We start from the raw sequence: 115,343 nt of genomic DNA on the forward strand, positions 1-115,343 counted from the left end.
CCATTTCTTCATTTCGCGGATCTAAAATAATTTTACGAATCTTTTCAGCGATTTTAACTCCGCCAGGTTCTCTTGTTTTCACGATTTTTCTTGTTGCTTCAAGCTGTAACCGAGGATACAACTCTTCGATCACACTGGTTTTTCCAGCACCATCCGGTCCTTCGATGGTTATAAACAATCCATTCACCCTAATTGCCTCCAATATCTTTATAATTCTCGGCGACCTTCTACTGCTTTTAGCAAGGTCACTTCATCCGCGTATTCAATATCGCTGCCCACAGATAAGCCATGAGCCAAACGCGTGACTTTAATACCAGCAGGCTTGATCAAACGTGACATATACATCGCCGTTGCTTCACCTTCCGTGGTCGCATTGGTCGCAATAATCACTTCTTTGACCTGATCATCATGCAGCCGCTGTATCAGCGATGCAATGTTGATATCTTCTGGACCTGTCCCTTCCATCGGGGATAACACGCCATGCAGCACATGATAAAGTCCATGATACTCCCGGACTTTTTCTAGTGCCATGACATCTTTAGGCTCTTCAACCACTAAAATCGTTTCTTTGTCTCTTGTTGGATCACTACAGATCTCACAAGGATCTTCTTCAGTTATATTTCCGCAAATACTGCAAAAGTGCAAATCTCGTTTGACACTAAGCAACGATTTGGCAAACTCATTGACGACTTCTTCTTTCATATCGATCGTATAAAATGCCAAACGTGTCGCGGTTTTTTGTCCGATTCCCGGCAGTTTCATGTAACTGTCGATCAATCGGGCGATCGGTTCAGGATATTGCACCGTCATTTCTCCTTTTATAGACCCGGAATGTTTCTTGTATATTTGCCCATCGTTTGTTCCGATTCTTTTTCAATTTTCTTCAATCCGTCATTGACAGCTAAAATGATCATATCTTGCAGCATTTCCACATCGTCAGCATCAACGATCGCTTCATTGATAGTAATGTCTTGTAACGTCTTATCGCCAGTAAAGGTCGCTTTGACATAGCCATTTGTCGATTCGCCGATAAATTGTTTGCTGTTCAGCGCTTCTTGTTCTTTCATCATTTCTTTTTGCATTTTTTGCATTTGTTTCATCATGCCTTGCATATTTCCCATGCCTCGCATCATTATCAATCACTCCATTTTCATTAATTTTCTTCAATGCTGGTTAATTCACCAAATAACTCTTGCGCTTTTGTTACTAAGTCGTCATTTTCAGGTTCGACAGGAGCGGCTTCGGTCTCTTCTTGGTCTACTTCAATTTCCGAATCTGCCGTTGCTTGACCGCCGGCCAAAAACTCTTGCCGTAGTGCTGGCCAACTTTCTTTTGTGATAAAGACAGCCTGGGGGGCGTAGTCTTTGATCATGCGAGACAATTGATTATGGATCATCAATTGAAACTCTTGGTCGTTACTTGCTCGCTGGCATAAGATCTCATAGTCAAAAGCGATCACGACGCCCGATTCGCTGGCAGCTTTTGCTTCACTGGAATGCAGCATCGCTCTTTGCGTCACGGAAAGAGACATCAAAAGATCGTCCCAAACATTGCGAACGTTTGCCAAGTCTTTCTTCGTTGCACTTTTCAGTACTTGGAACACGCGTTCCTTTGGTAAACGGAACGTAGTGGTCGCCTTGGCTTTCTTCACTGGCGCAGTGGTTTCCGCAACGGCACCTGCCGGTCGATTCTCCTGCAGTCGTTGCACCTCTGCCTGAAGTTTTTGCAATGCTTGCCGTAACTGCGCCACTTCTTGACTATTATCAGCTGAATTGCTAGCAACAGCAGCACTTTCCGGATCATTGGCTAATTTGACCACAGCCACTTCCAGATAGATCGTAGGATTGTTCGTAAATCGCACTTCATTTTGCGTATCGTTTAAGACCGTGATCCAGTGATAGATTTTTGCTGGCGGGGTATTTTTTGCCAGTGTTTGAAACGCTTCAGTCAATTGCAGAGACTTTTCAGATAGCAGCTGCGGCGCTTGTTGATACATCAGCAAGTCTCGACAATAAACCAACAAGTTTTCCAATAAACGTCGGGCTTCTTTACCAGAGGCTAATAACTCCCGCAAGGTCGCTAACGCATCGGCAACTTCTTTTTCCCCGCAAGCCTGCATCAGACGGTCCATCATTTCATAGGACAAGCTGCCCGTCACTTCAAGAGCATCTTGGGTCGTTACGGTTCCATCACTAAAAGCGATCGCCTGGTCGGTGATACTCAAGGCATCCCGCATACCGCCTTCTGCGGCTCGCGCAATGATCTGTAAAGCTTCTGCTTCGTAATTGATCTCACTAGTAGTAAGGACCGTTTCTAAATGACCCACGATATCTTGCGTATTGATCCGTTTGAAATCAAAACGTTGGGTTCGAGAAATGATCGTTGCTGGAATCTTATGGGGCTCTGTTGTTGCCAAAATAAAGACAACATTTTTCCGTGGTTCTTCCAATGTTTTTAGTAAAGCGTTGAATGCGCCTGTTGACAGCATGTGCACTTCATCAATGATATAAACTTTGTATTCAGCTTGGGTCGGTGCATAGTTCGCACGATCACGAATAAAGCGAATTTCTTCTACACCGTTGTTGCTTGCCGCATCGATTTCGATCACGTCTTCTTGCGTCCCTGCTGTGATTGAGCGACACATATCGCACTCATTGCAAGGCTCACCGTTGACCTGGTTCGGACAATTGATGGCTTTGGCAAAAATTTTCGCTGCACTTGTTTTCCCGGTTCCTCGAGGACCCGTAAATAAATAGGCATGCGAGATCTGGTTTTGATCGATTGCATTTTTTAAGGTTTGGGTAATTGCTTTTTGTCCGACAACATCATCAAAACGCTGAGAACGCCAAACACGATATAATGCTTGATAAGCCATAGTTTTCCACACTCATTTCAAAATTCGCTACCTTCTATTATACGTAATATCAGCCAAAAAAACCACCGTTTGCGTGGGGGAATCTCAAAAGAAATGGAAATTTAATCCGCAATCTCCAATTTGTCTCTTTTATTCAAATCCACCTGCGAACGAACCGTTTATTGATGGATTTTGCGAAAAACTCCTCTCCAACTTTAGACTGATAACGTAAATCTCACCTCCTATGGTATAATGAATCTATGTTCATCTATTGTGATGAAAACAATTTAAAGGAGGACTGAAAATGGGTATTATCAAAGCGGCAACAAGCGCAATTGGCGGCGGATTAGCAGATCAATGGCTAGAGGTGATCGAGCCTGACAATATGAGCGATTCGACAGTAATGACAAAAGGTGTCAAAGTGCGGCGTAATGACAAACGCGGTTCCAACAGAAAAGGCACAGAAGATGTCATCACTGATGGCTCAGTGATCCATGTCTATCCGAATATGATGATGTTATTGGTTGATGGCGGGCGAATCATCGATTATACCGCCGAAGAAGGCTACTATACAGTGAAAAACGAATTAGCGCCTTCAATGTTAAACGGTTCATTGAAAGATGCGATTTCTGAAACGTTTGACCGCTTTAAGTTTGGTGGCGTTACACCGCAAAAACAACAAGTTTTTTATATCAATCTACAAGAAATCAAAGGGATTCGCTTCGGTACTTCCTCGCCTTTGAATTATTTTGACAACTTTTACAACGCAGAACTTTTCTTGCGGGCGCACGGAAACTATTCCTTACGAATTACCGATCCAATTTTGTTCTATACGAATGCGATCCCAAAAAACAAAAGTCAAGTCGATATCAACGACATCAACGAGCAGTACTTAGCTGAATTTTTGACCGCCCTACAAACAGCGATCAACAAAATGTCCGCTGATGGCGAACGAATTTCTTACGTTCCATCTAAGAGCATGGAATTAAGCAAATATATGGGAACAGTTCTTGATGACAGCTGGCGAGAACTCCGAGGAATGGAAATCGTTTCGGTTGCCGTCGCAAGCATCTCTTATACGGATGATTCCGTAAAATTGATCAACATGCGGAACCAAGGGGCAATGTTAGGTGACCCTTCGATTCGTGAAGGCTATGTTCAAGGTTCGGTAGCTCGTGGTATGGAATCTGCCGGTAGCAATGCCGCTGGCGCTACGACTGGGTTTGTTGGCATGGGCATGGGGATGAACGCTGGTGGCGGTTATTTGAACCAAGCGTCACAAAACAACCAACAGCAGATGCAGCAGCAACAAGCACCTGCACAAAGCAACGCAGATCATTGGGACTGCCCACAATGCGGCACATCTAATACTGGTAAATTCTGCAGCAATTGCGGCACGCCTAAACCAACGAGCGATGGACCAAGTCTGAAAATGAAATGCAGCGATTGTGGTGAAGTGATTGATTTAGCCAACGGCATTCCAAAATTCTGTCCGAATTGCGGCAAACCTTTCAAAGGTGTCCCAGTAGACTAATTGAGGAGGATTGCTGATGGATGTTATCACACATAAGTGCCCCAATTGCGGGGGCGCTTTAACCTTTGATCCTGGCGATCAAAAATTTCATTGTCCATTTTGTCTGAGTATTTTTACTGAAGACGAAGTCACTGCCTTTGAAGAAAAGCAAAAAGAAGCGCAAATGGCCGCTGATTCTTCTGTAGATGCCACGGCTACCTCAGTGACGGAGCCGAGCTTTGAAGAAGAAGTGCAGCAACAAGCCAATGCACAAGCGGGACAGATGGACCTTTTCACCTGCCCCAGCTGCGGTGCTGAAATCGTGACGGATGCGACTACAGCTGCAACCTATTGCTACTTTTGCCATAACCCGGTCGTTTTATCTGGACGGCTTTCGGGAGAATTTTTGCCAAACAAAGTCCTTCCCTTTGCGATCGAAAAAGAAGAAGCAACGCAAAAGTTTTTAGAATGGGCGCAAAAGAAAAAATTCGTCCCACGGGATTTCTTCGACCAAGCACAAGTAGAGAAATTGACTGGCGTATACTTCCCTTATTGGGTCGTCGATGCCGAGATGAACGGCTCCCTCTCAGGAATGGGTACCTCCTTGCGTATTTGGCGCGTTGGTGATATTGAATATACCGAGCATAAACAATACGATGTCTTGCGACGAGGAAAAATCAAGGTGAATGAATTGCTCAAGCATGCGCTGTCAAAAAATGTCCAGCAAAAAATGGTAACTGGTGTTCAGCCGTTTCCCCTTGAAAAAGCTGTTAATTTTCGCAGTCAGTATTTAGCCGGCTTCCAAGCAGAAAAAAGAGATATTGAATACATTGATCTTTCCGACGAAGTCAAAAACGAATTATCGGGGTATGCTGAAAATCTGCTAGCAGGTACCGTCAATGGCTATACTAGTTTTAAACGCAACAATCGATCCATCAATCTAACAAAAGAAGAAAACAACTACGTTTTGCTTCCTGTATGGCTAGTGACCTATCGAGCCGATGATGAAAACAAGAGTGCCTTTTATTATGCGATGAATGGGCAAACAGGAAAAGTCAGCGGTGTTTTACCGATCAGTTACAAACGCTTGGGAATCGTCAGTGGCGCAATTTTCGCGGCAACGACCATCCTCGCATTGATTGGAGCGTATTTCTTATGAAAAAACTATCTTATTTGTTGCTTCTGCTGGTTGGCTTTTTCTTTACCACCCTGCCCGCCTTTGCAGCCGAAGAGACAGTCGCAGACCACGCTGGACTTTTTACCGAACAAGAAATCCAGAAGTTGAATGAAGAAGCAGAAGCGCTGAATGCGAAAATCAAAGGCGAAGTGTTTATTCAAACAACGAACAGCAACACGGGAGATATCGAGTTGTATACTGATCGGTATCTTTCGAGACGAATCGGCAACGACAACAACGGATCCGCTTTGGTGATCGATATGTCGCAACGTAAATTTCACGTTTCGACTTCTGGAAATATGATCGATTACCTCACCGATTCACGTCTAGACAATCTTCTTGATGCGGTATTTGACCAGATGGCAGAGGGAAATTATTACCAAGCGGCATTGGTCTATCTGCAAAAAGCAGCTGGTTTTGTGGAAGCAGGTGTTCCTGCCGATCACTATCGTATCGATCGTGATACTGGAAAAATTACTTATTACAAAGTGATGACGCCACTAGAAATTGCTATTTGCTTAGCGATCGCAGCAGTGATCAGTATCGCCTTTTTCATCATTGTTAAATCCCGTTATCAATTAAAAATGGGCGGCTACAAATTTAACTATCTAGAAAAATCAAGTATTGATCTGACCCAAAAAGAAGATCGCTTAGTCAACTCCTTTGTCACAACCAGACGCATCCCCCGTCCTTCGAATAATGGCGGAGGCGGCGGTGGTGGCGGTTTTTCTGGCGGTGGCGGCGGCAGTACGACCCACTCTTCTGGTGGCGGTACTTTCGGCGGCGGCGGACGCAGTTTCTAATCGTTAAATAGTTGTTTTGAATGTAAAAAAGAGTTCCTTCAAACGGGAACTCTTTTTTTTTGCTGCTATTCATACCATGAATCGACAAGATCCTTTAGCTATCGTCACAATGATTTTGACCCTATCGAAGGTAAAGATATAGAGATCCTTTTGATAATTTTAAATGAACCTCATCGATTTTACTTGAGTATGCTTTTTATTCAAATTATTTCCTTAAACACAGAGAAATCAATATTGCCGCCGGAGACCAAAGCCACAGTTTTCTTTCCTCGAAGTAAATGATCGATCTGTCCGCTTAAAATCGCCGCTGTACTTAATGCACCAGCACCTTCTGCAATGACTTTTTCCTTCAAAGCCAAGTAATGGATCGCTTGTTCGATGTCGGATTCTTCAACTAAGACCGTTTCATCGATACGGGTCTTTAAAACATCATAGGTCAGCTCCCCTGCCAAAGCGACGTCACAGCCGTCGGCGATCGTTCTACTGCGGCGATTGGCTACCAGCTTTTGCTGCCAGATCGATGCGATCATACCATAAACGCCATAGGATTGAACGCCGATGATTTTGACTTCTGGACGAAGTTCTTTTAAGGCTAAAGCCATCCCAGCGATCAACCCACCACCGCCGATGGGAATAATGACATTATCAACATCTGCAAGATCCTCTAACAGTTCGATCGCAATCGTTCCTTGCCCCTCCATTACTGCACGATCATCAAAGGGAGAGACAAAAACTTCGCCACTTTCTTTCATGGCGTCTACTGTCAGTTGTTTGGTTTCATCAAACGTCTCTCCTGCTAAAACGACTTGTGCGCCATAGCTTCTTGTCGCCTCTATTTTTGTTTTAGCAGCCGTTAATGGCATAAAGATTCGGACATTGATCCCCAGTAACGATCCTGCGAGAGCAACACCTTGCGCATGATTTCCTGCAGAACATGCGATGACACCGCGAAGTTTTTCTGCATCAGTCAATGAAGCGAGCTTGTTATACGCCCCCCGCGCTTTAAAGGAGCCGGTACGCTGTAGATTTTCTAATTTCAAAAATATCGCGCCCTCTTTTTCTTTGCCTAAAATATTACTTGGTGCAAGTGGTGTATGGATCATGATTGGTTTCAATCGTCGATACGCAGCAGCGATCCCCAGACTGTCCGTCAACACTTCCTCAATCACAAACGTTCCCCCTTTTTTGTTTTTTTATACTCTCATTGAAGCACAGAACTTGTAGAAAAACAAACTGGGGAACTCGTACAAGCAAAGAGCACTTCCCTATCCTTTACACGTCAATGTCACCAACTATTCTTACAGAAGAATTTTCAGAAAATAATGACATTTCTTTTCTGAAGTGCTATACTTAGAAAAATTAAAAAAGGGTGTGAACGAATGACAATCGATTGGTCAAATTTAGGGTTTTCTTATATCAAGACGCCATGGCGTTTTTTGGCAACATGGAAAGACGGTTCTTGGAATGAAGGCGAACTTACCGAGGATAATTATCTGCATATCCACGAGGGATCAACCGCTCTTCATTATGGACAGCAATGTTTTGAAGGACTAAAAGCCTACCGAAGAAAAGATGGCGGCATCAATTTGTTCCGTCCAGACGAAAATAGCAAACGGATGAATCGCAGTGCCTATCGCCTGCGCATGCCAGAGGTTCCTGAGGACTTTTTCTTAGATGCGGTAAAACAAGTAGTAAAAGCAAATCAGGAATATGTTCCACCTTATGGCAGCGGCGCCACCTTGTATATTCGTCCTCTATTGATTGGGGTCGGAGAAAACATCGGTGTCAGTCCAGCACCAGAGTATATTTTTACGGTTTTTTGTATGCCTGTCGGTCCTTACTTTAAGGGCGGATTGACACCGACCAATTTCATTGTTTCTGATTATGATCGCGCGGCACCAAATGGTACTGGCGCAGCCAAAGTTGGTGGAAATTATGCTGCGAGTTTGTTGCCTGGATACGAAGCCCATCAGCGGAAATTTTCCGACTGCATCTATCTGGATCCAGAAACGCATACCAAAATCGAAGAAGTCGGTTCTGCTAACTTTTTCGGAATCACGGCTGACAATGAATTTGTGACACCAAAATCTCCTTCTATTTTGCCAAGTATCACAAAATATTCATTGCTGCATCTAGCGCAACACTCATTAGGATTGACCCCTGTTGAAGGCGATGTTTATCTCAATGAGCTGGATCGGTTTGTCGAAGCGGGTGCCTGCGGAACAGCTGCTGTTATCTCCCCAATCGGCGGGATCCAAAACGGTGAGGATTTTCATGTGTTCTATAGTGAAACGGAAGTTGGTCCACAAACAAAAGCATTGTATGATCAATTGACCGGCATTCAATTTGGGGATATTGCGGCCCCAACAGGGTGGATCTTTGATGTCCCATTGAAATAGCCACACCCATAGACCATTATAAAACGAACGGTCCACTGTGATCGTTCGTTTTATTCTCTTTCCGCCAACCAATTCCTTTCCATCAGGAGAGAATTGATTGCCACAACTCTTTCGACTTGTTACAATCATAGCAAAGGGAGGCGTAATGATGGGTAAACGACTCGGCTATTCTTTGCTTGCAACAGCATTGTATTTGGTGGTTTCCAATATCGGTAATCTCGTTTTTGGTATCAACCGCAGCTTTAGCTGGACCACAACATTGTGGGAAGCATTTTTCTTTTTTATTTTTGTGTTCCTATTCCAACAATTCCGAAAAAAATAAGCAGTGATCCTCGCTAGTAAGAAACGGGGATCGCTGCTTATTCCTTTTGCAGGAATTTCATTTACTAAAAAAAAGCGCCAAACCCCTTCATACGAAAGGATTTGACACTAAGAAAAATTATTTAACTGTTACTGAAGCGCCAACTTCTTCTAAAGCTGCTTTCAATGCTTCAGCTTCGTCTTTAGAGATGCCTTCTTTAACTGCTGAAGGAGCTCCGTCAACGACTGCTTTCGCTTCTTTCAAGCCTAAGCCAGTTGCTTCACGAACTGCTTTGATAACTTTAACTTTTTGATCGCCAGCTGCAGTCAATTCTACAGTGAATTCAGTTTGTTCTTCAGCAGCACCAGCATCGCCAGCTCCACCAGCTACAGCTACAGGAGCTGCAGCAGATACGCCAAATTCTTCTTCGATAGCTTTAATTAAATCGTTTAATTCTAAGATTGTCGCGCCTTTTAGCTCTTCGACAATGTTTTCAATGTTCAATGCCATTTTGTTTTCCTCCATTTAAGTAAGTAGTTTAGTTTTTTAATACTGAAAAATCATGCGGCAATTATGCTGCATCTTCTTCTTTTTCTGCCACTGCTTTGACAGCGTAAGCCACGTTGCGGATAGGTGCTTGTAGCACAGATAGCAACATAGAAAGAAGTCCTTCGCGGTTTGGCAATTTCGCCAATGCAGTAATTTCTTCCAATGAAGAAACTTTGCCTTCGATGATACCGCCTTTGATTTCTAAAGCTTTTGCGTCTTTTGCGAAATCGTTAATGATTTTTGCAGGTGCAACAACGTCTTCGTTACTGAATGCTACGGCAGTAGGACCAGTGAATACTTCACCTAAACCTTCTAGACCAGCTTTTTCAGCAGCACGAGAAAGAATTGAGTTTTTGATAACTTTCATCTCAACGTTTGCATCACGCAATTGTTTACGTAAGCGAGTTACTTCATCAACAGTTAGTCCACGGTAGTCAACAACGACTACAGATGCGGCTGCAGAGAATTTTTCACTCACTTCATCAACGATCGCGGATTTTTTAGCGATAGCTGCTTCACTCATTTATATTTCACCTCCTGATTTTGATGGAAGAGTTTCTTCGAAACGAACGGTTCCTATGTCTTAAAAAAAAACAATAAAAAACTCTATGCCACCGTAGACATAGAGGGACTATTGAAGGTTCTCAATAAACGTCCTCGGTAGGAAATTAAGGCAAATGCCACCTACTGTCTTCGGTACAGTTAAACTTTTAACCTTGACTACCTTACCATAGATAAGGCAGTCAAGTCAATAAAAGTTTTAAATTTTTGTATTAAATTAGAAAGAAGCTTGTTCTACATGGATCCCAGGTCCAAATGTTGTTGTAACTGAGATATTTTTCATGTATTGACCTTTTGCTGCTGAAGGTTTAGCTTTCAACAATGTTTCATGGATTGTTTTGAAGTTTTCGATTAATTTGTCATCTTCAAATGAAACTTTTCCGATTGGTACGTGGATGTTTCCAGCTTTGTCAACACGGTAAGTTACTTTACCAGCTTTAACTTCGTTAACTGCTTTTGTTACGTCCATTGTTACTGTACCAGTTTTAGGGTTAGGCATCAAACCTTTAGGGCCTAACACACGACCTAATTTACCAACAGTAGCCATCATGTCAGGCGTTGCAACAACAACGTCAAAATCGAACCAGCCACCTTGGATTTTTTGAACCATATCGTCGTCACCAACGAAATCAGCACCAGCTGCTTCTGCTTCTTTGGCTTTATCGCCTTTAGCAAAAACTAAAACTGTTTGTGTTTTACCAGTACCGTTTGGTAATACAACCGCGCCACGGATTTGTTGATCCGCTTTTTTAGGGTCTACGTTTAATTTGTAAGCAACTTCAACCGTTGCGTCGAATTTTGCAATATTTGTTTCTTTTGCCAAAGCTACTGCTTCTTCAACTGAATAAGCTTTTGTAGCATCAACTTTTTTCAATGCTTCTTGCATTTTTTTGCTTTTTTTAGCCATTTTGTTTCCTCCTTGATGTGGTTATAACGGTAGAACCTCCCACGTGTCCCATATTTTTCAATATGAAGCCGACTGAGAAGCTACTTCCTTAGGGCTGTAATTATTCTACAGTGATCCCCATGCTTCGTGCAGTTCCTTCAACCATGCGCATTGCTGCTTCAACGTCAGCTGCGTTTAGGTCTTCCATTTTCAATTCAGCGATTTCTTTTACTTGATCGCGTGAAACTTTTGCAACTTTTGTTTTGTTTGGTTCGCCTGAACCTTTTTCAACGTTTGCTGCTTTTTTCAACAATACTGCTGCTGGTGGTGTTTTTGTAACGAAAGTAAATGAGCGGTCTTCGTATACAGAGATCACTACTGGAATGATCAAACCTGCTTGATCAGCTGTACGAGCATTGAATTCTTTAGTGAATCCCATGATGTTGATACCCGCTTGACCTAGCGCAGGACCTACCGGTGGAGCTGGTGTTGCTTTACCTGCAGGAATTTGCAATTTAACGATTTTTTCTACTTTTTTTGCCACGAGACATACCTCCTTGAGTCCGTGATGTGGTTAATTGGAGATCCAAATTTCTCCTCCCACTTTGGTGATTCATGTGCACACACAAAAAACGTGTGACGAAAGCACACTGGAATATTATAGCATCTTTAAGGAATAATTCAAGGTTTTTCAGCTGTTTTTTTTTTGAAAAAATACTCACCAACGCTTTTCATCCTTCCTTTGATAAAAAAATAAATAAAAATCTCTTGCTTTTGGTCTGCTTTTTTCATTCTCTCATTTTTTTATGCTACACTACTACTGGAATTCTTCCCTATTCGTTTACTACTATCGAGGTGAAAAAAATGGAACAATTAAAATACCGCAGTGTATTTGATATAATCGGTCCCATCATGGTGGGTCCCAGCAGTTCTCATACAGCCGGTGCGGCTCGGATCGGAAAAATCGTTCGCAGTATTTTTGGTGAACAGCCAGACAGTGTTGATGTCCTTTTGTATGAATCGTTTGCCAAAACCTATCGCGGTCATGGAACCGATATTGCGTTAGTTGGCGGTCTTTTAGGCATGGAGCCAGATGATGCTCGCCTAGCAGACTCTTTAAAAATCGCTTATGAGAAAGGGATCGAAGTCCTATTCGTTCCTAAAAAAGAAAAAGCGGAACATCCAAATATGGTCAAGATGATTTTGACAAAAGGTAGCCACAAACTTTCTGTCACTGGTATCTCGATCGGTGGTGGTAATATTCAAATCTCAGAGCTTAACGGCTTCAAAATTTCTCTGACGCTGGGTACGCCAACTTATGTGATCGTTCATCAAGATGTTCCAGGAATGATTGCAAAAGTAACCAATTTACTATCAGAGGCTCAAATCAATATCGGTACGATGACCGTAACAAGAGAAGCTGTCGGTGATAAAGCAATCATGATCATCGAAGTCGATCAGCGCAATGATCAGCTGGCGCAACAAATCAAAGTTTTGCCACACGTTTACAGCGCTGCGTATTTTGATTAAAGGAGAAAAGGCACATGTTCTATACAATAGAAGAATTAGTAACAGAGAGTAAAAATTATCCTTCCGTTGCAGAGATGATGATTGCGATCGAAGCTGAAAATACTGGCCGTAGTCGCGAACAGATCCTTGCAATCATGGAAAAGAATTTAGTTGTTATGGAACAATCAGTCGCTGAAGGTGTCGCTGGTGTAAAATCGGTGACGGGATTGACTGGCGGCGATGCGACACGCATGAACGACTACCTTGCTGCCGGTGATTTTTTAAGCGGAGAAACCATTCTACAAGCGGTCCAAAATGCCATTGCAGTCAACGAAGTCAATGCGAAAATGGGCTTGATCTGTGCAACACCGACCGCCGGTAGTGCGGGTGTTGTTTCTGGTGTCTTGATGGCCGTACGTGAACGTTTGGCACTGACTCGAGCGCAACAAGTCGACTTTTTGTTTACAGCCGGAGCCTTTGGTCTAGTGATTGCCAACAATGCCTCGATTTCTGGAGCCGAAGGCGGTTGTCAAGCGGAGATCGGTTCTGCTAGCGCAATGGCAGCGGCAGCTTTGGTTTGTGCAAAAGGTGGCACCCCTCACCAAGCGGCTCAAGCGGTGGCGATCACCCTCAAAAATATGATGGGCTTGATTTGTGACCCTGTCGCGGGGTTAGTCGAAGTCCCATGCGTGAAGCGCAATGCCCTGGGATCTTCCCAAGCCTTTATCTCTGCCGACATGGCACTGGCAGGAATCGAAAGTGTTATCCCACCTGATGAAGTGGTCTTAGCGATGTATCAAGTCGGTCGCCAAATGCCTAGCATTTTCAAGGAAACGGCTGAAGGCGGTCTAGCCATGACACCGACTGCCCAACGCTTGCAGGTAGAAATCTTAGAAGCCAATCGTTGATTTTTTTAGAAACGAACACGAATAAAAACCAACCAAGAACAACCAATCGTTGCTTGTTCTTGGTTGGTTTTCATTTTCCCATGATTTCCAGCGACGAAAAGACAAGTAATCCACACTTGTTAAACAAGTAACAAACGACATTGGCGGTTTTTCTACTCCCACTCGCCTAACCTATAGTGTTTCTTTTGGGCAACGGGTTTTAATACCTTCACAGGCTCGGAAAATTTAGGTTTCCCTTCTGTTTGATCCAACGTGACCAATGGCTGCTCGCTTTCTTGTGCTTTCAAGTCCATTTGTGGTTTTTCTTCCTGGGTAGCTTGTGCCTGATCGGCTGATTTTTGCCAGAGCTGTTTGCTGAGATCCAATAAGGGAATGATCATCATGGCGACGAGCCCGCCAGAAAAACCATTGTTATACAGATTCAAACCTCCATGTAAGAAATCAATATTCAGTACCATTGAGGCGTGGACAAAACCGACCACCAAGCCGCCTTTCCAGCCATAGGCATTTGTTACTGCACAGAGCATCATCGCAAAAATCGCTGACGTGACTGTAACCGTCTCGTTGATGGTGTATACGCTCAATAGATTGGCGATCGTCACCCCTGCCAATAAAGGCAGCGAGTTAAACACATGAGAGCCACAAGCAGAAAAGCCGATGACACAAAAAATCGCACCGATAACTGGTCCATTTAAAACCGCACCAATACTGACAACGTAAGCCACTAACAAGAATGTCATTAACCCCATATTGATCATCGTATTATAAACGCCAGTATCCCTTAAAATATCTCGCTCGATTTTGCCACTATGCGACCAAATCGCTCGCATATTCAATCGTTTTTTCTTGATCGCCATCAACAAGCCATAGCCGACGAATACCCCTCCTAAAACCAGCATCATAAAAATCAATCGAGGTTGTTGCTCTTGAGATACTAATGTTCTTAGCTCGATCGTCAAGCCAAACATTCGGCAGATGGCAGCGACCAGTGTACATAGCATCCCTGAAGTAAATCCCGCACTGTATAGACTGACGCTTTGAAACAGCGCTTGAAAGTATAAGGCCATAGGAACCATCAAAAAACCGGTGAAGAGCCCAATGCCATACCCCATCACTAGACTAAAGTATGGTGGTAAGGAATCATTGAAAGCAAAATAGCTGACGATTGGGGAAACCGATGACCCATAGAGGGCGATCAACAGAAATTTTTTCAATGGTTCGTTCATAAAATACGAATACAGTCGAACGCCTAAAAATATTGGGATAAAATTAAGGAGATTTTTTCCAAAAAAACCATAGCCAGTCACCATGAAGATCGCAGAGACTGCACCGCCCGTGATCGGTACCCGATAGTGATAGCAAATCGAGATCGCTACGAAGGTCATCAGACTGCTATTTAACAAAGCCGTCCCTACCGAGGTCATGGCAATATAATCGGTGACTAAATGACTTTCCGAAAACAAAATCAACTTGAGCTCTTCGATTGCCACCATTGGATCAAAAAACAACATAGCAAAGAAAAATAGCAGCAAATTGAAAAGAAATAACAAGCTATATCCATTATGTACAGAGATCATCCCTTTACCATGGGGATGAAAATCATTGTGAAACTTTACTCTAAAAAAAGTGACTAGTTTTGACATAGGACCCCTTCCTCTTATAAAGCGCTTACTGATTTTGAGAAAAAAAGTGGGCCAACGAATTGGTCCACTTTATTCTCATTACTGTTATTTTACCGTAAAAGAGTCATTCTTGCTAGTGAATCCAGTAGTTAAATCTTATCTACTTGCTCAAAATCAAGTTCTGTACTCGTTTCACGACCGAACATATCGATGTTCACTTTTAGTTTTTGTTTTTCTTCATCGATTTCTGCTACTTGTCCTTCTAGACCAGAAAACGCACCTTCGATGATTTTGACGGTTTCGCCAATTTCTACTTCCAGTTCAACCGTCCGAGTGCTCATACCGATCGAACGTAAAATTGAATTGATTTCTTCTTGTAATAAAGGCGCTGGCTTGCTTCCTGCACCATGGGAACCAACGAAACCTGTTACCCCAGGAGTATTACGTACAACGTACCAAGATTCATCCGTCATGACCATTTCAACTAATACATAGCCAGGAAATGTTTTATGAACGATTTCTTTGGTTTTGCCGTTTTTTTCTTCTGTTTCTACTTCTTCGGGAACGACGACACGGAAAATATAATCACCCATACCCATGCTTTGTGCACGTGACTCTAGGTTCGCTTTTACTTTGTTTTCATAGCCAGAATACGTATGCAGTACATACCAATTTTTTTCAAAAGATTCCATTTTTTTCGGACTCCCCATCTTTTTGTAAAATAAAAAAACCTCAGCTGCACCGAAGTTTTTCCTCAAAGCGATTATAGCATGATTTGCGATAAATGACTAGCGCTATCAGTAAGAAGTCTTACTTTAGGATCCAATTGAAGACTGTTTGAATCAGTGTGTCCATCACAAAGAACATCAATGCAAAAATAATGGTTGTTTGAATCACCACAAAGGTATCTTTACGTAATTGCTTTTTTGATGGCCAAGAAACGTTTTTCATTTCTTCAACAACATTTTTCAAAAATTTCATTTGATTCCCTCCTTACTTCGTTTCACGATGCAACGTATATTGATTACAATACTTGCAAAATTTGTTGATTTCAAGGCGTTCGCCTTTTTTACCTTCACTGACTGATTTTGAATAGTTGCGGGATCCGCAGACAGAACAAGCCAAAGCAGCTTTTTTTGTTGCCATCTTAGTGTCCTCCCCCTTTTTATAAAGTTTTCCAACACTAAAAATACCATTTATTTAAGAATGTGTCAATTTTTGATTTTCTGTCGTAAAAATATAGTTTCTTCTAATTTTGTGGTATGATAATGGTGTTAAATGGGTATTTGGGAGGGAAAATTATGTTATTAAAAACAATGGTTTACAAAAAACGCGATTTAACAACGGTAAAAGAAACAGCTACTTTAGAAGAAGCGCTGGCAATTTTGGAAGAATCTGGTTATCGTTGTGTGCCTATCCTAGATGAATCAGGCAAGATTTTCAGAGGAAATATTTATAAAATGCACATTTATCGCCACAAAGCAAACGGCGGCGACATGACTTTGCCAGTCACTTATCTACTAAAAAATGCGACCAAATTTATTTATGTCAATTCTTCTTTCTTTAACGTTTTCTTCACGATCAAAGAATTGCCTTATATTGCTGTATTAGATGAAAACAATCAATTTTATGGCATCTTGACACACAGTTCTTTGTTGAACATGTTGTCACAGTCATGGAGTGTTGAGCAAGGAAGCTATGTGTTGACGATTGCATCAACTGGTCAACAAGGCGACTTAGCAGTCATCGCAAAAATAATCGCAAAATACAGCAGTATTGCCAGCTGTATCACATTGGATATCGGTAAAGATGAATTTATCCGTCGTACGATGATCACTTTACCAGCGAACACATCAAAAGAATTATGCGACAAGATCGTTTCTCAACTGGAAGCAAAAAATTTCAAAGTTGTGGAGATCGAAGACCTAAAAGCAGAATAAAACAAAAGATCATTCCTAAAAAAGAAAGGAATGATCTTTTTTCTTGTTTTTTGAGAACCATCAAAGCAAAAAACAAGATTTTTTTTAAACGCGCTTATCGAAACGAACGGCACGATTGATGATATACATCACAGGTGCAGTGATCGTCATCACGATAAATTCACTCAATGCCGTTGTTGCAAAGGTTGGCCAGAAAGGTAATGCTAAGGTGATGTTTAGCATAATCGCAATCAGGAACATGCTTAATGAAAAAACAATTGTATTAAATGCGAGTCTTAAGAAAACATTTGGAATCTTCTTATGTACCAAGGCAGTTGCTCCTAAGGCTAAAAAGCTTCCGAAACCGCCGAATACGACATCCAAGATCCCCATTCCAAAGAACAAGTTATACACAACGACCCCACCGACGACACCCCACATCAATTTTCTGTTGAAAACGACTAAGTGATTCAACCCTTCAGATATTCTGAATTGAATCGCTCCTGAGGCGACTGGTGCGACCAGAACCGTTACAGCAACATAAAGTGCCATAATGATCCCATTGGCTACGACGACACGCAAACGTTGATTGGTTAGATTTGTTGATTTTTCCATTTGATCCCTACTTTCTCCGAGTTTTGATTACGCGGGATGGTTGATGAACCGCGGTGCGCTTCGCACAAGTACTTATTATACACATTAATAGCCATATATCAATGTTAAACCAGCCAAATCCTTTTCTAAATCACCTTAAAAGCTTTTTCTAAGTCAAGTTTCTCACCGATTGCCATTCATTCAGTGCTTCTTTATTCTACTTAAACAAGCTAGTCACGGCTCATGGGGTAGCTTTTCTTTTTGGCTTCCAATAAAAGCATACTTTTGGAAAGCAAACTCAATGAGAAATACTCTTGCAAAGCCTACGCTTACTAATAAAAAAGTACCGCTAGTCATGCTGATCTTTCAGATAGCAAAACTAAAAAAAGAAGGGAGAGAAGCACTTGTAATCGATGTCGCAAATCACGTGATGGATAATCATATTTTTTTACTTTAACGAGGCACGCAATAAATATGTTACAATATACTCATATAAACAAAAATAAAAGGAATAAAAGGTCTAATAATGAAAAAATAGCGATAAACTTAATAACTCTCCTTCTGATGGTCATAGCTGTTGGTTGTGGAAATGGTAATGGTAATGAAAATATCACAAAAGAAGACTTACAAAAAAATGACTGGCTTATTGAGATAGATGATGATGATGGTGAGTATGCAGTGATGACAGCCACATTTAGTGAAACGAATCTTACTATTGGTACCGATAATAGCTCGCTACAATCAGAAGAAGATGATGAACTGGAAGAGCTTGGAGTAGCTTTTGATGGGGTAGTCTGGGAAGAATTCGAGTATACCTACAACTATACCCTTGAAGACAATCAGCTAGTGATGCAAGATCCAGAATAGGAAACTGAGATGTCCTACTTCTTCCTTGAAAGAGATGGTAAAAATATTATTTTTACATTTATTGAAGGAATGAACGATGAAGATGGTAGCTTTGTGCTGAAACCTCGCTAAAAAAAGGATCAGCCTATAAAGCGGGCAGCCAGTAAACTTACTTTGTGAATCCTCATATCTAGCAAAAAATACTATGGAATAAAAAACTCCTTTCCCGCTGAGGGGAAGGAATTTTTTAGAGTGATCGAACCAGTTTCAAGTGCCCGATTGTGTACACATTGACTGAGTCCTTCTCTATTTAGCAGGTCGAAAGCCCGCTTTGTAAGCTTCCACCTCTGTCTTGAACATACGAATCGGACTGGTCGTTTTCTTATAGTATTGACTACCCGGTAGGTGATAAATCTTTTGTTTTGACCCTTTGATCAACCCTTTACCCCGTTTATCTACATATTTTTTCAGTCCATCTCGAAAGCCATTATTCGTCGTTCCAGGTGCTTTCCCACCTTTTTTTACCAGCTTGATCTGAATTGCTTCCAATTGAAAGCCAAAGCCAGAAGTTCCTGAGGACTGCCCGTTTTTTGCCCAGCCCATCCAGCCAAATTGTTGTGCATTGACTCGATAATAGACATCATAATACTTAGCGATCTCACCGGTAAGTTTGATTTGGATCGCTTCCAAACGTTGCCCCTTACCGCTTGTACCAGATAGCGCACCATTTTTTCTAAAAGATTTTTCCCATCCTTGTTTCTGAATGGATGTTTTATATTCAATACTTCCTTTATATTTTTCGTTTGTAATTTTTATTTTGATTGCTTCAAGTCGCTTCCCTTTTCCTGTAGTCCCTGACGTCTGAGCGTTTGTTTTCCATGATTGCCACCCTTGAGACTGGACATTCGTTTGATAGCTCACGCTCGGTGAAGAAGCAGCGAAAACTGTCACTGGAAAAACAACAAAACCAAGTAAGAAAACAAGTAATACAGAAACTTTTTTCATTTTATCCCCTCCTTATTTTTGATTATCTCAATATAATATCTAAAAAACAAACTTTTTATAAACAATAAGTAGTTTTTTATCAAAACAACTTATATAAATGATAACAGGACTGAAAAATCAAAAGAAGGATCACTCATGGAAATGGAAAGGAGCTTTAAACGAGGAATGCGAAAATCAATTCATTTTAAGTTAGGTTTACTTATTGTATTCCTTTCAATACTCAAAGTTGAAAAGTGCATAGGATAAAACTAGCTTTTCGACTACTGGTAGAATTTACCTCTCAACGCACGATGAAAGAATCGTTGTTCATTTTTCTGAAAATCTAAAATATGAGTGCTTGCGATATGGTATAATCTATTTCGTTGAAATTGTTTTGAGAGGATGGCATGATTGAAATTATTTGGATTGACCTTTGGCTTAAGAAATGTAAAAACTGGCATTAGTGTATTTCTATGTATTTTGATTAGTTTTCTTTTGAATCGTGAAACGTATGTTGTATCGACGATCACAGCTGTTTTCACATTACGAGAAGACCATGAAAACACTGTCAAATACGGGAAACATCGGATTGCCGGCAACAGCTTTGGCGCAATCGCTTCCGTGTTTTGTATTGCGATATTTAACTTTTTCGGACATTCGTCCGTTATACAAATCATTGCGATCCCTTTAGTGATCATGTTGATGATCGCTTTATTGGTCAAATTTGATTACTCCGAGGGAACAGTTGGCGCTTGTGCCACACTATTGACGATTTTATTTATGATTCCTCAAACTGAATCATACTTGTATGCCTTTAACCGGATTATTGACAGCTTCATAGGCATGACGATCGCCATACTGGTAAATCGCTTTTTTCCATTCCCCAATAAACGCACTACCGGAACAAAGGCAACACCGAGTCAGAGCGATTCGGTTTGAAACAAAGCAGAAAAAGAACCCCATCTCAAAACGGCATTGAGATGGGGTTTTAAAAATGGATCAATTACTGAAAAATACTTGTTGGTCTTCAACTAATGGATAAGCGATCGGTACATTGCCTTCCAAATCTTCTTTATTCATATCGACTGCAACGATCTGACTATTTTCATACGTACGATAGTAATAGATCCCTTTGTCTGTATTGCAGCAAGAAGTATAAATCGTGTATTCATAGTTTTCATTTCCAGTATCACATAGTCCTTTTTGCTGTTCGACCGAACCTAGAATATGGAAAAACTGACTAATGCTTTCAGATTCAGATTCTCCAGAAACGGAATTCAATCGGGTAAATGCCGCTTTGACAAAACGAGACATCGAAGAAAGATCTCCTGGCAGACCTAAGCCCCCCATTCCACGACTGTACTCATCAAAATCCAGCTTGTCAGAAAAATGCGTTTCTGGTGTTTTCGATGATAACACACGGTAGTTATTCAAATTGAATAACTGGTAGTCAAATGGCGGATTATTCGTTAAGACCCCGACCGGATTTTCATGAATATGAAGACCATCACTCATACTCTCAACAACGATGGCGCTCTTTTTATCAGCAATCATCCAATGCAATGGCGATAATGGTAGTTCTTCACTAAAATTGATCTTGACCAGATTAACCTTCGCCAACAGGGCTTTTGCCTCTTCCACGGTAGCGCATTGTCCTAGTAACCATGGGATGAATTCAAAAGGCGTGACGTTTTCTTTCCCCTCTTGAAACTCATTGTATACAGCATTTTCTGGAAAATTCAAACCAGCGATACCTAAGCCTTTTTCGTTGACCGCATCATAATAGAGTGGGTATTCAGCGACTCCAGCAGCAATCCCGATCATCGCATAATGGTGATCTATTTCACTTACTTTGCGAAATTTCAATTGGTAATTTCTCGGAGTAATGGTCACCACTTCTTTATAAGAAACATCGTAATCAAAATTTCTGCCAAAATAATGATCCTTCGTTACATACGTTAGCGCAGTACACATCCTAATTCCTCCTAAAATAAGTTTTTACACCTTTAATTTACTCCTATCGCATTTTTTTAACAAGTAAAACGGAAGAAATATTAATAAAAAAATAGTTAGATATATTATGATTGTTTTAATACTACAAAACAACAAAAATCAGCTACCTTGAAAGTCCTCCCATCGATGAAAGCGCAAATTTATTCAAATTTAACAACATTATCACGTATACATTGTTAAATAATGATTAAAAATCGGAATATTTCTTTATTTAAGAAGTGCTTAAATGTAAAATAGATAGAGTATTAGGAAAGAATGGTAACCGTTCTTTTTTTACAATACAAAAATACTAATTCATCGAAAATTATAAAAAGAAATTATAGTTTTCTTTGAACAAAGGGGATAAACAAATGAAAAAGACTCTATTTGGATTTGTGTTGGTAACGGCCTTATTTATGGCTGGCTGCTCGAGTGAAGACGCGGAAAGTGATACTGTCGAATCCTCACAACAAACAACAGAAACCACGACGGCGCCATCTGAAGATGATGAAGAGATAGATGATTCAGACGAAACTGATGATTCTGATGCCGACATCAGTGAAAGTTCTGAAGAAGAAACTGACAGCGAAGCGAATCAAGTGTCTGCTGACGATTTAGAAGTACAACTTGAAAAATTATCCGATACGTACGCTGAAATGATTGCAGAAGTGGAGGGTTATATTGCGAATCCTGACACGTATGACTTAACAGCCTACACCTCTATCATGCGCAATTATACTGATTTGATGAGAGAATTACAAACGACTACAGAAGCAATTGAAGCTGCTGATTTAGGTGACGGCTGGGCCTATCACGATATCTATATGGATATTTTGGAGGACTCTGTAAAACTAACAGAAGCTTTCGGTAATTTACCAGAAATGCAGCCATAATTAAAGGAGAAATGCGATGAAAAAAGTACTAATCAAACTGGTACGAATCTTAAGCATTATCGCGATTATTTTAAATGTGATAGGCACTTCTGCTCTGTTTTATATTGCTCACACTCATAATTTACTGGGATTTATGATTCAAACTTGGCAAAATAATCCATTAAATTTTAGTAATTCAGATGTGCTGATAATCAATAATGTGATTATATTTTTGGTGATTCCAATTTTACTTTTAACTTTCGTGAAAAATCCCAAAAAATAATCTTTCGTGGCTCCTCGAGCCGTAAACTTTAAAAGCAAAATCGTTTGTCCATCGATTTTGCTTTTTTTCTTTACCTTTCATTTAGAAAGTTTAAAATTCTCTAAAAAGCACAAAACAAACATTGTAAGCGATTGCCAAAATAGGAAAACCTGCTATACTGTAAGTGTAAGGAGCAAGGGTTCCCAGTAAAGCAGACGAAGCAGGTTCTGCAAGAAAAGAATTGTTGTCAACTTAGAATAAAAGACAAAGGATGTGGGAATTTGAGTTACTCCTTACTAATTGAATAGGATTCGGCGATGGGCATCGTTACCTGAGGATCAAAGTGGACATAAGAACCTTTGAGAACCTAGAAAGCACAATCGTCGAATCTATTTTTTTGCTCTTTTTTTCAGGCATCGTCCCCCCTCCTTCTGTCGAAACATGCTATAATTAATCGCATTGAACGAAAAAACGATATGGAGCTATTCATAAAATGAACTATTATTATCACTTCCTCGTGAACCCTGCCTCAGGCAGTGGACGAGGAAAAAAAGCGGTGGAACGTGTGCAAAAAATTGTAAAAAAACATCGTTTCCCCCATCAAGTCTATGTAACAAAGTCTCCAGGTGATGAACGAACGATCACACGAAAACTCTTAAAAGAACGCCTCATTCCTTGGGATGAGGTCTATTTAGAAAACGGCGAGATGCTTTATCCATTATTGGTGGTTATCGGCGGTGATGGAACGTTGCACCAAGTAGTATCAGAGTTACAACTTGAACAACAACAAATCCCCGTTGCCTATATCCCTGCTGGTTCAGGAAATGATTTTGCTCGGAGTATTGAGTTGCCGCGGGAACCAGAAAAAGCATTTTGGAAAATTGCTGGTACTACTAAACCTCAAGAATTGACCATTATCCGTTATGAGGAGCAGATCCAAGAAGAAAATGGCATTGCCCTTAACAATGTCGGAATTGGTCTTGATGCGGCAATCGTCTATACCACCAATCACTCTATGGCAAAAAGCAATCTAAATAAGTTTAATCTTGGCTCCTTTTCCTATATCGCTGCGATTATTCGGGTTTTGTTTCGCCAAAAAGGCTTCCCGATCTTAGTTGAGTGCAATGGGCAGCAGTTCAGTTACAAAAAAGCTTTTTTATGTACCACGACCAATCATCCTTACTTTGGCGGCGGTGTGGCGATTGCCCCAACTGCTTCAGTCAAAGAGAAAAAGTTTGATTTTGTTCTTGTCGAACGTGTGTCGCTTTTTAAGATTTTTTGGCTGATCGGCTTACTGATGCGAAAGAAACACATGAATTCACGTTACTTTCACCATCTTTCCACTTCGAAGCTGAGAATCATCTCCACCGTTCCTCAACATGGACAAGAAGATGGCGAGGAAATGGGGCAACGCCCCTTTGATATTACCTTTACCACGGCTTCACAATTATTCTGGTGCCCATAAAAAAAACGATACAAATCGCTGCTGATTTGTATCGTTTTTCTATACGTTCGATCATTAATTTTTCGCCGAGTGGTATTGCCAACGACGGCTTCCTTCTCTTCCCAAAATAAATTGGAGCATTGAAAATACGGCAGCAAAAGCAACTAGTACGAAGCCATTGAACCAAAAAGATTCTGTGAACGCTTGATTATAAGTGAGGGTTTCACTGATCAATGTATTGTTTTGTACAAACCAATAGGTTGGCGTAAACGCTGCAATTTTATTGACGATATCTGGCAGGAAATTCGCGGATACAAAGACGCCACCGACAAAACAACTTCCTGTTATAAAGATATTGCTGATCCCACCGATTGCTTCTGAGTTTTTCACCAGGGAAGTGACACAAGCTGAAAAGCTGATAACTGGCAATAAAAACAAGAACGTATTCAAAATGTGGTACCAGGCTGCTGTATCCCAAGACGTGCGAATCACTAATAACACCATCAGTAGTAGAAAGCCGAAGGTCAAGAGTAGCGAGTAGCTGATCAAACTTAGAAGGATTTTCCGCTGCAATACACGCTTCGGAAGTGGTGCACTCTGGTTTCGCTTGCTGATTTCTTTGCGATTGAATGCCAAGTTGATCACACCAAACCCGCTAAATACCGAGAGAAAGAGCCCATAAGACAATAAGTTAAAGGTCATGCCAGTCAACAGTTTTTTCATTCGCTGCCCATACTCTGCACTCAGCTTCACATCCCCTGTGACCGCCAATGCAGATTGCGCTTGTTCTATTGCCGCTGCGGCGGTTTTGCCTTCCTCCTGAAACAAAAGGACTGTTTGTAAAAAAGTGTTCACTTGCTGAGTGACGACTGTTTTAGAAAAGGCATCGGGTCGACTTTGAATCTCGATCGTCGGCATCTTGCCTGCCTCAACTTGATGAGTGAAATCTGCTGGCACATGCAAGACGATGTTTACACGATTAAAATAAAGCGCATCATCAATTTCTTTTTGCGAGGTGCCATCCAACGTGACCAAGGTTTGCTTTTCTTTTAAATAGGTTCGGAGACCATCCACGACAGGCGACTCCTCCTCACTGATCAAAGCAATTTTTGCCTCTTGCAAAGAGGTATTTTCGACATCGATGCTTTGTGCATAAAAGAATGTGACAACAACAGTGATCAATACCCCAATCAGTAAGTTCGACTTATTTGCTTTAAGCAAAGTCCAAATCGTTTTATAAAGCGTCATAGCGCACCCCTCTTTCGATCCAAGCATTCCCGATGGCAAATAGGACGATAAAGCCAGTCAGCCATAGAAGATTGCTATAAAAGCTAGTCAAATCTGTATAGTAGTACAATTGATACAGGCTTTCACTGATCAAATTGACGAGATTCACTTGCCCCAACAGTGGCACATGCAGATCAAGCCAATACTTGATTTGTTCCGAGCCCATCATCCCGGCAAAAAAGCTCATTGCCATCGTCACGGAAATCAAAATTCCGTCCTTTTGCACCAAATTCATTTTTGGTGTCAGATTCCCAATCAATGTCCCTAGCAAAATCGCACACAATGATCCTAATGCGGCAACCAGCAGTAACCATTGCCAACGATCGCCAAAGTCTACTTGATAGACAAAACGAAACACCGCTAAAATAATGTAGACTTCTACTAACACAATCGTAAAACTCGCCGCTAAATTCGCACTTGAAACCAATGTCCGTTTTCTTGGTATCAAGGAAAGCCGAATACCATTCGCGGATTGATTGGCTTGCTGATCCTGGACATTGCGGACACCCCACATCGTCCCGTAGAGGATCGCCATCCCGATCAACGTAAAGAAATAGAAACTTTTGAAACTCATGTCACGATCAGCATTCACTTCTTGAAAAGTCGCTTCCTGCTCAAAAGCCGATAGAATTGGTGCCAGATCAAGGCTCTCAAGTTCTGCCGCTTTACTAGCAATGATTGCTGTGCGTTGTAAAAATTGATCCATTACATTTTTCATCAACGACTGGCTCATGCCCGCTTGGCCCACATGCAGAGAAATGGTTTCATCATCAATCAGATAATACCCAGCTAAATCACCGGCAGTCAGCTTCTCAGCTGCCTCTGCCTCTTGTAATTCCTCGAGTTCAAATAATGGTTTTTCATTGATTTTTACTTGTTCAAGGACGGTGGAAAAATTTTCCGAAAGCGCTGTTTGATCTCCAGTCTTTACGATCCCCGTTGTGATCGTTTCTAGATTGCCCGCTTGATCGATCTCCCCGAAGGCAGCCATAAACATTAGACCTAAGAGGATAGGAAACGCCAACGTCCAAAACAGCATGGATTTATTTCGCAGCAATACTTTTGTGCGGTATTTATAAAAATGCCAAAACATTGTGATTCCCTCCTTTAGTCTCTCAATTCCTTGCCCGTGATCTCTAAAAAGACATCATTCAAGGTGGCTTCTTTGGTTGCAATTTTTCCATAAGTGATATGCTCTGCTTGTAAGAGCGTCAGAATCGGTAATAAAACTGTATTCAGCTCCGTCGTTGTTACTTCAAGCTGACCGTTTTTATAGGCGATCCCATCAGAAGCAATGGTTTGCTGAATCGTTGTCAATACAGGCTCAGGCAGTAAGGGGATATCGATGGTCAAACGATCCGCTGTCCGTACCATATCTTTTAGAGATTCCTTGGTTCCTTTAGCAATCACCTGTCCTTGATCCATAATCACGATCTGGTCACAAAGAATCTCCACCTCTTCCATGTAATGGGTCGTATAAACAATCGTCGCTCCTTGACGATTCAGTTCTTTGATACTTTCTAAAATTTTGTTCCGACTTTGAGGATCGACCGCTACCGTGGGTTCATCTAAAAAGATCAAGCGCGGCTTATGAGCGATCCCGCAGGCGATATTCAATCGTCGCTTCAACCCACCGCTGAGCTCGCCTGGGTGAAACGTCACAAAATTTTCCAATCCCACTAATTGAATCACTTCTTCGATCAAGGCTTGGCGTTTCTGTTTGTCAGCAACATATAAACCGCAAAAGTAATCGATATTTTCTTGCACACTAAGTTCTTCAAAGACGGCAACATCTTGAGGAACGACGCCAATCATTGCCTTAACGGCATAATTTTCCGGCGTCATAATTGATCCAAACAGTTTAATGGTGCCTTTGTCATAATTTAACAAAGAGAGCATACAGTTGATGGCGGTGGATTTTCCGCTCCCGTTTGGTCCCAATAATCCTAAAACTTCTCCTTCTTGAACTTGCAGATCAAAATGGTTCAACGCCACAAAATCACCATAGCGTTTTACTAATTTATCAATTTCGATAATCATGATGAAAAACTCCTTCCAAATTTCTTGTTAATCTGACTATAATAAAGTTCAAGGAAAGAAACTAGTGACGATTGGCTAAACCAACCATGACATTTGTCACAATGAAGGAGTCTCCTATGACGAACTATCGACCACTCACCGAAGCGAGCTTTTTCCTCGCTATCTCATTGTTCTTATTGGTAAACCAAGGATTTGTTGCTGTGCAAGTCATCTATCTGCTGATCGCTGTTTTATTTACTGGCGTCAGTTATTTGCTTCCTAAGAAACCAAGCTGGTTTTTTCAAGTTATTCTGTTGCTGCTATGTGCCTTTTGGCCAGCGCTTGCCCTCTTTTTGCCCGCAATGATGCGAGTGATCGCTCCAAAAGAAAGACAAGATGATGGTTTATTCCTATTAGGTTTTTTGTTGATTTCGACGGTGGGCAATCATTCCCCCACTGAGCTCGCCTTTATCATCCTGTTACTGCTTTTCGCTTTTTATTTACGAAAAAAAGAGCAGCGAATGATCGATCTTGAGAAAAAATATATTGCTTCAAAAGATACCCATTGGGAAAAGCAGCAGCAGTTATCGGAACAAAACAAAGCATTAGCCTTGTCACAAGAGACAAAATTAGCCTTACAAATCACGGAAGAACGAAATCGAATCGCGCGAGATATCCATGATAATGTCGGCCATCTACTTTCGAGTGCCATTTTACAAATTGGTGCGCTTGAAATGATCAATCAAGAGCCGAAATTAAATGTGCCGTTAGCAAATTTGAGTGCAACGGTTCACACTGGGATGGATCGCATTCGGCAAAGCGTTCATGATCTCCATGAAACATCGATTTCTTTTCCGCAAGCCATAGAGTTTCTGATTGCTGATTTTCCCTCTTCCGTAACGATTGAAGGAAACTTGTTTGAAGGATTGAGCGAAGCACAGCAAAACTGTTTCTTAATGGTCATCAAAGAAGCCTTGACCAACAGCATCAAACACAGTCATGCCAAAACCGTTGTCGTGCATTTTCGAACGCTGCCCGCCTTTTACCGTTTGCAAATCACCAACGAGGACGTCAATTCACCCCAAACTGCAAACAGCGGAATCGGTCTGAAAACGATGCGGCAACGGGTCCAGGAGCTGCAAGGTCAAGTTCATATATTGCAAGAAAACCAACGCTTTCAGTTGACGATCATTTTACCAAAGGAGGAACACCAATGATTACTGTAGTCATTATTGATGATGACCCGTTTGTGACGACCTCGTTACAAACCATTCTTGAAAGCACAGAAGAGATTCAGGTGTTGGGTATCGGTCATTGTGCCAAAGACGCCATTGCTCTTTACGAAGCCCATCGTCCTGACGTTTTGTTGACCGACATCCGTATGCCGGAACAAACTGGGATCGCTGCTGCCAAAGAAATACTGGCTAAATTTCCCCAAGCGATCCTCTTGCTTTTGACCACCTTCAAAGATCAAGAATACATTCGTGAAGCCTTTTCTATCGGTGTCAAAGGATATTTGATCAAACAGAACCTGCAAGCGATCATCCCTTCTGTCAAAGCCGCTTATAATGGCCAAGTTGTCTTTGGGAATGAGATCGTCGAGACCTTCACGCAAATGATGAAGAACCAACCAGCGATAGATAATCAAGCATCTTTTAGCGAACGTGAACTTGCGATCATCAAAGAAGTAGCAGCGGGTAAAAACAATAAAGAAATCGCTGATGCCTTGTATTTGAGTGATGGAACCATTCGTAATTACATCAGTCAATTACTAGAAAAGCTGGAGTTGCGGGATCGCACGCAATTAGCGATCTATTATTATCAGCATTTAAAGTAAACCTCATCGATTGCAAAAAAGCCTGAAGAATGCGAAGCTGCATTCTTCAGGCTTTTTGTTTTCTATTCGAATATCCGACTGTCGTAGTTTTTTGGTGGACAAGCTATGGATTTCCAGGACTGCCAGGATTCGTTGGATTATTCGGTGTGTTAGGTGGAAAAATCGGTGCCTTATCTAACGTTTTTTCTAAGCCAGATTCTTCCCGATCGCCTCGTTCTGACTCAGGACTTTCATCCAATTTGAATTCTTTTTCCATCTCATCTAACTTTTTAAAGTCGTTGCCAGATTCTTTTGCTAATTTTGCTAACTTATCTTCGGTTTCTTTCGCCATAACGTAACGCCTCCTTTTGATTTTAGCTTAGCATAAGAAGCTAAAAAACCAAAAGAAAGCGCTCACTAACGACCCTTTTTTAGTATTTTCTCATCTTTGAATCATCCATTTTTTGTGGGCATAAAGTCGTATGGAGAACAATCCTTCATGCCAATCATTGGATCCACTAAATGCTTTTTGACCATCGTTAAAGTCAATACACCATCGTTTGGCGTTTCTTCGATGAGTGCTTCTTCCCCCGTGGTCCCTTCACTTAGAACCTTATCCCCTGACAGAGGCTTTGCCGTTTCTGTCTGATTTGATGCTGACGGCTCCGTCTCGGCAAAAGCAAACAAATCAAGCCCACTATCTGAGGTCTTTTCTACCGCTTGCTTGTTAGCAGTAACTTCAGTGCTGGATTGCTCCTTTATCTTCGTCGAAGACGTTTTTACTTTCGTGTCAACAGAGGAATCATCATAAAATGGATCATCCGCTTCTTCAAATTGGGCCAATTTTGCTCGTTGCAACGGCGTCATTTTTTCTGTGCCATTGATGCGTTCTTTCAGCGTCGTTAAACGAGTCGCAGATTCGTGGTTGACACAAGTTTGGTACGCTTGTGGTTCACCAAGTAAAATCAGCATCTCTTTGCTGCGGGTCACAGCAGTATATAGCAAATTGCGCTGCAGCATGCGTTGGTATTGATGAACCATCGGCAAAATGACCATTTGAAATTCACTGCCTTGAGATTTATGGATCGAACAACAGTAGGATAACGTGATCTTGTTCCATTCATTCCGCTTATAGGTTACTTCGTTGGCATCAAATTGAATGACCAGCTCGTCGATCTTGTCTTCCGACTGTTTGGCTAGAGTGATCCCAACGATTTGCCCCATATCGCCATTAAACACGTTATCTTCAGGAGAGTTTACCAACTGCAAGACCTTATCGCCGATACGATACACCGTATCATTGAAGGTCACCTCTTTTTTGGTCCCATCATTGGGGTTAAAAATCTCTTGCATCATTTTATTAAGGGCATCGATACCCGCTGCCCCACGATACATCGGTGCCAACACTTGAATATCTTGCGGCGTGTAGCCTTTGTCTTTTGCCCGTTTCACGATTTGAGCGATCAACGGTTCGATTTTGTAAGCATCACACGCAAAGAAAGAACGATCTTTTTGGTTTTGTGTAAAATCAGCAGGCAGCTGCCCATTTTTTATGGCATGGGCGAGTGGAATAATACTTGACCCATCGCCTTGACGATAGATTTCCGTCAATTCTTGTTTCGGGATCGCATCGATCGCTAGCAAGTCATGAAGGACTTGCCCTGGTCCCACAGAAGGAAGCTGATCTTTATCCCCCACAAAAATCACTTGCATATTCGTAGGAATCGACTTAAAGAGGGTATTCGCCAGCCATGTATCCACCATAGACATCTCATCGACGATCAGTAAGCCGCCTTCTAATTCTTTTGGACTGATCGATGGCGCTTTTTCACGTCCGTTCAAGCCTAACAAACGATGGATCGTACCACTTGGCAAGCCAGTCGTTTCGTTCATTCGTTTGGCGGCTCGACCAGTCGGTGCTGCCAAGAGAATCGGAAAGGTTTCGTCGCTGTATTTTGATGGTTCTAAGTCCAAATCGTTCAATTCAGCAAACAATTGTACGATCCCATTGATCACCGTCGTTTTCCCAGTACCAGGTCCTCCTGTCAAAATAAACAATGGCGAACGAATGGCTTCTTTGATTGCTTCTTCTTGCGAAGACCCATAGGTGATGCCTAAATGCTTCTCAATTTTTCGCAGCGTTTTGCTGATTTTTTTCTCAGGATACACGATCTCTTTTTTGCGGGAAAGCAAGCGTTCGATGGAACTAGCGATTCCCCACTCAGAAAAGTACAAACTGTTTTCATATAAACGAGTTTCTTCTTGCTGGATTTTTCCTTCTTCCACTAATTGAATGATCGTTGATGCCAGGTCGTCTGGCGCGATCTCAATAGGTCGACTCGTCTCTAATAAACGCAGTGTCTGCTTTAACAAGTCCTGGGCGTGGATAAAGGTATTACCCGTCTGCAAGGATTGGGCAAAGATCTGATGCAAGACTGCGGCTCGAAACCGTTGCGGTGACGAAGCTTCGATCCCTAGCTGCTCAGCGATGCCATCTGCGCGTTTAAAGCCAATGCCTTCAATGTCTTCCACCAGCTGGTAAGGATTTTCTTCGATAATTGCTAATGCTTCATTTTTGTAGGCTTGGTAGATTGCAAAAGAAAGCTGACTACCAAAACCATAACGGCTCAAGCCAACGATCACTTGATCCATCCCATGATTTTGCCGAACGGTATCTAAAATCATTTTTTGCTTACTTTCATTCAATCCTGGAATCTGCTCCAACAATGTTGGTTCTTCCAACATCCGATCGATCGCTTCTTCTCCTAAAAGATCAACGATTTTTTCAGCGGTCTTCTTACCGATCCCAGGAAATTTTTCTCCAGAAAGATAGGCGATCAACCCTTGTTCAGAGGTTGGTTGTTCTTGTTGGTAGCTTTCGACCTTCAACTGGACACCATACTTGGGATGATTGACCAGCTCACCAAAAAACCGATACTTTTCCTCTTCTTGGATTTCGCCGAAACTACCAGTAACGACGATCTCCGAGTCTTTGTAGTCGGCATTATTCTCAGTGACTTTAACTAATAGTACTTTATAAAAATTGCTGGGATTCTGGAAAAAGATGGCGGCAACATGGCCGACAAAAAACGTTCTTTCTGGAATCATGGTGCCGCTCCTTTCATGGTTTACAATAAAGCGTCTAATCCTGCCTGATTGCTTAAAAAGCTTGCTTCATTCCAAACTTTTAGTTCAAAAGGCAATACTTTTTGTTCATTCGTCTCTAATAAGCTAACGCTGTTATTGACTAATCCACCTTGCTCTCTTAATTCGGCTAATGGTTTGCCTGCAAGCCACTGTATAGCAGCCGTAAAGGATGCTCCATGACCGACGAACAATAATGGGCCTTCATGCTGCATCACCGCATCCATGACGACGGTCTCGATTCGGCTCAATGTTTCTTGGATCGGCTCACCTTTAAAGGCACTGGGATCGTAACGATCCAGGTGATTACGCAAATCAGTCAGTTGTTGGGGATACTTCTCATGCATTTCATCGATGGACCGACCTTCCAATTCACCGAGTCCGATTTCTCGCAGGTTCTCATTATAAATGATTTCAACAGGGTGTTGGAGTCTTGCTTGGATCTCTTGAGCAGTCACTTTTGCTCGCAAAGATGTACTTGAGTAAATCTTCTCAAAAGGAATAGCTGCCAGATAATCACCGAGTAATTTGATCTCATCATAACTTTCTGGCAATAACGGCGAATCCCCCAGCATTCCTTGAAAGCGGCGTGCTTGGTTCCACTCTGTTTTTCCGTGACGGGTAAAGTATAATTGCATCGAAAAAGCCTCGCTTCTTAGTCTAATTTGTCGTTCTCGTAATGATGCGTCAATTCCAACTGCGGAAATCCTTGCTGCCGCAAAACTTCATAAATGATCAAGGCCGCCGTATTTGATAAATTAAGGGAACGAACGTGCTCATCATTCATAGGGATCCGCAAGCATTTTTCGGCATGCTCACGCATAAAACTTTCTGGAAGCCCCGTCGTTTCTTTCCCAAAAATGAAGAACTGATCGTCATCTGCGGTGTAATCGACATCAGAATACACGCGATTGGCAAATTTCGAGATCAGGTACAACGGACGCGCTCCTAAAAAGTCCATAAAAGCAGCTAAATCTTTATGATAGGTAATATTGACATCGTGCCAATAATCAAGCCCAGCACGCTTCAATTGCTTGTCATCCGTTGAAAAGCCTAAAGGCTCGATTAAGTGTAAGTGAGTATTTGTTGCTGCACACGTCCGTGCAATATTCCCCGTATTGGCTGGGATCTGAGGTTCAAAAAGAACGATGTGATTCATAGATAAAAACTCCTTTCGATCGGTTACTGCCGATCGGTTCTCGCATTGATTTGTGTCGTTAAACGTTACGTTTTCCATTGCATGCTCAGTAACTACTTCAATAACTTCTATAGTACCATATTTTGGCACGCTTGTTTTTCTAGAAACAACATTTTTTGGGCGCTTTTTTGGGCATAAAAAAAACGTACCAACTCGGTGTCGATCACTGCGAGTCGTTACGTTAGTGAAGCTCTTTTCACTAACTTTTATCAGAACAGGAACCTGATAAAAACCAATGAAAAATGACTTGAGAACAATATATCACTCCCATGGCATGATTGCAAGAGTAAATAACAAAAAAGTTCAAAATATTTTCAGGAAATTTTCGCAATCAACACCTCAACATCAACCGTAATCTGTGTCAAAGGGGTTTGTCGCAGCTTTTCTTTGCGTTCCTCCGAAGCCCCCCACTCTAACGGGGACATGGCAAGTAAATCTTGACGATTTTCTTCAGGGATCGCAAAAACATGCGTCACTCTTTGACGGGATGCGTTGGGATAGTGTTCAAAAAATTTGCTAACGACCCGTTCATTCGAATACTGCTGTTTTGTTTCGTTATCAGGATAAAAAGCGGCTCGTAGTTCTTTTAAATAGTCCGCCGCAGGAACCACTTTGATCAGCTGTCCGCCTTTTCTTAGAATGCGGTTAAACTCCCCATAATTTGACGGCGAAAATAGATTGAAAATCGTATCAAAGCTCGCTTCAGCAAACGGCAGGTTGGTCAGATCCGCCACACACCAAAAAGCTGGTACGTTTTGATTGGTTGCTAGATAGACTCCGTCCTTGGCAATATCAAAGCCGACAGCCGCCTGAGTCTTTTCATTGACCAGCTGAGCCAGAAAACTGCCTTCCCCGCAGCCAACATCTAAAAGATGCTTAGCATCTCCCAAAGCTGCTTTGATGGTCTCAAGGACTGGTGCATACATGCCGCTAGCGATCATTCGTTGACGCGGCAAAAACAGTGCTTGATCATAATCTGCTTTGACTTGATGATCCAAAAAGAAAAGTGTGCCTTTCTTTGATAAGTCAAATCGATGACGATTTGGACAAACCAAGCCATTTTCGGTCGGGAAAAATGCTTGGCGGCACAATGGACATTCAAACAAGTGATAATGGGCGTTTAAAAATAGGCGCCCGCGATCGATTTTTTTTAACATTCAACTTCCCTCATCTCTGCTCTACTTTAGCATATTCTTGTGGTAGAATGCTAGTGGATAGAATAACAAATCAATTGAACACCCATCAAATGGAGGTAAATCATGTTAAAAGAATTTTGTGCAGAAAACTATACCAATATTCCCTTAGCAATCGCCCGAGGTGCAAAGCGCATCGAACTCTGTGATAATTTAGCAGTCGGCGGAACAACACCAAGTACCGGCGTGCAAGAAGAAGTTCTGCAATATGCTGGCGAAAAAGGAATACCCGTTATGACGATCATTCGACCTCGGGGCGGTGATTTTGTTTACAATGATACAGAATTGAAAATCATGCATACCGACTTGATCGAAGCAAAAAAATTAGGAACAGACGGCGTTGTTCTAGGTTGCTTAACACCTAGCGGCTGGTTGGACGAAGAAGCATTGGAGCTACTGTTAGAAACCGCAGAAGGCTTGCAGGTTACTTTTCACATGGCGTTCGACGCGATTCCTGCAGCGCGCCAATTCAAGGCGATCGATTGGTTAGCTGAGCATGGGGTACAGCGGATTTTGACCCATGGTGGTGCTGCAGGCACTCCAATCGAAGCAAATTTCGATCGTCTGAAAGAATTGATCGCCTATGCTGGTGAGCGTTTAACGATTTTACCTGGCGGTGGCATTTCCTTTGAAAATGCCCAAGAAGTTGCCGATACACTAGGTGTAAAAGAAGTTCATGGAACCAGAATCGTTGACCTTAACGATTGAGCTTGAAGGACACAAAGAAATCCCCACAAACGATGCGTTTCTATTGTTTGTGGGGATTCTTTTAGATCGCTTGCAATAAGTCGTATTGTGATTGATACAAATGGTGATACAAGCCTTTTTGTGCCATTAGCTGATCATGGTTACCCGATTCAGCGATTGTCCCCCCTGCCACGTAAAAGATTCGATCAGAATTTTTGATCGTGGACAGTCGGTGAGCGATGATAAATGAGGTTCTGCCTTCTAACAGCTTCAACAATCCTTCTTGCAGCAATTCTTCTGTCTTCGTATCGATACTTGAGGTCGCTTCATCTAAGATCAAAATTTTTGGATCAGCCAACAACGCTCGGGCAAAGGAAATCAGTTGCCGTTGCCCTGCAGATAAAGTACTTCCTCGTTCTTCGACGACGGTTTGATAGCCGTCTTTCAACTCCGTGATAAAGTCGTGGGCACGGACGATCTTCGCTGCTTCGATGATCTCTTCTTCTGTCGCATCTAATTTTCCATAGCGAATATTTTCTATGATCGTTCCTGAGAAAATAAAGGTATCTTGCAGCATGACACCCATTTGTGAGCGCAGCGATTCCAGCGTCACGTCACGAACGTCCATCCCATCCACTTTAACACTGCCTTCATTGACATCATAAAAGCGGCTCAGCAAGTTGATGATCGTGGTTTTCCCTGCACCAGTAGGACCAACCAAAGCAATACTTTCCCCAGGTTCAATGTGGAAGTTAACATCAGAAAGAATGTTTTTGCCTTCTTCGTATCGGAAGGTCACGTGTTCAAAATCAACGGTCCCTTTCATCGTCGGCAATACGTTTGCATCAGGTTTGTCTTCGATATCTGGGACTTCATCCATCGTTTCAAAAATCCGTTCAAGATAGGCTGTTGCTGTAATCAAAGAATTATAAAAATTCCCGATATTGATGACTGGATTCCAGAAATTATTGATATAACTGATAAAAGCGATCAGAGTACCTGTGCTGACATCGACACCGATCTGACGAATGCCGACAAAATAAATCAAACAAGTCGTAATGACTGAAATGTTTTGCACCCCTGGCCACATCAGAAACTGAATTTTGACAGCTTTCATCCATGAAGTCCGGTAATCATTGCTGACTTCTTGGAAGATCTCAGCATTTTCTTCTTCTCGCGCAAAGGATTGAGTAATCTTGATACCAGCAATACTTTCATGAATGTAAGCATTTAGATTGGATTGTTTATTACTCAACACCTGATAGGCTTTGCGCTGGTTATTCTTGATCACCATCACCATGATGAACAAAATTGGCAGCAACGCAAGGGAATACAAGGTCAATTTGAAGTCGATCGCAAACATAAAGATCAAGGTGATGATGACGTTGAAAACATCCGAGATCAAATTGATCAGGCCGTTGCTCAATAGGTCACTCAGTGTATTGATATAGTTTACGATGCGAATCAAGATCTTGCCGTGGGGCCTTGTATCAAAATAAGAAAAAGGCAGTCGCTGCAGATGTTCAAAAATATCAAAGCGCATATCCTTCAATACGTCCTGACCAATATTCGTGATATGGTAGATACGGTAACGCATGCAGACGCCGATAACGATCAAGGTCACTAGAAAGGCAGCTCCCAGAAGCAGCAATTGGTTGACATTTTTCTCAGGAATCGATGAATCGATCGCGATCTTTGTGAACACGGGCGCCAGCATTCCTGCTAAGTTTGCCAGAATGATCGTAAATAGTACTTTCGCAATACTTCTTTTATAAGGAACGACATATTGTGACAAGCGTTTGAAATCCTTCCAGCTAAATTCCTGGTCTAATTCCTCATCCACATCAAATTTATTTCTCGCCATCGTCTTCACCTCCTGACAAGCCTAATTGTTTTTGATACACTTCGTAGTATTTGCCCCGCAGACTGACAAGTTCTTCATGGGTCCCTTGTTCAACGACTCGTCCTTTTTCCATCATCAGAATCTGATCGGCTTCTCGAACAGAGGAGATCCGATGCGCAATGATAAACGTCGTTTTCTCTCCTGTTAATTTTGTCAGCTCCTGTTGGATCTTCGATTCTGTCTCCATATCGACGGCAGACGTCGTATCATCCAAAATCAAGATCGATGGATCTTTGGCTAAGGCCCGTGCTAGGGAGATCCGTTGTTTTTGTCCGCCAGAAAGCCCCACACCTCGCTCGCCCACGATCGTTTCATAGCCTTGAGGCATCCGAGAAATAAAGGTATCTGCATCAGCGACTACCGCCATTTGCCGAATAAAGCCTTCATCAGCTAAAGGATTTCCAAAAGCAATGTTGTCGGAGATGGTATTGGAAAACAAGAAGACATCTTGCATCACCATTGAAATGTTTTCCCGCATTTGGCGCACGGGATACTCTTTGGCGTTTTTTCCATCAATCAATACTTCCCCTTCAGTCGGATCATAAAAGCGTCCAACCAAATTCACTAACGTCGTTTTCCCTGAACCGGTTTCCCCTAAGATCCCTAACGTTTGGCCAGGGCCAATTTTGAAGTTGATGTTTTCCAACACATTTTGATTCGGATCATCCGAAAAGTGGAAGGAAACATCTTTAAACTCTACAAATCCTTTGATTGGCTCTAATTTTTCTTGTTGATGAACAGGAATTTTCGATTCTTGCGCCAACATTTGCCGAATTTTGATACAGGCTGCAGAAAATCGCTGAACGTCGTTGATCAACCAACCACTCATACGCATAGGATTATTCAACATCCAAAGATAGCCATTAAACGCGACAAGATCCCCTAATGTCATCTCGCCGTTGATGACGAAGATCCCACCCAAAATCAAGGCAATGACTGACAAACTTCCTGCTAAGCCATCAAGCCATGGCAGATAGGTACGGGATACTTTGGCAGATGCCATATTGCGGGTCTTAAAATCTTCGTTGTAGGAGCGAAATTTTTCAATCTCAAAATTTTCACGAGCAAAAGCTTTCACCACTCGATTGCCGCCGATATTTTCTTCCACCATTGAATTCAAGCGCGAAAAGCTCTCACGAATGTCAAAAAACAACGGGTGTGCTTTCTTAGACATGCGATTGGTCAACAGAAATATGATCGGTGTGACAGCCACCAGCGCCAACATCAATTTCCAATCAATAAAGCTCATAACCACCACCGCTGAAAAGAACCACAAGATACATTCAGCGATATTGTAGGTCACCCAAGAAACAAAGTGGCGAATGGCATCGGTATCACCAGTCATCCGTGCCATAATATCTCCCACACGAGTGTGATTGAAAAAGTCGAAATCCAATTCTTGAAGCTTCTGATACAAATCTTCCCGTAAATCGTATAGCGTATTTTGCCCGACCCGTTCAAATAAAATTTGATAACTGTAGCGGACAATGGTACGAATGACGGTCGTTGCGATCATGATCAACAATAATGGAATCAATAAGTGCGTTTTTTGCTGATTGATGACATCATCGATCACCATTCCTCCCAAGTACGGATTAACAATGATCAGCGCTGCATTGATCACTAAAAACAGGACTGCCAATATGATTTTTCCCCGGTTCTTTTTGGCATAGCGCCAGATCCATTGTGTATTACTCATCTAATTCCCCCTCTCGTTGTTAAGCTTAGCGTTTTGAAAAGCGATTTGAATGGTTTTTCTTACTCATTTTGATGTAAAATATTAGTAAGAAGTACCATTCCCTTTTTTTACAGGAAATAAGCACCCAATTGGAGTGAATCAGCCATGAATTTAGTTAACCCTCGCACGTTTAATCCAGAAATCATCTATCTCTTTGACCCATGGACACAATCAGAAAGTCATGGAGAAATGCACCATCATGACTTTTTAGAAATCAGCGTCTTATTAGAAGGAGAAAGTACCTATTATTTTGAAAAAGAACCAGCGAAAAAAATCCGTGCTGGCAGCGTCATGCTTTTCAATCCTGGCGTCGATCACTGCGAATTGCAGCCTAAGGGCACTCGCTCCCATCAGCTGCATATTGGTTTGAAAAATATTTCTTTGGAAGGGTTTAAACGGAATTTTTTCCCGAACAAACACCCCTTGTTGGAGCTAGGCAAATACCATCATCAAGTTTTGGAAAAAGCCTGGCAGTTGGTGAGAGAAAGCAGTGAAGAGCGGGATGAGTTTCAATTGATGCAAAAGGCTGTTTTGATGGAGATGCTCGTCTACATTTTACGTGGACTAAATGAAGACCATATCAATGTCGTGCCTTACCTTTCCAAAAGCCAACGACGACAACAACAGATCGTCAACTATACGGTCTATTACTTGGAAAATCATTACAAAGAAGAAATCACGTTAGAGAAGCTCGCACAGGATCAATTTCTCAGCCCGACGTACCTTTCAAAGATTTTTAAAGAGGCGACGGGTGTCAGTCCTATCAACTACTTGATTGAGATTCGCTTAAAGCGTGCCAAAGACATGTTAAAAAATGAAAACCTCACGATCAAAGAAGTCGCCTCTGCTGTGGGCTATCAGGATGCTTATCACTTTAGCAAGTCTTTTAAAAAACTTTATGGTGTCTCTCCTTCTGGGGTATTGCCAAAACCAAAAAATTAAAGAGCAAGCCGATGATCTTCCTTTGAATGAAGAATCATCGGCTTGCTCTTTTTTGTTCATTGAATAAAATAGTTCATAAAAAGACTGGCAATGTTGAAGTAGATCAAAACACTGGTCAAATCGCTAAGGGTCGTGATAAACGGACCACTTGCCACTGCTGGATCAAAACCCAGCTTGTCCATCAGCATCGGGATCAAACTTCCCGCTAAGTTGGCTACTGTGATGGCACACATCATCGCCATCCCAATCACAAACCCTAGAATCGGATTTTGTTTCCAGACAGCTACGATAGCAAAAATCGTCAACCCCGTGATGGCACCTGTGAACAGTCCCGTCAGCACTTCACCTACCACCGTCTTCATAAAGCTGTTTTCTTTGTCGTCATTGATCGCCAGACGACGAACGGCTACGGCTAAGGATTGGGTACCAGCATTACCGGCGGTCCCAGTGATCAGTGAGATAAAGACAGCGAGAATACTTGCTTCGCTGACCAACTCTTCATAATGACTGATCAGACTGGCGGTGGCCATTCCGAGAAAGAGTAAGGTGATAAGCCAAGGCAAGCGTCTCGAAGACGCTTTGATCGGGTTCTCACTGACTTCTTCCACATTGACCCCTGCCAAACCAGAGTAGTCACTGGCTGCTTCATCATCGATAACGTCGATGATATCATCGACGGTCACGATCCCTAATAGGTGATCGTCATAATCGGTGACTGGCAATGCGAGAAAGTCATAATCTCGGAAGGTCTGAGCGACATCCTCTTGGTCATCTCCAACATGGACCGACATCACCCGCTCGTTCAAAATATCAGCGATCATGGTATCTTCATCATTGATGATCAAGTCTCTTAAAGAAATAACGCCCACAAGCTTATTATCAGTATCCACGACGTAAATATAGTAAATCGTCTCGGCAACATCTGCGGCATTTTTTAAGACATACATCGCTGAACGAACCGTTTGGTTGGCAACAATGGAAACAAACTCGGTAGTCATCAGCGATCCAGCAGTTTCATCTTCATAATGCAGCAGCTCTTTGATTTCGCTAGCAGCTTCAGCGGTCATCAAACTCAAATATTTTGCTGTTTGTTTTTTATCCAGAGTATTCAGCAGGTCAACCGCATTATCGGTATACATTTGCGCCAACATATCAGCCGCATAGGCAGGGCGCATCTCTGAAAGATAGTCCACCATGTGTTCATCATCTTCTTCAATGACGTCAAACATGTCTGCCAATTCTTTCGGGGAAAGATACGTATAGACGATTTGTCGATCGGCTGCTTCTAGAGATTGGTAGAACTGACCCTGCTCGTAGATATGCAGATCCAAGAACGCCTCACGAAATCCCTGGATATCATTGTCTTTTAATGCTTGATTCAGTTGATCAAACCGTTCAGTTAATTCTTGATTTTCATCCAATCTCTTCACCTCATTTGTTATTGCCTATCCATGGCTGAGCAAACAGCGGCCATGTCTGCTGGTAAGGGCAGCTTAAAAGCCAACGGTTCGTTCGTAAAGGGATGCTGAAATTGCAGCTGACAGCAGTGTAATGCTTGTCGTTTGATCCCAAGAGCCATTGTACCGCCATACATCTCGTCTCCTAATAAAGGACAACCGATTGCAGAAAAATGGACCCTTATTTGATGCGTCCTGCCTGTGTGTAACTGAATATCAACTAAAGCGCAATCTGAATTGCGTTGTTTTAGCCAATACTCCGTCCGTGCTTCTTTTCCTTCGTCACTGACCTTGCGTTTCAATAGTGACGTCAGGTCTCTAGCAATCGGCAGCTCAATCTCACCATGGGCAGAAAGTGCGGGCAGTTCACCAGCAACGAGGGCTTGATATTTTTTTACGACCTGCTTCTTTCGCAACTGGCTATCCAGCTTCGCATGGGCAAACCCATGTTTTGCAAAAAGCATCAGTCCTGATGTGTCACGGTCTAACCGCGTGACTACATGAATCACTTGATCTTCATAGTGCTGCGCTTGATAGTAGGCCTTAACGCGATTGGCCATCGTGCCAGTCGGATGATATTGCGCAGGGATCGATGAGATGCCTGCTGGCTTATTCACGACTAACAGATGGGCATCTTCATACACGATCTCAATCGGTGTCGGGTCAGCCAGCATCGTCTCATGTTCCCCTTCGGGAGGAATTACAATAGTTACCCTATCATTTTGCGCCAAAGAAAACAAGACGTTTTGCTCGTGATCGTTGACAAATATCTTTCCGCCTTGAAACTTGATTTTTGCTAACAGTCCTTTGGACACCCCCTGTTCCTTCAAAAAGTATTTGACTTGCTGTCCTTGTCCAGTATAGTGATACGTAAATTCCATGGGTTTATTCTTCTCCAATAAAGGAATCTTTGACCCGATTCCAAAAATGCATATGCCGATAAGACGCAAAATGAATCCGTTCATCGGCAATACGGTAATAGATAGCATCGATTTCTTCTTGTTCGATGGTAAACTGATCGATCGTCACTAAATAGTCGGTGCTTTGCTGCAGTTGTACTTTGACCCATTCATGGTGACCCACGACGATCGGCGAACCAAGGGTCCGAAAGACACGATTGTTCAACGAAGCAATCTCTGCCAATTGAAAGGCATTGATACTTGGGTGCAAGACTGCCCCACCAACACTCTTGTTATAAGCAGTGGAGCCAGTGGGCGTTGAGATCGATAAGCCATCGCCGCGAAACTTTTCAAAGAGGTCTTCTTTAATAGAAATATCGGCAACCATCGTTCGATTGCCGCGCTTGATCGTTGATTCATTCAATGCTAGGAAATGCTTGTCTGATTTTCCATTCGCATACGTGATACGGACATCTAATAACGGATAGCTGACGCTTTTTTGATGGTCATTGCATAATGACTCGACTAGTTCTTCCAATTCATAATCTCGCCAGTCCGTGTAAAAGCCGAGATGACCCGTATGGACGCCTAAAAACTGTACTTGATCCAACTTATGATTGTACAAGTGAAAAGCAGAAAGGAGCGTGCCATCTCCCCCAACAGAAATCACTAATTCAGGATTGTCTTGATCGATCTTATTTTCTGACTGTTCTAAAAGCGTAGTTAAACGCTTTGTCACTTCTACCGACTTGCTTTCTTGATTATGGACGATTGCCACGCGGATACCTTTCATTCCGTTTCCCCCTTTGGCAACGGGTTCTGATCATGTCCGCCTCGCTTGCCTTTCCCATGTGAAAATAACCGTTGTGCCTCTTGGATCTCTTCACGGATATTGGACATTTCTTCATCTAGCTGATAGGCGGCTTCTGCCGACCGACGCAGCCGTTCACTGATTTCAGCGGGAAATTCCCCTTGGTATTTGTAGTTTAGTGAATGTTCGATCGTTGCCCAAAAATTCATCGCTAGTGTCCGGATTTGAATCTCAGCTAAAATAATTTTTTCCCCGTCGATCAGTTGAACGGGATATTCGATCACTAGATGATACGAACGGTAGCCACTGGCTTTTTTATTGGTGATATAGTCCCGTTCAATGATCACTTTCATGTCTTTGCGTGTTCGTAAGAGTTCAACGACTTGGTGAATGTCTTCCACAAATTGACACATGATTCGCAAGCCAGCGATATCAGACATCTCTTCTTCAAGCCAATCCAAAGCAATCCCACGTAATTTACTTTTCGTTAAAATGCTATCCACTGGCTTGACCCGCCCAGTGACAAATTCAATGGGAACATGCTTGTTTTGTTCCCGATATTGTTTTCGTATGCCTCTTAATTTTACTTTTAATTCTGAAACCGCCTGTTCATAAGGCGCTAAGAATTCTTCCCAATCTCGAATCATTCTTCTCCCTCGATTCTGTTCATAACATACCTCTTATTCTACCATACTCTTGGAATAAAACTGAATGAACAGAAGAGCAGAAACAAAAGATTTTTTGTCTCTCCCCCAACATCTCTGCTTTTCTTTGTTTGGTTTCTTTGACGGAATAGCTGAAACAGCGTACACTATGGTTGCAATAGAAAGAGAGTGAGAAACGATGGGCGAACAAGTAGAGATCGAATACAAGACGATGTTGACGGAAAAAGAATACCACCAGCTGCTTGCTTATTACAATTTGTCAGAAGAAGCATTTAAGATACAAACCAATTACTATTTTGATACGGTAGATCATAAGCTGCGGGAAAAGCACTTTGGCTTGCGTATTCGCACGACTGCTACCAATGCGGAATTAACGCTAAAAACCCCCATTGAGCACGGGTTATTAGAGACGACTGATCCTTTAACGAAAACGTCGGCAGCTGCATTGATTGCTTCAGAAAAAATTCTACCTACGGGTATCGTTGCTCAGCGCCTAAGAGCGGCAGGTATCGAGCCTGACACGTTACGTATGATCGCAGCATTAAAAACGAAACGGGCGGAATTTCCGATTGAAGAAGGATTGCTCGCGTTAGATGAAAGCTGGTATGGTCAACAGCATGATTATGAGTTGGAGTTAGAAGTCAACGAACCGATTAAAGGGAAAGATGCCTTTCACTCCTTGTTACGTCTCTTTGGCGTTCCTTACCGACCAGCGAAAAACAAGATCATCCGAGCCGTTGAAGAAAAATCATAGTAAGCTGTCCTTTTGCTTACTTTTTTCGCGTTTTTTTGCTATATTTAATAAAACATACTTATTTTGTTTTTCAAGGTACAAAAGAATCTTAATTGGGGAGAGATTCAAATGATCGAACTGTTTTTATTTATTAATCCGATTGGGCCTATTTGTTATGATATCGAAAAAGAGATTCTCAATAAATTAAACACCAGCCGCAAAAAAATCCATTTGCAGATCCTACCTTTCGTTAACTTGTTTTCCGTAGGTGTCTCAATGGACTATTTGTCCATGAATAAGGCGGATTTGGTCTTGCGAAATGAACAGACCAACCAAATCTATGCTGCATCACTGGACTATAAGGCAGCTCAGTTGCAAGGGAAAAAAATTGCGCGGGATTTCTTGTTGAAACTGCAACAACGGATAGGGATCGAAAGACAAGAATATAACGATGCCTTAGTGAAAGAATTATTTTCTGAAACGAATGGTGATTTAGAGATGTTCCTAGAAGATCGATCCTCTGAGCTAGTGAAAAAGAACTTTGCCACCGATCAGCGTGTAGCCAAAGATATGGGCATCACGATCACACCCTCTGCTGTGGTGTATGATTTTTCAAGTGAAGAAGAATATGGGGTCCTTTTAGAAGGATCAGAGGAACTGAGAAGTCTTCCGCTCGTCTGTGGTACAGCAACAGAACTCGATACATTTTTGCAAAAAGCTCAGTCTTTGAAAGCACCAAAACTTTCCACTATTCATGAAATTGATCGTGGGTTGATTCTTTTATGAAACCCTATTCAATAGCGACGCTGCGCAGCGAGCCAAACGATGATCTTGTGTTTGGCTCGCTGCGCAGCGTTTTTTATTGTGGACAAACAAAAAACAAACCAATCCTTTACGGATTGGTTCGCTTTTCAATTATGCTTCAATTTCTTTGACGAGTTCTTCCAATTCATTCAAGCGTTGCTCAAATACTTTCATCGCGTCTTCAATATAATCTGCTTTTGTCATATCGACGCCCGCTTTTTTCATGACTTCGATTGGATAATCACTGCGTCCAGCTTTCAAATAGTTCAAATAGTTGGTTAAGGCATCTGGTTCACCTGCTAAGATTTTCTTCGCTAAAGCAGAAGCTGCCGAAAATCCGGTTGAATACTGGTAAACATAGTAATTGTAATAGAAATGCGGAATGCGTGACCACTCAAGACGAATCTCAGGATCTTTTTCAACAGAAGGTCCGTAGTATTTTGCATTTAACTCGGCATAGTTCTCGCTTAAGAACTCACTGGTCAATGGCGTTCCTTTCGCATCTTCCACGTGCATGAAGTGTTCAAACTCGGCAAATTGTGTTTGACGGAAAATCGTTCCTTTGAAGCCATCGAGAAAATGATTCAAGACATAAGCTTTGACCCGTGGATCTGTTTCAGTCTGCAGCATATACTCTGTCAAAATATTTTCATTGGTGGTTGAAGCGATTTCCGCTAAAAAGATCGAATAATCCCCATAGGCATAAGGCTGGTTGTTACGTGTAAAGTAACTATGCACACTGTGTCCCATTTCATGAACAAGAGTAAAGAGTTGATCCAATCGATCATTCCAGTTCATCAGGATATATGGCAGCGTATCATAGGCACCAGAAGAATACGCGCCACTGCGTTTGCCTTTGTTTTCAACGACATCGATCCACCGATTGCTGAAGGCTTCTTCAACCACCGCAAGGTATTCTTCACCTAATGGTTTTAACGCTTCTTTCGCTTTTCCGACCGCTTCTTCATAGGTATATCGAATGGGTGCTTCCCCTAAAATCGGCGTATAAACATCATACATATGCAACGTATCGACAGCCAACAGGCGTTTTCTTAATGCCATGTAACGATGCAACAATGGCAGGTGCTGATTGACGACATCCACTAATGTATCGTAGACACTTTCAGGAATGTGGTTAGCACTCAAAGCGGCTTGCCGTGCCGAATCAAATTTGCGGGCTTTTGCTTTAAAGTTATGGGCTTTGATATTGGTGCTTAATGTTTGGGCAAAGGTATTGCGGAATTGCTCATAGACACCATAAAGACCTTTAAAGGCTGCTTCACGGACAGACCGATCCGTGCTTTCCATCAACTCACCGTATACACCATGAGATAACTGCACTTTTTCCCCGTTTTCATCTTCAACTACTGGAAAATCCAAATCAGCATTGTTTAAAACAGAAAAAATGTTGCCAGGTGCCCCAAAAATTTCGCCAGCACCAGCTAATAACGCTTCTTGCTCCGCTGGCAAGACATGTGGACGTTCGTTGATGGTTTTTTCGATCATATGACGATAAACAGCTAGTTTCGGCTCTTGATCGAAATAGCCCCAAATCGTTTCATCAGACATTGTCAATAGCTCAGGATCAAACCAAGCAACGGCTTCACTTACTTGCGCAACTAAGTTACTTGCTTTTGCATACAAGCCTTGATACGTCGTATTGGCAGTATCTTGATCGTTTTTCAAATGACTGTATACATAGAGTTTCTCTAAACGACGAGAAAGCGCTAAAACAAATTCTAATGCGGATAAGAAGGCTTGCGGCCCATCGGCTAAAGTACCTTGGTAACGACTTGCTTCTTTGACTTGTGCTTGGATCTCTTGAAATTCTATGTCAAAAGCCGCATCATCGGCATAGATTTTCGTTAAGTCCCACGTTTTTTCGACTGGAATCGATTCACGTGCTGGTAATTGTTTTGTTTCTGACATTCCCTTCACTCCTTGTTCATTGGTTAAAAATATCTTATCATACTTTTCAGTGAAACCAAATCATTGGCTTAAAAAGAAACCGAATTTTCTAAATATTGGCATTCTTGAAAGAGCCCGCGCAAAATTTCCCGTTGATCCAGTAACGGGAACTGCCATTGCCAATCCAGCTGCCGCAGCCGTGCCACCCATTGATCAAAACGAAGTGGACAGTCACTTAAATAAAGAAAGCGAAAAACCAATATTCGATGCTCAAATAAAATGCCAAAGCTGCTTTTACAATAGCACCACATAGGCAGCTGGGAGACATTGCCTTTTAACGGATACAATATTTCTTGGATCACACGGATTTTTGGCAGGTTCTTTCGCAGTTTTTGTATCAACCAGACCTGATAGTCTGCAGCAAGCCATTCAGGAGGACGGTGATGGTTTGATCTTTGTCCTTTGCACAAAGGGCGAAGAGTTTCTTTATTGAAAGGCGCCCCTTTTCGAGCATCGCTTTGTTGACTGCTGACTCCTTCTTGATAGTGCCAGTTGATTTGATCTAACTTCATTAAGGATTGATTTTGCGTATCAATCAGCCACAAACAAAAACCAGTTGCCTGATAACTACAGCAGGCTTTTGCCAAAAGTGACCATTGGCGTTTCGGATGCAATTTCTCCCCTAAGATCCACCATGGTCGATAGCCGTTTGCTAAATACGTGCTGGTTCTTTCAAGAAATCGTGAAAACTTGAGGGAAGAACACTGTACTTCAATGGCGATATTTTTATAACAAAGGTCAGGACGCTGTTGGAGTTTAGGCAAAAAGGCTTCGATCTCAATCCCTGTATCTTGAAACCATTCAAACAATAGTTGTTTGGCTTCCAAGTGTTCCTTCGTCTCCCCTTCGCTGTAAGTCTGACAATCAGCAGTTGCTTGATGGGCAAAGTGGGGCTGTCGTTTGGTTCCTTGCCGCAAAGTCACTTCTTGGTGACACCCTGGGCAATAAAAAGGACCTGATGCTTTCTTTCTCCCTTTCGCTGCAATGACTTCTTTTCTTTGGTTCAATGCTTTCAGCATCTAATTCACCTCAATAAAAGATACGCCATTTTCATCAAACACAATTGAAAAAGCCAAGAACATTAGCAACATGTTCTTGGCTGGAAATGAATTTCATTCATTAATCATTCTTGAAGTAGAAACGAGTCAATTCAAGTGCATCGTTTTCCATGATCAACTGACCATATTCAGATAATACCTCTGGCGTCACTGATGTCCGTTGGGCAAATTCCATCAAATAAGAAAGTGCATTTTCTACTTCAATATCAGTAACCTCTGCATCCATGAATCGAATTTCAATATAATAATGGTTACCCATTTGGTAAAGATTGGTTGCAACGGAATCCAAATATACTTCGGATGCCAATTGAATCATATCTTCGAATCGCAACAACTCGAATACAAAACGATTGCCGATGTCTTCTGCTTGCTCCGACTCTTGTAATTGAGCCGCCACATGCTTTTTCAACATGTCGGTAATGTCTTCATTCGCTTCATAGTTCATCTCATCAAAATTTTCCATTCCTTCTGGTGGAAGATTTTTGCTAATAAACAATTCTAACCCATCGCCTTTAGGCAAGACTTGGAAAGTTACAGCTTCACTGCCCTTAAATTCTTCGTCAATATCAACTTCTTCAAGAATACTGTAAAAGAAGTTTTCAATTTCATTGTGATTTCCTAGAAGGTCAAGAAAAGTGATGCCTCTCGCAGCTAAGTCTTCACTTTTGATCAATACACGAATGGTGTTCTCATTGATATGTTCCATTTCCATATTAGCTACACCTCACTTTTGCTACTCACTATAGGTTCATTGTATCGAAACCTGATAAAAAGTAAAGAGAAAACGAATATCCTCTTAAGAAAAACATAAAAACTCAAAAAAAGACTCACTTTCAAAGAGAAAGCGAGTCGATGAAGTCAAATTTATAATCCTGCCATTAATTGCGCTTGTCTTAGTTCCAGTTGGCGAACATCCCTAGGTAAGAACCGACGAATTTCATCTTCGTTGAACCCAACTTGCAATCGTTTTTCATCAATCATGATCGGACGACGCAATAATCCTGGGTTTTCTTGAACAAGTGTCAATAAATCTTTTAGGGGCAGGTCATCTAGATCCATATTCAACTTTTGGAATACTTTGGATCTGGTGGAAATAATTTCTTCTGTGCCATCTTCTGTCATTTGTAGAATTGCCTTAAGCTCAGAAATATTTAACGGTTCTGAAAAAATATTTCTTTCAACAAAAGGGATTTCGTGCTCTTGTAACCACGCACGAGCTTTGCGACAAGATGTGCAACTTGGGGAAGTGTATAGTGTCAACAACGTGCATCTCTCCTTTTTAATTTTCAATCAAGCAAGTCCTGTTCCCTCGCTTGATTTCAATTATACAGGTTTAACTAAAAAAAATCTAGTCTAAATCTCATATTTTTTAATAAAACTCGAAAGTTATATTAAAAGCGAAACCTTTAAGGCAAAAGGTTTCCTTCAAAAAGTTTATTTTTAAATGAGAAAACTCAAATTTTTTTTTAATATTACTCCTTTTATACAACAGTGTGTCAAAGGTGTATCAAAAAGATGTCAGAATATTAAAATATCCTTTTAACAGAAGGCAACGTTTTTTAATTTTACTACGACAATTACAGATGTAATCAAAAACTGAGAGAAAAACCAAGGCCATCGCTCAATCGTTTTCAAAAGAACTTTTTCACGATCCTTCCTTTGCCGAGAAACGATCGCGCTACAATGAAAATGGATGTTATTTTTTTGTACGAGTAATCACAACCACTCTCTTTCTTCTTGGTTTTATTGTATCACATTCCTTTTTAATCAGAAAACCATAGAAGCATTTCTGTCATAATCTGCTATAAAACAGCAGCAGAAATGAACATCTGCTTATAAATGAAAAGGGTTTCTCACAAAAAACTCAGTAAAAAACGATCAATCCAAGAAGCCAGCCACTATGTTGCTTGGTCACTGACAAAGCATAATAGACTGTACTATTCTTGAACTGATCGTTTACCATGTCTTTCTTCTAAGCGAGTGTTGGTTCTCGGTCGCGAGCAAATTGAGCATCATGCAATGCACGATAATGCCCTTTTCTCGCCATCAACTCTTCATGGGTTCCTTCTTCTAAGATCCCCTTCTCACTAACGACAATGATTCGTGTCGCATGTTTGATCGTTGCGAGGCGATGGGCAATGATCAAGGTTGTACGCCCATCTGCCAAAGAATTCAATGATTCTTGGATCACTTGTTCCGTTTCGGTATCTAACGCTGAAGTTGCTTCATCTAAAATCAGAATCGGCGGATTTTTCAAGAACATCCGAGCAATCGCTACTCGCTGCTTTTGGCCACCGGATAATTTGACGCCTCGTTCACCGATGACCGTATCCAAGCCATCCGTCATTTGATCAATGACTTTTTCTAAGTGTGCCAATTTGACTGCCTTTAAAATCTCCTCTTCTGTTGCATCAAGTTTGCCATAAGCAATATTTTCTCGAATCGTTCCTGGGAAAAGAAAAACATCTTGCTGCACCGTACCAATCTGCTGACGTAAAGATGCCAAGGTCATCTCCTGAATATTGATGCCATCGATCGTAATGGCGCCTTCCGTGACTTCATAAAACCGCGGCAACAAGTTGCATAACGTTGTTTTCCCCGAACCACTTTGTCCAACGAAGGCGATCGTCTCACCCGCTTTGATCGACAAGTCGATGTGATTCAAGACTTTCGTCGCATCCGCATAGGAAAAAGAAACATCATGGTAGACGATGTCTCCCTTTAAGGAAGTTACTGCCCGTGCGCCTGGCTTGTCTTTGATCGTCGGTTCTTTATCCAACTCTTCGGTCAAGCGTTTGAAGCCAGCGATTCCTTTCGGATAGCTTTCGATCATCGTATTAACCTTCTCAATTGGTCTAACAAAGACATTTGACAATAAAATAAACCCTACGAACTGACCGTTCGTCAGTTCACCACGAATCACGTAGTAGGCACCAAACATCAGAGCAAACAAGTTGATCAACCGAATCAAGAAATAATTGTACGCTGAACTGATTGCCATTACCTTATAAAAAAGGATCTTAGACTGCCGATAAATCTCACTTAACCCGTCAAAGCGTTTATGTTCAAACGTTTCATTGGCAAATGATTGTGTCACTCGAATGCCACTGACAGATGCTTCCACTCCGGCGTTGAACTCACCGAGATTATCATAGATCTGTGTGTTGACTTTGGTCATTTTCTTATTGAAAAAAACCAAGGCGATCGTGATCAAGGGAATCAACGCAAATGTTGCCACAGCTAATTGAACATGCATATTTAACATCAATAGGAATGAACCGACCAAAGTCATGATGGTAATAAAAACATCTTCTGGCCCATGGTGAGCGACTTCAGAAATCTCAAAGAGATCCGTAGTCAAACGACTGATCAGCTTGCCAGTCTTTTGATTATCATAATATTCAAAAGATTGCGTTTGCAGATGTCGAAATAACTCTTGACGCATATCAGTTTCAATATTGACCCCAAGTTTATGACCATAAAAAACCACGATATATTGCAACACAGTATTGATCACATAAAACAAGAACAAGCCTAAGCAAGCCAACAGTATTAGGCGAAAGTTGTTCTGGGGCATGATCTTATCGATTACTTGGTTGACGGCAACTGGAAAGGCTAGTTCCAATAAACCAGCAAATACCGCACAAGTAAAGTCGAGTATAAATAGTGACCGATACGGTCGATAATAACGAAAAAACCTTTTTAACACATTTCCCCCTCCTCAATAGCTATCATTATAAGCAACTCTCAATAGAAATGCAAAATGAGAAACATGTGAAAATGGGTAAAATTCACTATAATTTTGAAAACCTATAAAGACGCGGATTTCTAAAAACAGTAAATAAAACCTTTATTTTACAGGGATTTCCCTCTTTTTTTTACAGGAATAATGGCTTATGATTGATTCGAAAACAAACTGAAAATTTTCACTAACTCTGAAAGGCGTGTCTTTTTTGATCACTAGTATTCTTTTTGATGTCGATGATACCTTATATGACCAGCAACAACCATTTCGCAATGCCGTAACCTCATGTTTCCCACAAATAGCCCACAAAGATTTAACTGCTCTTTACTTACGGTTTCGGGTGCACAGTGATGAGCAGTTTGGACGGGTATTGGCAAATGAATGGACGCTAGATCATTTTCGTTATTTTCGACTGACCCATTCATTAACGGATTTAGGGTACTTACCTATTACAATAGAAGAAAGCTGTAAGTTTCAGCTGTGTTATGAACAAGAACTAGATGCCATCACACTGCATCCTGAAGTTGAGTCAACTTTGAACTATTTGTCCACATTGCCAGTCAAACTAGGAATTATTACCAATGGTCCCACTGACCACCAGCAAAAAAAATTGGATCAGTTGCAACTGACTCGATGGATCAAACCAGAGCATATGATCATTTCCCAAGCAACTGGTTATCAAAAGCCGCAACTTGAAATCTTTCAATTGGCAGAAACCGCCTTTGCTCTTGATCCGGAAACCACACTGTACGTTGGTGATAATTTTGATAATGACGTGGTTGGCTGTAAGAAAGCCGGTTGGCAAGCTTTGTGGTTCAATCATCGTCTCCGTCAAGCGCCTAGTGGATTGGAAGACTTACCAGATGCATCGATCACTGCTTTTTCACAGCTGCAAGACAGTATTGACAGACTGATGCAAGTGCCTGCATACATGTATAACTAAAAAGATGGACCTTCGCTCCTGCGGCAGGTCCATCTTTTTGATTGGCTAACTTTCTTCGCCGATACTCAATATCAAGCGAATATCTTCTTCTGTCATTTGTTGAAGCTGTGTTTCATTGCCTTGGATCACTTTTTGGAAAAGCTCACGTTTTTCTTGTTGCAACGCATCCATTCGTTCTTCAATGGTTCCTTCAGCAATCATTCGCCAGACTTCGACAACATTTTTTTGACCGATCCGATGGGCTCGTCCAGCGGCTTGTTCTTCCACCGCCGGGTTCCACCACAAATCGTATAAAATCACGGTGTCTGCGCCGGTCAGATTCAGTCCTGTTCCTCCTGCTTTTAACGAGATCAAGAAGACGTCCTTTTCTCCACTATTGAAGGCATCGACCATCGTCAAACGATCTTGCGGCGGTGTGCTTCCTCGCAAGTAAAAGGACTCAAACCCTTCTTGTGCTAGCTCTTCTTCAATGATCGAAAGCATGCTAGTAAACTGAGAAAATAACAGCACACGACGCCCATTTTCTTTGGCTGCTAAGAGTAAATCTTTGACCTGTTCAAGTTTCCCAGAAGACCCTTCATAATCCTCCACGAATAATCGTGGGTCACAACAGATTTGCCGCAGTCGAGTCAAACCAGCTAAGATACTAATTCGATTTTTACGAAAAGACGTAGAATCCATTTGCGCGATTTCTTCCCGCATTTGCCGCAAGTACGCCAAATAGATTTTCTTTTGTTCTTCTGTTAAAACACTGTAATAATTTGTTTCCAATTTTTGCGGCAAATCATGCAGCACGGATTTTTTGTCTCTTCGCAAAATAAAGGGTTTGATCATTTTCGCAATTTCTTGCGTAGACAGCTCTTTAAATTTCTGCTTGTTCGGGAAAAAGCCTGGCATGATCATTTGGAACAAGGACCACAATTCTTCTAAATTATTCTCGATCGGTGTGCCGCTGAGGGCGAACCGCTGTGGAACTTCCAAGGAGCGCAAGGCCTGTGCCGTTTTGGTCGCACTGTTTTTGACCATTTGCGCTTCATCTAAAATCAAACAAGTCAGATCTAGTGCTTGATAAGCATCAATGTCTTGCCGCAAGCTTGCATAAGAAGTGATGCGGACGTCCGCTGGCTGCGCCATCTGCCCTTCGCGCTCTTCTTTCGTTCCGCTGATGACAGACGCGGAAATCGTCGGCGCAAACCGTTTGATTTCTTGTTGCCAATTGAATGTTAGACTCGCCGGTGCCACGATCAATGCATTCAATTTTTGTTTCTCTTGTTTTTCTGAAAGTAAGTAGCTGATCGTCTGAACGGTCTTCCCTAACCCCATTTCATCGGCAAGGATACCGCCAAATTGATAGTGGCTCAACATTTTTAGCCAACGGAACCCAACTTCTTGGTATTGCCGCAACTCAGCATGCAAGTTTTCTGGCAGCTGCGCCACAAAGTTTTCTGGATGGATCAAGTCTTCCGTCATTTGCTGAAAACCGGCACTAAAGCTGGCTTGATCAGCAAACTGCTCTTGCAGGAGCAGCCCTTGATTCAAAGGAACTTGGATCGCCCCATCCTTCGCTTCTAGTGAAAGACGCAATTTTTTCAGGGCAGCACTTGCTTCTTGAAACTCTTCCGATTCCAATGAAAGGACTTGCCCATTTTCAGTGGTATAAAATTGTGCAGACTGTAACAGGCTGCGTAAGACCTCATTGATCTCTGACTCTTGAATGCCGCTGACATCAAACTTGATATCCAACCAAGAACCATTTTCTTCGATAACGATTTCTGGTCGATGGTGTTGGGCGTCAAGGTAAAGTTCCCGCAGCTTCTTGCCGATACGGACTTCACCTAATTGCCTTAAAACAGGGATCTCCCTTGTAAAAAAGGTATAAAGTTGTTCCCCTGCAGGTAAGCTTTTTTGCCAATTTTTAGTGCTCGCTTGATAGCCAAAGGTTTCAATAATCGCTTCAATTCGTGCTTCTTGTTGAAAATCACGTAAAATCTCGGGATGATTTTCTGGCATATAGTGATGTTTTTCATCACTTGAAAAAACGACTTCTCCATAAGTGAAGTCTACTTGTAAATCGACTTGTCCTTTGATTTTCCGTAACGAAAAGACAGCTTTCAATTCAGACTCTTCGATTTCATTTTGAACTTCAGGTGCTACTTGGACACGCCCGATTTTTCGCAAATAAGGCAATACTTTCATAAAAAGATTCGCTAGTTCTTCTTTCGGATAGTCGATGACTGGCTGTTCAAATCGTTTAAACAACTGTTGCATCGTGACATAGATTTCCTTTTGTTCGACAGTCAGTTCATAAAAGGTTCCATCCAGCAGACCCCAATTATAATAGCTAAGTAAATGGTCAAAATCTTTCACGAATTCCAGCGGAAAATGATCCTCCTGTTTTGTGACTGAAAACGACAAAGGTTCACCGATTTGAAAATCGGCTTCATTGACTTTTGTTTCACCAATGGTTATTTGCGTATAGACTTCGTTTAACTGTAACAACAATTCTTTGCCGAACTCAACTGGTAGCAGTAAATACTTTTTGTCAAGTTTACCACTGATCTGAATGCCTGCTTGCCCAATTAACTGTTGCGTTTGCGCGATTCCTGCCAATCGATTCAACAAGGCTCGATTTTTCTCATCAAAGGCATCCGCAGATAGAAAGAAGGTCTGCTGCTTATTCGCTGCGTACTGCTTGTTTTCTTGGTACATCTGCAAAAATTTATAAATGTTTTTAACGACATAGGTCCGTGCGGTGCCACGATGGCCGACTTTGAGGGAAATCCCTAAGATATCCATTTCTTGATGGTAAGGATTGGTGGCGATGGTATCTATACGAAATTCAACCTGTAAGGGTTGGCTCGTTTCTTTTTCGCTCCCTAAGCGGGCAAAGCCGTTGGAAAACATCTCTGAAGCAGAAAAGGCTTTTTTGATGGGGGTTTGCTCATTGATTTTTCGTGTTTTCCCTTGTTTGCGTAGATAAAGTTCGACTGCCACCGTGTGTTTGCAATAATGATGCTCTTCCCAGTACGGACATTGGCAATAATCTACCTCTTTGGCTGTAGCATCTAAGGTCACTAAATACAATTCTGTCCCCAATACTTCTGCGTGCCACACATTTTTTTCTTTGTCTGGTGTGACAGATAAGACGCGATCTTCGTTGACATACGTTCTGCCACGCTCAATTACTTTTTCTGGAATACTCCACTTCATAAGAGCCCTCCTCTCCTTATTCTTTTATTCGGATCCGGCTTTGCCCGCTGCCGTTAGTTTCTACGAAAACTTGCTGCAGGATTCTTGCCCGCAGTTCTCGAACATGACTGATGATCCCAATCATGCGCCCTTCATTTTCGATCATTTCTAATGCTTCCATCGCCATTTCCAATGATTCTTCATCAAGCGATCCAAAGCCCTCATCAATAAAGAGGGCTTCGATCTCGATCCCACCAGCTCGTTGCTGGATCACATCCGCCAAAGAGATCGCCAACGCTAAGGCAGCAATAAAGCTTTCGCCGCCTGAAAGTGTATGAGCTCTTCTGACTTGTCCCGCATTATCGTCATATATGTCAATTTCTAAGCCTGTTGAGCTTCGATAGCTCCCGACTTTATCCGCTAATTCAAATTGATAGCGGCCACGAGTCAACCGAGCCAAGCGTTCATTGGCGACTTCTAAGATCTCTGTCAGAAATTGCTGCAGTACATACCGTTCCAAGCTGGTTTTTTTGACGTTTTCGCCGTTGATGGTTTCTGCCAACTGCTGAAGTTGGCCTAATTGGGCCAGTTCTTCGACATTTTGCTGATAAATGACCTGCAGCTCGTCAAACAACCGTTGATTGCCGTTGACTTTCTCCTGTTTGCGAATTGTTTCTTGCTGTAGTTCCTCCATCACGGTCTGCAACTGAAGGTAGTCAGCTTCCAATTGGTTTAAATCTATCGCAGCTTGCTCTTTTAACTGTGCATCTAACAATGCTAGCCGTTGCTGAACAAACACCGTTTCTTGCTCATAGGTTTTGATTTCTTCTGAGAGAACGGTTGTTTGAGCGGCTTGGGCAATCAATTCCCGCATCGTTTCTTCAGTCATACCAGCTTCTTGAAGTCGCTGCGTCAGTCGTTGTTCTGCTTTTGTCTTAGCCACTTGCTTTTCTTCAAAAAATTGCTGCAGATTTTTCAGCTTCTCTGAAAGAATCGCTTGCTGTTCGTTTAGCTGCGCTTCTTGTCGGGCATCAGCCTCAATTTGTTGCGTATATTCCCTCAGTAAACCATTGGTTTTTGCTAAATCGGCTTGTAATTGTTCATACGTTGCGCCTGCAAGTTGTTCCTGTAAAGAAGCCAATTTCCCCTCCGCAAGCTGGCGTGCTTCTTGGGCTTTTTTCGCTTGCTCACTGACTTGCTGATAGGACTCATTTAACGTTGCTAATTTCTCATTTACTGCCTGATGTTTCTTCTGCGCGTCTTCATAAGAAGCGGCTTTTTGTTGATTGAAAGATTGCCGTTTCTTTAGTTCCGCTACCGTCGTTTCCTCGGTAATCGTCTCTTGGTTTTCTATCGGCTGCAAGGCAGCAAATGCCTGTTGAACTGTAGTCCAAGCGAATGCCGCTTGCTTCTGCGCAGCAGCACTGGTGGCTTGCCATTCGCTGATTCGCAATGTGGCTTGCTCCTGCAGCGTTTGATTTGCCGATACTTGCTGCTGGATCTTCGTCAATTTTTCTTGTGTTTGCTCAAGTCTTTGTTCACTGGCAATGATGTCTTCGATGCGATAGGTCGTGTGCTCCTGTGTATTCGGATGATCCAAGGATCCGCAAACCGGACAGGGTTCATTTTCTTCCAGCAAAAGACGAAGCCGAGCAATTTGCATTCGAGCATTTTGACTGGTTTCTTGTTTTAACGTTTTTTGCAGCTCCAGCAAGGATGCTGCTAATTGCTGTTGTTCAAGAACCAACTCCGAATGAATTTGTTGCTGTTCCCCTGCTTTTTGCTCGGCTTCACGAAACTGCGCTTTTGCTTGCTGCCATTTTTCTACCAGAGCCTGCGTTTCTACTAATTTCACCGCTTCTGCTTGAAACCCTCGCAATGCTTCGATTTCTTCTGCCAGATGCTGCGCTTGCGCTTTGGCACTTGCTTGCGCTTGGTTTATCTTCGTTAATTCGGTGGTCTGTTGTTGTGCGGCTTTTTCAAGTTGCACCACTTCTTCTTGCTGCGCTTGTGTGCGCTGTGCTAGCGGGATCTGCTGCTGGATTCGTTGAACTTTTTGACTAGCAGCTTCCTGTTTTTTCTTGATGCCGTCAATCAACGCTCGTTGGTCTTGCCAGCTTACTTGTTGCTGCTGAATTTCTTGCAGCTGCTGCTTTGTTTCGTTGATTTGCTGAGTAGCTTGCTGTGCTTCTTTCACTCGTTCTTCTTTTTGCTGCATGATTTCTTGATGTTCAAGCGCCCACACCAACTGGTTCAACTGTGCTTTTTTCTGAGCGATCTCGGTTTTTTTAGCATGCAGCTCTCGGGCTTTTTCTTGTAGACCTTGCCATTCGATCCGTGCATTTTCAATTTCTTTTGCACGGTAAAAAGCGTCTTGCGCAGCTTTCATTTCTTGGATCGCTTGGTCTTTTTTGTGCAATAACTGCTGAAGCTGCGCCTGTTGTTTTTCTAAATCCTGCGCCCACAAAGTCAGACCTTCCGCAACCGTTAAAACCTCCTGCGCTTCTTCCCATTCAAAGCGCTCCATGATTTGCGAGGCGAGTAGCTGCTGATGCTCAAGCTTTTTACTTTGTGCTTTGACTTGCTCTTTCAACCATTCATTAAATTGTTGATACATTTCCGTGCCAAATAAATTCCGTAAAACGCGTTCTTTCTCATTGCTGCTGGCAATCAAAAAATTACGAAATTCTCCTTGCGGCAACATCATGATTTGAAAAAACTGTTTGGCATCCAGCTGCAGCAGATCCTTGATAAATGCATCAACTTCTGTGCGTTTACTGATCTGCTTTTTCTCTTTGCCATCGGCGTCAAAAATCGTCAGCTGGACTTTTGCCGTTTGGTTGGTGACCCCGTCACCACGTTTTTTTGCTAAGGTCTGTTCCGGTTTCCGTTGGATCTGGTAGGTAAAACGCTGATGTTCAAAAGTAAAGGTGACGCTGGTCTCTTCGGTTGGTGAAGCAAACATCGAGCGCATTTCTTTGCCTGAGCGCAGATTCCCCGATGTTTCACCGAACAAGGCAAACGTCATGCCATCGAAAATCGTCGTTTTTCCTGCACCCGTTTTGCCGCTGATCAAAAACAAACCGCCAGCTTGCAGCTGACTAAAATCCAATTTTTCATCAATGAATGGACCAAAATTTTTCATTTGTAAAGACTTCGGTTGCATGACTATTCCCTCTTTTCCACGACAAATGCTTCATTTAATCCTTGTTCGATCCACTTGGTTTGTGCATCGAGCAATGAATCTCCCGTCATCTCTTGAAAAAAATGACTGATCAAGGCCTGCGGGTCGGTTTCTCGTGTCGTTAGCTGTCTTTTTTTCGTCTGTTCTCGACCATTCAACCGTTCGACAGACAAAATAAATGGATAGATCTTTCGCAACTGATTCATCATATTTGGAATCACAGCACGATCCGTCAGCAGAAAATGCCAAAACGCCTCACGATCCAGCTCACGGTAAAAAACCGGATCGATCAACTCCTCAAAGGAGGCTGTCAGTTGCTGGATATCCCTTTTTGGTGTCAGGGGAATAAATTCATTTGTGTCTTTTACAGTATCAACAAGATAGACCCCTTTTTGGTTCGTCCGTTCAGAAAGGGAAAATTTCAGCGGAGAGCCACTGTACCCGATTTTCGGATGTTTCAGGGCGGTATTGGCATGTAAATGCCCCAAAACGACTCGATCAAAAGGCGCAAAAGCTGTGGTCGGCACGCTGTCCAATCCGCCAACTTGAATTTTCGTTTCAGAATCCGTTTGGCTAGCGCCCGCCACAAAAAAATGGGTCACTAACACTTGTTTTTTTGACGAATCAAAGTGCTTGGTCATCTCCTCGATCACTCTTTGGACACTATCTGAAATTTTCGTTAACGGTTCGTCAAAAAATAAGCGCGCCTCGATTGGTTCAAAATAAGGCAGCAAAAAGAATTGTGTATCGTCAAACTCGACCGGTTGTAAACTTTGTTCGATGCTGGTGGACAGATAAAAACGTGTTTGCTGAAACCACTGACTACCAGTTTCTAGCCGCGTTGGGCTATCATGGTTTCCTGAGATAGCCAATAAAGGCAGTTCATTCGTTAGATTGATTTCTGCGATTTTTTCATTCAATAATTTGACCGCATCGACAGCGGGAACGGAACGATCATACAGATCACCTGCAATGACGATGGCAGCGGCTTTTTCTTCTAAAGCGATCGCAATGATTTGATCGATAATTGCTCGCTGGTCCTCCAGCAGATCATAGCCATGTAGTTTTTTTCCGATGTGCCAATCAGCTGTATGTATAAAGCGCATTTCTTCACCTTCTTAAAAAATATCCTTCCAACCATTATACCACTTTCCCTGATCGTTAGACATCTCTCTGCCAGCGAAATTTCACTTACCACCCATTTTTGATAAAAAGAGCGAACACCTGACATCATTATGTTGAAATGTTTTTTCAATTATAAATTTATATCTTGAAATATAATTACACTTCATTTACAATGAGTGTGAAATCGAATTCAACAATCGCTTTCATCACTATTCTAAAAGAAAGGAGAAACGCTATGCTTGCAATAGGACTAATGTCAGGAACCAGTTTGGATGGGATCGACGCTGCTTTAGTAAAAATCAATGGCTGCGGCACCGAAACAGACGTACAGCTGATGGAAATGGTCACACTACCCATTGGTGAAGAATTGAAGGAACGAATAAAAACTGCTTGTGATCCGGTGGAATCAAATGTTCCCCTCATCTGCCAATTAAATACTGAATTAGGATATCAATTTTTGAAAGCGTGTCAAATCCTCTGCCAAAAAGCTAGTATTGAAGAAAAAAGCATTGATTTTGTTGCCAGCCACGGACAAACGATCTGGCACTCCCCCGATTCTGATCCAGCGAAAAACAGCACCTTGCAAATTGGCGAACCTTCGATTATCGCTTATGGCTTACAAACGAAAGTCGTCGCCGATTTTCGAGTGATGGATATGGCTGCTGGCGGTCAAGGCGCCCCTCTTGTTCCTTATACAGATTATCTGCTCTATCAATCAGACAGCAAAAATCGTTTGCTGCAAAACATTGGCGGCATCGGCAATGTTACTGTACTACCAAAAAGTGGCAGCTTAAACGAGCTGTATGCCTTTGATACAGGTCCAGGAAACATGGTCATCGATGAATTAATGGTTCAGTTATTCGGCCAGCCTTATGATGCGTTTGGTGAAACAGCCCGTGCGGGAGCAATTATACCCACCTTGCAAAAGGAATTAAGAACTCATTTTTATTTGTCCCAGCAACCGCCGAAAAGCACCGGGCGTGAGCTTTTTGGAAAACATTTTGTGCAGCAGTTATTGACCAAGTATCCCGAAGCAGCCCCTGAAGACTTGGTGAGGACTTTAACCGATTTCACCGCTTTTTCCATCGCTGACAGTTACCAACGGTTCATTTTTCCTCAGTTGGGAACAAACGATCTGGAAGTGATTCTCTCGGGCGGTGGTGCCCACAATCATCTGCTGATTGAACTGATCCAAGGCTATTTACCAGAATCAGTAGCCGTTGGAACACAAGATGACATTGGCGGTTCCAACGATGCCAAAGAAGCGGTGGCTTTTGCCATCTTAGGAAATGAAACCCTTCACAGCCGTGTCAATAATGCCCCTGCAGCAACCGGGGCAGCCCAAGGCGTGATTTTAGGGAAAATCATTCCGAATCCATGGGAAGCAAAAATGTAAAACACCTTAGGAGGATAAACCATGTTAGATAAATTCACTCAATTCATCGAGCGCCATTTGGCAGGACCGATGGAAAAACTTGGCAGCCAGCGTCACTTGCGGGCGGTTCGTGACGGGATCGTCTCAACCTTGCCATTGATCATCGTCAGTTCGTTCTTTATGATTTTAGCCTTTCCACCGCTGCCTCAAAGTTGGGGCATCTATCAATTCTTGTCTAGCAATGCCACAACGATCTTATTGCCTTATCGAATGACGATGTACATTATGAGCTTGTATGCGGCATTCGGGATCGGATACAGTCTTTCTCGCTCTTATAAGCTTGATGGTCTTTCTGGCGGGATCCTAGCTACAACCGCCTTCTTACTGACCTTCACCCCTGTCAATATCCCAGCAGAAGCCTTGGATGCTGCTGGAACGGTCGGCTTTGTCTTGCCAATGGCCAATTTAGGGAGTGCTGGTATGTTCGTGGCGATCATCACCTCGATTCTTGCCGTTGAAATCTATCGGTTAACGGACAAATCGAAATTTAAAATCACGATGCCAGAACAAGTCCCACCTGCAGTCGCTCGTTCTTTCGAAGCCTTGACCCCTACCTTAGTCATTATTTTAGGAATGGGTGCGATCACTTACTATATCGGCTTTGACTGGCACACGATCGTGGCAAAAGTCGTTGATCCTTTAGTCAGTGCCGCAGACACCTTGCCAAGTGTGCTTTTGATCACCTTCTTGACGACCTTCTTCTGGTCATTCGGGATCCATGGTGCTTCTATCGTTGGTTCACTGGCTCGTCCATTATGGTTGCAGTTATTGGAAGGAAATACGACTGCGCTTGCTTCAGGAGATATGATTCCCAATATCGCAGCCGAACCATTTTATCAATGGTTCATCTGGATCGGTGGGGCTGGTTCAACGATTGGTTTGGCTATCTTGTTAGCGTTTCGCACCAAATCGGAATTCGGTTCAAAACTAGGAAAAACAGCCTTGATTCCAGCTATTTTCAACATCAACGAACCACTGATTTTCGGTACACCGATCGTTTTGAACCCAATCTTGATCCCACCTTTCATCATTGCACCACTGATCAATGGCGTCATTGCGTGGGTCGCTACCTCAGCTGGTTTAGTCAATGCAGTTACGGTCAATGCCCCTTGGACATTGCCTGGACCAATTGGCGCTTTCTTAGCGACTGGCGGCGATTGGCGTGCGATCGTGCTGAATGTTCTTTTGATTCTTTTATCGATCCTGATCTATTACCCATTCGTAAAAATCTATGACAAAAACGAATTGGAAAAAGAAAATCAACCAGTCGTACAATAATGTGTAAATAACGGTCGTACGAAGCACCCACCAAGACAAACAGAAGAAGCCTTCCTCACCAGCTTTTTCCAATGCCAAGAGGTGCTTCGTGCGGTTTTTTAGAAAGAAGGAAAACCATTGAAACGAGAAATTGGCCTTTCGATTTACCCCGACCATAGCGATCCTTTACTGGATCAAGACTATTTAAAAAAAGCTGCTGCCCTTGGTTACTCTCGCTTATTTATGAGTATGCTGGAAGTCAGTGAAGGCAAAGAGACCGTCAGAAAAAAATTCTCTTCGATTATCGGCTTTGCCAAGAACCTTGGCTTTGAAACGATATTAGATATTTCGCCTGCTGTTTTTAGTGATCTGGCGATCTCTTATGACGATCTTAGCTTCTTTGCAGAATTAGGTGCGGACGGTATCCGCTTGGATCAAGGATTTGATGGCAATAAAGAAGCCCAGCTGACCTTTAATCCATTTGGCTTGGCGATTGAATTGAATATGAGTAATGATGTGAACTATTTAGAAAATATCCTTTCTTATCAAGCCAATGAACCTTTTTTATATGGCTGCCACAATTTTTATCCCCAACGAGGCACAGGCTTAACGGATGCTTTTTTCCGCAGCTGCAGCCAACGTTTTAAAAAATACGGGTTGAAAACAGCCGCCTTCATCACTAGTCAATCAGCCAAAATCGGCCCTTGGGAAGTCAATGATGGCTTACCGACCTTAGAATCTTGTCGAGATTTACCATTGGCGCTGCAAGGGAAACTGCTTTTTGCTTCTGGGTTGATCGATACCGTGATTATCGGCAATGCTTATGCGTCGGATGCAGAGCTGAAAGCTCTGGCGGCGATCGATCGTTACAAGCTGACCTTTGGCGTTCTCGTAGACGCAGACGCCAGCGAAATCGAACGAAGAATATTAGCCGAAACCAATCATTTTCGTCGTGGTGACAGTAATGCGTTAGTCGCTCGTTCCACACAGTCACGGGTGAAGTACCGTCCCATCGAAAACCTCCCTCATACAAACCAAGAACCTTTTGCCTATGGGGACATCGTTATCGGCAATGATACCTTTGGCCAATACAAAAACGAATTGCAGATCGTTTTGACCCCTCACCAAGACACGCGAAAAAACAAAGTCGGCGCCATTTCAAATGACGAGCTGCCTTTGTTGGAATATTTAAAACCGTGGACCAAATTTGCTTTCGAATTATTGGATTAACTCTTTAGAAAAAAGCCGCTGATCACAAAAGGATCAGCGGCTTTTCTTAGGTATTAATCTTCTCTTTTGGACTCATCGATTTGATAAACAAATGACGGATCAATCGCTTGATCCAGTGTGTCAAATGCACCCTGGATGCGCCGTTCGACTTCCGCCAAGCCCTCTTTGTCCATCTTTTTGATGTCACTGATATCAATGGGCTCCCCAAAGCGGACGGTTACTCGCTTGCGTTTAAAAAGATCTTTTAACGTCAGCGGTCCTTGATAAACAGAGGGAACGATCTTGACCTTAGCCATTTTTGCGATCAACGCCATGCCGCCTTTTAAAGCCGTTGCGTGTCTCGTACCACTTGGAAACATGATCAAGCTAAGATCCGTTTCCTTCAAAATTTTGACTGGCGTCTTTACCGCGCTCGGTCCCGGTTTGTCTCGTTTGACTGGAAAAGCATTGGCATGGATCAATATGAACCGTAAAATCGGGTTTTTGAACAGCTCTTCTTTCGCCATAAAACTAAATTTCTTTGGTCGAGCAGCCACTGCTAGGTACAATGGATCCCACCAGGTTCGGTGAGGAGCCACTAAAATGTAGTTTTCATTTTTAGGTAAAACCTCTTTGTTTTGATAACGAGCATTGCCGTTGATCAAAAATAATACTACGCGAACCACACCGCGCATAAAGCGAAAAAACATACTCATTTTCCTTTCTATTTCTCTCCTATTCAAGTATGCAAAAAAACGGTTTAAATGACAAGCATTTTTTAGCGTTTCCCATTATTCTTAATCGTAGTATAATACATTGAAATGAATTTAGAACAGGAGTATGCTTCATGTTGCAACCGAACGAACGCATCGACCAATTGTATGCCGATGACATCAAGATCATTCAAAGTTCCGAAGTTTTTTCTTTTTCATTAGATGCTGTGTTATTAGCAAATTACGCTAGAGTGCCAAAAAGAGGCGTAATCGTTGACCTTTGTGCAGGGAATGGCGCAGTCGGTTTATTTATCAGCAAAAAAACGACCGCTCATATTTATCAAATCGAATTGCAAGAACGCTTAGCGGATATGGCGCAGCGCAGTATCGAATTAAACGACTTGCAAGACCAGCTGACGGTCTATCCTTTGGACTTGAAGAACCTCTTTCAAAAAATCAAGCCTGATTCCGTCGATCTATTGGTCTGCAATCCCCCTTATTTTAAAAATGTACCGACGGCGATCAAAAACCCGAATCCCTATTTAGCGATCGCTCGGCACGAGATCACCACAACTTTAGATGAAGTGATCCAAACCGCTAGCAAAGCGTTAAAAATGAACGGACGGTTTGCGATGGTTCATCGCCCGGATCGCTTTCTCGATATTTTGGACCATATGCGCGCCCATCGAATCGCACCAAAGTGCGTCCGCTTCGTCTATCCGAAAGTAGGCAAAGAGGCCAATATTTTATTGATTGAAGGAATCAAGGATGGCAAGGCGGATGGCTTTAAAATTGATTCCCCTCTCATTACCTATGATGAAACGGGTGCCTATAGTCCCGAAGTGAAGGCGATGCTCTATGGCTGCTGAGAATCATTATTTTTATGTCTTGCGTTGCAACGATCAATCCTTCTACGGTGGTTATACCACTGATTTGAGCCGCCGCTTATTAGAGCACAACAAAGGGATCGGAGCAAAATATACCCGTCCTGCTAGTCGCAGACCATTACAAATGATCCATGCGGAAAGCTTTTCCACTCGCAGTGAAGCCACTCAAGCAGAAGCCGCCTTCAAAAAATTGTCTCGCAAAAAGAAAGAGGACTACCTGAGCAGCCATAGCGAGAGTAATGTTATCTGACCAAGCATACAAAAAACTACCTGCGCACGGAAGATTCCTGCTTGAAGGAGCTTTCTTTCGTGACTTAGGTAGTTTTCTTTTATGGTTATTCATTCCTATTTGGTAACGCCCATTGGGTTTGACTTTTCCCAAATTCTTTCGGGATCACAGAATCGACGGATTGATATTCGAGGGTTTCTTGAGACTTTGGAATCGTAATTGCCGTCAAATAGTTGTTGGTTTCGGAATAGAAGCCGATCGTTTCAAAGGAAGGATCAGTCAAATGGTATTGAACCCCCTGCAGCTTAGCCGTTGTTTCCTCTTCCACAAATGTCGGTTGATAGCGAGCATAGTAAACCTGGGCGCCCATTTTAAAATATACGGAGTTATGAGCAGATCCAAGAAATTCAATCGCCCGTTCCACTGGTACTGCTTGATAGATCCCTAAAGTTTCAATCGCTTCATTGCTTTGGATGCGCTGATAAACTGCTGTAGTATCAGATTCGTAATATTTATAGCCTAAAAACATTTTTTCGCGGTCTCGGATATTCGGTGTGATCAGCGCATTATACGTTTTGAATTCACCATACACTTGATCTCCAATAAAAAAGCCTAGCGGACACGCAACGACTATGCCGCCAAGCAATAGCGTCACTTTTGGGTTACGGTTTTCTCGATAAAGCAGAACCATCAGGAACCCTAATAATGCGATCAGACCAACCACCATGAGAATTGGTAGGATCACATAGTAAAAACGCTCACTTTGCAGCCATTTTTCGATCGTCATAAATGCAATCATTCTTTCTTCCCCTTCGATTCCTCACTACCTACTGTTTTTCCCTTGGTCAACCAGTAGAAGGATCGTCCTTTCATCCCTTTTCTTGCCATTGACTCTTCCGACGCTCAATTCACATGTAAATTCTTATGAAATTAATTTTACCATAAGTATGTATAAAAGATAAGTATTCGTTGGATTGCTTTTCACGACCAGCATCCATTGACAAAACGAGGGTTTTATCAGATAATATTGATGCTAATAGGGAATGAATGTCTCCCTCAGTTCTTACTGAAACCGCAAGTTTGCTAATGACTTCTACCACTTTTTTTTAGTGTGTAGTAGTCATTTTTTATTTTCACTCGTTCGTCATAGTTGCAAGAGCATTATTCCTATCTTTTTTAAAGGATCGTGATAGAAATGAAGAAACAAGAAACAACGTATTTTGAACTGACTGCATTAGGTTTGCTCAGTCTGGTGATTGGGGTGCTTGCTGGAGCTGTTGACACTTTCTTTGGCAAAATTTTGCTGTTCTTAAGTGCCTTCCGTGAAAGTCATTTTTTGCCATTGATTCTCTTCTTACCAATTATCGGTATTTGCTTTACTTACCTTTTCCAAAAGTATGGCGATCGGAGTCCTCAAGGAATGAACTTAGTGTTTTTAGTCGGGCAGGAAGAAGAAAAAGATATTCCGCTGCGTTTGATTCCTTTTGTAATGGTGGGAACCTGGCTGACGCATTTATTTGGAGGAAGTGCAGGCAGAGAAGGAGTTGCGGTTCAGTTAGGTGCCACCATCGCCAATCGTTTAGGAAATTGGGTGCGACTAGAAAAGTACGCCAGCACCCTGATCATGATTGGGATGGCTGCGGGATTTGCTGGTTTATTTGAAACCCCCATCGCTGCGACGTTCTTTGCATTGGAAGTGCTTGTCATCGGTAAATTCAGTCATCATGCCCTCTTACCTGCTTTGCTGGCTGCTTTCACTGCTAGTACGACTTCTCAATGGTTAGGCTTAGAAAAATTTAGTCTTATGTTGCCTCAATCCGTCGATCTGACGATACCTGTTTTTCTGAAATTACTTGTGATTGGGTTGATTTTTGGTATGGTTGGCGGCAGCTTTGCGGGCTGTTTAGAAACGATGAAACGCATCATGAAGCGGCGCTTCCCGAATCCACTGTGGCGTATTGGGATTGGCGCATTGGCGTTAGTCTTGCTTTTTGTTTTGTTGTATCAAGGGCGTTATTCAGGCTTAGGAACAAATTTGATCAGCGCGAGTTTCACGAAGCAACCGATCTATTCTTATGATTGGCTGCTTAAGTTGGTGTTGACCGTATTAACCATCAGCATTGGTTTTTTGGGTGGAGAAGTCACCCCTTTGTTTGCGATTGGCTCTTCTTTGGGGGTCGTGTTGGCGCCACTGTTCGGACTGCCTATCGAACTGGTAGCAGCACTAGGCTATGCCAGTGTTTTTGGCAGCGCCACTAGCACCTTATTTGCACCGATCTTTATTGGTGGAGAAGTCTTTGGCTTTCAAAATCTACCCTTCTTTGTGATCGTCTGCTCCGTCGCCTACTTTATCAGTAAACCTTATAGTATCTATCCGTTACAAAAAAGATCGGCAAAAGGACAATGAGCCACTTCTGAACACGACAAGAGCAAAGAAAAAACCGCGAACAAGTCGCGGTTTTTTTGCTATTTTGCACGTTTTAAATAAGTACCTTCAGCTGTATTGATTTCTAGCATTTCGCCTTCTTCAACAAAGTCAGGCACATTGACAACTAAGCCCGTTTCCATCGTTGCTGGCTTTCCTGAACCAGTCACAGTTGCCCCTTTGATCGATGGCTGTGTTTCAACAACTTTCAAGATTACACTTGAAGGTAATTGCACGCCGATTACTTCGCTGCCGAAGAATTGAATTTTTACTTCCATGTTTTCTAGAATGAACTTCATTTCTTCTTCAACCACTTCAACTGGAATTTCATATTGTTCATAGGTTTCCAGATCCATAAAGAATGCGGTATCGTCCATTGTATATAGGTATTGTACAGCTTTCGTATCGATATGCGCTTTTTCAAATTTTTCTTCTGGACGGAAGGTTGTATCGTAAGTAGAACCAGTCCGAACGTCACGTAATTTCATACGCATAACCGTATTTCCTTTACCTGGTTTGTGGTGGCTGGCATCTAATACTTTGATAAGTTTGCCGTCTTGAACAAACGTCATTCCAGCTCTTAAGTCACTTGCATTGATCATAATTTTGAAATCTCCTTCACTATGTGATAATCCTTGTCTATTGTATCAAAAAAAACAGCTTTATTCTAGCTAAATCAGTGGGAAGGTCGCACAAGTTTGCGCCGCTTCTCCATGTAGTGAGGATCGTACTCATCCGTTTCAATATAAATATAGACTTTTTTATCTGCCATTTGATGTCGAATCTCGGCTTCGATCTCATTAATGATCTCATAGCCGACCTCTTCTTGTTTTGCGGCAATATCGACTTTCGCTGCAATCAAAATTTCTGCTGGCCCTAAATGGACTGTTTTCACATCGATCAAGCGATCAACATCGGGACGTTCAAACGCTTGTTTGATCACCGCTAAATCACGTTTAGTAACACTTTCCCCAATCAGTAGACTGTAAAATTCGCGGGCTAAGAAGATCGCTGCTACCATCAATAAAAGACCAATCAATAAGCCGCTGAAGGCATCAAAAAATGCGTTCCCGGTAATCATTGTTAAAACCGTTCCGATCAGTGCGATCATCAGACCGATCACCGCACAAAAGTCTTCTGTGAAAATGATCAAAATCTCACTATGCCGACTTTCTTTCAAAAAACGATAGATTGGTTGACGTTCGACGTTTAGCTCGCGGATCTCCTTGATTGCGATCCACAACGAACTTCCTTCAACGATCATCCCGAAGATCAAGATAGCGATCACTAACCAAGTATTGCCGACTTCATGGGCGGGATGCAGCAGCTTTTCCACTGCTTCCATCACGCCTAGTGCGCCCCCACCAAAGAAGAGCATCATCGCAACGATCGTGCTGAAAAAATATTTCGCCCGACCTTCACCAAACTGATGCAGTTCACTTTGTCCCTTTGTTGCCCGTTTATCACCGATCAATAAAAAGATCTGATTGCTGCAATCTACGACACTATGAATGCTTTCATTCAGCATGGCCGCGCTACCGCTCAAGGCATAACCGACAAACTTACTGATCGCCACCAAAATGTTTGAGATCAGTGCAGCGATGACCGCCATCATGCCATTTGCTTTCTTTTCCACACCTAACGCTTCCTCTCATCAATAAACTCCCTGCTTATTATGCAACTATTCTTCACGAATGGATCAAGCTGCCTCTAGTTCCTCAATCAACAGGTGCTTGCTTTTTCAACTTCGCCTCTCTACGGCTGATTTTTTTGGTCCAAAAACCGCCCGAGATATACTTGGGTTCATAGCTGATGATAAACGCTCGCTCTTCCACCGCTTTGATCGTTTGATAGAGCTTTTTCTCACTTTTTCTTTGGGAAAGAATCTCTAAAATCAGTCGCGGGCCTTCCAATCCTTCACCAAAGCTTTGTGTCACACCATACCCCTCTTGTCGCAAAATCTTCGGCAAACTCTTTTCTTCATCCGTATTACTAGGTAGGATCACTGTGACCATTGTATAGCCCAGAGCCAGCTTATCTTCGATTTTAATCCCGATACTGACTCCTGCAGCATAGCCTAGTGCATAGAACAAGAGATTCAGCGGGTTATCCAAACGATCCAATACCATAGATAAGCCTAAAATATAGATCGTGATTTCGATCATACTCACTAATGGGGCAATCACGCGATACCCTTTCATTGTCAATAAAAATCGCAGTGTGTTCAATGTGACATAGGCGAGATTGATAAAGAAAATCATCGCCAGCATTTGTAGATCAACTTCCATCTTTGATTCCCCCTTGTTCTTAGCATATCAAAAGGCAAGCGAAAATTAAAATATTTGAGCAGGATTTAATTACTAAAATAGCTAAATAAAATTTATTCTGGAGAAGACACAGTGCTTAGGTGATTTTGTTGAGGACTACCATGTTATGATTTTGCTCATCGATACACTACCTGTGGTTTCACTCACTTCTATTGATTGAAAAGCGTATCTACCAAAGTGGGAAAAGTAGTGTAAACCACTACTCGTTTGTTTCAGACAAAAAAGAAGTCCAATGGCAAATGGACTTCTTTTTGTCTGATCAACTTTTACAGTGTTCGATCATATTCACGATTGCAGAACATACTTACTTGTTTTCCAAGGGGTTATTCGTCAGCACCAGGTACGAAACTCAGCTCCCAAAGGATGGTTCCTTGATAACTTGTTGCTTGCGGCCTCGCGCCAATAGGGATTTCCAGCTCGACACTTTTTTGCATGGTATCCTCGTTTCCATAGCGTTGAATCCAAGTTCCCGCCCCTTGCTTTTCATTGGCACGTGCAATCACTTGGTTCTGCGGTCCCAGCTCGATTGCATCAAAGTAGTCTGGTGCTTCAGAGGGATTTTCTCTAGAGGTAACCATTTCAATATTCGTCAAATGCACACTCGCTCCTTTTAAGTGGTGCTTAAACGCATCCGTGCTAACGAACCCTTCCTCTGATAATCGGGCACTCAAGGTCCAGCCCTTTTGAAGAAATCGACGATCGGAAACCTGAATGTAGTTTGGTCGTTCGGTTGATTCATGATCATCCACTAAAGAAATTCGTTGCGGACGCGCCGGATAACGGCTTGTCGACGAGCGAATCGGTACTGTACCAAAATCGAATTGTGAAACAAAGTCTATACTGATAAACCCGCGATTTTCTGGTATCAAGGGTGGATTTTCAGGTAGAATCGGTTGATCAGGATCAAGGGGATCTTTTGGGTCTACGTCACCAATGGGTTCCACAGTGGTTGATGCTTCTGCCCATTTGCCATCAAGAAATGCCTGAGCGGTGACCACCTCGCCTTGAGTAAAATACTGGAAAGGTTCTAAATCAGATAGATCAAGTAAATAATGCCCGTTTTCATCCGCTTGGGTGTGAAAATATGTGCTATTGCCAACACTATCGACTGTCGTTTCAAGCGTCGGTTCTGGCATCAGTCCCTCTCTTTGGAATCGAAGGTAGCTACCAGGATTGGCGGTTCCCGAAATCGTATAGGCATTAGGTAAGGTTCTATCTTCTGTCAAAGGATCGATGGTCACCGTGACGTCTGGTATGTTCTCAAACAATAGCCGTTGCGAACGAGAAGTAAACTGCGCGGCAAACCCTCGACTTGTTTCCTCATTCAGCGAAGATACATTGGTCACATTTGTATTGGTTCCTGAAATCGCCGCAGTCATGGACAGAATCGGTTGCCACTGAAAATCAACTGTCTCTCCTGTATTTCCATGCCGCCACTGGCGAATCGCCTGATTCTTTGCAGTGATTCCTCCCCCTTCAATTAGACCATTTGTGGTGGTCGTTATGGGGCGGGTTCTTTGCAAATTGACACGCTTGGCATCGTCGATCGTCAATCTTGCGGGATTGTTGGCGCCGGTAAAGAAAAGTAGCCGTTGGACAGCTTGTGGGCTGTCCGAACGAATATCTAAGGTAGCATCTTTGCCTACGTTGAGATTGCCAGTCGTGCCAGAGAAGTGGAAGATATTTGCGGTTGTATTTTGATTTGTTGCTTCAACCTCTAAGGTGCTGCTGTCTTCTAAGGTGACATGCGTATTGGCACTTAACCAGAAAATATGACTGTACAACGTTCGGTTTGCAGCAGCAACCGACAAGCGACTTTTTTCCATTAAGCGAATATCATGGGGCGTGCCTGATGTGATGACTGCTGGGCTGTTGTTTTGTGTATTTAGTGCCAATTCCGCGCCTTTTCCTAACTCAATGCGTCCATTGCCAGCGACAAAGCGAATATTAGCACCGCCTGCTTCACCAGCTGAACCGTTGGCATTTAATGATAGTCGGGCATTATCCCCTAATACGAGACGCGCATTTGTATTATAAAAATCAAGATTTCCTGAGCTGATCGTCGACATTTCGACGTTTGCTCCCTCACGAAGCTCTATTTGGTTGATTTCAAAATTCGCCTGAGTATTTGTGTGAATCGTCCAAGAAGCATTGAAGTCTGATGTATATCTAGGCGTTTGGTGTGAAACCGAATGTCCAGAAAAGCTGGCTCGAGAGTGCAACCCGTAAAACAACTGATTGCCCGTATGGTTGAGATTGTGGTATCGAATGATTGAACGCTGCTGATTTGTCATGTTCAAATCATGGTATTCAATTGCCCCCCAAAAGTTTCCATGATAGAGTTCCAAATTTTGCAAGGTAATGTCCCATGGAGAATCAGGATTGACACTCGAATCGCGGAAACAGATCGCTACGGCTCTAAGATCCATCTGATATTTGTCGAGGCCATCGATGATTAACGTTCTTGAAACTCTCGAGGCATTGATATAAACATAGGCTAATCCGCCGTTAGGATTGACGCTGCTGCTCCAGCCGTCAATTCCCGTAATGCCTAAACGAGGATTATCGTTCGTTTGAAAACTGGCTGTCAAATAAATATAGTTGACCGTCGGATCGACCATTGCAGCCATAAATTCGACCCAGTTAGCAACTCCTCTTTTTTTTACGTCGTCGCCTAAAAGATAAAGATTGCCAGGATCAGATGTTGATGCCTCAGGAAGCTGGCTTTCTATTTCCTTCTCTTCTTCTAGTTGATCTTCTTGATCCTCTTGATCCAAATGATCCAATTGATCAGTGGAGTCACCCGAATCAGTTCGCTCATCCTCTTGTGTGTCCGTAGGGTTTGTCTCCCGTGCTTCTTTTATTTCAAGCATTATCATTGAATCTGCTGCTTCAAATGGAAACGATCCTGCTGTATCAACTATCAATGGAACCAAAAAATCACTTCTAGGGGTATCGGTCGTTAGTTTCCAACCGTTCTCTTCAGTGAGTGGCGTCATCTTGACTCCCTTTGGCAACTCCTCTTCAGCAATAACCGCAGCTTTCGGCAATCGGATCGCTATTTCACTAATGGGACGGTCCGTATGAAACGCAACCAGTAACAGGTCTCCTACAGTCCCGACTTTCGTTGATTCATCAAAATAAATGGCAACTCTTTCCTCAGCCTCTTGCTCTCGTATCGGATCGAATGATTCACTCGTAACCGTTTCTTCCTCCAGCTGCGCAGCAAAGAAAACGTTTGAAGAAACCACTCTCATGGTTGAGAAAAAGTAGAGTCCTCCAAGTAAGCCAATAATGATGGTGAAATATACCTTTCTCTTTTTCTTGTTCATTTGTTGATGCCCCACCTTTCAGTGTATCTTTCCCTTGAAATCGATCATGGATCAGTCCTTCCCAAAGAGCAGCTTTAGCCATCAGGACGCTTGCTTCCCTTTTTCAATTGCAGCTGATCAGAAAACCACTGTCCTGCCACCGTTTGACTTGCCATCGATTTTAAATGACAAAAAAAATCGCCAATTAAAATAACAAACATTATAAATAACGATGGTTTTGATCGTTTCACTTTATTCTATAGCCCACACTATTGCTTAGTAAAATCAGAATATTCCTCAGCCGGTGAAAAATGTATTTCAACTAATCACTTTGTGAAATCGATAGTTTCGGCACACAAAAAAAACAGCTAGATGTTAGCCATCTAGCTGAAATTATTCATCGTTATGCTCAAAGGACCACTTCTATTAAGAGTAACTGTCACTGCTATTTAGAACGAAAATAGCCATTTGAAGATTCTTCTTGTTGATCGTCTTCAATCATTCCTTTTAATGATCGATCTAAAACGGAACGTTTTTTTTCACCATTTTTTTTATTGCTGGCTCGAAACTCACTGCGTGTCATCCCAACAGAGGGGTGGCGATTGAATTTTTTGACGGTCGGATCATTTTCTTCTTTGACTTGATAAGCTGCTGGTTCAGTATCAAACAACAAATAACTTTCTTGTTTTTTTGCCATTGCATCCATCAAATCGTTCGGTGTAATTTCAGGTTTTTGCTCATCTGGAATAATCGATGCAGGAATATATTTAGGCACGAAATAAGAGCGCCCCGAATATTCTTTTTTCGAAGAAACAGGAACCTCAGCTTTTTCCTTCTTACTAGTCACTTGATAAGAAGAATGGTTCGCCTCTTTGCCAAAAAAGTTGGTTTTTCCTGTTGGCATTTGCTCTTTCACTGGACGTTTTCCGTACTGAGGCAAGTTGGCACGGTGATTGGCAAGCTCTTCTTTTTGACGAATATTGTGCCCCCGATCCCGTTGGCTGGACTGCACTTTGCGCTGTAAAGATTGATTTTCATCCTTGTGAGAATGACTCACGGGATCTTTGATTTCGGTTAAAATCCAATCATCTGCTTTACTGAATGCGGGGCGATGCTCGGATTGTAGCTTCACACCATCTGTATCATCATAAGCAGGAAAACGGAAGTGTTTTCGTTTCACATCTAAATAATTTGCCACTGTACTCATCCTCTTACATGCATTTTTTTCATCATACCATAAATTAAGGAGAATTTCACGAAAGACTACACCATTTCAGATGAGGACACTTCAGCTAAATTCGGCTGGAGGCACCGTCTCAGTCAAGCTTGCTGCATTCGGTTCTTTGACATGGGCAAATAATGGATCGATCTGCCAAATATCTGCAGCATAATTTCGCACCGTTTCATCTGCCGAAAATTTGCCTGCATTGGCAATATTCATTAGGCTGACTTTACGCCAACGCTGCGTATCCTGATAGGCACTATCTACCCGATGCTGCGCGTCACAATAGGCATGAAAATCCTTTAATAAAAAGTATTCATCATTGTATTTCAAAAGGGAATCAAAGATTTCCCGACCTTCAACTTGAATATTCGGGATCGTCCCATCAATAAAGGCATTGACCACCCGTTGCAAGACTGGATCTGACTCATAGTAGGTGTAAGCAGAATAATTATGCTGGGCGTAATACTGATACACTTCTTCTTCCGTCAACCCAAAGATCGCAATGTTTTCATCACCGATCGCATCTCGAATCTCAATATTGGCACCATCTAAAGTCGCGATCGTTACTGCCCCATTTAGCATCAACTTCATATTGCTTGTCCCTGACGCTTCTTTAGAGGCCAATGAGATTTGTTCACTGACATCCGCTGCTGGAATGATTTTTTCTGCTAATGAAACGTTGTAATTTTCTAAAAATACAACCTTGATTTTATCATTGATGGTTTCATCATGATTGATCAGATTCGCCACTTCATTGATGACTTTAATGATCGATTTTGCGTAGTGATAGCTTGGTGCTGCTTTGGCACCAAAAATAAAGACTCTTGGATGAAACGCTGCAGTCGGATCGTCTTTGACCTCAAAGTAGAGCTTCAAAATATGCATTAGATTCAGCAGTTGTCGTTTGTACGCATGCAGGCGTTTGATCTGCACATCAAAAATTGCCGTTGGATCTACTGTAATGCCCGTTGCTTTTTGAATGTACTGTGCCAGTGCACGCTTGTTACTCATTTTTGCGTCGGCAATTTGTTGCAGAACGGTTTCGTCATCATAATAATTTTTGAGCAGCTGCAGATCCAAGGGGTCATTGCGCCAACTCGTGCCGATCGACTGATCCAGCACTTTGGCTAATGGTTGATTGGCTAGCTGAAGCCAACGCCGTTGTGCGATGCCGTTAGTTTTATTGTTGAAACGGGCAGGATAAATGAGATAGAAGTCATGGAGTACCACTGATTTTAGTAAATCAGAATGGAGCTTGGCTACCCCATTGACACTATGGCTGCCGATGATGGCTAGATGTGCCATATGGACTTGATCATCAATAATGATTCGCGTCCGATCCAGTAAGGCTTGCGGATGGACCCCTTGCATTCCTTCGACAAAGCGCCGATCAATTTCTTTGATGATCTGATCCATTCTCGGCAACACTTCTTCAATCATGCGAACTGGCCATTTTTCTAAGGCTTCTGCCATGATCGTATGGTTCGTATAACTCATGACTTTCACGGTGATCGCCCACGCTTGTTCCCAAGCAAGGCCTTCTTCATCAACTAAAATACGCATCAGTTCTGGGACACAAAGCGCTGGGTGCGTGTCGTTGATATGGATTGCTACTCGTTCACTGAGCATCGCTAAAGGCAGATTTGATTTTTTATAATAGCGAATGATACTTTGAATGCCTGCAGAAACAAAAAAGTATTCTTGCATCAATCGTGTGCGTTTGCCGATCTCGTTTGAGTCATCTGGATATAAAACAGCAGTCAAATTTTCTAAGGCTTGCCGTGATTCCAATGTCGCATAATGCGCCTCATCTTCAGCAGGCACTTCGACACTCCACAAGCGCAGTGTGTTGATGTGTTGATTCTGATAGCCAACCATCGCGGTGTCATACGGAACTGCCCGCCAGGTAAAGCCGCCTTCATAGACTGGCGCTAGTTTTCCGTCCTCTCCCGTAACGAGATAGACCTGCCCACCAAATCGAATAGGCACCGCTTTGCTTTCTTTGCGGACTTCCCAGACATTCCCAGAACGTAACCAATCATCTGGTAATTCTACTTGATGGCCGTCAATAAATTTTTGTTTAAATAATCCATAGCGATAGCGAATCCCGTTCCCATTTCCCGGCAAGCTTAATGAAGCCAGCGAGTCCATAAAACAAGAGGCCAAACGACCGAGGCCCCCGTTTCCTAAAGCCATGTCTTTTTCTGTATCCGCAACGTCATCAAGGGAAACGCCTAACTCTTCAAAAACGGCTTCCGCTTGCTCCAACAGCTGCATATTCAACAAATTGCTTTTTAGCATTTTGCCAGGCAAAAATTCGATTGAAAAATAGTACGCTTGTTTTTGATCCTCCAGCAAGAGATTTTTTCTGGTTTGACGCCAGTCTTCTGAATACATTTGCTTCACCACATTGGCTAGTGCTTGAAACAATTCCTGCGGTGAAGCTTCATCCACTTCAATCGCAAAGAGTTCATGAACACTGATTTCTAGCAGTTCACGCAATCGTTCTTTTGTCATAGGGTTACACTCCTTTTTGCATTCAATTTATAAAAAAGAAGAATCCTTGCCGCCAAAATTGCTAGTCATACAACTAGCAGTTCTGTTGCAGACAAGGATTCTTCTGTCTTAAAACAATCAAACTTTGATAGTATTATACAACTGGATATAAAGATCGGAACTTTGATTCCAGCTGAAATCTTTTGCCATTGCTTGCTTGACCAATACGTTCCACGTTGCCTGATCAGATTGATACAATTCGACCCCTTGCTTCAAGGCATTCATCAAGTAAAATGGTGAAAACTCTTGAAAGCCAAAGCCGGTACCTTGTTTCGTGATCGGATTATAGGAATCTACCGTATCTTTCAAGCCACCGATTTCGTGAACGACCGGTAATGTACCATAACGCATCGCGATCATCTGTGACAGTCCGCATGGTTCGAAGGCGGAAGGCATCAAGAAAAGATCCGCTGCTGCGTATAACTTTTGCGCCAATGCAATATCAAAAGAAATCGCGGCAGCACATTTGTCAGGATATCTCTGAGCAAAATAGCGAAAGCCTTCTTCAAAATCATGTTCGCCAGTCCCTAGTAAGATGAACTGAACATCAAATTGCAAGAGATTTTCCATTTCTTCAAGGACCAAATGGAACCCTTTTTGAGTGGTCAAACGGCTAACAACAGAAATCAATGGGACATCTTTACGGGTAGGCAAACCAAATTGTTCTTGTAGCGCTCGCTTGTTTTTAGCTTTTCCTGATAAATCTTCGACACTGAAAGGATAGTCCAAATGAGGATCGGTTTCTGGATCGTTCATTTCGTAATCAATTCCGTTTAAAATGCCGCTGAGTTTGCCGCTTTCCATACGTAAAATCACTTCAAGCCCACAGCCGAACTCAGAGGTTTTGATTTCTTCACTATAGGAAGGACTGACCGTCGTGATGCGGTCCGCATACAAGATTCCTGCTTTCATAAAGTTCAAGCAATCGTTTAAACGTAGTGTGCCATCATCATATCTCTCAGTCCCCATACCAAAAAGATCTGGTAAAATATCGCGACTATACCACCCTTGAAACCCAATGTTATGGATCGTCAAAACGGTGCGTATGTTTTGATACGCTTGAATCCAATGATATTTTTCTTTGATCAAGAAGGGAATCATCGCCGTATGGTAATCATTGACATGCACGATGTCTGGAATAAATTCAATGCGTTCCATCATTTCGATCACGGCTAATTGGAAGAAAGCAAAGCGTTCCCCATCATCATAAAAATCATAGAGCCGTTCGCGGCCAAAATAGTAGAGATTGTCTATGAAATAATAGGTCACAGAGCCTAGAACTAATTTTTTGATCCCACAATATTGCTTGCGCCAACCGACCACCACTTCAAAAGAAAAACAATCTTCCATTTGCTCCTGGTATTCAGCAGGCATTTTCGTGAAATAGGGTAAGACCACAATCGTCTCGACGCCTTTTTTGACCAATTCTTTTGGTAATGCCCCTGCAACATCCCCTAATCCGCCTGTTTTAAAAAATGGGGCGCATTCCGCTGCTGTAAACAGAACCTTCATGCGCTTGCCCCTCCAATAACGTCTTGGGTCACATGAGAATTTTTCTTAATGACGATTGGCGTTTCTTTGGTTCCTTGCACTTTGACACCTTCTGCGATGGTCACATTTTTATCTAGGATCGCATAAGAGACTTCGGCACCTGCTTTGATCTCATTATTTCCGAAGATGATCGCTCCTTTGACTTTTGCTTCAGGATGGATCTTCGTGCGGCGGGCAACGAGTGACTGTTCGACCGTTCCTTCCACGATGCAGCCAGAAGCAAAGTGGCTATTTTTCACGTCAGATGTTTCTGAATAATACGTTGGCACTTCGTTTTTCAGTTTGGTATAGATCTTTTGATTCGAATAAAGCAACGACGTAAATTTATGCACATCGAGCATATCCATATTTGTTTGATAGTAAGAAGAGATGTCATAAATGTTACTTAAGTAACCAGTGTACTCATATAGACCTGTATTTTCAACAGCGATCATTTCTCGTAAAAATTGACCGAGGTCTGCCGTTGCGCCAACTTTTTGCCCCTCTTTTAGCGCAGCGATCAGACGATCTGTTTGAATGATAAAAATATCCGTACATAAGTTGACAAGGTCACTGACCTCACCTTTTTTCGCTTGGATCGCTTCTTCTAAGTGACCTTCACTGTCTACATTGAACAACAGATCACTTTCGCAAACATTGTCACTGCTGATGCGTTTGTATACGACGGTCATTTCATTGCCTTGTAGCTGATGGATTTTCAGCAAGGCACGCAAATCAATGTTGCATAAGACTTTGCTGCCCATAAATACGGTATGATCCGATTTGGATTTTTCCAAATAGTCGATGACATTATAATAATACTCTTGTCCTTCTGCTTGCTTTTTCAATGAGTCTTGGAACAGGTGAATAAAGAAACGGTTTTGTACGCCGTCCAAGTTCCACTCTTTTCCGCCACCGATATGATCGAAGACCGACTGCGTTTCTCCTTCATTGAAAATCATATAGACTTGTTTGATATTGGCATTTTCGATACTTGAAAGATTAAAATCTAACAAGCGATATTTGCAGTCAAACAATAAAGTCGACAGCGGACGGTTTTCTGTTAATGGCATCAAGTCTTGGTATCGTTGCAGATTCCCTAAAATCGCACACATTTTATTAGTTCTCATCAATCGTCACCCCTAAAATTTCAGAATAGCCGACTACGGCAATTTCGTCTGTTCCATCGATCTCTGCATCGTCACCAATCACTGCATTTTCCCCAACGATCACTCGGTTTAATTTAACATTTCTACCGATCACCGCTCCAGGCATGATCACGCTGTCCTTGATCGTCGATCCTTCTTTCACCTGCACATTTTCTGATAAAATACTGTGCTCGATTTCCCCTGCAACATAACAGCCATCCATCACGAGAGAGTTTCTCGCAGCCCCGGTCTCAGTCACAAAATGTGGTGGTGCGATTGGGTTTTTAGAAAATACTTGCCAACTTTTATCCCGAATATTCAACTCCATTGCTGGATCAATAAATTCCATATTGGCTTCCCACAATGAATCGATCGTTCCTACGTCTTTCCAATAGCCAGAGAAGCGATAGGCAAAAACGTTGTCGCCGCTTTCGAGATAAGAAGGAATGACATGTTTCCCAAAATCGACCATTTCGCCGTCTTTTGTATAGTTACTCAACAGCATACTGCGCAGACGACTCCAATCGAAAATATAGATCCCCATTGAAGCGAGATTGCTTTTTGGTTCGGCTGGTTTTTCATCAAATTCGATGATACGGTCATTTTTATCGGTGTTCATGATTCCGAAACGCGAGGCATCTTTCATCGGTACTTCGAGAACTGCAACCGTCAATGAAGCATCATTTTCTTTGTGTTTTTCCAGCATTTCTTCATAATCCATTTTGTAGATATGGTCCCCTGATAAAATCAAGACATATTGCGGGTCCATCTCATCGATATAAGCGATGTTTTGATAGATCGCATGGGCGGTTCCTTCAAACCATTTTTCGCCTTCTGAATTTGAATATGGCTGTAAGATCGTCACACCGGTACTAATTCCATCCAATCCCCAGCTTGCACCATTTCCGATATGGTTGTTTAGTGCTAATGGCTGGTACTGAGTGACAACACCCACATTTTTGATTCCTGAATTGACACAATTACTCAACGTGAAATCGATGATCCGATATCTGCCACCAAATGGAACCGCTGGTTTAGCAATATTCTTTGTTAATTTCCCTAATCGAGTCCCTTGTCCCCCTGCGAGGATCATTGCTAACATCTCTGTTTTCATTTTGTTTGGTGATCTACTCACCGTTCCCCCTCTACTCTTTTTTTTGTGCTTTCTTTACTGCTTTTTTTCGAGTCATTTTGATTTTTTCTGGTTTGATGATTAAAGCCCCAAGTGCAGGCAAAATTGTTTTGATTTGATAGTCGTATTGCTTAAAAGGGGTATTACTGGTCTGGCAGTCTGGGTTATTCGCCACCCAAGTTCCACCAAATACATCCCGTTCCGTGTTTAAAATCTCGCGATACGTTCCTTCGTATGGCACGCCGATCGCAAAATCGTGACGCTCCACTGGTGTCAGATTGACAACCACGATCAAGAAATCTTTTTTCGTTTTTCCTTGTCGTAAGAAAGTCAATGTCGTTTCATCTAAGTTGTCTGCATCGATCACCATCAATGAATCTTCTTGATCATCCAATTCCCAAAGGGCTCGTTCTTCTTTGTATAATTCATTCAAGGTCCGGGTGAAGAACTGCATTTTTGCATTGAATGCGTCGTTTAAATCGACCCATTCAAGACCATGATCATATTTCCATTCTAAAAACTGTCCCCATTCACTACCCATGAATAACAGTTTTTTCCCTGGATGCATCATCATGTACGTATAGAGATTTCGTAGTTGTGAAAACTGTTTGTAGCGGTCTCCCCACATTTTGTGCATCAAACTTTTTTTGCCATGAACCACTTCGTCATGGGAGAGTGGCAAGATATAATTTTCTTGCATCCGATACATGAAAGAAAAAGATAAAAGGCTTAGATGATCTTTACGGAAAATCGGGTCCATTTCGTAAAAACGCAGGACATCATTCATCCAGCCCATATTCCATTTGTAGTCAAACCCGAGAGCGCCTCCTTCGACCATTCCTGTTATTTTGGTCTCGGAAGTACTTTCCTCTGCAATCATGACAACTGCAGGATGGGCTAACTTGATGACTGAATTGAGCTTTTGTAAGAAATAGTACCCTTCAAAATTCCGATTGCCCCCTTCGTGATTCGGTTCCCATGGGCCTTCATCATAATCGCGATAGATCATGTTGGAAACGGCATCTACCCGAATACCATCAATGTGGTAAAATTCGATCCAGAACAATGCACTTGAGATCAGAAAGCTTTGGACTTGCGGTTTGCCTAGATCAAAGTTGATCGCACCCCAGCGAACATTTTTCGCACGGTTTTCATCCATGTATTCAAAGGTCGGCGTGCCATCATAATAGGCAAGACTGTCATCATTGACACAAAAATGTCCTGGCACCCAATCAACGAAGACACCTATATTTTCCAAATGACAAGCCTCTACAAAGTCTTGAAATTCTTCTGGTGTCCCATAATAGGAGCTAAGTGCAAAGTAACCAGTCAATTGATAGCCCCAGGAGGTTCCTAAGGGATGTTCCATCAAAGGCATAAATTCGATATGGGTGTAGCCCATTTTTTTCACGTAAGGAATAAGTTCATCTTTTAATTCGGAGAAGCGATAAGGGGTGCCATCTTCGTGGTGCTTCCAGGAGCTGGCATGAACTTCATAAATATTAAGAGGTCGATTAAATGTTTTTTGTCTTTTTTTCCGTCCTTGCCATAACCCATCCCGCCATTTTTTTTGTGGGATCGAATGCAACACGGCAGCAGTTCCTGGTCGAGCTTCAAAATGGACAGCAAAAGGATCGATCTTCAATACTTCTCGTCCATTTGATTGTTTTACTTTGTATTTGTAAAGCTGTCCTTCTTTTACTTGGTTGGTCTCAATTTCCCAAACACCGGATTCCGTCCTTTTGTTCATCGGCAAGGTATCCGTCCATTGGTTGAAGTCGCCAACAAGCCAAACTTGCTGAGCATTTGGTGCCCAAACGCGAAACACGTAGCCATCATCTACTTGATGGGCGCCTAAGAAATGCTGTACATAAAAATTTTCACCACTCAGAAAGTCTTTTTCCGCAGTCAGTACCTGTTGTTTGGTAACCACTCTCTCATCAGTCCTCCTCAAATTCATTTTGATCGTTGACTGAAATGCCAACGAACTTGTTACGCTCTTTCATCTTTTAGAAATCGTTTCAAAATCAACTACATCTCTCTATCTAGCATAGCATAAAACACTGCGCTAGTAACGCAATAACCTTAGTTGCCAGCAAATAATCTTTGACAGAAAAAAACAGCTTGAACGTATCTGTTCAACCTGTTTCAGCTCTACTTTTTAGCTTTTGGAAAATGAAGTATGTGACTACCCATAACTGAAACAAACTTGCTAAAACAAGAATGAAAACTACCATCACTGGAAGTGTTTCAGTTAATTCAAAATATGCCAACAGTGTCCCAAATGCAGAAGAGGCGGAGCAAAAACACCAAAATCGAAACCCATAAAAACTGGTCACCACGGTATAAAGACTGATGATCCCCAACAAGAAGAGCTGAGTAAATCGGTCAAATACCGTATCGGTATAATAAATTTCACCTAACAAGGCTTGGATCGCACCAAAACTTGTCGGTACTTTATAAAGCGTCAGCAGAGCGCCGAGCAAGCTGAATGCACCAATCAGAAGATGACTGCCAGCTAAGCCGATTCGAATGTTTAGTTTCACGCGTCTTTCACAACCTTCAATCTAAAAAAATCCTTTTTCCGCTAACTACTGCTTACACAGCCGTTTTCCTTATTCACTAGAGTCGAAATCATCTGTACTTATTTTGCCTGCCAAAGCTCTTTTACTTGTCCATCCGTGTAAACTTTATAGACTTTATTTGCCGATGAGGAGGTGTTTGTTCGAGCAATCAAGTAATAGTTCCCGTCACAATCAAACTCACCCTCACTTAATAATTTGTAACTCGTCACTGGCCCATTTGCCATTTTCTTTGCTAAGTAACGCATGGCATGAGCTGGATTCACCAGATAGTTTTGATTGATGAGCCAATCAATGATCACGGAAACGATCGTATTTGCCCCAAACCGTTCCTGTTGTTTTAACGCAAGAATGAGATCGCCATCAGAAAAACGCGTTTCATCGATCCCCGCTTTTGTAATTGCTTGCCGAGCAGCTTCTATTTCTGACATTGATACGAACGTGATCATTTCTGCTTTCGTTTTGTTTTGTTCCAACTGTTCAAAATCAACCGTTTTATATCCTTCCATTTTTATATCCCCTTTCAAAGTTCTAGAATCATCGTATCATCAAGAAATCAAAACTCCAAACAAAACGATTGTTGTTTTTTAATTTTTATTCATCAAATTATCATTTGAAGAAATAAGAAAAAAAGCTGCTAGAATCGAATCTAGCAACTTTTTAATAGTCAGAAGATTTAAAACAAATAACATAATTATTAGAAATTTTAATTATTATTGAAATAAAGTGTATTGTATGAACCTGATTTGTTTGCCAAGTGAGCGATCACAAGGCGTTGGACGAACAGATCCTTTTCAGAAGACGGATAACGCTCGTTTTTTAGATTATCACAATTTATTTCTTCCAGCAACAAATGTAGCTCAGGGCTTATGATCTCGATCCGTTGAAGTGATTCCAGAAAAATACTCGGACGGACTTTTTTATTTTTACGAATGCGTTCAAGGATCACACTCACTTGGTCTAAGTAATAGACTGGATCGACATCACCGATCAAATCCATTAATTCATCATAGATCGCAAGGGTGCGCAACTGTTCATTCGCTTCAAAAAAAGCAGGCAGTGTTGGTGGCCACTGTGTTTCTGAGTAAGAGATCAACTGAAATTGTTCATGACTCAATGCATAGACCGCTCCTTGTTCAACTCCTTGCTGACAACCGTAAAAGTATTTATTTTCAACACTTGACGCAGCAAAACTTTTGATAAAACCAGCGATTTCTTGTGTTGACCAATTGCGCGCTGCTTGATAGAAATCATCACTTACTTGTATCTGCTGTTGATCATGTTCAGTATAGATGGGGAAGCCTAAATAATAGCGTCGTTCTTGGCGGATGATCAACTTTTCTGCGATCAAGCGGTCAAGAATTTTATCAAAAGAACCATCTGTAAACTTCGATTTTAATGCTCGTAGTGTCGGCGGCTCTTGGCTATTTAATAGCTCCTCTACCAATTCATGGAATTTCGAAGATTCCAGTATCGGTTGCAATGAGCGAAAGTGGGGACTATAAAAAAATTTCACTGCGTGTACTCCTTATCCAAACAATCATGAAAAATGCTGGCTTGATCTACCAAAACAGATCTCACCAGCATTCAGACAGTTAGCTTAATTATCCTTCAAAAACCTCTGTTAATTGAGGTACGATTTGTTTTTTACGAGAAACGACACCAGGTAAAAACGCACGATTGTTGGTTAATGTCGTTTTAAAGGCTGCTTCTACTGGGGCAGTTGGTTCACCAACGACTAGCAGCTCAGAATTACTATCTAAGATATCAGTGGCAACCAGCAAGAACAGATCATAGCCATTTGCTGCCATTGAATCCTTCATAGCCGCTTCCAACTCTGCTTGACGGTCAAAGACTTCTTTTAGATCAACCGTGTTGACTTGTCCGATACGGATGTTTTTAGCACCCATTGGGAAGCTTTTGGCATCTAGGTCCAGCAATTCTGCTGCTGATTTCGTTCCAAGATTCGTACCAGCTTTTAACATATCTAATCCATAGACTTCCAGTTCTACATCTGCTATAACGGCTAGTTCTTTGGCTGCTGTTACGTCTTCGTCGGTACATGTTGGTGATTTAAACAACAATGTATCAGAGATGATCGCTGAGAGCATGATTCCTGCGATCGCTTTTGGAATTTCCACTTGATTTTCTTTGTATAATTTCAACACGATCGTACTTGTACAACCGACCGGCTCTGCACGATAATACAGTGGATTTGCCGTTTCAAAGTTAGCGATACGATGATGATCAACAACTGCCAACACAGTGATATCCGCAATATCCGCTGCACTTTGTTGAAATTCATTATGATCCACTAACATTACTTCTTGGGTTTCCTTTGCCACTGAATCGATCACCCGAGGGGCAGTTAGGCCAAAGGTATCTAACGCAAATTGTGTCTCTTCATTCGGTGTACCAAGCGCTACTGCTTCAGAATCTTTTCCAAGTTGATTTTGTAAATTCGCAAAGGCAATTGCTGCACCAATGGCGTCGGTATCAGGATTTTGATGACCGAATACTAATATTTTCGACATTTCTTCATCGCTCCTATTTCAATTGATATTCACTTTCTAATCATAGTAAAAAAACAGGAAAGAAGCAATAGCAATCTCTTCTTTCCTGTTTTGATCAACGGGTTAAGTAACCTTTATAGTCGTCTACATGAAGCAAACGCTTGGCATTTTTCACCCGATCTTCTGTTGGTGGTTCGATCCCTTCAAGGGGATATTTCAAACCAAGCTCATCCCACTTGTATTTCCCCATCGTGTGATAAGGCAAGATCTCTACTTTATCGACATTCTTCAGTGTTTTGATAAACTCATCCAAACGGATCAAAAATTCATCATAGTCGCTTCTAAAAGGAACCAGCACGTGACGAATCCAGACAGGCTGATTGATCTCTGAAAGATAATTCGCCATATCCAAAATATTATCGTTCGATTGGGTAGTCAACTCTTTATGGGCTTTGTTATCAATGTGCTTGATATCAAACAATAACAAGTCAGTAACGGTCATCAGCTCTTGAAACTTGCTAAAAAATGGTTCTTCCCGTGTAAATGGTTTTCCACAAGTATCTAATGTCGTGCTGACACCTTCTGCTTTGGCTTTACGAAACAGATCGATCAGAAAGTCCATCTGAAGCAATGGTTCCCCACCACTGACGGTGATCCCACCTTTTTGTCCCCAGAATTCGCGATATTTCAATGCCTCTTCTAAGACATCATCAGTCGTTCGTTCGACACCGGTGCCAATCTTCCATGTATCTGGATTATGACAAAACTGGCAACGCATGCGGCATCCTTGCATGAATACAATAAAACGGATACCTGGTCCATCTACTGATCCAAAACTTTCTGTTGAATGTACTTGTCCTGTTACTGCCATAATGCTCTTCCTTTCTTCGAAACGACGGATGACCACGCTCCGTCTGATACTTTCAAAACAAGAGGCGGCGGATTTTCCCGTCCGCCGCCTGAAGTTGTTGCTTATTACATTGCTTCGTGCATTGTACGAGCAATCACGTCATCTTGTTGTTCTTTTGTTAATTTAATGAAGTTTACTGCATAGCCAGATACCCGAATCGTTAATTGTGGGTATTTTTCTGGGTGAGCTTGCGCATCAAGCAATGTGTCACGGTTAAATACGTTGATATTTAAGTGGTGACCACCTTTTGCTGCATAGCCATCTAGCATTGTTGCTAGGTTTTCTTGTTGTGTTTCGTCGTCACGTCCTAATGCTTTAGGTACGATCGAGAAGGTGTTTGAAATACCATCTAATGAGTAATCATATGGTAATTTCGCAACTGATGAAAGACTTGCCAAAGCACCATGCGTATCGCGACCATGCATTGGGTTTGCACCTGGAGCAAATGGTGCGCCTGCACGACGTCCATCAGGAGTGTTCCCTGTTTTCTTACCATAAACCACGTTAGAAGTGATAGTAAGGATCGACGTTGTGTGTTTTGAATCACGGTATGTTTTCGTGCGTTTTACTTTTTTCATGAAGACTTTCAACAAGTTGACTGCGATATCATCTACGCGGTCATCATTGTTTCCGTATTTCGGATAATCGCCTTCGATTTCGTAATCTTCAACAATGCCGTTTTCATCACGGATCGTACGAACTTTGGCATATTTGATCGCTGATAATGAGTCAACTGCAACAGAGAAACCAGCGATACCAGTAGCCATCGTACGTAGAATGTCTGTATCTTGTAGCGCCATTTCAATGCGTTCATAAGAATATTTGTCGTGCATGTAATGAATGATGTTCAATGTGTTCACATACAGATCACAAATCCAGTCCATCATTGTGTCATATTTTTCCATTACTTCGTTATAATCCAAGTATTCAGAAGTAATTGGTTGGAATTTTGGTCCAACTTGTGCTTTTGATTTTTCATCGACCCCACCGTTGATTGCATACAACAATGTTTTCGCTAAGTTGGCACGAGCACCAAAGAATTGCATTTGTTTTCCGATGCGCATTGCGGATACACAACAAGCGATTCCGTAGTCGTCGCCCCAATGTCCACGCATCACATCATCGTTTTCATATTGAATCGCTGATGTTTGGATAGACATTTTCGCACAAAATGTTTTGAAATTATGAGGCAAACGTGTTGACCATAAAACAGTCAAGTTTGGTTCTGGTGCTGGGCCTAAGTTTGCTAAAGTGTGTAAGAAACGGAAGCTGTTTTTCGTTACCATATGACGTCCGTCTTCACCCATACCAGCGATTGATTCAGTTACCCAAGTTGGGTCACCAGAGAACAATGCGTTGTAATCAGGCGTCCGAGCAAATTTCACAAGACGTAGTTTCATGACGAAATGGTCAACGATTTCTTGTGCTTCTTCTTCAGTGATCACGCCATTTTTCAAATCGCGTTCAACATAAATATCAAGGAAAGTTGACGTACGTCCCAATGACATTGCTGCACCATTTTGCTCTTTGATGGCTGCTAAGTAACCAAGATATAACCATTGGAATGCTTCTTTCGCCGTTTGAGCTGGTTTAGAAATATCAAATCCGTAAATGTTTCCTAATTCTTTCAATTCGCTTAACGCACGAATTTGTTCACTCAATTCTTCACGTTGGCGGATAATGTCTTCAGACATCGTTCCGTTTCCGCAATACAATAGGTCTTGTTGTTTTTCTTTGATCAAGAAGTCCACACCGTATAATGCCACACGTCGGTAGTCACCAATGATTCGGCCACGGCCGTAAGCATCAGGAAGACCTGTGATTACACCAGAACGGCGCGCTGCTCTGATTTCAGGTGTATAAGCATCAAAAACTCCTTGGTTATGTGTTTTACGGTAGTCACGGAAAATGTGAGAGACTTCCGCATCAATTTCATAGCCATAAGATTCTGCTGCTTGTTCTGACATGCGGATGCCACCAAATGGTTGCAAGCTGCGTTTAAATGGTTTTTCCGTTTGGAAACCAACAACTGTTTCTAAGTCTTTGTCTAAGTAGCCAGGTCCATGAGAAGTGATCGTTGAAACGACTTTTGTATCCATATCCAATACGCCGCCAGCTTCACGCTCTTGCTTGTTCAGTTCCATGACTTGATCCCATAGCTTCGTCGTTGCTTCAGTAGCATCTGCTAGGAATTCATCTGTTCCGTCATAAGGTGTGTAGTTTTCTTGGATGAAGTCGCGTACGTTTACTTCTTCTTTCCAAGTTTTTCCTTTAAATCCATTCCATTGTTCCATTTGATGGACCTCCTTAAATTTTCTGTTCACTAATGTAACAGCTTTACGTGAACAGTATAACACACACCTTAATGATTGCAAGCATTTTCAAGAATTATTTTTAACAATTTATTTTTTTTTAAGATATTAATTACTAAAAACGTTGATTTATAGGCATTTAATAAATGTGAAACTTTTATTAAAGTACCTTTTTCGTTAATGTGAAAGATTAATTATGAGACAAAAAGCAACCCTTCTGTACTGGTACAGAAGGGTTGCTTTGTTATAATTTATAGTACAGAATCCTCTGCGATTGCAGGACTGATTTGGGTTTTCACTTCGTAGATTTGTCCTCCTGTTTTCTCATCCATGATAAATGAGCCGTTGGAGGTCCGATCATTGATCGGGATTTGGTTGGTGATCACTTCAAAGGATTGTCCTTTTTGATTCGTCACTAGCAGTTGCTGATTTTCCCCACTGCCCATATAGACGACGCGATGAGGATTTTTCTTCAATTCCCGCAAGACCATCAATCCGCGCTTCGCCCGACCTAATTGGTTGATTTCTTGAGCCAACATTCGTTTTGCTGCGCCACGTTGGGTGATCAAAACGATCGGTGTATCCCCTTCTGAATAAACGAGCAACCCATTGATAAGATAATCATCCGCTTTAAGGTTCATCGCTTTGACCCCAGCTGCTTTTGGTCCCACAACAGGCACTTCATTAAGCGGGTAGCGTAAGCCAAAGGCAAGATGACTGACTAAGAATACATCCATTTCTTCCGTTTGATCCGTCAAAAAGACGTTGACCAATTCATCTGATTCATCTTTCAGCTTCATGATCGTCATCGGCCGTGTTTTATAGGTGCGCCAAGGTTCAAATTCCGTCATTCGTGTCTGTTTGATCATACCGTTTTTACTAATCAGCACGAAATTTTTCAATGGATCGATCTCTTTGTAGGCAAAGACCCCAATGATCATTTCATCTTGCGCCAGTGTCATGACTGTTTGCGAAATATGTTCTCCTAAATCTTTCCATTTTAAATCAGGTAATTCATGGACCGGTCGATAGATCGTGTTCCCTTTATTAGTAACCAACAACAGGTGATCCAACGTGTTCATTTGATTACTGTAAAGTAAAGAGTCGCCTTCTTTCATGCCGATCTCTTCTGGTTTTGAAGCACCGTAAGAACGCAAGCTGCTGCGTTTGACATAGCCGTCTCTTGTGACCGTCACGACTACTTCTTCTTGGGCGACCAAGACTTGTGTTTCGATCTTGATTTCTTGAATTTCTGCTTCGATCTCAGTCAACCGCGGCGTCGTATATTTTTTCTTGATCTCTCGCAGTTCTTTCTTGATCACTTTCAGCAATTCATTTTCTTCATTCAAAATCGTTGTCAATTCAGCGATCGTTTCTGCAAGTTCTTTTGCTTCTGCTTGCAATTGTGTAATGTCCGTATTGGTCAAGCGATACAACTGTAAGTTCACAATGGCTTCTGCTTGTTCTTCGGTAAAACCATGTTGAACCACCAGATTATTTTTGGCATCTTTTTTGTCTTTACTACCGCGAATGGTAGCGATCACCTCATCAAGGATCGACAAAGCTTTGATCAGCCCATCAACGATATGCTGTCTTTTTTGCGCTTTTTGCAGCTCAAAACGACTGCGTTTTTCGATCACTTCACGGCGATGTTTGATGTAGCTTTCTAAAATCCGCTTTAATCCGACTTGCTGAGGACGCATATTGTCGATTGCCACCATGTTGAAGTTGTAGTTGATCTGCAATTCGGTATTCTTAAATAAATAATTTAAAATCCCTTGCGCATTTGCCTCTTTTTTCAGCTCGACAACAATCTGTAGTCCAGTACGATCTGTTTCATCTCGTACTTCAGCAATCCCATCAATGCGTTTATTCAAACGGATCTCATCCATTTTTTTGACTAAGTTGGCTTTATTGACCTCATACGGGATCTCATTGATGACGATTTGCTGTTTGCCGCCTTTGATGTCTTCGATCTTGGTTTTCGAACGCAGGATCACTTTGCCTTTGCCTGTTTCATACGCTTTTTTGATTTCTTCTTTCCCTTGTAAAATACCCCCTGTTGGAAAATCAGGGCCAGGAATGTACTTCATCAGCTGATCCAAAGAAGCTTGCGGATGGTCGATCAAATAGATCGTTCCATCGATGATTTCCCCTAAATTGTGGGTAGGGATCTCTGTTGCATAACCAGCTGAGATCCCAGTTGAGCCATTGACTAACAGATTCGGGTATTTTGCTGGTAGAACAGTTGGTTCTTTTTCAGTATCATCAAAGTTCCAAACTAATTCCACGGTGTTTTTTTCAATATCTTTTAATAGCTCACCACTTAATTCCGAAAGCCGTGCTTCCGTATAACGCATGGCAGCTGGCGGATCACCATCCATACTCCCGTTGTTCCCGTGCATTTCAATCAAAATCTGACGTAGCTTCCAGTCTTGACTCATGCGGACCATTGCTTCATAGATACTCGAGTCCCCATGGGGGTGAAAATTCCCCATGATATTTCCGACAGATTTTGCTGATTTGCGGAAGCCTTTGTCATAGGTATTGCCGTCTTGGTTCATGGCAAATAAAATCCGTCGCTGAACCGGTTTTAACCCATCACGAATATCTGGCAATGCCCGTTCTTGAATAATGTATTTGGAATATCGACCGAAGCGATCTCCCATCACTTCTTCCAATGTCAATTCTTGTATATTGCTTTTGTGTTCCAAGAGACCACCTCCTATTCCTTAACTAACTGTTTGCTGTCTGCTTGTTCGGTATCCATTAATTTTTCATCAACTAATTCAGGTACCGTATCTTCTTTTTTATCCAAAATACTGCCATCTTCTTCTAAACTAAATTGAACATGACTTTCGATCCACTTCCGACGAGGTTCTACCTTGTCCCCCATCAAAGTGGTGACGCGACGTTCTGCTTGGGCAGCATCATCGATCCGTACCCGAATCAGTGTCCGCGTTTCTGGGTCCATGGTCGTTTCCCACAATTGGTCGGCATTCATTTCTCCTAACCCTTTGTAGCGCTGTAGGAGATAGCCTTTGCCGATTTTTTGGGTCAGTTTGCTTAGTTCATCATCGGTCCAAGCGTATTCGACTACTGCTTTTTTCCCTAACCCTTTTGACACTTTGTACAGAGGCGGCAAAGCAATGTATACTTTCCCCGCTTCGATCAAAGGTTTCATATACCGGTAGAAAAAGGTTAAAAGCAGCACTTGGATGTGCGCCCCATCGGTATCCGCATCGGTCATGATGATCACTTTATCATAGTTGCAGTCTTCAATTGAAAACTCTGGGCCAACACCGGCACCGATAGTATAGATCATCGTATTGATTTCTTCATTTTTCAAAATATCCTGCATCTTGGCTTTTTCAGTATTGATGACTTTGCCTCGCAATGGCAAGATGGCTTGGAACTTGCGGTCTCGTCCTTGCTTTGCTGAACCACCCGCAGAATCCCCCTCCACCAAATACAATTCATTTTTCTTAGGATTACGAGATTGCGCAGGTGTTAATTTACCAGAAAGCAGTGACTCGCCTTTTTTGCGTTTCTTTCCAGTACGGCTTTCTTCTCTCGCCTTTCTGGCAGCTTCACGGGCCTCTCTTGCCTTGATCGCTTTACGAACCAGCATTTGACTCATTTCACTGTTTTCTTGTAGATAATAGCCTAGCTGCTCACCAATCACATTGTCTACCGCATTTCTTGCTAAGGGTGTCCCTAATTTCCCTTTGGTCTGTCCTTCAAATTGCAAAAGATTTTCTGGCACGCGGATCGACAGAACTGCCGCTAACCCTTCACGGAAATCACTGCCTTCAAGGTTCTTATCTTTTTCCTTCAACAAATTGACCTTGCGGGCATACTCATTGAAGGCTTTGGTCATTGACGTCTTCATCCCAACTTCATGGGTACCGCCATCTTTGGTACGTACATTGTTGACAAAGGACAAGACGTTTTCTGAATACCCATCATTGTATTGGAAGGCAAGCTCTACTTCGATGGCTTCTTTCGTGCCAGAAAAATAAACCACTTGGGTCAAGGTATCTTTTTCTTCATTTAAATAATCAACAAACTCTTTGATGCCTTCCTCATATAAAAAGACTTCATGAATCGGTTCTTCCCCACGTTCGTCCGTCAGGGAGATTTTGACCCCTTTCAACAAGAACGCTGATTCTCTCAAACGTTCAGCGAGAATCTCATAGGAGAATTTGGTTGCAGAAAAGATTGTATCGTCTGGTTTGAACGTAACGGTTGTTCCCGTTGGTTTACGGGTTTTGCCGATTTTTTTCAAAGTACCTGCTGGTTTCCCGCCGTCTTTGAAGCTCTGTTTGTATTCGATACCGTCTCGAACGATGACCACTTCTAGCCAGCTGGATAAGGCATTTACAACACTGGCACCAACCCCATGAAGGCCGCCAGAAGTTTTGTAGCCGCCTTGGCCAAACTTTCCGCCAGCATGTAACACGGTGAAGATCACTTCAACAGTTGGGATTCCAGATGCATGTGTCCCGACCGGCATTCCCCGACCATTGTCTCGAACACTGATACTATTGTCTTTATGGATTGTAACATCGATTTCATTGCCGTATCCTGAGAGTGCCTCATCAACCGCATTATCGACGATTTCATACACTAAGTGGTGCAAGCCGCGGCTATCGGTCGAGCCGATATACATTCCTGGCCGTTTTCTTACTGCTTCCAGACCCTCTAAGACCTGAATGGAAGCATCATTATATTCTGTGGTTTTCTTTGCCAAACCCACCGCTCCTTTAATCTTGATCAGTCCTTTTCTAATGATGAAAGGACTGCAAAAAAAATCTTAACACAAAATACGCTTTTTTCAAGCGAACATTTTTCTAAACTATCTTATCCTTTTTCCTTTGTTTGCACAAGCTAGAGTCGCAAAATGGCTTGTTTGTGTTTCACAGCTCTGAGAAAAGCTGTTTTTCTTCTTTGTCTGACCAGCGAAAGATTTTCTTATTGTTGGAAAGGCGTTTTCATGCTAAAATTGCCCTAGCCTTGCAAAGAAAGTTGGTTATTATGAATACGATTCTTTTATTTATTGTTGCTTACCTTTTAGGTTCGATCCCCTCTGGTGTTTGGATTGGCCAACTGTTTTTCAAAAAAGATATTCGCCAATTCGGCAGCGGCAATACGGGAACGACCAATACATTTCGCGTCTTAGGAAAAAAAGCCGGCATCGTTGTTTTATTGATGGATATCTTAAAAGGAACTTTGGCGACCAGCTTGCCAGTCATCTTTGGTCTCCATACTGTCAATCCGCTCTGGTTTGGGGTCTGTGCGATCTTAGGTCATACCTTCCCGATCTTTGCCAAATTTAAAGGCGGCAAAGCAGTGGCGACAAGTGCTGGGATGCTCTTAGGATACAATCCGCTCTTTTTCATTTATTCTTCATTGATTTTCGTTATCTGTCTTTATGTGACAAGTATGGTGAGCCTGACCAGTATGATCGCGGCGTGTTTGATCACCTTATCGACGATCGTCTTGCCTTTTATCGCACCTGCGATCTTGCCTGAGCAAAATTGGCTGCTGACCTTCATAGCGATTGGCGTAACGATTTTTATCTTTATTCGCCATCGTGAAAACATTACCCGCATCAAAGATGGGACCGAAAGTCGGGTACCCTTTGGACTGAATAAGGGTCAAACGAACAAATAAGCAGAAGCTGAGAAAAGTCATTGCGCTTTTCCCAGCTTCTTTTTTCATACGTTTATTTAACTGTGATGGAGTACTTTGTTTCAAATAATTCTTCAGGTGGAAGTGCTTGAATCCCCAGCTTTTCTGACAGCTCACCGGAGGCTTCTAGCGTATCTGCGATGCCGCACCATGGTTCAATACATAGAAATGGCGATTTCACTGGATATGTGGACCAAAAACCGACATACGGCATATTATTGTAGCTTAACGTGACACTATGAGGCGATTTTTCACTGCGAATCGAGTAGGAATGTAATCCTTTCGTTTCATAAACTAGCGCATCATTTGCAAACATGTCATGGGTCAAGCGTAGATCCGTATTCGTTTGACCGAGTGTGCGTTGCTCATAATCAATATAGTTGCCTTTTAACGGCAATTTCACCCGTGATTTCTTTGGAGAAAAAGAAAGATAATAGTCTTCAAAAGTCAGCCCTTTTTCAAGTGGGACGTTGAATGCAGGGTGTCCACCAATGGAGAAGAATAGTTCTTTTTGACCGCTATTCTTCACTTGGTATTTGACGACTAAGCCATCACCGCCTAATTCATAACTGACATACAGCTGAAAATCAAACGGATACTTTGCTTTGGTTTCAGTCGAACTTTCTAGTAAAAACAAAGCGTAATCTGTGCGTTGTTCTACGACAGTAAATAACATGTCTCTGGCAAATCCATGACGAGGCAAATGATAACTCTTGCCCTCATGTTGATAGGTGTCCTCTTTTAACGCACCCACGATCGGAAATAAGATCGGTGCATGCTTTCCCCAGTGGTTTGGATCAGCTTGCCAAATATATTCAAGGTCATTGCTCGTATCGACTAAGCTTTGCAGCTCAGCCCCTTTTTCTGCAATTTTTGCTTGCAGATGACCGGCCGTGATGGTAACTGTCATGGTCTCATCTCCTAATATTGATGTTTCGTCAATTCCTCTTTAAAGCGGCTGTTAAGCACTTTTAAATAGGTGCCTTTCATCCCCAAAGAGCGGGATTCAATAATACCGGCAGACTCTAATTTACGCAAAGCGTTCACGATCACCGAACGGGTGATGCCGATACGGTCAGCGATACTTGATGCGGTCAAACGACCTTCGTCTCCTTCTAATGCCTCAAAAATTGCTTGAACAGCTTTTAGCTCACTATAAGAAAGCGTGTTGATCGCCATTTGAACAGCTGTGGTACTGCGAACATCTTCTTCGATACTACGGGATTTTTGGTACAAGAATTGCATACCAACAACCGTCGCACTATATTCCGCTAATACCAAATCATCATCATCAAAGGATGTATCGATTCTGGAAAGAATGATCGTCCCTAAGCGTTCTCCTGCACCGTAGATTGGTACGATGGTTGTTAGTCCGTTGGGATACAGCTCTCGGCCTTCCACAGGAAAAGCCGTCATATCGTCACTGATCGGCACATTGGCTTCTGTGGAAGTCAGGTGATCGACTAAATCTGTATAATTTTTAGGAAACTGTTTTTCGACAAACATTTTTTTGATGCGCTCATTATTGACATCATGGTTCTCAACAAAACCTAACACGCTGCCGTCGACGCTAATAATATACGCATTGCTGTCTAGGATGTTTCCTAAAATGACAGCCATTTTGTCGTAAGGCAAATCAGAAGCTAAATTAAAGGTGTTTTTTTGCTGCAATAATTCGTTGATTTGTCTTGTCTTTTCTAATAATGTTTTCATTGGTCCGCTCCCTTTATAAAATATACCGGCTTAAGTCTTCATCTTTTGCGATTGACGCAAGTTTTTCTTCCACATACGCTTCTGTGATCGTGATTTCACCCATTTGCATCTCAGATGCTTCAAACAATAGATCTTCAAGTAGTTTCTCTAGGATCGTATGCAAACGACGGGCTCCGATATTGTCGGTATCGCGATTCACTTGATACGCGATTTCGGCAATTTTTTCGATGGCTTCCATCGTAAAGACCACTTTGACATTCTCGGTTCCTAACAAGGCAACGTATTGTTTGACTAAGGCATTGTTTGGTTCCGTTAAAATTTTAACAAAGTCTTCCTTCGTCAAGTCATCCAGCTCCACGCGGATCGGGAAACGCCCTTGCAACTCAGGGATCAAATCGCTTGGTTTCGATAGATGGAATGCGCCTGAAGCGATAAAGAGAATATGGTCGGTTTGCAACGTTCCATATTTCGTATTGACTTGTGAGCCTTCAACGATCGGCAAGATATCTCTTTGCACCCCTTCACGAGAAACTTCTCCTGATTGCTGCGATTTCGAAGATACTTTGTCGATTTCATCAAGAAAAATGATGCCGCTAGATTCCGCCAAACGTAATGCTTCGCTATGAATATCCGCGTCGTTGACCAGTTTGGAGGATTCTTCTTGAATTAACAATTCCCGCGCTTCTTTCACGGTTACTGTGCGTTCAATTTTCTTTTGCGGTTTCAATGCACCTAATGTTTCATTCAAATCAATGCCCATTTGTTCTAAGCCATTGTTCATCATTGGCGCTTGATTTTTCGGTTCATCGACTTGGATCGTCACTTCTCGGTTATCCAAAAGGCCTTTTTCTAATTGTTCGAAAATCGCTTGGCGATTGCTGCGAATCTCATCTGTCAATTCTTCTTTTGGTTCTTCTGGTTGTTGTGCGGCGTTGAACATATTCATCATTTGTTCATAAGGATTGGTGTTCTTTTTCTGTTCCTTTTTAATACCAGGAACTAAGACTTTTACTAAACGACGATTGGCTTTTTTCTCCGCTTGGATGCGTACGTTTTTATATTGTTCTTTTTTCACGATTTGGATCGCGTTTTCTACAAGGTCACGAACCATCGATTCTACGTCTCGACCGACATAACCGACTTCTGTGAATTTCGTTGCTTCTAGCTTAACAAAAGGCGCATCAACGATTTTCGCTAACCGTCGCGCAATTTCCGTTTTCCCAACACCCGTTGGTCCAATCATCAAAATATTTTTTGGTGTGACATCTTGCTGCATTTTTTCATCTAATTGCAGTCGGCGGTAACGATTTCTTAATGCGACCGCCACTGATTTTTTGGCATTGGTTTGTCCAACGATGTATTCATCTAATTCTTTCACGATCTCTCGTGGTGATTTGTTTTGGTTTGTCATATCGTCATCCCTCTTTAAAACTCTTCTACAATGATATTGTGATTCGTAAAGACACAAATGTCTGCTGCGATATTCAAGGCACCTTCAGCGATTTCTTTGGCAGATAGTTCACCGCCATAACGTTTCATCGCACGGGCTGCCGCCAAGGCATAGTTTCCACCTGAACCGATAGCTAAAATCCCTTCATCTGGCGAAATGACCTCACCTGTCCCTGAGACTAAGAGCATCTCCTTGTCATTCATGACGATCAGCATCGCCTCTAATTTTTGCATCGATTGCTGCGTCCGCCATTCTTGTGCCAATTCTACTGCAGCTCGTTGCAAGTTTCCGTTGTATTCATTGAGTTTTCCTTCAAATTTTTCTTCCAAGGTAAAGGCATCTGCCACACTACCGGCAAAGCCAACGATCACTTCACCGTTGTAAATTCGACGGACTTTCCGAGCGGTTCCTTTCATAACGACCTGTTCTCCCATCGTTACTTGACCGTCACCAGCCATGGCAAACTTGCCATCTTTTTCAACCGCACAGATGGTGGTTGAATGAAATTCTGACTTCATTTACGTTCCTCCTGTACCAATTTTACGCACGTGGATGAAATTGGCGATAATTTTTTTGTAAACTGTCTTTGGTGACATGCGCATAGATCTGTGTCGTAGATAGATTGGCATGCCCCAACAATTCTTGAACGGTCCGCATATCGGCGCCGTTGTTTAATAGATGGGTCGCAAACGTATGCCGCAGCATATGAGGATGGATTTTACTATCTAAACTGCTTTTTCGGATGATTTGATTCAACACATACTCGATCCCTGTTGCAGTGATCCCATCACCTAGATGATTCACGAAGAGAACCTCGTGTTCCTTGTTCTGCTTTTCCATCAGTTGCTTGCGTCCTGAGGAAAGATAGCGCTTGACTGCCGCTTGTGCGTAACTGCCGAAAGGAACATAGCGATCTTTGTTGCCTTTTCCGTGGATCAGCAAAACGCCGCTTTCCCAATCGATCGCGCCCAGCGTCAGACTGCTACACTCGCTGACCCGCAGACCTGAACCATAAAGGACTTCTAACAATGCTTGATTGCGCTGTTGTAATGGCTCATCACCAGCGACACTTCGAAAAAGAGCATCCATTTCCTTTTCATAAAAAAAACGCGGCAATTTAGCGTTTTTCTTTTTTAAATGAATGTAGGCGAAGGGATTCTCTTTGACGATCTCATGCTTGGTTAGAAATTGGTAGAATGAACGCAAGCTAGCCATTTTCCGACTGATGGAATTACGGCTATACCCTCGTTCCGTCAAGTAGCTCAAATAGACACGAACATCACGATACTCCACCGCTAACGGGTCTTCATTGCCAGACTCTTTCAAGAAGTGAAAAAAATCGTTCATATCTTCTTGATACGCTTTTTTTGTCTTTTCCGAATACCCTCTTTCAACAATAAGATAACGAAAAAACTCTTCTTGTAATTGATCCGTTTGCAAAGTAACCCCCCTTTTCATGATTCGAAATAACTTTAGCATAGACCACAAAAAAAAACAAATGAATTGTCAGAATTTAATCAATATTTCAAAGTTTAGACATAATTGTGAAAACTTTCTAAGAATCTTCGTAAGATTCTTATCATTCTTCAGAAAGATCACTCAAAAGAGCCATAAAAACGTACCCGTCCCTTTCTCAAAATAGAGAGGGACTGGTACGTTTCCATTTATTTCCTTTTATTCGATCCGCTCCGTTGTTGGCTGAGGAGAACCATTGCTTTGTGAAACAGCCTGAACTAGCTCTTTGTTTCCTTGTTTTGTGGACATGGTATCATTGATCAACGCCACTAAGTCTAATCCGGTGGTTTCTTTGATCGTATCAAAGGTTCGAGCTAAGCCAACTTCTCCCATTGATTGAAGCCCATCGTTGCCGCCAAAGCTGACCACTTTATCGATATTGCTAAGGGGTGCATTGACTTCTTTCGCAATTTCAGGTAGCACTTTGATAAATTCCATCAAAATACCAGCTTCGTTCAGCTTGGTCAAAGCGATCGCCATTTTTTCTCGGCTTTCCGCTTCGGCTTGACCGACTTTTGCGATTCGTTCCGCATCGGCACTACCTAATTTTTCAATTCGTTCCGCTTCCGCTTGTGCAGCCAATTTGACTTTTTCCGCTTCGGCTTGTGCTCGGGCGATTTCACGTGCTTTGTCTGCTAATGCGTTTTGTTCAACGACATATTTATCTGCTTCGGCTTTTTTACGGACAGTTGCATTCAATTCTTTTTCTGTCAATTCCGCTTGTTTCTCTTGAATCTCAATATTTTTTTCTTGCTCGATCAATTGTACTTTCATTTGCTCACCGACCGCGATTTGCTCTGCTTTCGCATCCGCAACTTCACGTTCTTGTTTGTACTGCGCTTGTTTCAATGCCATATCTTTTGTCGCTTCTGCGATTTCTGTTTGGCGACGGATCTCTTCATGCTGTGCCAACTGTTCATTCTCGGCTTGCTTGATCCGCGTTTCTCTTAAGGCATTGGATTCTGCTACTTCAGCATTCTTCTTCACTTCAGCAATCTGGGGACGCCCTAAAGCATCGAGGTACCCATTGCTGTCGCTAACGTCTTTGATCGTAAATGAAACGATCTCCAGCCCCATTTTTTTCAAATCCGTAGAGGCAACTTCTTGTACTTGTTCCGCAAAATCATCGCGGTTTTTGTAGATGGCTTCCACCGTCATCGTTCCTAGAATTGCCCGTAAGTGACCTTCTAAGACTTCTTGCGCTTCATCTTCCAGTTCACCAGTGGATTTGCCTAAGTATTGTTCAGCGGCTGTCTTGATCGACTCGGTACTGTTGCCGACTTTCACTAATACCGTGGCACTGGCTTTGATCGGTACGCCTTGTTCTGTATAAACTTCTGGTGTCCCAATCTCTAACTTGTGGGTCAGTAAACTTAATTTATGTGCCTTTTGAACAATAGGAATCACAAACGTCCCACTGTTTTTTAAAATCTTGATGCCTTCTTTTCCTAAAAACGACCCCGTGACGATCAACGCTTCATCGGGTTTTCCGATTCGGTAGCGTATCATCAAAAATGCGATCAATAAAACTACGAGGACAACGCCCCATAAAATCGGATTACTTAAAAAATCAACTGCTGATCCTGTACCCACCATAACCTAACACTTCCTATTCTATAAAATTTTTACTTTCAACCACCAACGCGATCCCTTTTTTATCAAAATCGACAATGATGACTTTGGTGCCGACTGGCAATCGAACATTGTTTTCACGATCTTCTTCTCGAAAAAAACGAGCAGGATAAACAGAACGTGCACCTTGACTCCCTATTTCCATGACTTCGCCGATTGTATCTCCGACAATCTTTTCCGTCAGTTCGCCGATCACAAACTCATTGCGGCTAATGACATTGCTGCGGTTTTTGTCTGTGATGCGATTGTAGAGCCACATAAAGGGCCCCAACAGCAAACTAAATGCAACAAAAACAACGAAAATGACCCCGACCAAGAGGATCAGCCAACCTAAAAATTGGATCACTGTAGGAAAACGCTGTAAATAGTTTTGAATCAAATGAATCCATTCTCCGATCACCATCTTCACCACCTTCTGTCATTGTTACTGTCTATCATAAGTCACCTTGATTAAAGTTTCAAGACAAATTAAAAAAAAACTTTCTCACCAATTATCAGTAAGAAAGTTTTCAATCATCGTGCTTATAATTGTTCCTTGGCTTTTTCTAAAGCAGCTAACGCTCGATTTGCCAATGCTTCATAACGGGATTTCTTGTCTCTGATTCGCTCTGGAAGTTCTGGCAACAACCCAAAGTTTGCATTCATTGGTTGGAAGTGTTTGCCTTCAGCATGGGTGATATAATACGCCATACTACCAATCGTCGTTTCTTGTGGCATAATGATCGGTGCTTCGCCTTTTGCAAGTTTGGCAGCGTTGATGCCAGCCATCAACCCGCTGGCTGCACTTTCCACATATCCTTCGACCCCTGTCATTTGTCCAGCAAAAAAGAGGTCCTCACGTTTTTTCGATTGATAAGTTTGTTGCAAAAGCTCAGGTGAATTCATAAAACTATTCCGATGCATCACGCCATAGCGCACAAATTCAGCCTCTTCCAAGCCAGGGATCATCCGGAATACCCGTTTTTGTTCGCCCCATTTCAAATGTGTTTGAAAGCCAACGATGTTGTAAAGAGAAGCCGCCGCATTGTCTTGACGCAGCTGAATCACTGCGTAAGGACGCTTGCCAGTTTTCGGATCTTCTAACCCAACTGGTTTCATCGGACCAAACAACATGGTTTTCGGACCACGACCAGCCATGACTTCGATCGGCATACACCCTTCAAAGAATTTTTCTTTTTCGAATTCTTTCAAAGGAGCCACCTCTGCATTGACCAAGGCCTCACGAAACGCATAAAACTCCTCTTCATTCATCGGACAGTTCAGATAGGCTGCTTCACCTTTATCGTAACGAGATTTCAAATAAACTTTATCCATATTGATGGTTGATTTGTCAACGATTGGTGCTGCGGCATCATAGAAATAAAATCCTTCAGATCCGTTAAAGGCTTGGATCGCTTTTGAGAGCGGTTCAGAAGTCAATGGACCTGTTGCGATCACAGTGATGCCTTCTGGAATTTCAGTGATCTCCTCTTCGATGACTGTAACTAAAGGATGCTCCTTGACACGTTTGGTGACCAACTCTGAAAAATCATCGCGATCCACAGCTAAGGCACCACCTGCTGGAACCGCTGTTTTGTCTGCAGAAGTGATAATCACTGAATCCAAGCGACGCATTTCTTCTTTCAAGACACCGACCGCATTCGTTAAATTGTTGCCTCGTAGTGAATTGGTACAAACAAGCTCGGCAAAATTATTTGTGTGATGAGCTTCTGTCGACTTCTTAGGACGCATTTCATAAAGATTTACTGCGACACCTGCTTGCGCTGCTTGCCACGCAGCCTCGCTTCCGGCTAAACCGGCACCAATAACATTGATTTCTTTCATAGTGCTCTCCTTTTATTTCAAAAGCTCGTCTCTTTTCATAAGAAACAGCTTGTATTAATCAAAAGGACCGGCGCTTTCTTTTGTCAGCCAACGATGAGGCTGACCGTTCAAGAGAATACGCCGATTCTTTTTTAACAGGATATCCTGCTAGTTATTTTTGCACATTTTCTTCATAGTCGCCTTTGATACAAACGACTTGTTTCCCGCCTTTGACTTTCTTTTCGACTAAATAATTATCACACTTCGGACAATTACGACCCACTGGTTTGTCCCAAGAAGTAAAGTCACATTCAGGGTAGCGGGTACAACCATAAAACAACCGGTTTTTCTTCGATTTGCGTTCAACGACTTGCCCTTGATGACAGACAGGGCACTCAACGCCGATTTCTTTCACGATTGGTTTTGTGTTGCGGCAATCTGGGAAATTACTGCAAGCATAAAACTTTCCGTAGCGGCCTAATTTGATCACCATCGGATGACCACAAAGATCGCAATCAAAGCCTGCAGGTTCATCTTTGATTTGAATTTTTTCGATACTTTCTTCTGCAGTCGTCAATTCTTTTTCAAATGGGCGATAAAACTGATCGACAACTTTGACCCATTCTTCTTTCCCAGCTTCAATGCTATCCAAGCTATTTTCCATTTCAGCAGTAAAATGCATATCAACAATTTGCGGGAAGAATTCCTCGATCAACGAATTGACGATCTCACCAAGTTCAGTTGGCTCAAAACGTTTTTGCGTCAATTTCACATAATAACGCCGCTGAATGGTTTCTAACGTCGGTGCATAGGTTGAAGGACGACCCACACCGTTTTCCTCAAGGGTTTTGATCAACGTTGCTTCGCTGTAACGAGCAGGTGGTTGGGTGAAATGCTGTTTCGGTTCGATCGATACGGATTGAACGACATCTCCTTCGACTAACTCTGGCAAGATGTTCTCTTTGTCTTCTTTGCCATCATCGCGTCCTTCCACATAGACCTGCATAAATCCTTTGAATTTGATCTTTGAACCATTGGCAATAAAGATGACACCATTTTGATCCAAAGTAACTTTCATCGTATCCAAAATGGCAGGCGTCATTTGACTAGCCACAAAGCGAGACCAGATCAAGCGATACAATTTTAATTGGTCTTTGTCTAAGAATTTCTCTATGGCTTCTGGCGTACGCAAAACACTGGTCGGTCTTACTGCTTCATGGGCATCCTGCGCCCCTTGTGCATTGGCGCGTTTTTTGCCACCGTGAGCGGAGAACTCTGAACCATAGGTGTTTTCGATAAATTCGGCTGCTTCCCCTTTGGCTGTGTCAGCGATTCGCGTCGAGTCGGTACGCATATAGGTAATCAAACCGACAGTCCCTTGTTTGCCAAGGGCGATCCCTTCATAGAGCTGCTGTGCGACCATCATGGTTTTCCGTGTTCGAAAATTCAGTTTGCGGGCTGCTTCTTGTTGCAAACTACTGGTGGTAAATGGTGCAGATGGATTCCGTTTGCGTTCTTTCTTTTCAACCTTTGTCACTTGAAAGTCTTTACCAGAAAGGCGATCGGTGACTTCTTTAATACTTTCAGCATTCGGTAATTTTTTCTTTTTGCCATCTAAGCCCCAAAAATTGGCTTTGAATTTCTTCGTGGCTTTTTTAAAGTTTCCATCAATGCTCCAATATTCTTCAGGAACAAAATCACGGATCTCTTTTTCACGATCAATAATGATCTTAAGCGCCACCGATTGAACACGTCCAGCACTTAACCCTTTTTTGACTTTGCGCCAAAGGATCGGACTCAATGAATACCCGACTAATCGGTCTAAGATCCGCCGTGCTTGTTGAGCATCAACGAGATCCACATCGATCGTTCTTGGCTCTTTGAAGGCTGCTTTGACCGCATCTTTAGTGATTTCATTAAAGACGACACGATTTTTATCTTTTAAATCTAGTCCAAGTAGAAAAGCTAAATGCCAAGCAATGGCTTCTCCTTCTCTATCCGGGTCACTTGCGAGGTAGACTTTTTCAGCTTTTTTCGCAGCAGAACGGAGACTTTTGATCACGTCACCTTTTCCACGGATCGAAATGTAATGAGGCTCATAATCATTTTCGACATCGATCCCCATCTTACTTTTAGGGAGATCACGAATATGACCGACACTTGCGACGACTTTGTAATTTCGTCCAAGGTATTTTTCAATGGTTTTCGCCTTTGCTGGCGATTCCACGATTACTAAATATTTATATGCCATATAAAGAATGGCTCCTTCCTGAATTTTTCCTACTATTATATTCTATCAATCAGTGAACCTATCGTATGCAGATGAAACATACAAATCGTAGCTTATCATAGCTTTCAAGAAAAGGTTTGTCAAGGAAGGTTGATTGGAAAAATCAAAAAAAGGCTAACTCTTGTAAAATATCCGACACGCTAATCGTACATTTTGCACCATCTTGAATCAAGCGGTGACAACCTTTTGACTGATCCGAAATCATTTCACCAGGCACTGCAAAAACTTCTCGTCCGTTTTCCATCGCTAACTGTGCCGTAATCAAAGAACCGCTTCTTTCCTTGGCTTCAATTACGCAGACCCCTTTTGAGATCCCAGCAATAATGCGATTGCGCAGAGGAAAGTGGTATCTTTGCGGTTTGGTATCGTGGGGATATTCGCTTAGCACCAGATGTTCTTGACGGATCTGCTGGAACAAACGGTAGGAAGATGACGGATAACAATGGTCCATCCCAGAAGCAATCACAGCAATGGTTTGTCCACGATTTCTGATGGCTGATTCATGGGCAAAGCTGTCGACACCATTGGCCAATCCGCTAACGATGGTATAATTTTCCGTCACTAGAGGTGGAATCAGCTTTTCGCAAACTTTTCGTGCGTATAAGGACGCCGTTCTTGCACCAACAAAGCCAATCATGGTCGTTTGTAGCAATTGCAGATTCCCTTCATAAAAAAGCATCAATGGCGGGTCCGCAATTTGTCGTAAAAGCATCGGATACTCCGCCGAGAAGAAAGTGAGGTAGTTTTGTGCGCCCATCTTTTGTGCGATGTGTTCGTCCGTCAATCGCTCCCATGATCGCCGAAAAACCGCACGGTGCTGTGGAAGGACCCCGATGGCAATCATCTCTTCCAGCGAACAATTCATCTCTTTTGTTTCCAACCAATGCCAAATGATCTTCCAACAACCTTGCAGACCAATTCCCTGACAGTAGTACAGTTTTATCAACTGTTTTTCAAAATCTGTTGCTTGTTGATACTTCATAAACAAAGCCCTCTTTTCTTAGTAATCTTACTTATAAGATTCGCTAAAAAAAGAGGGATGGATGAAATTTATAGATATTGTTTTACTGGCGCAAATGTTTTTCGATGAATAGGACAGATTCCGTGGGCAGCTAGCCCTTCTAAATGGACTTTGGTTCCATACCCAGCATTTTGATCAAACCCATAAAAAGGATAGACTTCATGAAAATCTTTCATTAAGTTGTCTCGATATACCTTGGCGATGATACTTGCTGCGGCAATGGAAATGGAACGGGCATCTCCTTTGATCAAGCTTTGTTGATGGATTTCCGTATCGATCGTCATCGCATCGATCAGTAAATACTCGGGCTTGACTGCTAAGTCGATCAAGGCTTCTTTCATTGCTAGACGACTGGCTTGATAGATATTGATCCGATCGATCTCTTCTGGACTGACCACACCGATACCGACAGCAACGGCTTTGTTTTGAATTTCGATAAACAGCTCTTCTCTTTTCTTGGCAGAAAGCTGTTTGGAATCATTTAGACCTAAGATCTGACATTCCTTAGGCAAGATGACCGCAGCTGACACAACGGGTCCTGCTAATGGTCCGCGCCCCACTTCATCTAAACCAGCAATAAAACGGGCGCCTTGCTGAAATGCTTCGTTTTCAAAACGCATCATTTCTTCGTATTTTTCCTGCAATAGCTGGTGTTTCACTCGCTGTTTCTCGTATTGTTGCAGCAGCTTTTGGACCCCCGCTCGTTCATCTGCTTGCAGCGCCTGCAAATACGCTTGGTCATTGAAAGCTGGATCAAATAATCGCTCTTTGATTGTCTTAATCGGTTGTTTCATCTTGGCTTTCCATTTCCTCCACTCGATCTAGTGTATATCGGCCCAATTTCCCTTGCCGAATGTCGAAGACAACGAGTTCGCTTCCTCGATCGTAATTGTCTTTATAGCCACGTTTTTCCGTGATTTTCATCAACAGATCGGGCGCTAACAACGCCTCTTCTTCCGCTTTTAGTTGGTAACGATTCGCGATTCTTTCAGGATAATAGCGGGCAAAAAAATCAAGACCATACAATGCAATATCATCCAAATGGATCAGCTGGTCTTTGATCGCTCCGGTCAATGCCAACTTCTTGCCGATCTCAGGATCTTCAAATTTTGGCCATAAGATCCCAGGCGTATCTAGAAGCTCTAGATCAGTCCCAAAACGCAGCCATTGCTGCCCTTTCGTCACGCCGGGTTTATTGCCCGTCTGAGCGATTTTCTTCCCTACTAAGCGGTTCATCAAGGTCGATTTTCCGACATTCGGGATGCCGATCACCATTGCTCGAATCGCACGAGGCTTCAAGCCTCTCGCTTTGTCGCGAGCAATTTTTTCCTTCAAGACTTGTTTTGCTGTAGGAACAATGGCTTTAACCCCTTGATTGTCTTGGGCGTTGATTGCCAGTGCTAGATAGCCTTGTGCTTGGAAATAATGCTCCCATTTTTTGGTTTGAACGGGATCTGCGAGATCCGCTTTATTGATCAAGATCAATCGTGGTTTTTGTTGTAATAATTGATCTAACATGGGATTGCGGGATGAAATCGGCAAGCGTGCGTCCACGAGTTCAAAAACGATATCCACGAACTTTAATTTTTCACTTACTTCACGTCTGGCTTTCGCCATATGGCCTGGAAACCATTGAATGGTCATTTGAACGTTTTCCTCCTTGGTACTTCTTCGAATTGATAAAAAAGACAGTCGTTTTTATATTCGTGTAGTCTATAGGTGACAAGAACGAAGGCTACTTGCTTTTTTTGAGTCAGAGAATCCCATCAGTGCAGCAAACTAGCTGAACTGTTTGCGGATCAAAGTTCTTTTTCCAACCTGATGCATAGGAAAAGCTTCGAGCGCGTTTGTTTCAACGCTCCTTGACTTTTAATTTTGGGGAAGTGGTTGAATGAAGCATCCTTACCGCTTTATTTTGGTTTTTCCTAACACACTCACAATAGTCTGACTGCTTTTTTGCTATCTTTTATCTTAGTTATTGTACCATATTTCACACGACATGTTTCATTCTGACTAAGGTTAAAAAGTCATTTTCTTCTACTTAGTGAGAAAAACAAACGATCCTTACTTTTCATCAATGGAAGTATTCGAATGAAGACGTTTTTTCCGCTGAATCCTATTACTAATCAACAAGAGGAGGATAAGAACAGTGATCACGCCTAGCATCAATCCTACTTTTTGTTGCTGTGCTTTTTTGGCGGCGGCTGTTTCTTTTTCTTCAACATAAGGAATTCTTTTGCCCCGTACCAATAAACGATGGCTATTGACCATATAGGGGGTACAGGTCAACAGCGTGACGTAATCGCTGCCTCTCACAATTTTTAATGCCTGAGTATCATCAGGGTCGACCGTTTTTATCTGATCTACTTGATACGCCAATGTATCATCAAACGTTTCGATATAAAACTCATCACCGATCTGCAACTTAGGCAGATCAGTAAAGAGCGTTGCACTCGTTAACCCACGGTGCCCACAAAGAACCGCATGGGTATCTTCACCACCTATTGGATACGAAGCGCCCTCCAATAATGTTGCGCCTCTTTTTAACAACGTATCGGTGGTTTGATCAAAAATCGGGAGAGCGACACCAATCACGGGGATCTTTAAGACGCCGATCGTATGTCGTTCATAGTAATCAGGTGTATCAACTGATTCTGAGTCCCTTGTTTCTGATAAATCTTGCGTTTCTTTGATTCCAGGATTGCTGGGCTGCTGTGCTAGCTCTTGATTTGCTCGTTCCAACTGGTTCCTTTTTTGTTGTTTTTCTATTTCACTCATTTTTTTGGCTTGGCTTTGGTAGTAACTGATCAACTGTTGATCCAAAAACGTGTTGAGCTGATTACTTACAAAAGGATAACTGATGATCAAAACCCCTAGCAGCAGCAGAACACCCATCAGAAAATCCAACAAAGTTACTTTTCTAGTTGGTGCTTTTACGCTATTTCTTCGTCTGATACTCATCGTGCTTTTTCATCTCATTTACTTATCCTTTTCGTTTTACAAAATAACCCCCTGCTAAACCAACGATCACCAGTCCGATTACGCCCATTAAATACGTGCCGACACCACCAGTTGCTGGTAAGGTTCCTTTGCGGCGGTTAGGAACTTTTTCGGGCTCTCCCAATTGCTCTTTCGTTCCATAAGACGTTTCATGGACTTCAAAAGCGATGCGATTTGTTAGCAGCACGTAATTTTTCGGTGCTTTTACTTCTTCCAAATAGTACGTGCCAAATTTCAACCCGATGATATCAACCAATCCATCTGTACCTGTGGTAAATTTCGTCGCTTCATCCGCTGTTTGCACCCAAGATACCCGTTTGGTTCCCTCTTCGATTTTCAAGTAGTTGGCATCATCACGGTCTTGATCTCGTACAACAAAAACTGCATCTGCCAGCGCTTCGGTAGCGGTCACAGCCCCATCGACTTTTAAGAAGCGTTTGCCCCCTGTCAAAACTTCCACGCTTGGCGGCGTTTGATCCGTCATGAAATCTGTTTCTACATTTGCTTCATTCTTAAAGCCATTGATAGGCATAGCCTGTTCATTTAAATACATATAATACACAAAGCGCAATTGATTTCCTGGCGTTAATTGCGGCACAAATTCTGGATTGATGGTTACCGTAAAGCCATGCTCTTTTTCCGCTACTTGATAGTTCGTTGAATCGATTTTCTTTTCTCCATCATACAACGCATAGCCAGTTTCTCCCTCTGCTGTGTTTTCAAAAGTCAACGCTGGATCGTGCGCATCGATCAATTGGAAATGTTTGTATTTGTTTTCTGCTCCTACTTTGTCTTGGATACCTAATGGGATATTGACCGTTAGGTGATATTGAATTCTTTCGCCGATTCCCACGTCTTTGCCGTCTAATTGTGGTGTTGTTTTGGTAACATTTGTCGTGTCATTCTTGACTGTTAACTCAACCGTGACGTCATTGCCTGCTGCGATCGAAAAATCCTTGATGGTTTCTTGCTCGATCAAGGCGGCTTGACTTGGGGCTTTCGTTTCCTCTAATTGATAGGTGCCTGCTTCTAACTGCTCAACTTTTAACTGTCCTTTTTGGTTTTCTTCAACATCGATGGTCGTTTCTCCAGCAGCATATTGTTTACCTGTTAAAAAGCGGTACGCTGCTTGTTTGTCAGTCGTCCACGTATAAAGTCCATCGGCTGCACTTAAAATATATTTCTTGGTCTGTTGGTTTCCTTCTTGCTTTGAGATGACAAATTCCGCATCATTCAGTGGTTCGTTTTCCCCCGTTCCTCGTTTATTCACAAGGAGCGTTCCTTCATTTGTGACAGTATTTTTGGGATAAAGATGAATCGTGTCTAATTCTTCTTCCCCGTAAGCATACGACCCGTCTGCTTGTTGGATCATTTCGTAAACAGGAAAGGCGATCACCATGTTCTCAGCAGTGGTAACACCGTCTTTAGGGTCTTCTACAATGGTGTAAACTGCATCCCGATCGGCTTGTTTTTTCGGCAATTCAAAAACCAAATCACCGGCTGCATCTGTTTTCCCGCTAGCTACAGGGGAACCAGGCGTCAAGGTTTGGACTTGACGCTTCGCTTCTTCAACGGATGCCCCTGCAGATCGTTTTTCATAAAATGCTGTGGTCACATCATAGACAGAAAAAGTGACATCGGCTAAGCCTTGGTATTGATCAAACTCTGCCATCTCAGTCCCACTATTTTGAATCAATGAACCTGGCAGAATGACCATTTTCTTTTTATGCAGATGGACCTGTGCCAAATTGCTCTCTGCGGATACTTGCTGATTTTTCGTTCCAAAAAAGACAAATGGCAGAAGTAAAAATAGGAGACAAACCATTTTCGTATGATTAAAAATCTTTTTCATTGTTCTTTCCTCTCTTCTATGTTTGATATGTTTGATATTTTCGTTTATTTCACGAATGGTCAAATTACTTTGATGAAGGCTTATCTTTGCGCGTAACGTACAGATAGCTACCTGTTAAAAGGACTAGTAGACCTGCTGAAAGAATCGCCAGCCACCCATGCCAATTCCCTCCTGTTTCAGGAAGAGACACTTTTACTTGATTGGTGACGATCAATTCTATTTGATTGTTCTTTTCTCCAGAAACAAGAAGATTCGGCTGCAATTTTTCGTCAATCAAGACACTGCCATCCTCTTCGATCCTGATTTTCACAGGTGCTGTTAAACCAGCATAGCCTGTAGGCGTAACAATTTCTTCTAAGGTATAGCTGCCTGGTGTTAGATCATGGAAATGAAATACCGCTAGCGATTCTTGGAATTCTGGTAATTCTATCGTCTGACCGTTTCCGCTTAAGCGGAATTTGGCTCCCTCAAGCGCTTGTCCCAGTTCATCCTGTTTATTGACAACCAAATCAAAAGGTTTTAACCGATTGCCATGGGTAAGAGTCCAACAGTCGGCATCTGCAGCGACGTTTTCCCCTTGATACTGGATCTTTCCGTCTGAACCAACGACAAACTCATAATCACCAGCAATCGTATCGTATCCAAGCGGACCGGCTGTTTCTGAGATGCGATAAGCGCCCGGCTCAAGGATCGTAAATTCAGCCATCCCCACATCATTCGATGTTTCTGAGGCAATTTCTTGATAATCCCCCGCTGCTGTTTTTTGTTGCAGAGAAAAGACAGCCCCAGCTAGCAGTACTTGCTGCTCTTTTTGTACCGTATATTTTCGAATAGCAACTGGAATTTCTGTAAACGGATTGGTGATCTCCAGCGTAATCGTATGATCGTCCACTGTGACGGGTTGCCCATCGATCGTCGTATTCCCTTGCGCATCGATATGGATTAGCCACTCTGTCTGCTTAGACAAATGATGTCCCGCCGGTGCAGTGACTTCCTCCAAACGATAGGTCTGATCTTTTTGCAACACAGTATCTGCTGGCAGCTCATACGTTCCATCCCCTTGGTCCACAAGGATCACTGTCTCTCCTGCCCCCGTTAATTCAAAAACGGCACCTGTCAGCTTCACCTCTCCTACAGCGGATTTTTTGATCAGGTTTAATGCCAAGGGCACAAACGCCTTTGTGTTTTTCCATGTATAAGCGTCCACTTTTGTCGCTTCATAACCTGCCACTGCTCGCTCATTTGTGACTTGATAATCAAAAGTTTCTCCTTGATTGTTATACAGCGGCAGTAAACGGGTTTCTTCGTACTCCGGCCCATCCTTTTCAGAAAGCGCGTAAACCTTGCTTCGTTCCCAAGTTGTCTGGTCTTGGGCATCGGTCTCAGTAAGTTTGAGATACCCTGTTTGCCAGCTTTTCTCATTGCTGACAGGACTCCTGCTTATTTCAAAATAGATCGTTTCAGGACGACTGGAGGTATCGCCATCGTATTCTTCCCAGTGCTTTTTGATCGTCACCTCCTTCCCAGGTGCTTTGGCGGATGGCACACCAAACAATGCCTTTTGATCGGACTGATGATTCGGATAAAATACCGTTTCGCCATTCATTTGATACCAAGTATCTGGTTTAAAATCCGCTGCTTCTGTTTGAATCCGCACTTGATAATGAATTTGCAGTTCTTGTCCTTCGCCTAAATAAAGACCAGAAGCATGGATTGTATTGTCAGACATCGAAATGTCAGGCTGCACCGTTAGAGCAGTCGACCCGACACTCTTGGCAGACAAGCTATTTTCTTCGTAGACAAATGGCTGCGAAATGGGGTCAGTAATCTCGCCATCGGTGACTGTTGCCGAAATGTGAAGGGCTTTTTTCTCGAGATAGTCGGCAATATCCGCTGCTTCATTGGCTGACTCATAATAAAGATGGCCATCTTCATCAGCAGAAACCATCTGTCTCATTTTTTTCTCGACATCAGCCTTTGTATACCCAGCGGTTTGATCTCCTTGCAGTTGAATCCCCAACCCATGAATCTCGATGCCGCGTTCTTTTAACGCCATCGCTTCACCAATCGTGGCGATAAAGGTATTGTTGATCCATTTATAATTGTTCTGTTGATCAAACGCAAAATAGCCATTGTAGAGAAACGATGTATTCATCGGCTGGTCTTGAGTAAGAGAAAAGGCGGTTCCATAATAACTGCCGTCTGCCTGGGTATGCACTTTAGACACATGATAACTGTAAGTAGGAACGCCATCCGTTAGCAAAACGATGACTTTCTTATGTCCATTTTGCGTCGATAGCATATCCCCTGCTTGACGTAGCCCCCTTTGTGTAAAGGTTCCCCCAGCTGCTGTTTCTGGCGTCATCGATCGGATCGTCTCTTTGACTTCAGAAAATTTTCCTAATTGGCAGGTTTTGTTTTGGTAATTGCTGCCATCACTGGAATAACCGACATAGCCCATGTAGACACTATCCTGAATGCCGCTTCCTTCAATTTGATTCAAAAAGCGATCCACGCCTTTTTTCACTTCTGCGATCCGTCCCATCTCATTCATACTGCCTGACCAATCCACTACCAACACGACATCGATGGGATCAATTTGACGTTGAACATTCCCTCGTACATTTAGGTAGACATCAAATAGTCCCGGGGTATTCGTCTCTTTGGCAAATTTTCGTAGCGCGAAATCTGCTTCGTCTCCTACACCACCATATTCAATATATGAATGGGTCAAATTTGCTGGATCGCCATTCCATGTAGTTATGCCGTCCCACGTTTCGCCTGCATCCTTGTTCCCCTGATGATTTAAGACGTTACTGTTTTCATCAGTTTTCCAGTTCGCCGCAGGATACGTCCCGCTTTGGTCTGTCGTATAATCTGGTTCAATCGAAGCAAAAGTTTGCGAAACGGTCGTTTTTTGATAAAGACGTTCTTGTTTAAATGGTTCAATGAGCGTTTCCTCTTCAGAAGCACTTGTCGCCGTTCCTGTCTCGTTTGTCTCTTCCTTCGTTTCTTCGTTCGAAACTTCTTTTGAACTTTCAGTCGACGCTTGCTCCGAGGTCGACTCACTCACGGCTTCTGAAGAGGATCCAGTGCCAGAATTGACTTCTGACGTTTCTGAAGAAGCAGAATTTGTGGCAAGTGGGATTTCAAAAACTGATTCATTCGA

Annotated in this window: 100 protein-coding genes, 1 riboswitch and 1 other annotated feature (2 of these 102 only partly in view); of the genes, 27 read left to right on the forward strand and 73 right to left on the reverse strand. The window is 42.4% G+C overall.

Annotated features, from left to right (window positions below; translation table 11 throughout):
* The 4 genes in view from tmk to dnaX are tightly spaced (at most 20 nt apart) and all read right to left on the reverse strand, a layout consistent with a single transcriptional unit that may run on beyond the window.
* Positions 1-187 carry the beginning of a dTMP kinase gene (gene tmk / locus IGI73_RS09445; protein WP_005229815.1) on the reverse strand. Its footprint begins 461 nt before the window's first position, so 187 of the gene's 648 nt are visible here — the first part of the coding sequence; its start codon is at positions 185-187; the stop codon falls past the left edge of the window.
* A gap of 20 nt (positions 188-207) precedes the next feature.
* Positions 208-804 carry a recombination mediator RecR gene (gene recR, locus IGI73_RS09450; RefSeq protein ID WP_005229813.1) on the reverse strand — a complete coding sequence of 199 codons (597 nt, stop codon included), beginning with the start codon at positions 802-804 and terminating at the stop codon, positions 208-210.
* Positions 805-818: 14 nt separating this feature from the next.
* Complete coding sequence (locus tag IGI73_RS09455) at positions 819-1,133, reverse strand: YbaB/EbfC family nucleoid-associated protein (protein WP_005229811.1); 315 nt, start codon at positions 1,131-1,133, stop codon at positions 819-821.
* Between the two features lie 20 nt (positions 1,134-1,153).
* Complete coding sequence (dnaX, locus tag IGI73_RS09460; RefSeq protein WP_015509951.1) at positions 1,154-2,875, reverse strand: DNA polymerase III subunit gamma/tau; 1,722 nt, start codon at positions 2,873-2,875, stop codon at positions 1,154-1,156.
* A gap of 283 nt (positions 2,876-3,158) precedes the next feature.
* Between dnaX and IGI73_RS09465 the strand changes: the two genes are divergently transcribed.
* The 3 genes from IGI73_RS09465 to IGI73_RS09475 are packed head-to-tail and all read left to right on the forward strand — an operon-like array spanning position 3,159 to position 6,347.
* On the forward strand, positions 3,159-4,388 hold the full coding sequence (locus IGI73_RS09465) for an SPFH domain-containing protein (protein ID WP_010749514.1): 1,230 nt from the start codon (positions 3,159-3,161) through the stop codon (positions 4,386-4,388).
* Positions 4,389-4,404: 16 nt separating this feature from the next.
* Positions 4,405-5,526, forward strand: coding sequence for a TFIIB-type zinc ribbon-containing protein (locus IGI73_RS09470; RefSeq protein ID WP_428207182.1), 1,122 nt, complete (start codon positions 4,405-4,407; stop codon positions 5,524-5,526).
* Positions 5,523-6,347: a TPM domain-containing protein gene (locus IGI73_RS09475; protein WP_428207181.1), complete on the forward strand. Its 825-nt coding sequence runs from the start codon at positions 5,523-5,525 to the stop codon at positions 6,345-6,347. The genes IGI73_RS09470 and IGI73_RS09475 overlap by 4 nt, the downstream gene beginning before the upstream one ends.
* 200 nt (positions 6,348-6,547) lie before the next feature.
* On the opposite strand, the gene IGI73_RS09480 is transcribed toward IGI73_RS09475, so the two are convergent.
* Positions 6,548-7,516 carry a pyridoxal-phosphate dependent enzyme gene (locus tag IGI73_RS09480; RefSeq protein WP_428207180.1) on the reverse strand — a complete coding sequence of 323 codons (969 nt, stop codon included), beginning with the start codon at positions 7,514-7,516 and terminating at the stop codon, positions 6,548-6,550.
* A gap of 210 nt (positions 7,517-7,726) precedes the next feature.
* On the opposite strand from IGI73_RS09480, the gene IGI73_RS09485 reads away from it, so the two are divergent.
* Positions 7,727-8,746 (forward strand): branched-chain amino acid aminotransferase, encoded by a 1,020-nt coding sequence (locus tag IGI73_RS09485; RefSeq protein WP_005229799.1) that lies wholly within the window; start codon positions 7,727-7,729, stop codon positions 8,744-8,746.
* Between the two features lie 148 nt (positions 8,747-8,894).
* Entirely contained in the window at positions 8,895-9,068 is a 174-nt protein-coding gene (locus IGI73_RS09490; RefSeq protein WP_005231922.1) for a hypothetical protein, read from the forward strand.
* A gap of 117 nt (positions 9,069-9,185) precedes the next feature.
* Here IGI73_RS09490 and rplL read toward each other — a convergent pair whose 3' ends face one another.
* From rplL to rplK, 4 genes are all read right to left on the reverse strand, one after another.
* Positions 9,186-9,557: a 50S ribosomal protein L7/L12 gene (rplL, locus tag IGI73_RS09495; protein WP_003127081.1), complete on the reverse strand. Its 372-nt coding sequence runs from the start codon at positions 9,555-9,557 to the stop codon at positions 9,186-9,188.
* A 61-nt stretch (positions 9,558-9,618) separates the two neighbouring features.
* Complete coding sequence (gene rplJ, locus IGI73_RS09500; RefSeq protein WP_016610861.1) at positions 9,619-10,119, reverse strand: 50S ribosomal protein L10; 501 nt, start codon at positions 10,117-10,119, stop codon at positions 9,619-9,621.
* A gap of 65 nt (positions 10,120-10,184) precedes the next feature.
* Positions 10,185-10,311: a sequence feature (ribosomal protein L10 leader region), on the reverse strand.
* A 63-nt stretch (positions 10,312-10,374) separates the two neighbouring features.
* On the reverse strand, positions 10,375-11,064 hold the full coding sequence (gene rplA / locus IGI73_RS09505; protein WP_005229790.1) for a 50S ribosomal protein L1: 690 nt from the start codon (positions 11,062-11,064) through the stop codon (positions 10,375-10,377).
* Positions 11,065-11,164: 100 nt separating this feature from the next.
* Positions 11,165-11,587, reverse strand: a complete 423-nt coding sequence (rplK, locus tag IGI73_RS09510) for a 50S ribosomal protein L11 (protein ID WP_005229787.1) — start codon at positions 11,585-11,587, stop codon at positions 11,165-11,167.
* 320 nt (positions 11,588-11,907) lie between these two features.
* Here rplK and sdaAB point away from each other — a divergent pair, with 320 nt between their 5' ends.
* Together sdaAB and sdaAA are read left to right on the forward strand one after the other, a co-directional pair.
* Complete coding sequence (gene sdaAB / locus IGI73_RS09515) at positions 11,908-12,573, forward strand: L-serine ammonia-lyase, iron-sulfur-dependent subunit beta (RefSeq protein ID WP_428207140.1); 666 nt, start codon at positions 11,908-11,910, stop codon at positions 12,571-12,573.
* A 14-nt stretch (positions 12,574-12,587) separates the two neighbouring features.
* On the forward strand, positions 12,588-13,460 hold the full coding sequence (gene sdaAA, locus IGI73_RS09520) for an L-serine ammonia-lyase, iron-sulfur-dependent, subunit alpha (RefSeq protein WP_428207139.1): 873 nt from the start codon (positions 12,588-12,590) through the stop codon (positions 13,458-13,460).
* 152 nt (positions 13,461-13,612) lie between these two features.
* Here sdaAA and IGI73_RS09525 read toward each other — a convergent pair whose 3' ends face one another.
* From IGI73_RS09525 to rpmG, 4 genes are all read right to left on the reverse strand, one after another.
* Positions 13,613-15,103, reverse strand: a complete 1,491-nt coding sequence (locus IGI73_RS09525) for a DUF1576 domain-containing protein (protein WP_074932910.1) — start codon at positions 15,101-15,103, stop codon at positions 13,613-13,615.
* Positions 15,104-15,231: 128 nt separating this feature from the next.
* The gene (nusG, locus tag IGI73_RS09530; RefSeq protein ID WP_005229769.1) at positions 15,232-15,774 is read right to left on the reverse strand and encodes a transcription termination/antitermination protein NusG; all 543 of its coding nucleotides are present in this window, start codon (positions 15,772-15,774) and stop codon (positions 15,232-15,234) included.
* A 118-nt stretch (positions 15,775-15,892) separates the two neighbouring features.
* Entirely contained in the window at positions 15,893-16,063 is a 171-nt protein-coding gene (secE, locus tag IGI73_RS09535; RefSeq protein ID WP_005229766.1) for a preprotein translocase subunit SecE, read from the reverse strand.
* A 12-nt stretch (positions 16,064-16,075) separates the two neighbouring features.
* A complete protein-coding gene (gene rpmG, locus IGI73_RS09540) occupies positions 16,076-16,228 on the reverse strand; it encodes a 50S ribosomal protein L33 (RefSeq protein ID WP_005229764.1) in 153 nt (50 codons plus the stop codon).
* A gap of 155 nt (positions 16,229-16,383) precedes the next feature.
* On the opposite strand from rpmG, the gene cbpA reads away from it, so the two are divergent.
* On the forward strand, positions 16,384-17,022 hold the full coding sequence (gene cbpA / locus IGI73_RS09545) for a cyclic di-AMP binding protein CbpA (protein WP_005229762.1): 639 nt from the start codon (positions 16,384-16,386) through the stop codon (positions 17,020-17,022).
* Between the two features lie 84 nt (positions 17,023-17,106).
* On the opposite strand, the gene IGI73_RS09550 is transcribed toward cbpA, so the two are convergent.
* The gene (locus IGI73_RS09550; protein ID WP_428207138.1) at positions 17,107-17,616 is read right to left on the reverse strand and encodes a QueT transporter family protein; all 510 of its coding nucleotides are present in this window, start codon (positions 17,614-17,616) and stop codon (positions 17,107-17,109) included.
* Between the two features lie 453 nt (positions 17,617-18,069).
* On the opposite strand from IGI73_RS09550, the gene IGI73_RS09555 reads away from it, so the two are divergent.
* On the forward strand, positions 18,070-18,462 hold the full coding sequence (locus tag IGI73_RS09555) for a hypothetical protein (RefSeq protein WP_428207137.1): 393 nt from the start codon (positions 18,070-18,072) through the stop codon (positions 18,460-18,462).
* A gap of 285 nt (positions 18,463-18,747) precedes the next feature.
* On the opposite strand, the gene IGI73_RS09560 is transcribed toward IGI73_RS09555, so the two are convergent.
* Positions 18,748-19,446 (reverse strand): sunset domain-containing protein, encoded by a 699-nt coding sequence (locus tag IGI73_RS09560; protein ID WP_118215482.1) that lies wholly within the window; start codon positions 19,444-19,446, stop codon positions 18,748-18,750.
* Positions 19,447-19,836: 390 nt separating this feature from the next.
* Here IGI73_RS09560 and IGI73_RS09565 point away from each other — a divergent pair, with 390 nt between their 5' ends.
* Complete coding sequence (locus IGI73_RS09565; RefSeq protein WP_015509959.1) at positions 19,837-20,364, forward strand: FUSC family protein; 528 nt, start codon at positions 19,837-19,839, stop codon at positions 20,362-20,364.
* A gap of 60 nt (positions 20,365-20,424) precedes the next feature.
* Here IGI73_RS09565 and bsh read toward each other — a convergent pair whose 3' ends face one another.
* Positions 20,425-21,399, reverse strand: coding sequence for a choloylglycine hydrolase (gene bsh, locus IGI73_RS09570; protein WP_213356625.1), 975 nt, complete (start codon positions 21,397-21,399; stop codon positions 20,425-20,427).
* Positions 21,400-21,788: 389 nt separating this feature from the next.
* On the opposite strand from bsh, the gene IGI73_RS09575 reads away from it, so the two are divergent.
* The 3 genes from IGI73_RS09575 to IGI73_RS09585 all read left to right on the forward strand — a co-directional run bounded on the left by IGI73_RS09575 (position 21,789) and on the right by IGI73_RS09585 (position 24,016).
* Positions 21,789-22,310: a hypothetical protein gene (locus IGI73_RS09575; RefSeq protein ID WP_087627673.1), complete on the forward strand. Its 522-nt coding sequence runs from the start codon at positions 21,789-21,791 to the stop codon at positions 22,308-22,310.
* A 16-nt stretch (positions 22,311-22,326) separates the two neighbouring features.
* Complete coding sequence (locus tag IGI73_RS09580) at positions 22,327-22,572, forward strand: spermidine/putrescine ABC transporter permease (protein WP_428207136.1); 246 nt, start codon at positions 22,327-22,329, stop codon at positions 22,570-22,572.
* A 472-nt stretch (positions 22,573-23,044) separates the two neighbouring features.
* A complete protein-coding gene (locus tag IGI73_RS09585; protein ID WP_284591604.1) occupies positions 23,045-24,016 on the forward strand; it encodes a diacylglycerol/lipid kinase family protein in 972 nt (323 codons plus the stop codon).
* Positions 24,017-24,070: 54 nt separating this feature from the next.
* Here IGI73_RS09585 and IGI73_RS09590 read toward each other — a convergent pair whose 3' ends face one another.
* The 3 genes from IGI73_RS09590 to IGI73_RS09600 are packed head-to-tail and all read right to left on the reverse strand — an operon-like array spanning position 24,071 to position 27,322.
* On the reverse strand, positions 24,071-25,243 hold the full coding sequence (locus IGI73_RS09590) for an ABC transporter permease (protein ID WP_332283573.1): 1,173 nt from the start codon (positions 25,241-25,243) through the stop codon (positions 24,071-24,073).
* Positions 25,230-26,375, reverse strand: coding sequence for an ABC transporter permease (locus IGI73_RS09595; RefSeq protein WP_375814144.1), 1,146 nt, complete (start codon positions 26,373-26,375; stop codon positions 25,230-25,232). The genes IGI73_RS09590 and IGI73_RS09595 overlap by 14 nt, the downstream gene beginning before the upstream one ends.
* A 14-nt stretch (positions 26,376-26,389) precedes the next feature.
* A complete protein-coding gene (locus IGI73_RS09600) occupies positions 26,390-27,322 on the reverse strand; it encodes an ABC transporter ATP-binding protein (protein WP_015509966.1) in 933 nt (310 codons plus the stop codon).
* Positions 27,323-27,408: 86 nt separating this feature from the next.
* On the opposite strand from IGI73_RS09600, the gene IGI73_RS09605 reads away from it, so the two are divergent.
* Together IGI73_RS09605 and IGI73_RS09610 are read left to right on the forward strand one after the other, a co-directional pair.
* Complete coding sequence (locus IGI73_RS09605; protein WP_438759195.1) at positions 27,409-28,518, forward strand: sensor histidine kinase; 1,110 nt, start codon at positions 27,409-27,411, stop codon at positions 28,516-28,518.
* Complete coding sequence (locus IGI73_RS09610; protein WP_010749438.1) at positions 28,515-29,138, forward strand: response regulator transcription factor; 624 nt, start codon at positions 28,515-28,517, stop codon at positions 29,136-29,138. The genes IGI73_RS09605 and IGI73_RS09610 overlap by 4 nt, the downstream gene beginning before the upstream one ends.
* A 103-nt stretch (positions 29,139-29,241) precedes the next feature.
* Here the strand turns inward: IGI73_RS09610 and IGI73_RS09615 are convergent, their stop codons facing one another.
* From IGI73_RS09615 to IGI73_RS09635, 5 genes are all read right to left on the reverse strand, one after another.
* Positions 29,242-29,469, reverse strand: coding sequence for a hypothetical protein (locus IGI73_RS09615; RefSeq protein WP_005229738.1), 228 nt, complete (start codon positions 29,467-29,469; stop codon positions 29,242-29,244).
* 101 nt (positions 29,470-29,570) lie between these two features.
* Positions 29,571-32,225, reverse strand: coding sequence for an SF1B family DNA helicase RecD2 (recD2, locus tag IGI73_RS09620; protein ID WP_428207135.1), 2,655 nt, complete (start codon positions 32,223-32,225; stop codon positions 29,571-29,573).
* Positions 32,226-32,245: 20 nt separating this feature from the next.
* Entirely contained in the window at positions 32,246-32,899 is a 654-nt protein-coding gene (locus tag IGI73_RS09625) for a histidine phosphatase family protein (protein ID WP_015509969.1), read from the reverse strand.
* Between the two features lie 17 nt (positions 32,900-32,916).
* On the reverse strand, positions 32,917-33,420 hold the full coding sequence (gene trmL, locus IGI73_RS09630; protein ID WP_015509970.1) for a tRNA (uridine(34)/cytosine(34)/5-carboxymethylaminomethyluridine(34)-2'-O)-methyltransferase TrmL: 504 nt from the start codon (positions 33,418-33,420) through the stop codon (positions 32,917-32,919).
* A 353-nt stretch (positions 33,421-33,773) separates the two neighbouring features.
* Positions 33,774-34,616: a methyltransferase domain-containing protein gene (locus tag IGI73_RS09635; RefSeq protein WP_005229724.1), complete on the reverse strand. Its 843-nt coding sequence runs from the start codon at positions 34,614-34,616 to the stop codon at positions 33,774-33,776.
* Positions 34,617-34,718: 102 nt separating this feature from the next.
* On the opposite strand from IGI73_RS09635, the gene IGI73_RS09640 reads away from it, so the two are divergent.
* Positions 34,719-35,360 carry a copper homeostasis protein CutC gene (locus IGI73_RS09640; protein ID WP_015509972.1) on the forward strand — a complete coding sequence of 214 codons (642 nt, stop codon included), beginning with the start codon at positions 34,719-34,721 and terminating at the stop codon, positions 35,358-35,360.
* A 61-nt stretch (positions 35,361-35,421) separates the two neighbouring features.
* Here IGI73_RS09640 and IGI73_RS09645 read toward each other — a convergent pair whose 3' ends face one another.
* Positions 35,422-37,203 (reverse strand): ABC transporter ATP-binding protein, encoded by a 1,782-nt coding sequence (locus tag IGI73_RS09645; protein WP_060792246.1) that lies wholly within the window; start codon positions 37,201-37,203, stop codon positions 35,422-35,424.
* Positions 37,190-38,941: an ABC transporter ATP-binding protein gene (locus tag IGI73_RS09650; protein ID WP_010749432.1), complete on the reverse strand. Its 1,752-nt coding sequence runs from the start codon at positions 38,939-38,941 to the stop codon at positions 37,190-37,192. Before IGI73_RS09650 ends, IGI73_RS09645 begins: the two co-directional genes overlap by 14 nt.
* 144 nt (positions 38,942-39,085) lie before the next feature.
* Between IGI73_RS09650 and IGI73_RS09655 the strand changes: the two genes are divergently transcribed.
* Positions 39,086-39,922 (forward strand): AraC family transcriptional regulator, encoded by an 837-nt coding sequence (locus IGI73_RS09655; protein ID WP_010749431.1) that lies wholly within the window; start codon positions 39,086-39,088, stop codon positions 39,920-39,922.
* 56 nt (positions 39,923-39,978) lie between these two features.
* Here IGI73_RS09655 and mgtE read toward each other — a convergent pair whose 3' ends face one another.
* The 4 genes from mgtE to IGI73_RS09675 are packed head-to-tail and all read right to left on the reverse strand — an operon-like array spanning position 39,979 to position 43,736.
* Complete coding sequence (gene mgtE, locus IGI73_RS09660; protein WP_010749430.1) at positions 39,979-41,343, reverse strand: magnesium transporter; 1,365 nt, start codon at positions 41,341-41,343, stop codon at positions 39,979-39,981.
* 17 nt (positions 41,344-41,360) lie between these two features.
* Positions 41,361-42,260: an RluA family pseudouridine synthase gene (locus tag IGI73_RS09665; RefSeq protein WP_074932946.1), complete on the reverse strand. Its 900-nt coding sequence runs from the start codon at positions 42,258-42,260 to the stop codon at positions 41,361-41,363.
* A 4-nt stretch (positions 42,261-42,264) separates the two neighbouring features.
* Positions 42,265-43,062 carry an NAD kinase gene (locus IGI73_RS09670; RefSeq protein ID WP_026008090.1) on the reverse strand — a complete coding sequence of 266 codons (798 nt, stop codon included), beginning with the start codon at positions 43,060-43,062 and terminating at the stop codon, positions 42,265-42,267.
* Positions 43,063-43,067: 5 nt separating this feature from the next.
* Positions 43,068-43,736, reverse strand: a complete 669-nt coding sequence (locus IGI73_RS09675; RefSeq protein ID WP_428207134.1) for a GTP pyrophosphokinase — start codon at positions 43,734-43,736, stop codon at positions 43,068-43,070.
* Positions 43,737-43,932: 196 nt separating this feature from the next.
* Between IGI73_RS09675 and IGI73_RS09680 the strand changes: the two genes are divergently transcribed.
* Together IGI73_RS09680 and IGI73_RS09685 are read left to right on the forward strand one after the other, a co-directional pair.
* On the forward strand, positions 43,933-44,508 hold the full coding sequence (locus IGI73_RS09680; protein ID WP_015509976.1) for a CYTH domain-containing protein: 576 nt from the start codon (positions 43,933-43,935) through the stop codon (positions 44,506-44,508).
* A 108-nt stretch (positions 44,509-44,616) separates the two neighbouring features.
* The gene (locus tag IGI73_RS09685; RefSeq protein WP_368742098.1) at positions 44,617-45,273 is read left to right on the forward strand and encodes a DsbA family protein; all 657 of its coding nucleotides are present in this window, start codon (positions 44,617-44,619) and stop codon (positions 45,271-45,273) included.
* Positions 45,274-45,402: 129 nt separating this feature from the next.
* Here IGI73_RS09685 and pepF read toward each other — a convergent pair whose 3' ends face one another.
* The 5 genes from pepF to IGI73_RS09710 form a co-directional block, all read right to left on the reverse strand.
* Positions 45,403-47,220, reverse strand: coding sequence for an oligoendopeptidase F (pepF, locus tag IGI73_RS09690; RefSeq protein WP_005229703.1), 1,818 nt, complete (start codon positions 47,218-47,220; stop codon positions 45,403-45,405).
* A 68-nt stretch (positions 47,221-47,288) separates the two neighbouring features.
* Positions 47,289-48,278, reverse strand: a complete 990-nt coding sequence (locus IGI73_RS09695) for a competence protein CoiA (RefSeq protein ID WP_428207133.1) — start codon at positions 48,276-48,278, stop codon at positions 47,289-47,291.
* Between the two features lie 100 nt (positions 48,279-48,378).
* Positions 48,379-49,029 carry an adaptor protein MecA gene (locus tag IGI73_RS09700; RefSeq protein WP_428207132.1) on the reverse strand — a complete coding sequence of 217 codons (651 nt, stop codon included), beginning with the start codon at positions 49,027-49,029 and terminating at the stop codon, positions 48,379-48,381.
* Positions 49,030-49,181: 152 nt separating this feature from the next.
* The gene (spxA, locus tag IGI73_RS09705) at positions 49,182-49,580 is read right to left on the reverse strand and encodes a transcriptional regulator SpxA (protein WP_003127030.1); all 399 of its coding nucleotides are present in this window, start codon (positions 49,578-49,580) and stop codon (positions 49,182-49,184) included.
* A gap of 709 nt (positions 49,581-50,289) precedes the next feature.
* Positions 50,290-52,026: an ABC transporter ATP-binding protein gene (locus IGI73_RS09710; RefSeq protein WP_428207131.1), complete on the reverse strand. Its 1,737-nt coding sequence runs from the start codon at positions 52,024-52,026 to the stop codon at positions 50,290-50,292.
* A gap of 244 nt (positions 52,027-52,270) precedes the next feature.
* Between IGI73_RS09710 and IGI73_RS09715 the strand changes: the two genes are divergently transcribed.
* Positions 52,271-53,005 carry an HAD family hydrolase gene (locus IGI73_RS09715; RefSeq protein ID WP_213356651.1) on the forward strand — a complete coding sequence of 245 codons (735 nt, stop codon included), beginning with the start codon at positions 52,271-52,273 and terminating at the stop codon, positions 53,003-53,005.
* 45 nt (positions 53,006-53,050) lie between these two features.
* Here IGI73_RS09715 and IGI73_RS09720 read toward each other — a convergent pair whose 3' ends face one another.
* From IGI73_RS09720 to IGI73_RS09730, 3 genes are read right to left on the reverse strand one after another with little or no spacing between them, the layout of a single operon-like run.
* Positions 53,051-56,215, reverse strand: a complete 3,165-nt coding sequence (locus IGI73_RS09720) for an SNF2 helicase associated domain-containing protein (RefSeq protein WP_428207130.1) — start codon at positions 56,213-56,215, stop codon at positions 53,051-53,053.
* Positions 56,216-56,231: 16 nt separating this feature from the next.
* Positions 56,232-59,360, reverse strand: coding sequence for an AAA family ATPase (locus IGI73_RS09725; protein ID WP_428207129.1), 3,129 nt, complete (start codon positions 59,358-59,360; stop codon positions 56,232-56,234).
* Positions 59,361-59,362: 2 nt separating this feature from the next.
* Positions 59,363-60,484: an exonuclease SbcCD subunit D gene (locus IGI73_RS09730; protein WP_005229687.1), complete on the reverse strand. Its 1,122-nt coding sequence runs from the start codon at positions 60,482-60,484 to the stop codon at positions 59,363-59,365.
* A gap of 254 nt (positions 60,485-60,738) precedes the next feature.
* Here IGI73_RS09730 and anmK point away from each other — a divergent pair, with 254 nt between their 5' ends.
* From anmK to IGI73_RS09745, 3 genes are all read left to right on the forward strand, one after another.
* A complete protein-coding gene (gene anmK / locus IGI73_RS09735; protein WP_428207128.1) occupies positions 60,739-61,899 on the forward strand; it encodes an anhydro-N-acetylmuramic acid kinase AnmK in 1,161 nt (386 codons plus the stop codon).
* A 21-nt stretch (positions 61,900-61,920) separates the two neighbouring features.
* The gene (locus IGI73_RS09740) at positions 61,921-63,216 is read left to right on the forward strand and encodes a PTS sugar transporter subunit IIC (RefSeq protein ID WP_016610823.1); all 1,296 of its coding nucleotides are present in this window, start codon (positions 61,921-61,923) and stop codon (positions 63,214-63,216) included.
* 117 nt (positions 63,217-63,333) lie between these two features.
* On the forward strand, positions 63,334-64,425 hold the full coding sequence (locus tag IGI73_RS09745) for a DUF871 domain-containing protein (RefSeq protein WP_428207127.1): 1,092 nt from the start codon (positions 63,334-63,336) through the stop codon (positions 64,423-64,425).
* Between the two features lie 53 nt (positions 64,426-64,478).
* Here IGI73_RS09745 and IGI73_RS09750 read toward each other — a convergent pair whose 3' ends face one another.
* Complete coding sequence (locus IGI73_RS09750) at positions 64,479-65,114, reverse strand: lysophospholipid acyltransferase family protein (protein ID WP_005229679.1); 636 nt, start codon at positions 65,112-65,114, stop codon at positions 64,479-64,481.
* Positions 65,115-65,251: 137 nt separating this feature from the next.
* Here IGI73_RS09750 and IGI73_RS09755 point away from each other — a divergent pair, with 137 nt between their 5' ends.
* Positions 65,252-65,986 carry a tRNA1(Val) (adenine(37)-N6)-methyltransferase gene (locus IGI73_RS09755; RefSeq protein WP_438759196.1) on the forward strand — a complete coding sequence of 245 codons (735 nt, stop codon included), beginning with the start codon at positions 65,252-65,254 and terminating at the stop codon, positions 65,984-65,986.
* The gene (locus IGI73_RS09760; protein ID WP_005229675.1) at positions 65,976-66,254 is read left to right on the forward strand and encodes a GIY-YIG nuclease family protein; all 279 of its coding nucleotides are present in this window, start codon (positions 65,976-65,978) and stop codon (positions 66,252-66,254) included. Before IGI73_RS09755 ends, IGI73_RS09760 begins: the two co-directional genes overlap by 11 nt.
* Before the next feature lie 85 nt (positions 66,255-66,339).
* On the opposite strand, the gene IGI73_RS09765 is transcribed toward IGI73_RS09760, so the two are convergent.
* On the reverse strand, positions 66,340-67,032 hold the full coding sequence (locus IGI73_RS09765) for a hypothetical protein (RefSeq protein WP_428207125.1): 693 nt from the start codon (positions 67,030-67,032) through the stop codon (positions 66,340-66,342).
* Between the two features lie 231 nt (positions 67,033-67,263).
* A riboswitch (Fluoride riboswitch) is annotated at positions 67,264-67,336 on the forward strand.
* Positions 67,337-67,428: 92 nt separating this feature from the next.
* Between IGI73_RS09765 and IGI73_RS09770 the strand changes: the two genes are divergently transcribed.
* On the forward strand, positions 67,429-68,640 hold the full coding sequence (locus tag IGI73_RS09770; RefSeq protein ID WP_121260985.1) for a chloride channel protein: 1,212 nt from the start codon (positions 67,429-67,431) through the stop codon (positions 68,638-68,640).
* A 59-nt stretch (positions 68,641-68,699) separates the two neighbouring features.
* On the opposite strand, the gene efp is transcribed toward IGI73_RS09770, so the two are convergent.
* The 18 genes from efp to parE all read right to left on the reverse strand — a co-directional run bounded on the left by efp (position 68,700) and on the right by parE (position 94,957).
* The gene (gene efp, locus IGI73_RS09775; protein ID WP_005229668.1) at positions 68,700-69,260 is read right to left on the reverse strand and encodes an elongation factor P; all 561 of its coding nucleotides are present in this window, start codon (positions 69,258-69,260) and stop codon (positions 68,700-68,702) included.
* 74 nt (positions 69,261-69,334) lie between these two features.
* Positions 69,335-70,273: a cation diffusion facilitator family transporter gene (locus IGI73_RS09780; protein ID WP_005229666.1), complete on the reverse strand. Its 939-nt coding sequence runs from the start codon at positions 70,271-70,273 to the stop codon at positions 69,335-69,337.
* Between the two features lie 103 nt (positions 70,274-70,376).
* Positions 70,377-70,946, reverse strand: a complete 570-nt coding sequence (locus tag IGI73_RS09785) for a DUF2179 domain-containing protein (RefSeq protein WP_005229664.1) — start codon at positions 70,944-70,946, stop codon at positions 70,377-70,379.
* Positions 70,947-71,308: 362 nt separating this feature from the next.
* Entirely contained in the window at positions 71,309-74,317 is a 3,009-nt protein-coding gene (locus IGI73_RS09790) for a WxL domain-containing protein (protein WP_438759197.1), read from the reverse strand.
* Between the two features lie 424 nt (positions 74,318-74,741).
* The gene (locus IGI73_RS09795) at positions 74,742-75,503 is read right to left on the reverse strand and encodes a hypothetical protein (RefSeq protein ID WP_428207123.1); all 762 of its coding nucleotides are present in this window, start codon (positions 75,501-75,503) and stop codon (positions 74,742-74,744) included.
* 81 nt (positions 75,504-75,584) lie between these two features.
* Positions 75,585-78,038 (reverse strand): glycogen/starch/alpha-glucan phosphorylase, encoded by a 2,454-nt coding sequence (locus IGI73_RS09800; protein ID WP_428207122.1) that lies wholly within the window; start codon positions 78,036-78,038, stop codon positions 75,585-75,587.
* Between the two features lie 117 nt (positions 78,039-78,155).
* Positions 78,156-79,589: a glycogen synthase GlgA gene (gene glgA, locus IGI73_RS09805; RefSeq protein WP_428207121.1), complete on the reverse strand. Its 1,434-nt coding sequence runs from the start codon at positions 79,587-79,589 to the stop codon at positions 78,156-78,158.
* Positions 79,586-80,737 (reverse strand): glucose-1-phosphate adenylyltransferase subunit GlgD, encoded by a 1,152-nt coding sequence (gene glgD, locus IGI73_RS09810; protein ID WP_016610808.1) that lies wholly within the window; start codon positions 80,735-80,737, stop codon positions 79,586-79,588. Before glgD ends, glgA begins: the two co-directional genes overlap by 4 nt.
* Entirely contained in the window at positions 80,727-81,869 is a 1,143-nt protein-coding gene (locus IGI73_RS09815) for a glucose-1-phosphate adenylyltransferase (protein WP_016610807.1), read from the reverse strand. The genes glgD and IGI73_RS09815 overlap by 11 nt, the downstream gene beginning before the upstream one ends.
* Positions 81,870-81,900: 31 nt before the next feature.
* Complete coding sequence (gene glgB / locus IGI73_RS09820; protein WP_428207253.1) at positions 81,901-83,847, reverse strand: 1,4-alpha-glucan branching protein GlgB; 1,947 nt, start codon at positions 83,845-83,847, stop codon at positions 81,901-81,903.
* Positions 83,848-84,025: 178 nt separating this feature from the next.
* A complete protein-coding gene (locus tag IGI73_RS09825) occupies positions 84,026-84,433 on the reverse strand; it encodes a hypothetical protein (protein ID WP_005229650.1) in 408 nt (135 codons plus the stop codon).
* A gap of 98 nt (positions 84,434-84,531) precedes the next feature.
* On the reverse strand, positions 84,532-84,978 hold the full coding sequence (locus tag IGI73_RS09830) for a hypothetical protein (protein ID WP_005229648.1): 447 nt from the start codon (positions 84,976-84,978) through the stop codon (positions 84,532-84,534).
* Between the two features lie 197 nt (positions 84,979-85,175).
* Complete coding sequence (locus tag IGI73_RS09835) at positions 85,176-85,985, reverse strand: DUF1803 domain-containing protein (protein WP_438759198.1); 810 nt, start codon at positions 85,983-85,985, stop codon at positions 85,176-85,178.
* Positions 85,986-86,073: 88 nt separating this feature from the next.
* Positions 86,074-87,003: a manganese-dependent inorganic pyrophosphatase gene (locus IGI73_RS09840; protein ID WP_438759199.1), complete on the reverse strand. Its 930-nt coding sequence runs from the start codon at positions 87,001-87,003 to the stop codon at positions 86,074-86,076.
* A gap of 94 nt (positions 87,004-87,097) precedes the next feature.
* Positions 87,098-87,853: a pyruvate formate-lyase-activating protein gene (gene pflA, locus IGI73_RS09845; RefSeq protein ID WP_010749400.1), complete on the reverse strand. Its 756-nt coding sequence runs from the start codon at positions 87,851-87,853 to the stop codon at positions 87,098-87,100.
* Positions 87,854-87,957: 104 nt separating this feature from the next.
* Positions 87,958-90,186 carry a formate C-acetyltransferase gene (pflB, locus tag IGI73_RS09850; RefSeq protein WP_438759200.1) on the reverse strand — a complete coding sequence of 743 codons (2,229 nt, stop codon included), beginning with the start codon at positions 90,184-90,186 and terminating at the stop codon, positions 87,958-87,960.
* Positions 90,187-90,455: 269 nt separating this feature from the next.
* A complete protein-coding gene (gene parC / locus IGI73_RS09855; RefSeq protein ID WP_016610800.1) occupies positions 90,456-92,918 on the reverse strand; it encodes a DNA topoisomerase IV subunit A in 2,463 nt (820 codons plus the stop codon).
* A gap of 11 nt (positions 92,919-92,929) precedes the next feature.
* Entirely contained in the window at positions 92,930-94,957 is a 2,028-nt protein-coding gene (gene parE / locus IGI73_RS09860; protein WP_074535153.1) for a DNA topoisomerase IV subunit B, read from the reverse strand.
* Between the two features lie 284 nt (positions 94,958-95,241).
* On the opposite strand from parE, the gene plsY reads away from it, so the two are divergent.
* Positions 95,242-95,880, forward strand: a complete 639-nt coding sequence (gene plsY, locus IGI73_RS09865; protein WP_015510003.1) for a glycerol-3-phosphate 1-O-acyltransferase PlsY — start codon at positions 95,242-95,244, stop codon at positions 95,878-95,880.
* A gap of 52 nt (positions 95,881-95,932) precedes the next feature.
* On the opposite strand, the gene IGI73_RS09870 is transcribed toward plsY, so the two are convergent.
* From IGI73_RS09870 to IGI73_RS09940, 15 genes are all read right to left on the reverse strand, one after another.
* Positions 95,933-96,808: an aldose 1-epimerase family protein gene (locus tag IGI73_RS09870; RefSeq protein ID WP_010749395.1), complete on the reverse strand. Its 876-nt coding sequence runs from the start codon at positions 96,806-96,808 to the stop codon at positions 95,933-95,935.
* Between the two features lie 11 nt (positions 96,809-96,819).
* Positions 96,820-97,611 (reverse strand): GTP-sensing pleiotropic transcriptional regulator CodY, encoded by a 792-nt coding sequence (gene codY, locus IGI73_RS09875; protein ID WP_005229632.1) that lies wholly within the window; start codon positions 97,609-97,611, stop codon positions 96,820-96,822.
* 13 nt (positions 97,612-97,624) lie between these two features.
* A complete protein-coding gene (hslU, locus tag IGI73_RS09880; RefSeq protein WP_010749393.1) occupies positions 97,625-99,022 on the reverse strand; it encodes an ATP-dependent protease ATPase subunit HslU in 1,398 nt (465 codons plus the stop codon).
* Between the two features lie 14 nt (positions 99,023-99,036).
* Positions 99,037-99,579 carry an ATP-dependent protease subunit HslV gene (hslV, locus tag IGI73_RS09885; protein WP_005229630.1) on the reverse strand — a complete coding sequence of 181 codons (543 nt, stop codon included), beginning with the start codon at positions 99,577-99,579 and terminating at the stop codon, positions 99,037-99,039.
* 22 nt (positions 99,580-99,601) lie between these two features.
* Positions 99,602-100,540, reverse strand: a complete 939-nt coding sequence (xerC, locus tag IGI73_RS09890) for a tyrosine recombinase XerC (RefSeq protein WP_325844946.1) — start codon at positions 100,538-100,540, stop codon at positions 99,602-99,604.
* Positions 100,541-100,735: 195 nt separating this feature from the next.
* On the reverse strand, positions 100,736-102,172 hold the full coding sequence (locus IGI73_RS09895) for a flotillin family protein (RefSeq protein WP_428207118.1): 1,437 nt from the start codon (positions 102,170-102,172) through the stop codon (positions 100,736-100,738).
* A gap of 13 nt (positions 102,173-102,185) precedes the next feature.
* Positions 102,186-102,611, reverse strand: coding sequence for a hypothetical protein (locus IGI73_RS09900; RefSeq protein WP_010749390.1), 426 nt, complete (start codon positions 102,609-102,611; stop codon positions 102,186-102,188).
* A gap of 119 nt (positions 102,612-102,730) precedes the next feature.
* Positions 102,731-104,032 (reverse strand): FADH(2)-oxidizing methylenetetrahydrofolate--tRNA-(uracil(54)-C(5))-methyltransferase TrmFO, encoded by a 1,302-nt coding sequence (gene trmFO, locus IGI73_RS09905; RefSeq protein WP_005229622.1) that lies wholly within the window; start codon positions 104,030-104,032, stop codon positions 102,731-102,733.
* A gap of 151 nt (positions 104,033-104,183) precedes the next feature.
* Entirely contained in the window at positions 104,184-106,262 is a 2,079-nt protein-coding gene (gene topA / locus IGI73_RS09910; protein ID WP_325844941.1) for a type I DNA topoisomerase, read from the reverse strand.
* Positions 106,263-106,404: 142 nt separating this feature from the next.
* Positions 106,405-107,283 carry a DNA-processing protein DprA gene (dprA, locus tag IGI73_RS09915; RefSeq protein ID WP_005229619.1) on the reverse strand — a complete coding sequence of 293 codons (879 nt, stop codon included), beginning with the start codon at positions 107,281-107,283 and terminating at the stop codon, positions 106,405-106,407.
* 68 nt (positions 107,284-107,351) lie between these two features.
* Complete coding sequence (locus IGI73_RS09920) at positions 107,352-108,116, reverse strand: ribonuclease HII (protein WP_438759201.1); 765 nt, start codon at positions 108,114-108,116, stop codon at positions 107,352-107,354.
* A complete protein-coding gene (gene ylqF, locus IGI73_RS09925; protein WP_005229614.1) occupies positions 108,100-108,966 on the reverse strand; it encodes a ribosome biogenesis GTPase YlqF in 867 nt (288 codons plus the stop codon). The genes IGI73_RS09920 and ylqF overlap by 17 nt, the downstream gene beginning before the upstream one ends.
* Before the next feature lie 420 nt (positions 108,967-109,386).
* Positions 109,387-110,283: a class C sortase gene (locus IGI73_RS09930; RefSeq protein ID WP_413157461.1), complete on the reverse strand. Its 897-nt coding sequence runs from the start codon at positions 110,281-110,283 to the stop codon at positions 109,387-109,389.
* A 22-nt stretch (positions 110,284-110,305) separates the two neighbouring features.
* The gene (locus IGI73_RS09935; RefSeq protein ID WP_428207117.1) at positions 110,306-112,174 is read right to left on the reverse strand and encodes a SpaH/EbpB family LPXTG-anchored major pilin; all 1,869 of its coding nucleotides are present in this window, start codon (positions 112,172-112,174) and stop codon (positions 110,306-110,308) included.
* Between the two features lie 64 nt (positions 112,175-112,238).
* Positions 112,239-115,343: the 3' portion of a SpaA isopeptide-forming pilin-related protein gene (locus IGI73_RS09940; protein ID WP_428207116.1), read on the reverse strand. 471 nt of this gene lie beyond the right edge of the window; the window shows 3,105 of its 3,576 coding nt (coding positions 472-3,576); its start codon lies beyond the right edge, outside the window; it ends in the stop codon at positions 112,239-112,241.

The organism is Enterococcus sp. DIV0755f, from assembly GCF_051713725.1.
Lineage (GTDB): Bacteria > Bacillota > Bacilli > Lactobacillales > Enterococcaceae > Enterococcus_D > Enterococcus_D casseliflavus.

Excerpts from the sequence above, each read along its gene's own strand:
- IGI73_RS09455 (WP_005229811.1), bottom strand. The coding sequence starts at position 1,133 with ATGATGCGAGGCATGGGAAATATGCAAGGCATGATGAAACAAATGCAA.
- dnaX (WP_015509951.1), bottom strand. The coding sequence starts at position 2,875 with ATGGCTTATCAAGCATTATATCGTGTTTGGCGTTCTCAGCGTTTTGAT.
- IGI73_RS09465 (WP_010749514.1), top strand. The coding sequence starts at position 3,159 with ATGGGTATTATCAAAGCGGCAACAAGCGCAATTGGCGGCGGATTAGCA.
- IGI73_RS09470 (WP_428207182.1), top strand. The coding sequence starts at position 4,405 with ATGGATGTTATCACACATAAGTGCCCCAATTGCGGGGGCGCTTTAACC.
- IGI73_RS09475 (WP_428207181.1), top strand. The coding sequence starts at position 5,523 with ATGAAAAAACTATCTTATTTGTTGCTTCTGCTGGTTGGCTTTTTCTTT.
- IGI73_RS09485 (WP_005229799.1), top strand. The coding sequence starts at position 7,727 with ATGACAATCGATTGGTCAAATTTAGGGTTTTCTTATATCAAGACGCCA.
- IGI73_RS09490 (WP_005231922.1), top strand. The coding sequence starts at position 8,895 with ATGGGTAAACGACTCGGCTATTCTTTGCTTGCAACAGCATTGTATTTG.
- rplL (WP_003127081.1), bottom strand. The coding sequence starts at position 9,557 with ATGGCATTGAACATTGAAAACATTGTCGAAGAGCTAAAAGGCGCGACA.
- rplJ (WP_016610861.1), bottom strand. The coding sequence starts at position 10,119 with ATGAGTGAAGCAGCTATCGCTAAAAAATCCGCGATCGTTGATGAAGTG.
- rplA (WP_005229790.1), bottom strand. The coding sequence starts at position 11,064 with ATGGCTAAAAAAAGCAAAAAAATGCAAGAAGCATTGAAAAAAGTTGAT.
- sdaAB (WP_428207140.1), top strand. The coding sequence starts at position 11,908 with ATGGAACAATTAAAATACCGCAGTGTATTTGATATAATCGGTCCCATC.
- sdaAA (WP_428207139.1), top strand. The coding sequence starts at position 12,588 with ATGTTCTATACAATAGAAGAATTAGTAACAGAGAGTAAAAATTATCCT.
- IGI73_RS09525 (WP_074932910.1), bottom strand. The coding sequence starts at position 15,103 with ATGTCAAAACTAGTCACTTTTTTTAGAGTAAAGTTTCACAATGATTTT.
- nusG (WP_005229769.1), bottom strand. The coding sequence starts at position 15,774 with ATGGAATCTTTTGAAAAAAATTGGTATGTACTGCATACGTATTCTGGC.
- secE (WP_005229766.1), bottom strand. The coding sequence starts at position 16,063 with ATGAAATTTTTGAAAAATGTTGTTGAAGAAATGAAAAACGTTTCTTGG.
- rpmG (WP_005229764.1), bottom strand. The coding sequence starts at position 16,228 with ATGGCAACAAAAAAAGCTGCTTTGGCTTGTTCTGTCTGCGGATCCCGC.
- cbpA (WP_005229762.1), top strand. The coding sequence starts at position 16,384 with ATGTTATTAAAAACAATGGTTTACAAAAAACGCGATTTAACAACGGTA.
- IGI73_RS09550 (WP_428207138.1), bottom strand. The coding sequence starts at position 17,616 with ATGGAAAAATCAACAAATCTAACCAATCAACGTTTGCGTGTCGTCGTA.
- IGI73_RS09555 (WP_428207137.1), top strand. The coding sequence starts at position 18,070 with ATGTTACAATATACTCATATAAACAAAAATAAAAGGAATAAAAGGTCT.
- IGI73_RS09560 (WP_118215482.1), bottom strand. The coding sequence starts at position 19,446 with ATGAAAAAAGTTTCTGTATTACTTGTTTTCTTACTTGGTTTTGTTGTT.
- bsh (WP_213356625.1), bottom strand. The coding sequence starts at position 21,399 with ATGTGTACTGCGCTAACGTATGTAACGAAGGATCATTATTTTGGCAGA.
- IGI73_RS09575 (WP_087627673.1), top strand. The coding sequence starts at position 21,789 with ATGAAAAAGACTCTATTTGGATTTGTGTTGGTAACGGCCTTATTTATG.
- IGI73_RS09580 (WP_428207136.1), top strand. The coding sequence starts at position 22,327 with ATGAAAAAAGTACTAATCAAACTGGTACGAATCTTAAGCATTATCGCG.
- IGI73_RS09585 (WP_284591604.1), top strand. The coding sequence starts at position 23,045 with ATGAACTATTATTATCACTTCCTCGTGAACCCTGCCTCAGGCAGTGGA.
- IGI73_RS09590 (WP_332283573.1), bottom strand. The coding sequence starts at position 25,243 with ATGACGCTTTATAAAACGATTTGGACTTTGCTTAAAGCAAATAAGTCG.
- IGI73_RS09595 (WP_375814144.1), bottom strand. The coding sequence starts at position 26,375 with ATGTTTTGGCATTTTTATAAATACCGCACAAAAGTATTGCTGCGAAAT.
- IGI73_RS09600 (WP_015509966.1), bottom strand. The coding sequence starts at position 27,322 with ATGATTATCGAAATTGATAAATTAGTAAAACGCTATGGTGATTTTGTG.
- IGI73_RS09605 (WP_438759195.1), top strand. The coding sequence starts at position 27,409 with ATGACATTTGTCACAATGAAGGAGTCTCCTATGACGAACTATCGACCA.
- IGI73_RS09610 (WP_010749438.1), top strand. The coding sequence starts at position 28,515 with ATGATTACTGTAGTCATTATTGATGATGACCCGTTTGTGACGACCTCG.
- IGI73_RS09615 (WP_005229738.1), bottom strand. The coding sequence starts at position 29,469 with ATGGCGAAAGAAACCGAAGATAAGTTAGCAAAATTAGCAAAAGAATCT.
- recD2 (WP_428207135.1), bottom strand. The coding sequence starts at position 32,225 with ATGATTCCAGAAAGAACGTTTTTTGTCGGCCATGTTGCCGCCATCTTT.
- IGI73_RS09625 (WP_015509969.1), bottom strand. The coding sequence starts at position 32,899 with ATGCAATTATACTTTACCCGTCACGGAAAAACAGAGTGGAACCAAGCA.
- trmL (WP_015509970.1), bottom strand. The coding sequence starts at position 33,420 with ATGAATCACATCGTTCTTTTTGAACCTCAGATCCCAGCCAATACGGGG.
- IGI73_RS09635 (WP_005229724.1), bottom strand. The coding sequence starts at position 34,616 with ATGTTAAAAAAAATCGATCGCGGGCGCCTATTTTTAAACGCCCATTAT.
- IGI73_RS09640 (WP_015509972.1), top strand. The coding sequence starts at position 34,719 with ATGTTAAAAGAATTTTGTGCAGAAAACTATACCAATATTCCCTTAGCA.
- IGI73_RS09645 (WP_060792246.1), bottom strand. The coding sequence starts at position 37,203 with ATGGCGAGAAATAAATTTGATGTGGATGAGGAATTAGACCAGGAATTT.
- IGI73_RS09650 (WP_010749432.1), bottom strand. The coding sequence starts at position 38,941 with ATGAGTAATACACAATGGATCTGGCGCTATGCCAAAAAGAACCGGGGA.
- IGI73_RS09655 (WP_010749431.1), top strand. The coding sequence starts at position 39,086 with ATGAATTTAGTTAACCCTCGCACGTTTAATCCAGAAATCATCTATCTC.
- IGI73_RS09665 (WP_074932946.1), bottom strand. The coding sequence starts at position 42,260 with ATGGAATTTACGTATCACTATACTGGACAAGGACAGCAAGTCAAATAC.
- IGI73_RS09675 (WP_428207134.1), bottom strand. The coding sequence starts at position 43,736 with ATGATTCGAGATTGGGAAGAATTCTTAGCGCCTTATGAACAGGCGGTT.
- IGI73_RS09680 (WP_015509976.1), top strand. The coding sequence starts at position 43,933 with ATGGGCGAACAAGTAGAGATCGAATACAAGACGATGTTGACGGAAAAA.
- IGI73_RS09685 (WP_368742098.1), top strand. The coding sequence starts at position 44,617 with ATGATCGAACTGTTTTTATTTATTAATCCGATTGGGCCTATTTGTTAT.
- pepF (WP_005229703.1), bottom strand. The coding sequence starts at position 47,220 with ATGTCAGAAACAAAACAATTACCAGCACGTGAATCGATTCCAGTCGAA.
- IGI73_RS09695 (WP_428207133.1), bottom strand. The coding sequence starts at position 48,278 with ATGCTGAAAGCATTGAACCAAAGAAAAGAAGTCATTGCAGCGAAAGGG.
- IGI73_RS09700 (WP_428207132.1), bottom strand. The coding sequence starts at position 49,029 with ATGGAAATGGAACATATCAATGAGAACACCATTCGTGTATTGATCAAA.
- IGI73_RS09720 (WP_428207130.1), bottom strand. The coding sequence starts at position 56,215 with ATGAAGTGGAGTATTCCAGAAAAAGTAATTGAGCGTGGCAGAACGTAT.
- IGI73_RS09725 (WP_428207129.1), bottom strand. The coding sequence starts at position 59,360 with ATGCAACCGAAGTCTTTACAAATGAAAAATTTTGGTCCATTCATTGAT.
- IGI73_RS09730 (WP_005229687.1), bottom strand. The coding sequence starts at position 60,484 with ATGCGCTTTATACATACAGCTGATTGGCACATCGGAAAAAAACTACAT.
- anmK (WP_428207128.1), top strand. The coding sequence starts at position 60,739 with ATGCTTGCAATAGGACTAATGTCAGGAACCAGTTTGGATGGGATCGAC.
- IGI73_RS09740 (WP_016610823.1), top strand. The coding sequence starts at position 61,921 with ATGTTAGATAAATTCACTCAATTCATCGAGCGCCATTTGGCAGGACCG.
- IGI73_RS09750 (WP_005229679.1), bottom strand. The coding sequence starts at position 65,114 with ATGTTTTTTCGCTTTATGCGCGGTGTGGTTCGCGTAGTATTATTTTTG.
- IGI73_RS09755 (WP_438759196.1), top strand. The coding sequence starts at position 65,252 with ATGTTGCAACCGAACGAACGCATCGACCAATTGTATGCCGATGACATC.
- IGI73_RS09760 (WP_005229675.1), top strand. The coding sequence starts at position 65,976 with ATGGCTGCTGAGAATCATTATTTTTATGTCTTGCGTTGCAACGATCAA.
- IGI73_RS09765 (WP_428207125.1), bottom strand. The coding sequence starts at position 67,032 with ATGATTGCATTTATGACGATCGAAAAATGGCTGCAAAGTGAGCGTTTT.
- IGI73_RS09770 (WP_121260985.1), top strand. The coding sequence starts at position 67,429 with ATGAAGAAACAAGAAACAACGTATTTTGAACTGACTGCATTAGGTTTG.
- efp (WP_005229668.1), bottom strand. The coding sequence starts at position 69,260 with ATGATCAATGCAAGTGACTTAAGAGCTGGAATGACGTTTGTTCAAGAC.
- IGI73_RS09780 (WP_005229666.1), bottom strand. The coding sequence starts at position 70,273 with ATGATGGCGGTCATCGCTGCACTGATCTCAAACATTTTGGTGGCGATC.
- IGI73_RS09785 (WP_005229664.1), bottom strand. The coding sequence starts at position 70,946 with ATGGAAGTTGATCTACAAATGCTGGCGATGATTTTCTTTATCAATCTC.
- IGI73_RS09790 (WP_438759197.1), bottom strand. The coding sequence starts at position 74,317 with ATGAACAAGAAAAAGAGAAAGGTATATTTCACCATCATTATTGGCTTA.
- IGI73_RS09795 (WP_428207123.1), bottom strand. The coding sequence starts at position 75,503 with ATGAGTACAGTGGCAAATTATTTAGATGTGAAACGAAAACACTTCCGT.
- IGI73_RS09800 (WP_428207122.1), bottom strand. The coding sequence starts at position 78,038 with ATGACAAAAGAACGATTGCGTGAACTGCTAGAAATCAGTGTTCATGAA.
- glgA (WP_428207121.1), bottom strand. The coding sequence starts at position 79,589 with ATGAAGGTTCTGTTTACAGCAGCGGAATGCGCCCCATTTTTTAAAACA.
- glgD (WP_016610808.1), bottom strand. The coding sequence starts at position 80,737 with ATGAGAACTAATAAAATGTGTGCGATTTTAGGGAATCTGCAACGATAC.
- IGI73_RS09815 (WP_016610807.1), bottom strand. The coding sequence starts at position 81,869 with ATGAAAACAGAGATGTTAGCAATGATCCTCGCAGGGGGACAAGGGACT.
- glgB (WP_428207253.1), bottom strand. The coding sequence starts at position 83,847 with ATGAATTTGAGGAGGACTGATGAGAGAGTGGTTACCAAACAACAGGTA.
- IGI73_RS09830 (WP_005229648.1), bottom strand. The coding sequence starts at position 84,978 with ATGGAAGGATATAAAACGGTTGATTTTGAACAGTTGGAACAAAACAAA.
- IGI73_RS09840 (WP_438759199.1), bottom strand. The coding sequence starts at position 87,003 with ATGTCGAAAATATTAGTATTCGGTCATCAAAATCCTGATACCGACGCC.
- pflA (WP_010749400.1), bottom strand. The coding sequence starts at position 87,853 with ATGGCAGTAACAGGACAAGTACATTCAACAGAAAGTTTTGGATCAGTA.
- pflB (WP_438759200.1), bottom strand. The coding sequence starts at position 90,186 with ATGGAACAATGGAATGGATTTAAAGGAAAAACTTGGAAAGAAGAAGTA.
- plsY (WP_015510003.1), top strand. The coding sequence starts at position 95,242 with ATGAATACGATTCTTTTATTTATTGTTGCTTACCTTTTAGGTTCGATC.
- IGI73_RS09870 (WP_010749395.1), bottom strand. The coding sequence starts at position 96,808 with ATGACAGTTACCATCACGGCCGGTCATCTGCAAGCAAAAATTGCAGAA.
- codY (WP_005229632.1), bottom strand. The coding sequence starts at position 97,611 with ATGAAAACATTATTAGAAAAGACAAGACAAATCAACGAATTATTGCAG.
- hslU (WP_010749393.1), bottom strand. The coding sequence starts at position 99,022 with ATGACAAACCAAAACAAATCACCACGAGAGATCGTGAAAGAATTAGAT.
- hslV (WP_005229630.1), bottom strand. The coding sequence starts at position 99,579 with ATGAAGTCAGAATTTCATTCAACCACCATCTGTGCGGTTGAAAAAGAT.
- xerC (WP_325844946.1), bottom strand. The coding sequence starts at position 100,540 with ATGCTAAAGTTATTTCGAATCATGAAAAGGGGGGTTACTTTGCAAACG.
- IGI73_RS09895 (WP_428207118.1), bottom strand. The coding sequence starts at position 102,172 with ATGGTGGGTACAGGATCAGCAGTTGATTTTTTAAGTAATCCGATTTTA.
- IGI73_RS09900 (WP_010749390.1), bottom strand. The coding sequence starts at position 102,611 with ATGGTGATCGGAGAATGGATTCATTTGATTCAAAACTATTTACAGCGT.
- trmFO (WP_005229622.1), bottom strand. The coding sequence starts at position 104,032 with ATGAAAGAAATCAATGTTATTGGTGCCGGTTTAGCCGGAAGCGAGGCT.
- topA (WP_325844941.1), bottom strand. The coding sequence starts at position 106,262 with ATGGCATATAAATATTTAGTAATCGTGGAATCGCCAGCAAAGGCGAAA.
- dprA (WP_005229619.1), bottom strand. The coding sequence starts at position 107,283 with ATGAAGTATCAACAAGCAACAGATTTTGAAAAACAGTTGATAAAACTG.
- IGI73_RS09920 (WP_438759201.1), bottom strand. The coding sequence starts at position 108,116 with ATGAAACAACCGATTAAGACAATCAAAGAGCGATTATTTGATCCAGCT.
- ylqF (WP_005229614.1), bottom strand. The coding sequence starts at position 108,966 with ATGACCATTCAATGGTTTCCAGGCCATATGGCGAAAGCCAGACGTGAA.
- IGI73_RS09930 (WP_413157461.1), bottom strand. The coding sequence starts at position 110,283 with ATGAGTATCAGACGAAGAAATAGCGTAAAAGCACCAACTAGAAAAGTA.
- IGI73_RS09935 (WP_428207117.1), bottom strand. The coding sequence starts at position 112,174 with ATGAAAAAGATTTTTAATCATACGAAAATGGTTTGTCTCCTATTTTTA.